Origin of the sequence: Azospirillum canadense, from assembly GCF_025961225.1 — a bacterium.
Taxonomy (GTDB): domain Bacteria; phylum Pseudomonadota; class Alphaproteobacteria; order Azospirillales; family Azospirillaceae; genus Azospirillum; species Azospirillum canadense.
Window position 1 is genome coordinate 20,001 of sequence record NZ_JAOQNG010000007.1, and the last position, 115,343, is coordinate 135,343.

88 protein-coding genes, 2 rRNA genes and 1 pseudogene (1 of these 91 only partly in view) are annotated in these 115,343 nt (G+C 69.3%); 31 read left to right on the forward strand and 60 right to left on the reverse strand.

Annotated features, from left to right (window positions below; all coding sequences use genetic code 11):
• The first annotated feature begins 109 nt into the window (after positions 1 to 109).
• Both M2351_RS27970 and rrf read left to right on the forward strand, forming a co-directional pair.
• Positions 110 to 2,855: ribosomal RNA gene (locus M2351_RS27970) — 23S ribosomal RNA — on the forward strand.
• Between the two features lie 125 nt (positions 2,856 to 2,980).
• A 5S ribosomal RNA gene (gene rrf, locus M2351_RS27975) occupies positions 2,981 to 3,096 on the forward strand.
• Positions 3,097 to 3,227: 131 nt separating this feature from the next.
• Here the strand turns inward: rrf and M2351_RS27980 are convergent.
• Positions 3,228 to 8,522, reverse strand: coding sequence for a RecQ family ATP-dependent DNA helicase (locus tag M2351_RS27980; protein ID WP_264659309.1), 5,295 nt, complete (start codon positions 8,520 to 8,522; stop codon positions 3,228 to 3,230).
• Between the two features lie 310 nt (positions 8,523 to 8,832).
• On the opposite strand from M2351_RS27980, the gene M2351_RS27985 reads away from it, so the two are divergent.
• A complete protein-coding gene (locus M2351_RS27985; RefSeq protein ID WP_264659310.1) occupies positions 8,833 to 10,509 on the forward strand; it encodes a tetratricopeptide repeat protein in 1,677 nt (558 codons plus the stop codon).
• 15 nt (positions 10,510 to 10,524) lie between these two features.
• Here M2351_RS27985 and M2351_RS27990 read toward each other — a convergent pair whose 3' ends face one another.
• Both M2351_RS27990 and M2351_RS27995 read right to left on the reverse strand, forming a co-directional pair.
• Complete coding sequence (locus M2351_RS27990) at positions 10,525 to 10,884, reverse strand: cupin domain-containing protein (RefSeq protein WP_264659311.1); 360 nt, start codon at positions 10,882 to 10,884, stop codon at positions 10,525 to 10,527.
• Between the two features lie 50 nt (positions 10,885 to 10,934).
• Positions 10,935 to 11,399: pseudogene (locus M2351_RS27995) on the reverse strand (aldehyde dehydrogenase family protein); the annotation flags it as partial.
• A gap of 61 nt (positions 11,400 to 11,460) precedes the next feature.
• On the opposite strand from M2351_RS27995, the gene M2351_RS28000 reads away from it, so the two are divergent.
• Entirely contained in the window at positions 11,461 to 12,009 is a 549-nt protein-coding gene (locus M2351_RS28000) for a FadR/GntR family transcriptional regulator (protein WP_264659312.1), read from the forward strand.
• A gap of 6 nt (positions 12,010 to 12,015) precedes the next feature.
• Here M2351_RS28000 and M2351_RS28005 read toward each other — a convergent pair whose 3' ends face one another.
• Positions 12,016 to 13,458 (reverse strand): sigma-54 interaction domain-containing protein, encoded by a 1,443-nt coding sequence (locus M2351_RS28005; RefSeq protein ID WP_264659313.1) that lies wholly within the window; start codon positions 13,456 to 13,458, stop codon positions 12,016 to 12,018.
• 278 nt (positions 13,459 to 13,736) lie between these two features.
• Here M2351_RS28005 and M2351_RS28010 point away from each other — a divergent pair, with 278 nt between their 5' ends.
• The 10 genes from M2351_RS28010 to M2351_RS28055 all read left to right on the forward strand — a co-directional run bounded on the left by M2351_RS28010 (position 13,737) and on the right by M2351_RS28055 (position 24,638).
• A complete protein-coding gene (locus M2351_RS28010; protein ID WP_264659314.1) occupies positions 13,737 to 14,648 on the forward strand; it encodes a 3-hydroxyacyl-CoA dehydrogenase family protein in 912 nt (303 codons plus the stop codon).
• Between the two features lie 56 nt (positions 14,649 to 14,704).
• Positions 14,705 to 15,643, forward strand: coding sequence for a BKACE family enzyme (locus M2351_RS28015; RefSeq protein WP_264659315.1), 939 nt, complete (start codon positions 14,705 to 14,707; stop codon positions 15,641 to 15,643).
• 37 nt (positions 15,644 to 15,680) lie between these two features.
• Positions 15,681 to 16,460, forward strand: coding sequence for a 3-hydroxybutyrate dehydrogenase (locus M2351_RS28020; RefSeq protein WP_264659316.1), 780 nt, complete (start codon positions 15,681 to 15,683; stop codon positions 16,458 to 16,460).
• Between the two features lie 54 nt (positions 16,461 to 16,514).
• On the forward strand, positions 16,515 to 17,729 hold the full coding sequence (locus M2351_RS28025) for an ABC transporter substrate-binding protein (RefSeq protein ID WP_264659317.1): 1,215 nt from the start codon (positions 16,515 to 16,517) through the stop codon (positions 17,727 to 17,729).
• Positions 17,730 to 17,912: 183 nt separating this feature from the next.
• On the forward strand, positions 17,913 to 18,488 hold the full coding sequence (locus M2351_RS28030) for a TRAP transporter small permease (protein ID WP_264659318.1): 576 nt from the start codon (positions 17,913 to 17,915) through the stop codon (positions 18,486 to 18,488).
• On the forward strand, positions 18,485 to 19,771 hold the full coding sequence (locus M2351_RS28035; RefSeq protein ID WP_264659319.1) for a TRAP transporter large permease: 1,287 nt from the start codon (positions 18,485 to 18,487) through the stop codon (positions 19,769 to 19,771). The genes M2351_RS28030 and M2351_RS28035 overlap by 4 nt, the downstream gene beginning before the upstream one ends.
• Positions 19,772 to 20,017: 246 nt before the next feature.
• Complete coding sequence (locus M2351_RS28040) at positions 20,018 to 20,470, forward strand: c-type cytochrome (RefSeq protein WP_264659320.1); 453 nt, start codon at positions 20,018 to 20,020, stop codon at positions 20,468 to 20,470.
• A gap of 17 nt (positions 20,471 to 20,487) precedes the next feature.
• Complete coding sequence (locus M2351_RS28045; RefSeq protein WP_264659321.1) at positions 20,488 to 21,837, forward strand: cbb3-type cytochrome c oxidase subunit I; 1,350 nt, start codon at positions 20,488 to 20,490, stop codon at positions 21,835 to 21,837.
• 58 nt (positions 21,838 to 21,895) lie between these two features.
• Positions 21,896 to 22,708, forward strand: a complete 813-nt coding sequence (locus tag M2351_RS28050; protein WP_264659322.1) for a CbbQ/NirQ/NorQ/GpvN family protein — start codon at positions 21,896 to 21,898, stop codon at positions 22,706 to 22,708.
• A gap of 19 nt (positions 22,709 to 22,727) precedes the next feature.
• Positions 22,728 to 24,638 (forward strand): nitric oxide reductase activation protein NorD, encoded by a 1,911-nt coding sequence (locus M2351_RS28055; RefSeq protein ID WP_264659323.1) that lies wholly within the window; start codon positions 22,728 to 22,730, stop codon positions 24,636 to 24,638.
• Between the two features lie 80 nt (positions 24,639 to 24,718).
• Here the strand turns inward: M2351_RS28055 and M2351_RS28060 are convergent, their stop codons facing one another.
• From M2351_RS28060 to M2351_RS28175, 24 genes are all read right to left on the reverse strand, one after another.
• Positions 24,719 to 25,030 (reverse strand): DUF2249 domain-containing protein, encoded by a 312-nt coding sequence (locus M2351_RS28060; RefSeq protein ID WP_264659324.1) that lies wholly within the window; start codon positions 25,028 to 25,030, stop codon positions 24,719 to 24,721.
• Positions 25,031 to 25,086: 56 nt separating this feature from the next.
• On the reverse strand, positions 25,087 to 25,377 hold the full coding sequence (locus tag M2351_RS28065; RefSeq protein ID WP_264659325.1) for a cytochrome C oxidase subunit IV family protein: 291 nt from the start codon (positions 25,375 to 25,377) through the stop codon (positions 25,087 to 25,089).
• Positions 25,378 to 25,388: 11 nt separating this feature from the next.
• Complete coding sequence (locus M2351_RS28070) at positions 25,389 to 25,988, reverse strand: cytochrome c oxidase subunit 3 (RefSeq protein WP_264659326.1); 600 nt, start codon at positions 25,986 to 25,988, stop codon at positions 25,389 to 25,391.
• Positions 25,989 to 26,103: 115 nt separating this feature from the next.
• Positions 26,104 to 26,259: a hypothetical protein gene (locus M2351_RS28075; protein ID WP_264659327.1), complete on the reverse strand. Its 156-nt coding sequence runs from the start codon at positions 26,257 to 26,259 to the stop codon at positions 26,104 to 26,106.
• 100 nt (positions 26,260 to 26,359) lie between these two features.
• Positions 26,360 to 27,559 (reverse strand): MFS transporter, encoded by a 1,200-nt coding sequence (locus M2351_RS28080; protein ID WP_264659328.1) that lies wholly within the window; start codon positions 27,557 to 27,559, stop codon positions 26,360 to 26,362.
• Between the two features lie 241 nt (positions 27,560 to 27,800).
• On the reverse strand, positions 27,801 to 28,961 hold the full coding sequence (locus tag M2351_RS28085; RefSeq protein ID WP_264659329.1) for a porin: 1,161 nt from the start codon (positions 28,959 to 28,961) through the stop codon (positions 27,801 to 27,803).
• Between the two features lie 37 nt (positions 28,962 to 28,998).
• Positions 28,999 to 29,733 (reverse strand): GNAT family N-acetyltransferase, encoded by a 735-nt coding sequence (locus M2351_RS28090; protein ID WP_264659330.1) that lies wholly within the window; start codon positions 29,731 to 29,733, stop codon positions 28,999 to 29,001.
• On the reverse strand, positions 29,730 to 30,146 hold the full coding sequence (locus tag M2351_RS28095; protein ID WP_264659331.1) for an SET domain-containing protein: 417 nt from the start codon (positions 30,144 to 30,146) through the stop codon (positions 29,730 to 29,732). Before M2351_RS28095 ends, M2351_RS28090 begins: the two co-directional genes overlap by 4 nt.
• A 20-nt stretch (positions 30,147 to 30,166) precedes the next feature.
• The gene (locus M2351_RS28100; protein ID WP_264659332.1) at positions 30,167 to 31,321 is read right to left on the reverse strand and encodes an SDR family oxidoreductase; all 1,155 of its coding nucleotides are present in this window, start codon (positions 31,319 to 31,321) and stop codon (positions 30,167 to 30,169) included.
• Between the two features lie 66 nt (positions 31,322 to 31,387).
• Positions 31,388 to 33,049, reverse strand: a complete 1,662-nt coding sequence (locus tag M2351_RS28105) for an ATP-binding cassette domain-containing protein (RefSeq protein ID WP_264659333.1) — start codon at positions 33,047 to 33,049, stop codon at positions 31,388 to 31,390.
• Between the two features lie 7 nt (positions 33,050 to 33,056).
• On the reverse strand, positions 33,057 to 34,406 hold the full coding sequence (locus M2351_RS28110) for a prohibitin family protein (protein ID WP_264659334.1): 1,350 nt from the start codon (positions 34,404 to 34,406) through the stop codon (positions 33,057 to 33,059).
• A gap of 1 nt (position 34,407) precedes the next feature.
• The gene (locus M2351_RS28115) at positions 34,408 to 36,129 is read right to left on the reverse strand and encodes an ATP-binding cassette domain-containing protein (protein ID WP_264659335.1); all 1,722 of its coding nucleotides are present in this window, start codon (positions 36,127 to 36,129) and stop codon (positions 34,408 to 34,410) included.
• A gap of 23 nt (positions 36,130 to 36,152) precedes the next feature.
• A complete protein-coding gene (locus M2351_RS28120; RefSeq protein ID WP_264659336.1) occupies positions 36,153 to 36,911 on the reverse strand; it encodes a substrate-binding periplasmic protein in 759 nt (252 codons plus the stop codon).
• Positions 36,912 to 36,919: 8 nt separating this feature from the next.
• Positions 36,920 to 37,096: a hypothetical protein gene (locus M2351_RS28125; RefSeq protein ID WP_264659337.1), complete on the reverse strand. Its 177-nt coding sequence runs from the start codon at positions 37,094 to 37,096 to the stop codon at positions 36,920 to 36,922.
• 53 nt (positions 37,097 to 37,149) lie between these two features.
• A complete protein-coding gene (locus M2351_RS28130) occupies positions 37,150 to 37,650 on the reverse strand; it encodes a YcjF family protein (protein ID WP_264659338.1) in 501 nt (166 codons plus the stop codon).
• Between the two features lie 389 nt (positions 37,651 to 38,039).
• Positions 38,040 to 41,303: a type VI secretion system protein gene (locus M2351_RS28135; protein WP_264659339.1), complete on the reverse strand. Its 3,264-nt coding sequence runs from the start codon at positions 41,301 to 41,303 to the stop codon at positions 38,040 to 38,042.
• Entirely contained in the window at positions 41,291 to 42,016 is a 726-nt protein-coding gene (locus tag M2351_RS28140; protein WP_319801939.1) for a hypothetical protein, read from the reverse strand. The genes M2351_RS28135 and M2351_RS28140 overlap by 13 nt, the downstream gene beginning before the upstream one ends.
• Positions 42,013 to 42,519: a hypothetical protein gene (locus M2351_RS28145; protein ID WP_264659340.1), complete on the reverse strand. Its 507-nt coding sequence runs from the start codon at positions 42,517 to 42,519 to the stop codon at positions 42,013 to 42,015. Before M2351_RS28145 ends, M2351_RS28140 begins: the two co-directional genes overlap by 4 nt.
• A 2-nt stretch (positions 42,520 to 42,521) precedes the next feature.
• Positions 42,522 to 42,920 carry a hypothetical protein gene (locus tag M2351_RS28150; protein ID WP_264659341.1) on the reverse strand — a complete coding sequence of 133 codons (399 nt, stop codon included), beginning with the start codon at positions 42,918 to 42,920 and terminating at the stop codon, positions 42,522 to 42,524.
• Positions 42,917 to 46,009, reverse strand: a complete 3,093-nt coding sequence (locus M2351_RS28155) for an ABC transporter substrate-binding protein (protein ID WP_264659342.1) — start codon at positions 46,007 to 46,009, stop codon at positions 42,917 to 42,919. Before M2351_RS28155 ends, M2351_RS28150 begins: the two co-directional genes overlap by 4 nt.
• Before the next feature lie 55 nt (positions 46,010 to 46,064).
• Positions 46,065 to 47,396 (reverse strand): HlyD family type I secretion periplasmic adaptor subunit, encoded by a 1,332-nt coding sequence (locus M2351_RS28160; RefSeq protein ID WP_264659343.1) that lies wholly within the window; start codon positions 47,394 to 47,396, stop codon positions 46,065 to 46,067.
• A 44-nt stretch (positions 47,397 to 47,440) separates the two neighbouring features.
• Positions 47,441 to 49,129, reverse strand: coding sequence for an ATP-binding cassette domain-containing protein (locus M2351_RS28165; protein ID WP_264659344.1), 1,689 nt, complete (start codon positions 49,127 to 49,129; stop codon positions 47,441 to 47,443).
• Positions 49,126 to 50,550, reverse strand: coding sequence for a TolC family protein (locus tag M2351_RS28170; RefSeq protein WP_264659345.1), 1,425 nt, complete (start codon positions 50,548 to 50,550; stop codon positions 49,126 to 49,128). The genes M2351_RS28165 and M2351_RS28170 overlap by 4 nt, the downstream gene beginning before the upstream one ends.
• Positions 50,551 to 50,684: 134 nt before the next feature.
• Positions 50,685 to 58,985 carry a hypothetical protein gene (locus tag M2351_RS28175; protein ID WP_264659346.1) on the reverse strand — a complete coding sequence of 2,767 codons (8,301 nt, stop codon included), beginning with the start codon at positions 58,983 to 58,985 and terminating at the stop codon, positions 50,685 to 50,687.
• 342 nt (positions 58,986 to 59,327) lie between these two features.
• Between M2351_RS28175 and M2351_RS28180 the strand changes: the two genes are divergently transcribed.
• Complete coding sequence (locus M2351_RS28180; RefSeq protein WP_454464595.1) at positions 59,328 to 60,920, forward strand: gamma-glutamyltransferase family protein; 1,593 nt, start codon at positions 59,328 to 59,330, stop codon at positions 60,918 to 60,920.
• A 20-nt stretch (positions 60,921 to 60,940) separates the two neighbouring features.
• Here the strand turns inward: M2351_RS28180 and M2351_RS28185 are convergent, their stop codons facing one another.
• Entirely contained in the window at positions 60,941 to 61,867 is a 927-nt protein-coding gene (locus M2351_RS28185; RefSeq protein ID WP_264659347.1) for a LysR family transcriptional regulator, read from the reverse strand.
• Between the two features lie 123 nt (positions 61,868 to 61,990).
• Between M2351_RS28185 and M2351_RS28190 the strand changes: the two genes are divergently transcribed.
• Complete coding sequence (locus tag M2351_RS28190; protein WP_264659348.1) at positions 61,991 to 63,352, forward strand: aspartate aminotransferase family protein; 1,362 nt, start codon at positions 61,991 to 61,993, stop codon at positions 63,350 to 63,352.
• Positions 63,353 to 63,378: 26 nt separating this feature from the next.
• The gene (locus tag M2351_RS28195) at positions 63,379 to 64,878 is read left to right on the forward strand and encodes a CoA-acylating methylmalonate-semialdehyde dehydrogenase (RefSeq protein WP_264659349.1); all 1,500 of its coding nucleotides are present in this window, start codon (positions 63,379 to 63,381) and stop codon (positions 64,876 to 64,878) included.
• A 16-nt stretch (positions 64,879 to 64,894) separates the two neighbouring features.
• Here the strand turns inward: M2351_RS28195 and M2351_RS28200 are convergent, their stop codons facing one another.
• The 13 genes from M2351_RS28200 to M2351_RS28260 all read right to left on the reverse strand — a co-directional run bounded on the left by M2351_RS28200 (position 64,895) and on the right by M2351_RS28260 (position 78,371).
• The gene (locus M2351_RS28200; RefSeq protein WP_264659350.1) at positions 64,895 to 66,694 is read right to left on the reverse strand and encodes a helix-turn-helix domain-containing protein; all 1,800 of its coding nucleotides are present in this window, start codon (positions 66,692 to 66,694) and stop codon (positions 64,895 to 64,897) included.
• 199 nt (positions 66,695 to 66,893) lie between these two features.
• The gene (locus M2351_RS28205; protein WP_264659351.1) at positions 66,894 to 68,123 is read right to left on the reverse strand and encodes an MFS transporter; all 1,230 of its coding nucleotides are present in this window, start codon (positions 68,121 to 68,123) and stop codon (positions 66,894 to 66,896) included.
• Positions 68,123 to 69,061: a 2-hydroxyacid dehydrogenase gene (locus M2351_RS28210; protein WP_264659352.1), complete on the reverse strand. Its 939-nt coding sequence runs from the start codon at positions 69,059 to 69,061 to the stop codon at positions 68,123 to 68,125. The genes M2351_RS28205 and M2351_RS28210 overlap by 1 nt, the downstream gene beginning before the upstream one ends.
• A gap of 8 nt (positions 69,062 to 69,069) precedes the next feature.
• Positions 69,070 to 69,669, reverse strand: coding sequence for an amino acid synthesis family protein (locus M2351_RS28215; protein ID WP_264659353.1), 600 nt, complete (start codon positions 69,667 to 69,669; stop codon positions 69,070 to 69,072).
• A 68-nt stretch (positions 69,670 to 69,737) separates the two neighbouring features.
• The gene (gene proX / locus M2351_RS28220) at positions 69,738 to 70,778 is read right to left on the reverse strand and encodes a glycine betaine/L-proline ABC transporter substrate-binding protein ProX (protein ID WP_264659354.1); all 1,041 of its coding nucleotides are present in this window, start codon (positions 70,776 to 70,778) and stop codon (positions 69,738 to 69,740) included.
• 46 nt (positions 70,779 to 70,824) lie between these two features.
• Entirely contained in the window at positions 70,825 to 71,787 is a 963-nt protein-coding gene (locus tag M2351_RS28225; protein ID WP_264659355.1) for an ABC transporter permease, read from the reverse strand.
• Positions 71,780 to 72,967 (reverse strand): quaternary amine ABC transporter ATP-binding protein, encoded by a 1,188-nt coding sequence (locus M2351_RS28230; protein WP_264659356.1) that lies wholly within the window; start codon positions 72,965 to 72,967, stop codon positions 71,780 to 71,782. Before M2351_RS28230 ends, M2351_RS28225 begins: the two co-directional genes overlap by 8 nt.
• A 150-nt stretch (positions 72,968 to 73,117) precedes the next feature.
• Positions 73,118 to 73,432 carry an NIPSNAP family protein gene (locus M2351_RS28235; RefSeq protein ID WP_264659357.1) on the reverse strand — a complete coding sequence of 105 codons (315 nt, stop codon included), beginning with the start codon at positions 73,430 to 73,432 and terminating at the stop codon, positions 73,118 to 73,120.
• Positions 73,429 to 73,827 carry a carboxymuconolactone decarboxylase family protein gene (locus M2351_RS28240; protein WP_264659358.1) on the reverse strand — a complete coding sequence of 133 codons (399 nt, stop codon included), beginning with the start codon at positions 73,825 to 73,827 and terminating at the stop codon, positions 73,429 to 73,431. The genes M2351_RS28235 and M2351_RS28240 overlap by 4 nt, the downstream gene beginning before the upstream one ends.
• The gene (locus M2351_RS28245; protein ID WP_264659359.1) at positions 73,820 to 74,647 is read right to left on the reverse strand and encodes an alpha/beta fold hydrolase; all 828 of its coding nucleotides are present in this window, start codon (positions 74,645 to 74,647) and stop codon (positions 73,820 to 73,822) included. The genes M2351_RS28240 and M2351_RS28245 overlap by 8 nt, the downstream gene beginning before the upstream one ends.
• A 2-nt stretch (positions 74,648 to 74,649) precedes the next feature.
• A complete protein-coding gene (locus M2351_RS28250) occupies positions 74,650 to 75,765 on the reverse strand; it encodes an LLM class flavin-dependent oxidoreductase (protein WP_264659360.1) in 1,116 nt (371 codons plus the stop codon).
• A 43-nt stretch (positions 75,766 to 75,808) separates the two neighbouring features.
• Positions 75,809 to 77,320: an aldehyde dehydrogenase gene (locus M2351_RS28255; protein ID WP_264659361.1), complete on the reverse strand. Its 1,512-nt coding sequence runs from the start codon at positions 77,318 to 77,320 to the stop codon at positions 75,809 to 75,811.
• Between the two features lie 64 nt (positions 77,321 to 77,384).
• Positions 77,385 to 78,371, reverse strand: coding sequence for a flavin reductase family protein (locus tag M2351_RS28260; protein WP_264659362.1), 987 nt, complete (start codon positions 78,369 to 78,371; stop codon positions 77,385 to 77,387).
• A gap of 450 nt (positions 78,372 to 78,821) precedes the next feature.
• On the opposite strand from M2351_RS28260, the gene M2351_RS28265 reads away from it, so the two are divergent.
• The 11 genes from M2351_RS28265 to M2351_RS28315 all read left to right on the forward strand — a co-directional run bounded on the left by M2351_RS28265 (position 78,822) and on the right by M2351_RS28315 (position 92,145).
• Positions 78,822 to 80,033, forward strand: coding sequence for a putative DNA modification/repair radical SAM protein (locus tag M2351_RS28265; RefSeq protein ID WP_264659363.1), 1,212 nt, complete (start codon positions 78,822 to 78,824; stop codon positions 80,031 to 80,033).
• Positions 80,033 to 81,478 (forward strand): UdgX family uracil-DNA binding protein, encoded by a 1,446-nt coding sequence (locus M2351_RS28270; protein ID WP_264659364.1) that lies wholly within the window; start codon positions 80,033 to 80,035, stop codon positions 81,476 to 81,478. Before M2351_RS28265 ends, M2351_RS28270 begins: the two co-directional genes overlap by 1 nt.
• Positions 81,479 to 81,619: 141 nt before the next feature.
• A complete protein-coding gene (locus M2351_RS28275; protein WP_264659365.1) occupies positions 81,620 to 83,914 on the forward strand; it encodes a NosR/NirI family protein in 2,295 nt (764 codons plus the stop codon).
• Positions 83,915 to 83,962: 48 nt separating this feature from the next.
• Positions 83,963 to 85,894 (forward strand): TAT-dependent nitrous-oxide reductase, encoded by a 1,932-nt coding sequence (nosZ, locus tag M2351_RS28280; RefSeq protein ID WP_264659366.1) that lies wholly within the window; start codon positions 83,963 to 83,965, stop codon positions 85,892 to 85,894.
• A 189-nt stretch (positions 85,895 to 86,083) separates the two neighbouring features.
• A complete protein-coding gene (locus M2351_RS28285; protein WP_264659367.1) occupies positions 86,084 to 87,463 on the forward strand; it encodes a nitrous oxide reductase family maturation protein NosD in 1,380 nt (459 codons plus the stop codon).
• A complete protein-coding gene (locus M2351_RS28290) occupies positions 87,460 to 88,344 on the forward strand; it encodes an ABC transporter ATP-binding protein (protein WP_264659368.1) in 885 nt (294 codons plus the stop codon). Before M2351_RS28285 ends, M2351_RS28290 begins: the two co-directional genes overlap by 4 nt.
• Positions 88,341 to 89,171, forward strand: a complete 831-nt coding sequence (locus M2351_RS28295; protein ID WP_264659369.1) for an ABC transporter permease — start codon at positions 88,341 to 88,343, stop codon at positions 89,169 to 89,171. The genes M2351_RS28290 and M2351_RS28295 overlap by 4 nt, the downstream gene beginning before the upstream one ends.
• Positions 89,171 to 89,779 (forward strand): nitrous oxide reductase accessory protein NosL, encoded by a 609-nt coding sequence (locus M2351_RS28300; protein WP_264659370.1) that lies wholly within the window; start codon positions 89,171 to 89,173, stop codon positions 89,777 to 89,779. The genes M2351_RS28295 and M2351_RS28300 overlap by 1 nt, the downstream gene beginning before the upstream one ends.
• Positions 89,776 to 90,774, forward strand: a complete 999-nt coding sequence (locus M2351_RS28305) for an FAD:protein FMN transferase (RefSeq protein WP_264659371.1) — start codon at positions 89,776 to 89,778, stop codon at positions 90,772 to 90,774. The genes M2351_RS28300 and M2351_RS28305 overlap by 4 nt, the downstream gene beginning before the upstream one ends.
• Before the next feature lie 23 nt (positions 90,775 to 90,797).
• Positions 90,798 to 90,980 (forward strand): twin-arginine translocase TatA/TatE family subunit, encoded by a 183-nt coding sequence (locus tag M2351_RS28310; RefSeq protein WP_264659372.1) that lies wholly within the window; start codon positions 90,798 to 90,800, stop codon positions 90,978 to 90,980.
• 106 nt (positions 90,981 to 91,086) lie between these two features.
• Positions 91,087 to 92,145, forward strand: a complete 1,059-nt coding sequence (locus M2351_RS28315) for a serine hydrolase domain-containing protein (RefSeq protein WP_264659373.1) — start codon at positions 91,087 to 91,089, stop codon at positions 92,143 to 92,145.
• Here M2351_RS28315 and M2351_RS28320 read toward each other — a convergent pair.
• The 17 genes from M2351_RS28320 to M2351_RS28400 form a co-directional block, all read right to left on the reverse strand.
• Positions 92,117 to 92,878, reverse strand: a complete 762-nt coding sequence (locus M2351_RS28320; RefSeq protein WP_264659374.1) for a haloacid dehalogenase type II — start codon at positions 92,876 to 92,878, stop codon at positions 92,117 to 92,119. The genes M2351_RS28315 and M2351_RS28320 overlap by 29 nt on opposite strands.
• Complete coding sequence (gene egtB / locus M2351_RS28325; protein ID WP_264659375.1) at positions 92,878 to 94,098, reverse strand: ergothioneine biosynthesis protein EgtB; 1,221 nt, start codon at positions 94,096 to 94,098, stop codon at positions 92,878 to 92,880. Before egtB ends, M2351_RS28320 begins: the two co-directional genes overlap by 1 nt.
• 46 nt (positions 94,099 to 94,144) lie before the next feature.
• Complete coding sequence (gene egtD, locus M2351_RS28330; RefSeq protein WP_264659376.1) at positions 94,145 to 95,116, reverse strand: L-histidine N(alpha)-methyltransferase; 972 nt, start codon at positions 95,114 to 95,116, stop codon at positions 94,145 to 94,147.
• Positions 95,117 to 95,149: 33 nt separating this feature from the next.
• Positions 95,150 to 96,862, reverse strand: a complete 1,713-nt coding sequence (locus M2351_RS28335) for a lysylphosphatidylglycerol synthase domain-containing protein (RefSeq protein WP_264659377.1) — start codon at positions 96,860 to 96,862, stop codon at positions 95,150 to 95,152.
• A gap of 25 nt (positions 96,863 to 96,887) precedes the next feature.
• The gene (locus tag M2351_RS28340) at positions 96,888 to 97,682 is read right to left on the reverse strand and encodes a cytochrome c oxidase assembly protein (protein WP_264659378.1); all 795 of its coding nucleotides are present in this window, start codon (positions 97,680 to 97,682) and stop codon (positions 96,888 to 96,890) included.
• Between the two features lie 297 nt (positions 97,683 to 97,979).
• On the reverse strand, positions 97,980 to 99,020 hold the full coding sequence (locus M2351_RS28345; RefSeq protein WP_319801940.1) for an SDR family oxidoreductase: 1,041 nt from the start codon (positions 99,018 to 99,020) through the stop codon (positions 97,980 to 97,982).
• Between the two features lie 72 nt (positions 99,021 to 99,092).
• A complete protein-coding gene (locus M2351_RS28350; RefSeq protein WP_264659379.1) occupies positions 99,093 to 100,505 on the reverse strand; it encodes an FAD-binding oxidoreductase in 1,413 nt (470 codons plus the stop codon).
• A gap of 3 nt (positions 100,506 to 100,508) precedes the next feature.
• Positions 100,509 to 101,216, reverse strand: coding sequence for an ABC transporter ATP-binding protein (locus M2351_RS28355; RefSeq protein WP_264659380.1), 708 nt, complete (start codon positions 101,214 to 101,216; stop codon positions 100,509 to 100,511).
• Positions 101,209 to 102,018, reverse strand: a complete 810-nt coding sequence (locus M2351_RS28360; protein WP_264659381.1) for an ABC transporter ATP-binding protein — start codon at positions 102,016 to 102,018, stop codon at positions 101,209 to 101,211. Before M2351_RS28360 ends, M2351_RS28355 begins: the two co-directional genes overlap by 8 nt.
• Positions 102,015 to 103,016: a branched-chain amino acid ABC transporter permease gene (locus tag M2351_RS28365; RefSeq protein ID WP_264659382.1), complete on the reverse strand. Its 1,002-nt coding sequence runs from the start codon at positions 103,014 to 103,016 to the stop codon at positions 102,015 to 102,017. Before M2351_RS28365 ends, M2351_RS28360 begins: the two co-directional genes overlap by 4 nt.
• On the reverse strand, positions 103,013 to 103,891 hold the full coding sequence (locus M2351_RS28370; RefSeq protein ID WP_264659383.1) for a branched-chain amino acid ABC transporter permease: 879 nt from the start codon (positions 103,889 to 103,891) through the stop codon (positions 103,013 to 103,015). The genes M2351_RS28365 and M2351_RS28370 overlap by 4 nt, the downstream gene beginning before the upstream one ends.
• A 166-nt stretch (positions 103,892 to 104,057) precedes the next feature.
• Positions 104,058 to 105,200 carry an ABC transporter substrate-binding protein gene (locus M2351_RS28375; RefSeq protein ID WP_264659384.1) on the reverse strand — a complete coding sequence of 381 codons (1,143 nt, stop codon included), beginning with the start codon at positions 105,198 to 105,200 and terminating at the stop codon, positions 104,058 to 104,060.
• Positions 105,201 to 105,237: 37 nt separating this feature from the next.
• A complete protein-coding gene (locus M2351_RS28380) occupies positions 105,238 to 106,101 on the reverse strand; it encodes an isocitrate lyase/PEP mutase family protein (RefSeq protein ID WP_264659385.1) in 864 nt (287 codons plus the stop codon).
• A complete protein-coding gene (locus M2351_RS28385) occupies positions 106,082 to 106,633 on the reverse strand; it encodes a 3-isopropylmalate dehydratase small subunit (protein WP_264659386.1) in 552 nt (183 codons plus the stop codon). The genes M2351_RS28380 and M2351_RS28385 overlap by 20 nt, the downstream gene beginning before the upstream one ends.
• Positions 106,634 to 106,641: 8 nt before the next feature.
• Positions 106,642 to 107,898 carry a 3-isopropylmalate dehydratase large subunit gene (locus M2351_RS28390; protein ID WP_264659387.1) on the reverse strand — a complete coding sequence of 419 codons (1,257 nt, stop codon included), beginning with the start codon at positions 107,896 to 107,898 and terminating at the stop codon, positions 106,642 to 106,644.
• 33 nt (positions 107,899 to 107,931) lie between these two features.
• The gene (locus tag M2351_RS28395) at positions 107,932 to 109,521 is read right to left on the reverse strand and encodes an FAD-binding oxidoreductase (RefSeq protein ID WP_264659388.1); all 1,590 of its coding nucleotides are present in this window, start codon (positions 109,519 to 109,521) and stop codon (positions 107,932 to 107,934) included.
• Positions 109,522 to 109,586: 65 nt separating this feature from the next.
• Positions 109,587 to 110,483 (reverse strand): MBL fold metallo-hydrolase, encoded by an 897-nt coding sequence (locus tag M2351_RS28400; RefSeq protein WP_264659389.1) that lies wholly within the window; start codon positions 110,481 to 110,483, stop codon positions 109,587 to 109,589.
• Between the two features lie 293 nt (positions 110,484 to 110,776).
• On the opposite strand from M2351_RS28400, the gene M2351_RS28405 reads away from it, so the two are divergent.
• A complete protein-coding gene (locus M2351_RS28405) occupies positions 110,777 to 111,649 on the forward strand; it encodes an IclR family transcriptional regulator (protein ID WP_264659390.1) in 873 nt (290 codons plus the stop codon).
• Between the two features lie 58 nt (positions 111,650 to 111,707).
• Here M2351_RS28405 and M2351_RS28410 read toward each other — a convergent pair whose 3' ends face one another.
• Positions 111,708 to 113,303 carry an alpha/beta fold hydrolase gene (locus M2351_RS28410; RefSeq protein ID WP_264659391.1) on the reverse strand — a complete coding sequence of 532 codons (1,596 nt, stop codon included), beginning with the start codon at positions 113,301 to 113,303 and terminating at the stop codon, positions 111,708 to 111,710.
• 192 nt (positions 113,304 to 113,495) lie between these two features.
• Here M2351_RS28410 and M2351_RS28415 point away from each other — a divergent pair, with 192 nt between their 5' ends.
• Both M2351_RS28415 and M2351_RS28420 read left to right on the forward strand, forming a co-directional pair.
• On the forward strand, positions 113,496 to 115,103 hold the full coding sequence (locus M2351_RS28415; protein WP_264659392.1) for a class I adenylate-forming enzyme family protein: 1,608 nt from the start codon (positions 113,496 to 113,498) through the stop codon (positions 115,101 to 115,103).
• 72 nt (positions 115,104 to 115,175) lie between these two features.
• On the forward strand, positions 115,176 to 115,343 hold the start of the coding sequence (locus M2351_RS28420) for an SDR family NAD(P)-dependent oxidoreductase (RefSeq protein ID WP_264659393.1). Its footprint extends 612 nt past the window's final position; 168 of the gene's 780 nt are visible here — the first part of the coding sequence; its start codon is at positions 115,176 to 115,178; its stop codon lies off the right edge, out of view.

Sequence of the window (115,343 nt, forward strand, 5' to 3'; positions counted from 1 at the left end):
GACCTCGGGCCGGCCCCTGGTGGGGTTGGTTCGATGGTCCAAGCATCTTGCGGCGATGTTGTGTGCGTGGTGTGGGCTTGCCCCTGCGCGTGGCGCAACCGCTGATGAGGATCAAGCGTCTGAAGGGCATCTGGTGGATGCCTTGGCACTGAGAGGCGATGAAGGACGTAGCACGCTGCGATAAGTCACGGGGAACCGCGAGCAGGTTTTGATCCGTGAATCTCCGAATGGGGCAACCCACCGCTTTTGCGGTATCCTCACCTGAATCCATAGGGTGGGGAGGCGAACCCGGCGAACTGAAACATCTAAGTAGCCGGAGGAAAGGACATCAACCGAGACTCCGCTAGTAGTGGCGAGCGAACGCGGACCAGGCCAATGGCCTCTTCTACATAACCGGAACCGTCTGGAAAGGCGGGCCAGAGCGGGTGATAGCCCCGTACGGGTAAACCGGAAGAGGTCTTCGAGTAGGGCGGGGCACGTGAAACCCTGTCCGAACATGGGGGGACCACCCTCCAAGCCTAAGTACTCCTCAGTGACCGATAGTGCACCAGTACCGTGAGGGAAAGGTGAAAAGCACCCCGACGAGGGGAGTGAAACAGTTCCTGAAACCGGATGCCTACAAGCAGTCGGAGCGGCCTTGCGCCGTGACGGCGTACCTTTTGTATAATGGGTCAGCGACTTGGAGTCTGCAGCGAGCTTAAGCCGGTAGGCGAAGGCGCAGCGAAAGCGAGTCTGAACAGGGCGTCAGAGTTGCAGGCTTCAGACCCGAAACCCGGTGATCTAGCCATGGGCAGGTTGAAGGTGCGGTAACACGCACTGGAGGACCGAACTCACGCCTGTTGAAAAAGTCGGAGATGACCTGTGGCTAGGGGTGAAAGGCCAATCAAACCGGGAAATAGCTGGTTCTCCGCGAAAGCTATTTAGGTAGCGCGTCGGACGATTGCCCACGGGGGTAGAGCACTGGATGGGCTAGGGGGGCGCGAGCCTTACCAAACCTAACCAAACTCCGAATACCGTGGAGCACAGTCCGGCAGACAGACGGTGGGTGCTAAGGTCCATCGTCGAGAGGGAAACAGCCCAGACCGCCAGCTAAGGTCCCCAAATCACGGCTAAGTGGGAAAGGATGTGGGAAGGCCATGACAACCAGGAGGTTGGCTTAGAAGCAGCCATCCTTTAAAGAAAGCGTAATAGCTCACTGGTCTAGTGAAGCCGGCCTGCGCCGAAAATGTATCGGGGCTCAAGCCGTGTACCGAAGCTGCGGATGTATCGCAAGATACGTGGTAGCGGAGCGTTCCGTAAGCCTGCGAAGGGCCCCCGCGAGGGTGCCTGGAGGTATCGGAAGTGAGAATGCTGACATGAGTAGCGACAAACAGTGTGAGAAACACTGTCGCCGAAAGTCCAAGGGTTCCTGCGCAAGGTTAATCCACGCAGGGTGAGCCGGCCCCTAAGGCGAGGCCGAGAGGCGTAGTCGATGGGAACCAGGTTAATAGTCCTGGGCCTGGTGGTGTGTGACGAATTCCAACGCGTGTATGTCCTGATCGGATTGGACATGCTGTAGAGGGGTTCCAGGAAACAGCCCCACCGTATAGACCGTACCCGAAACCGACACAGGTGGACTGGTAGAGCATACCCAGGCGCTTGAGAGAATGGTGTTGAAGGAACTCGGCAAATTGCCCTCGTAACTTCGGAAGAAGAGGGCCCCGTTCGTGCGCAAGCGCGGGCGGGGGGCACAGACCAGGGGGTAGCGACTGTTTACTAAAAACACAGGGCTCTGCGAAGCCACACAAGGCGACGTATAGGGTCTGACGCCTGCCCGGTGCCGGAAGGTTAAGGGGAGAGGTGCAAGCTTCGAACCGAAGCCCCGGTAAACGGCGGCCGTAACTATAACGGTCCTAAGGTAGCGAAATTCCTTGTCGGGTAAGTTCCGACCTGCACGAATGGCGTAACGACTTCCCCGCTGTCTCCAATACCAACTCAGCGAAATTGAACTCTCCGTGAAGATGCGGAGTACCCGCGGTCAGACGGAAAGACCCCGTGCACCTTTACTACAGCTTTGCAGTGGTGCTAGGGATCTCATGTGTAGGATAGGTGGGAGGCTAGGAAGCCCGGGCGCCAGCTCGGGTGGAGCCACCCTTGAAATACCACCCTTGAGGTCTCTGGCATCTAACCGCAACCCGTGATCCGGGTTCGGGACCCTGCATGGCGGGTAGTTTGACTGGGGCGGTCGCCTCCCAAAGTGTAACGGAGGCGCGCGATGGTTGGCTCAGAGCGGTCGGAAATCGCTCGACGAGTGCAATGGCATAAGCCAGCCTGACTGCAAGACCGACAAGTCGAGCAGAGACGAAAGTCGGCCATAGTGATCCGGTGGTCCCACGTGGACGGGCCATCGCTCAACGGATAAAAGGTACGCCGGGGATAACAGGCTGATGACTCCCAAGAGTCCATATCGACGGAGTCGTTTGGCACCTCGATGTCGGCTCATCACATCCTGGGGCTGGAGCAGGTCCCAAGGGTTCGGCTGTTCGCCGATTAAAGTGGTACGTGAGCTGGGTTTAGAACGTCGTGAGACAGTTCGGTCCCTATCTGCCGTGGGTGTCGGAGTTTTGCGAGGATCTGTCCCTAGTACGAGAGGACCGGGATGGACATACCTCTGGTGGACCGGTTGTGACGCCAGTCGCATCGCCGGGTGGCTAAGTATGGACGGGATAACCGCTGAAAGCATCTAAGCGGGAAACCCACCTCTAAACCAGAACTCCCTTGAGAGCCGTGACAGACCATCACGTCGATAGGAGGCATGTGGACGGGCGGCAACGCCCGAAGCTGAGCCTTACTAATCGCTCGATCGGCTTGATCCCATCGCCGCCGCGCCACGCGCAGCGGCCAGCCCACACACAAAACACCGCAACTCCGCCGCAAGAAGCAAACGTCCTCACTTACAAGACAGCCCGTCCGGTTGGATGGCTCGCGTGTGCCTTGGTGACCTGGTGGTCATGGCGAGGCTCCCAACACCCGATCCCATTCCGAACTCGGCCGTGAAACGCCTCAGCGCCGATGGTACTGCGTCTCAAGACGTGGGAGAGTAGGTCGCCGCCAGGTCACCACGGCACACGCCAACACCCAGCCGGTTGGACAACGCTCGCACGTCACTTGCACGTCTTCACGAACACACCAAAAGCCGGCGCTCCCCACGAGGAGCGCCGGCTTTTTGTTGTGCGCCTGCACTTGCCTCAACGCGCGGCTCTCGTCCACACCTCGATGATGGGAACCTCCCAGCTGTCCACGCGAAGCTTGTCGCGCCATTCCGCCGACGCGTCGGACCGGTATCGGCGCACCACGGCCAGGACGCGGGCCTCTTCCACCGATGGCACCAGGCGGAACCACGTCATCGCCGCGGCGTCCGTCGCCAATCGGGCGATCTCGGTGCCGCCCGTCGCGCGCACCCGCACCACGGCTTGGCCATCCTGCACCGCCTCCAGGCGCACCGGGTCGCCGGGGCGGAGGGTGGCCAGCGCACAGTGCAGCGGATCGTCGGGACCACGTCGGCCGGAGAAGTCGATGAACAGATGGCCAAGTCCGAGCACGCTGCGGCTGCGGTTCAGCAAAGCCTGCTCCGCCCGTCCATCGCCGCCCGCCGTTGCGCGGTCGAGGTCCAGCCCGTCCAACAGGGGCAGGTGCGGGTTCCGCACGTCGGCGCGCCGCACCAGGCACAGCGTCTCGCGCGCGCGGGTCATGCCGACGTAGAACAGCCGCCGCTCCTCTTCCTGGTTCGCGTCCCCCTTGGACCGGTTCCAGCCGCCGTCCAGGATCACGACGTGGCGGAACTCCATCCCCTTGGCGCCGTGCAGCGTGCCGATGAACAGGCCGCCGACCGGTGGGCGCTCGCGGCGCATCTGGACCAGCGCCTCGTAGAAAGTCTCGCGGGAAGCTTCGGGCTCCGCCGCGGCATTTGCGTATTTGCGATCCCAAGCTTCGAGCAGATGATCCACCACCGCCCACCAGGGCGAGGGCCCCAGCGCCGCCCGCGCCGCGTTGGCCTGCGCCCGCAGCCATGCCCCGTCCACCCGCGAACTCCGGTCGCGCAGCCGGTCGAACATCGCCACCACCTCACGCAGGCGATGGAGGGGAAAGGCCTTCCCGTTCTCTTCGAACGCCGGATCGGCCGGGACGCCATCGCGCTCGCACAGAGCTTGGAAAGGGGCCAACTCAGCGCGGTTGTGGGCAAGCACGGCAAAGTCCGCCCAATCCGTTTCGGGAGCCAGCGCGCGCAGCCGCCGCACCTCCGCCAAGGCGGCTCCGATCTGGTGGGCGGCGCCTTCCACCGCCAGCACCCGGACGCGCCCCCGGCCAGCCGGGTCGAGCGCGTGCCACCGCCCGCCGGGATACAGGCGGGCGCGGGCCTTGTTCACGCCCAGGGATTGCCCCTCCTTCATGCGCCCGCGGTTGGCGGCAATCACCGTCGCGGCCGCCTGGACGATGGCCTCGCTGGACCGATAATTTTCCAGCAGGTGGTGGACGTCGGCGTTGTAGTCGTCCCGGAAGCGGCGGATGAAAGCCACGTCGGCACCGCGGAAGCCGTACACCGCCTGATCGTCGTCGCCGACTGCCATCAGGGCGATGCGCGCCTCCGGGTCCTTTTCCTGCCGGCCGGCGATGGCGCTGACCAGATTGTACTGGTCCTCGTCGATGTCCTGATACTCGTCGATCAGGATGTAGCGGTAGCGGGCAAGCAGCCGTTCGCGCACGTCCTCGGCGTCCAGGCCGGGGAAGTCGCGCTCGCCGCGCAGAAGGGCGGTGGCGTCGCGGATCACGTCATCGAAGGCGGCGCGCGTTGCGGCCCCATCGGCGGCGCGCTCCACCCGCCCGGCGAAAGTCGCCCCGACCAGCCGCATGGCAAGCGCGTGGTAGGTGTGGGCATCCACCCACGCCGCCTCGTCCCCGATCAGCGCGCGCAGCCGCCGGCGCACCGACAGGGCGGCGGAAAGGTTGAAGCACAGCACCAGGATCGCCTGCGCCGGCACGCGCTGCACCCGCATCAGCCAAGCGCAGCGGTGCACGATGACCCGCGTCTTGCCGGAGCCCGGCCCGGCCAGGACCAGCAGGTTGCGCCCGACGCCCGCGGTGACGATGGCCTGCTGCGCCGGGTTTCCAAGGCTGGTGACGATGCGGTCGTACAAGTCCCCGGTCACCGGCCGGCCCAGTTCGGCCCGGCGGTTGCGGAAATGGCGCTCGACCAGACGGTCCTCCGGCAGGGAAAAGTAGTCGGCGGCAAAGGCCAGCGCCTGGCCCGGCTCCTTTAGGCCCAGCGTGGCGAATTCGCCCATCGCGTGGATTTGGAAGGTGCGCCCCTGGTAATGGCGCGCCAGTGGCGCGTGGTCGTCCTTGGTGTAGCGCCGGCCCCTGGCATCGGCCGGCAGGCGCAGGGTCAGCCCCTGGCGGAACACCGAAAGGCCGCTCTGCAGGACGATCGCCTTCCAATCGTGCAGCAGGAGCAGCGCCGCCTCCGCCGCGGCGAAGGCATCCTGCGGATCGGCAGCCAACAGCGCGTCGCCGCGGACGGCCTCCGCCAGTTCCTCCATGGTGAAGCTGACGACGCTCTTGCCGCCTGTGTCCGCTTGCTTGACCTTGGGGAGCAAGCGGTCGAGCACGACCCCGGCCACCGCGGTGCGGTGCCGGAACGCCTCGGCGAGCGCGTCCCAGGGACCGGACGGCCAGACCCGGTAGCGCCCGCGGGCGAGCGGGATCAGCCGCAGGCGCGCCGCGCGGTCCAGCTCGCCCAGGCTCTTCAACAGGCGCAGGGCGACGTCCGGCTGTGCCTCCGCGCGGCCGAGGTCGCGCAGGCGCTGGGTGCAGGCGTTGAGCGTCAGGATGGAGGGAGTGCCGTCCGGCGCCTCCTCCCGCATCAGGTCGATCAGGTCGCGGCCGATCGCGGCCAGCTGCCCCGACACCCGGCATGAGGCGTTGCTTCCCGTCGGCCGCACCAGCGCCGTCAGCACCGGGCCGCTTTCGATCAGCCCATGCGTGGCCATCGCGCCCAGGATGGACAGCACGCGCCCGGTCGTCTCCTGCGGCGGGGAAGGAGCAGCGGGCTCCAGCGCCGGCAGACGCGCCAGGGAATCCACCGTCAGCAGGGTTTCGTCTTCGGGATCAATGGCGTGCGCCACCAGCGCGCGGTAGATCGACGTCCAGCGGGCGATGCCGACATCCGGCAGGCCGAGTGCCGCGATGCGCCGGCGCGCCTCTTCGGTCGAGGACAGGCGGGGTCGGGCGGTTACGACCCAGGTGCGGTTCTCGTTGCGCTCCACCAAGCCGGCGCGCTCCAGCCAGGACAGGGCCGTCTTCACCTTGGTGTCGGCGTCCATGTCCTCCGCGTCGAAGCCGAACCGCAGCTCGGGGTCGGCCATCAGCTCGCCGGTGGTCGTCACCACCTCGTCCCGGCCGAGTGTGCGGGAGAGCTTGCGCACCCCGCGCAGCACCTGGGTGACGTCGCGCCGGGTAAGCTCCGACGCGGCGGACAGTCGGAACTGCGTTTCCAGGTCGGCGGGGTCGTAGAGGAGGACGCAGGCGGCCGGCTGGCGATCCCGGCCGGCGCGGCCGGCCTCCTGAAGATAAGCTTCCAGGGACCCCGGCACGTCGGCGTGGACGACCAGCCGCACCGTGTCCTTGTCGATGCCCATGCCGAAGGCGTTGGTCGCGCAGACCACCTTGATCAAGCCGTCGACGAAGCCCGCCTGCACCTCCTGCTTGGCGGGCACCTTCATGCCGGCGTGAAAGGCCGCCGCCGCCCAGCCACGTCCGGCCAGGGCGTCGCGCAGCTCCTCCGTGCGGCGGCGGGTGGCGGCGTAGACCACGGCGCAGGCGGTCGGGTCGCGGCTCGGCAGATGCTCGGCGAGCAGCTCGTCGATCCGCTCCTCTTTGTCGTCGGCGCAGACCGATTCGATGGCAAAGGTCAGGTTGGCGCGGTCCACGCCAGCGGCGAAGGGGGTCAGGTCCTGCCCCAGCCGGTCGCGGAACAGGGCGCGGATCTCCTCCACCACCTCGTGCTTCGCCGTGGCGGTGAAACAACAGATGGGCGGCGGCGCGGTGCTCTGCCGCCGGGCGAGCTCGGCAATGAAGCGTGCGGTGTAGAGATAGTCCGGGCGGAAATCGTGCCCCCATTTGGACAGGCAATGGGCCTCGTCGAAGACCCAGGCGCCGATCTGCCGCGCCTCCAGCGTGCGGGTGACAGAAGGGTTGCGCAGCTGCTCCGGCGAGACGTAGAGGATCGCCACCTCGCCGCGGCGCACCCGCTCCATCACCGCCAGGCGCTCTGGCTGGGTCAGGGCGCCGTACAGCGCGGCGGCGACCGGGCGCTTGGTCTTGGCTTCCAGGTTGTCCACCTGGTCCTTCATCAGGGCCTGCAGGGGCGAGATCACCACGGTCAGCGCCCCGGTGCGGTGATGGCGGGCCAGCGCCGGCACCTGGAAGCACAGCGACTTGCCGCCGCCGGTGGCGAGCACGGCCAAGTGCGGGCGGCCGGTCAGCCCGGCCTCGACGATCCGCTGCTGGAGGCTTCCGCCGTCCGGGGCGGCGGGCTCGGCCCGGTAAGAGTCGAAGCCGAAGGTCTGCGCCAGCCAGCCTACCGCGTCGAAGGCCCCTCCGCACCAGGGGCAGGCGGCGTCGCCGCAGGGTGTATCGCGCAGGTCCGCCAGGATCCGCGCGGTGTCCGGGTGACGGTGCCAGACCCAGGCCGGCAGGACGGAACTGCCACCGGCGACCGTCAGCCATGCCAGCGCGTAGGCGAAAGGCAGCCGCGCCTCCGGCGCCGCGATCCGGGCTGGAGTCAGGCGGGCGGCGGCTGTGGCGCAGACCGCATCGCCGGCGGCGCGCCTCCAGGTGGCCAGCGCGGCGGCGGGCGAGGGGGGAAGCGCCGCACCCAGCCGGCCGAGCAGGTCGGCCATTCCCGCATGCTCCGGATGGGACAGGGCGAAGCGATGGAAGCCGGCGACGTCCGGCTGTTCCCGGGCCAGACGGGTGAGGGCATCCGCGATGTCGTGCAGAAGCGTGCGGCACAGGCGGGCATCGGCCACCGGATCGTTCAGCGTCTCCTTCGCCAGCTTGTAGTCCTTGACCAGCCGGTGATAGGGGTTGGCCGGATAGGCCAGCGGCGACAACAGCAGCGTGTCGATCACCGGCAGGGCCAGGGCGCCCAGGCCGGGCACCGCGTCGCGCAGAATCGGCAGGTCATGCGCCAGCATGTTGTGGCCGGCGATGTGGCCGGCGCGAAGGGCCAGAGCCGCCAACTCATCCAGCCCGGCGAGGTCCGATTTGCCCCGGCCCTCCCAGCGGAAGGGTGAGCGATCCCCGAGCACCGCACCCACCAAGCGCGGTTGTCCGGCGCGGTCCGCTTCGACATCGATGTACAGCGTTCGGGCCAGTGTTTCGGCCAACGTTCCAGCCAGCGCTTCGGCAAGGGCATCCTCGGCATTCGCGATGTCCGAGGCGGGCCGTTTGCGGAAAGCGGCGACGATGGCGCGGAAAGGCACGGGTTAATCCTGCTGCTGCGGCACGGGGAACAGTAGCGCCTCGCCCAAAGCACGGCTAGTGGTTGCAGAGCTTTCCACCCTGCGGCATGTCGATCCGCCGTGGGTATGGTCGTCCGACTGCTTCCGTCGGTTTGTCCCTTCTCCCGCGGCACGTCTTCAAACAGGCCGTTGTCCATGAAAAACATGCATTGGTATTTTAGAATTTATAGGTAACATCTAAAAGATGGCGTATTTAATATGGGGTTGACGTGCGATGGTGGCATGATGATGCGATCAGGCGCGCCTTGTCGTGCGGCGGAGCCTTTCGTTGATGACCACCATTCCCGAAGCTCTGCGGATCGCCGTCGGTTTGCACCAGAGCAACCGCCTTCAGGAAGCCGCGGAGATTTACGGCAGGATACTCGACGCGGACCCGTCGGTGGCCGACGCCTGGCATCTTCTCGGCGTGCTTCACCATCAGGCCGGCGACCACGCGCGCGCGGTCGACCTGATCGGAACCGCCATCGGCCACGATCCGTTCTGCGCAACCTACCACGATAACCTTGGCGCCGCGTTTCGGGCGAAAGGGCAGGGCGAGCGCGCGGTGGCCTGCCATCGGCGCGCCGCCGCGCTCGATCCGGCCTGGGCGAAGGCGTTCGGCAATCTGGCCGGTGTGCTGCTGGATGCCGGTGGGGTGGAGGCCGCCACCGCCGCGCTTCGGCGGGCCTGTCGGCTTGCTCCGGACCAGGAGGCTCTTCTCCTACGGCTTGGCGATTGCCTGCTGTCGCAAGGGAAGGCGGCGGATGCGGAAGTGGTTTACGAACGGCTCGGGAACGGTGAGCCGAGCCACCCCGCCCACCTGTATCGGCTGGGGGTTTGCAAGCTTTCCACCAGCGGGCTTCTGGCGGCCAACCCGGGGAACAGCCGCCACGTGGTTGACCCGGCCAGGATGCGCGATGCGATCGCGCTTTTCCTGCGGGCGGCGCAGGGTGGCCACGCCGACGCGTTGAAAAACAGCTTCGGCACCGCCATGCTCGCGCTGCAAAACGGTATCCTCGATGATCCGACCTTGGCGCTGACCGCGCGCTTCGCGCGGGCGGTCCTGAAGAACGGCCCGCGCCACACCGCGGCGCTGGCGGTCGTCTGCTACAATCTCTACCGCCAGAAGCGGATGGACGTGGCGTGTCGTTTCTTCCGCAAGCATGCCCGACTCTTTTCCCCGGAGGAGGTGGCCGGCGATTTCGAACTGCTGGTCTGGTCCCAGGTCCAAGGCGATCCGCGGTTTTACGAGCGTTTGAGCGGGTTTGCGCCGCGCCTGTTCAGGTCGGCGGCCCGCCGGACGCTCGCGCCGCCCGTGTCCGATGGCCGGCCCATCGTGCTGGTGGGATGCGATGAGGTGTATTGGCGGCGCTTCGGTTCGGACTTCATGGCGTCGTTCCTTGAGCGTGCGGGATCCTGCGCCCTGCACGTCCACGTCGTCAACCCATCCGCGGAAACAATGGATGCCTTGGAGCGGCTGGGTGGAACCTCCAGCGGCAGGCTGTCCTGTTCTTGCGAGGCCATCGATCTGAGCCATCTTTCCGATCCCGCACGCCTGACCTATTTCGCTTCCGCGCGCTTTGCCGTGGCAAGGGACCTGATCCGGGACGGAAAGGGACCGGTCGTTCAGGTGGACGTCGATACGTTGTTCCTGGACGATCCCGGCGCCGCGATGGGCGTATGCCCATCCTGGGACATCGCCATGATGAAGGACCGGAGCGGACGCGGGCCGACGCGCGACGTCCTGGCCGGCTTCATGGCGTTCAACCGCACACCCAAAGCCGCCGCGTTCCTCGATTTGGCCGTTTCCTACATCGGCTGGCACTTCGACGAAGGGCGGGCCTACTGGGGTCTGGATCAGGCCGCGCCCTACTGCATTCACGACTGGCTGGCGCGATCCGGGACGACGCCGGCCGTCGTCTGGTTCGATTTCGAGAATTTTCCTTTCCTGGAGTTCCTGGCCAAATAGATCACGCCCAACACATCACGCCGGGGACGGGAAGGTCGCGTAGACCTTGCGCACGGTCTCGACGACCTCGCCGATGCCTTTCCATCCCTTGGGAAGCAAGGCCGTGTCGCCGGCCCGCAAGGTCGTCACCGTGCCGTCGGCGGTGAGGACCCAGACGCCAGAGAGCAGGACGAACACCTCGTCGACGGTGCGCTCCAGCCGGCACTTGCCGACGGTCAGTTCCCACACGCCGGCGGTGCGGCCCGTGTCCTCGCTGCGGTGGACGACGTGGACGCGCACCTCCGGCGCCGTTGGCGCGATGGCCGTCGGGTAGATCTTGGAGGAGGTGACGATATCCGCGCCGGCCGTGTTTTCGATGACGGTGAGCGTGCTCATCCCCGATCTTCCTGCTTGTGGTGCATTGCTCTGGTTGATCACCCGGTCCATTACAGGCCGACGCACATGTATTTGATCTCCAGGAAGTCATCCATGCCGTACTTGGAGCCTTCCCGGCCGATGCCGCTTTCCTTGATGCCGCCGAAGGGCGCTACCTCGGTGGCGAGCAGGCTTTCGTTGATGCCGACCATGCCGTATTCCAGGCGTTCGGCGACGCGCCACACCCGGCCGAGTTCGCGGCGGTAGAAATAGGCGGCGAGGCCGTATTCCGTGTTGTTCGCGATGCGCACGGCCTCGTCCTCCGTATCAAAGCGGAAGAGGGGGGTGACCGGCCCGAAAATCTCCTCGCGCGCCACCCGCATGTCGGTGGTGACGCCGGTCAGCACGGTCGGCTCGAAGTGATTCGGCCCGAAGGCGTGGCGCTTGCCGCCGGCGGTCAGCGTGGCACCTTTGGCGATGGCGTCGTCCACCAGTTCCTGCACCTTGGACACGGCCTGGGCGTTGATCAGCGGCCCCAGCTTCGGCGTCAGCCGCACTGTGGTGCGGGAGGCGGTGGCGCGCCTGAAGACCTCGGGCTTGCTGGGCACCCGCCAGGGGCTCGGCGTGTTCGTCGTGTCGAACCGGCGCCAGTCGTCGTTCCAGATCGACCACGGCGAACTGGAACCGGCGGAGCAGATCGTCAAGCTGGCCGAACTGCGCATGGGGATCGAGACGGAGGCCGCCGGCCTGGCCGCGGAACGGCGCACCGAACGCGACCTCCTCGACATGCGCAAAGCGCTGGACAAGGTGGCCGAGGCGATCGAAAGCGGGAAGGTCGAGGCCGGCGTCGATGCGGACGTGCGCTTCCACCGCGCCATCTGCGCCGCGACCCGCAACCCGCACTATCTGACCTTCACCACCTTCCTCGGCCAGTTCCTGCATGAGAACATCATGATCTCGCGCAAGCGTTCGGCGAAGAAGGCCGACCGCGGGGCGCTCGCCCAGGCGGAGCATCTGGCGATCTACGAGGCCATTCTCGCCCGCGATCCCGAGGCCGCCCGTGCCGCCGCAAGACGGCATGTGGAGAACACCGCCCACCGCCTGACCGACAACGACAGCTTCGTGGACCAGGAGGAGGGCGCCTGAGGGCGCCTACGCGTCGGCATCCGCGGTGATGCCGTGCTTGCGCAATTTCGCATACAGGTTGGTGCGCGACAGGCCGAGGCTCCGTGCCGCTTCCAGCTTGTTGCCCTTCGCCTCGTCGAGTGCTGCGAGGATGAGTGACCGCTCCAGCTCATCCATCGCTTCGGCGAGCGGACGTTTTCTGGTTGGCGGGGCGGAGCGTTGGACGGCGGTTCTCGGAAGCACGTCGGCGAAATCCTCGGCCAGAATGCGCTCCCCGTCGGTGCGCACATAGACCTGCTCGATGACGTTGGCCAGTTCACGGACGTTGCCGGGCCAGTCGTGCCCGCGCAGCGCGTCCAGCGCCGAGGTCGTGAGGTCGCGCATCGGCTGATCGAGGCTCGCGGCTGTCCGTTCCGAAAAGAGGGAGGCGAGGATCTCCAGATCCTCCCGGCGGTCGCGGAGCGCCGGGAGTTCGATCGGAAAGACGTTGAGGCGGTAGTAGAGGTCCGACCGGAACGCGCCGTTGCGCGCCATGTCCGCCAGTGGCCGGCTGGTCGCGGCGATGATGCGAACGTCGACCTTGATGACTTGGTTGGACCCCAGCGGCTCGACCTCCCACTCCTGCAGCACGCGCAGCAGCTTGGCCTGGAGCGGCAGCGGCATGTCGCCGATCTCGTCGAGGAACAGCGTGCCGCCGTGCGCGAGCTGGAACTTTCCCGGGCGCGGTTGCCGCCCGGCGCCGGTGTAGGCCCCCGGCGCGACGCCGAAGAACTCCGCCTCCAGCAGGTTTTCGGGAATGGCCGCGACGTTGAGGCCCACGAAGGGACGATCGGCCCGGTCCGAGGCCGCATGGATCGCGTGCGCCACCAGTTCCTTGCCGGTTCCGGTCTCGCCCAGCAGAAGCACCGCCGACTGGATCTGGCCAGCCTTGCGCACCAGCCGTTTCACCTGGAGCATCGCCGGGCTGAAGCCGATCAGGTTCTCGACCGTGTATTTCGGCACCCGGCTGGCGGCGAGTTCCTTTTCCATGCGCGCGAGACGCGATTGCAGCTTGTTGAAGCGCTCCGCGATGGGCCGCAGGTAGGTGAGGCTGTTCTTGAGCGCGAAGGCGATGGCGCCGATGATTTCCCCACGCTCGTCACGCAGGGGCAGGCGGCTGACCAACAGCGTGTGCTCCCCGTAGCGCATGATGTCGAGCGGCATGGAGCGACCGGTTTCGACCACGTCGCGCATCCGGCTGTGCGGGATGAGGCGTTCGACGGGCTGCCCGACCACGTCCGCCACGGACCGGATGCCCAGCGCCTCCATCCGCTTGTCGTCGAACCAGACGTGCTTGTCGTTGGACCAGACGATGCGCGCGTCCTTGTCGACCAGGATGGCACCGTCGATCATTTCGTCGATCATCACCATCAGGGCGCGCGCCGCTGCAAAGTGCCCATCGCGTTCCGCCGTCACCCGTTCCGCCGTCATGGCCCGCCTCCCGCCGCCCTGTCAAAAATCTGAACACTGTCTGTCAAAAATTGGCACACGGCGAAAGCGCTGATTTGCTGGGCCGTGCGCCGCACACCGTGGCGCGATGTCCGGAATCGCAAACAATCCTCGCGCCGATCACCGGCCCGGATGGATCAAGCCCCTGCATTGCAACGAATTTTTCCGCTGGCACGCCTGTTGCTACTTAGCGCTCAAGAAAAACGTGGGCGTTGCGAACAATCGGCCGAACGACCTGCACAGGGGGGAAAGCGCAAGGCATGACGCAGCAGCGTATCGGAATCATCGGCGCCGGACTGATGGGGCACGGAATCGCGCAGGCCTTTGCCGTCGCCGGTCACCGCGTCGACATCCAGGAGCCCGATCCCGGCCGCCGGGCCGGGATCCTCGGCCATGTCCGCCGCAACCTCCAGGGGCTGGGCATGGACGCCGCTGCCGCGGACTGGATCCGGCCCTGCGAAACACTGGAGGACGCCGTCGGGCACGCCGACATTGTCATTGAGGCGGTCCCTGAGGACCTGGAGCTGAAGCAACGGATTTTCGCGGCGGTCGAGGCCGCGGCGCCGGCCCACGCGCTTTTGGCGAGCAACACGTCGGTGATCCCGATCACCCGGATCATGGAGCGGCTGCGCGACAAGACCCGCGCCATGGGCACACACTGGTGGAACCCGCCCTACCAGATCCCGCTCGTCGAGGTCATCCAGACGGCCGACACCGCCGATGCGGCGGTCGCCGCGATGATCGACCTGCTGACCGCCATCGGCAAGATGCCGGTGCATGTGCGCAAGGACGTTCCCGGCTTCATCGGCAACCGCTTGCAGCACGCGCTCTGGCGCGAGGCGATCGCGCTGGTCCAGAACGGGGTGTGCGACGCCGAGACGGTGGACACCGTGGTCAAGGCCAGCTTCGGCCGGCGCCTTGCCGTTCTGGGGCCGCTGGAGAACGCCGACCTCGTCGGCACCGACCTGGCGCTCGCGGTGCACGAGCATGTCCTGCCGGACCTCGACCGCACGCCCGGACCGCTGCCCCTGCTGCGTGACCTCGTCGCGTCCGGGCGGCTCGGCATGAAGTCCGGGGCCGGTTTCCGGACCTGGACGGAGGCGCAGCGGACCGAGACCCACGCCCGCTTGGCGGCCCATCTCCGACGGCTGGACGACATCGAGCGCGAGTGATCGCGCGAACTCAATCTTCAGCGGCCCGTTGGGCCGGACACATAGGAAAACGTCATATGGCCGCACCATCGAAGAAGGTCATCATCAGCTGCGCGTTGACGGGGTCGATCCACACCCCGACCATGTCGGACGCGCTGCCGGTGACGCCGGATGAGATCGTCGAACAAGGGGTTGGCGCCGCCGAGGCCGGTGCTGCGATCCTGCACCTGCACGCCCGCGATCCGCGCACCGGGCAACCGACGCCGGATCCGGCGGTGTTCATGCAATTCCTGCCGCGCCTCAAGCAGGCGACCGACGCGGTGCTCAACATCACCACCGGCGGCTCGCTCAACATGACGGTGCAGGAGCGCCTCGCCGCCCCCCTCCGGGCCCAGCCGGAGATGTGTTCCCTCAACATGGGCTCGATGAACTTCGGCATCTTCCCGCTGGCCGACCGCTACAAGGATTGGAAGCACGAGTGGGAGGAGCCGTACCTGCGCAGCACGGACGACTTCATCTTCCGCAACACCTTCCGCGACATCGCCTACATCCTGGAGCATCTGGGCGAGGGCTGCGGCACGCGCTTCGAGTTCGAGTGCTACGATGTCGGGCACCTCTACAACCTTGCGCACTTCGCCGACCGCGGGCTGGTAAAGCCACCCTTCTTCGTCCAGACGATCTTCGGCATTCTCGGCGGCATCGGCGCGGAGCAGCGCAACCTCGTCTTCATGCGCGAAACCGCCGACCGTCTGTTCGGCAAGGACTACGAATGGTCGGTGCTGGCCGCCGGCCGTCACCAGATCCCGTTCACGACCATGGCCGCCGTCATGGGCGGCAACGTCCGCGTCGGGCTTGAGGACAGCCTGTACCTCAGCAAGGGCCGGCTCGCCCGGAACAGCGCGGAGCAGGTGGCGAAGATCCGCCGGATCCTGGAGGAACTGTCGCTGGAGGTTGCTACCCCCGCCGAGGCGCGCGCCATGCTCGCCCTGAAGGGCGCCGACCAAGTGGCGTTCTGAGCGGCGCGCCAAGAGATCCAAAGGGAAGGAAACAGAGATGCGAAACAGGAACGCTGTCGTCACCGGCTCCACCACCGGCATCGGTCTGGCGACCGCCCGCGAACTCGCCAGCCGCGGCTGCCATGTGATGCTCAACGGTTTCGGCGACCGTGCGGAGATCGACCGGCTGTGCGCCGGGATTGCCGAACAGAGCGGCACGACGGTCCTCTATTCGGGGGCCGACCTCAGCCGGCCGGAGGAGGCCCGCGCCATGATGGCCCAAGCGGCCGAGAAACTTGGTCCGATCGACATCCTGGTGAACAACGCCGGGGTGCAGCATGTCGCGGCGGTGCACGAGTTCCCCGACGACAAGTGGGACCTGCTGCTCGCCGTCAACCTGAGCGCCGCCTTCCACACCATCAAGGCGGCCCTCCCCGCAATGCGGGAGCGGGGCTGGGGGCGCATCGTCAACACGGCGTCGGTCCTCGGCATGGTAGGCGCCCCGCACAAGCCCGCTTACGTCGCCACGAAGCACGGGATCATCGGCCTGACCAAGTCCGTGGCGATCGAGGTCGCGGAGCACGGCATCACCTGCAACGCGGTGTGCCCCGGCACGGTGCTGACCCCCATCATCGAAAAGCAGATCGCCCAGCAGGCACAGGTCACAGGCCTGCCGGAGGAGGGCGTGCTGAAGGCGGTGTTCCTCGACAAGATGCCGACCGGCCGGCTGATCCCGCCGGAGGAGATCGCCGCCGCCATCGTCTTCCTGTGCTCCGACGCCGCTGCGTCGATCACCGGCGCCGTCATTCCCGTGGACGGCGGCTACACGACTCACTGATCCTTCAAACGGCGACAATCCCAACCACCAAGAATCAGCATTAGGGAGCGAAACATGCGCACGAAGCTTCTCGCCGGCCTCCTCGCCGGTGCCGCCTTTTCCGCTCTGGCCTCCGGCGCGGCCCAGGCCCAGATGTCGGACAGCGTCATCAAAATCGGCATGCTGTCCGACCGATCGGGCATCTACGCCGACATCAACGGTGAGGGCTCCGCCGTGGCCGCACGGCTGGCCGCCGAGGAGTTCGGCAACGCCATCAACGGCACCAAGGTCGAGATCATCGTCGGCGACCACCAGAACAAGGCGGACATCGCGGCCAACCTGGCGCGCCAGTGGATCGACACCGAGAAGGTGGACGTGATCGCCGACGTGCCGAACTCCGCCGCGGCGCTGGCCGTCCAGGCCATCACGCGGGACAAGAAGCGCCTGTTCCTGATGTCCGGGCCCGGCTCCACCGACCTGACGGGCAAGGAGTGCAGCCCCTACGGCTTCCTGTGGACCTGGGACAACCACGCCGTCGCCTCCTCCACCGCCCGCGCGCTGATGGAGCAGGGCCGGAAGAGCTGGTTCTTCATCACCGCCGACTACGCCTTCGGCCATTCACTGGAAGCCGAGGCCGCCAACACGGTCAAGCAGCTGGGCGGCACCATCAAGGGCAGCGTACGCCATCCGCTGGGCGCGTCGGACTTCTCCTCCTTCCTGCTGCAGGCGCAGGCCTCCGGCGCGCAGGTGGTCGCCTTCGCCAACGCCGGCGGCGACACCATCAACGCGGTGAAGCAGGCCGCGGAGTTCGGCATTCCCCAGGGCGGGCAGACGCTGGCCGGCCTTCTGCTGAACATCAACGACGTCCACGCCTTGGGCCTTGAGACCTCGCAAGGCCTGATGCTGGCGAATTCCTTTTACTGGGACATGAACGACGAGACCCGCGCCTGGTCGAAGAAGTTCGAGGAGAAGACCGGCCGCAAGCCGTCGATGAACCAGGCCGGCGTGTACTCGGCGGTGAAGCACTACCTGAAGGCCGTGCAGGAGATCGGCACCGACGATCCCGACAAGGTGGCCGCCAAGATGCGCAGCACGCCGGTCACCGACATGATGATGAAGAACGCGAAGATCGCCGACAACGGCCGCGTCTTCGACGACATGTACCTGGCGCAGGTGAAGACGCCCGCCGAGTCGAAGGCGGCCTGGGATTACTTCAAGATCCTGAAGACCATCCCGGGCGAGCAGGCCTACATCAACCCGAAGGACAGCGGCTGCCCCCTCGTGAAGTGACGGATGGGGCACGGGGGCTGGAATCCAGGAACCTCTCCGCCTGACGGCGGGTGTGTCCTGGGTTCCCGCCGTCGGGCCGACCGGCAGGAAGTTGAAGCGAACCCGCGTCCGGCGCGAGCAAAGTTGCTTGCGGGCGGCGTGCATCGTCGGGATTATTGCCCACCCTTGACCTGGATGTGGGCAATGAGTGCAGAACGAGACCCAACCGCCCCGGCGCCGATCCCGAAGACGCGGGTTCCCATCGCTATTGAAGAGTTCCTGGCCGCGGCGGTGATGACGGTGATCGCCCTGATCACCTTCGCCAACGTGCTGGCGCGCTATTTCACGGACATCTCGCTGGCCTTCACCGAGGAATATTCGATCGCCCTGATGGTGATCCTGACCATGCTCGGCGCTTCCGTCGCCGTGGTGAAGGACCGCCACATGCGCATCACCTTCCTGGCCGACAAGCTGTCGCCGCGCCGGCGGCGCCTGGCCGAACAGTTCGCCACGGTCTGCATCATGGCGATGTTCGGGATCCTCGCCGTGTACGGCACGCAGGCGACCTGGGACGACTACCGGTTCGAGGTGACCTCGCCGGCGCTCGGCGTGCCGCAGTGGATCTACACGGTCTGGCTGCCGCTGCTGGCCGTGGTCGTGGTGCTGCGAGCCCTGGGACGATTGCTGCGGACCGCCAGGGAACCGTTGAGGGAGGGGCCGGCGGCCGTGCCGGCGCCGGTTCCCGTGTCCAGCGACCCGGTGCCGGGAGAACGGGCATGATCACCGCGCTGCTGTTCGGCACCTTCGGCTTCATGCTGCTGATGGGGGTTCCCATCGCCGTGGCGCTGGGGCTGGCCGGCACGGGCACCATCGCGCTCGCGCATCTGGGCGTGCTGGCGGTGCCGACCAACGTCTATTCGGGCATCGCCAAGTACCCGCTGCTGACCATCCCGATGTTCGTGCTGGCCGGCACCATCTTCGACCGGTCCGGCGTGGCGCAGAAGCTGGTGCGCTTCGCCACCGCGATCATCGGCCACGGGCGCGGCTCGCTCGCCGTCATCGCGGTCATCGTGGCGATGATGATGGGCGGCATCTCCGGCTCCGGTCCGGCCATCGCGGCGGCGGTGTGCGGCGTCATGGCGCCCAGCATGATCCGCGCCGGCTACCCGCGCCCCTACATCGCCGGAGTGATCGCCGCCGCTGCGGCCACAGACATCCTGATCCCGCCATCGGTCGCGCTGATCATCTACAGCGTGCTGGTGCCGAGCGCGCCGGTGACGGCGATGTTCGCCGCCGGCATCATTCCCGGCACGCTGGCCGGGCTGGCGCTGATCATCCCCACGCTCTGGCTCGCCATCCGCCACGACCTGGGGCGCGAGCATGCCAAGGAAAAGCGCCCGCCCTTCTGGGCCAGCTTCAAGGACGCCTTCCTCGGCCTGTTCGCCAAGGTGCTGATCCTCGGCGGCCTGCGCTTCGGCGCCTTCACGCCGACCGAGGCCGCGGTGGTCGCGGTGGTCTACGGCCTGCTGCTGGGCATGGTCGTCTATCGCACGGTCAAGCTGCGCGACCTCTACGACATGATGGTCGAGGCGGCGGAGATCTCCGCGGTGATTCTGAGCGTCGTGGCACTCGCCAGCGTGTTCGGCTGGGCGATGAGCACGCTGTCCATCATCGACCCGATCGCCAAGGGGATCGTGAACCTGGGCATCGGCGAGTACGGGGTGATGGCGCTGCTGATGGTCATGCTGATCATCATCGGCACCTTCCTGGACGGCGTGTCGACCTTCATCATCCTGCTGCCGCTGCTGATCCCCATCGCGGAAACCTATCATTGGGATCTGGTGTGGTTCGGCGTGCTGCTGACGTTGAAGATCGCCATCGGCCAGTTCACGCCGCCCATGGCCGTCAACCTGATGGTCACCTGCCGCCTGACCGGCTGCTCCATCGAGAGCACGGTGCCCTGGGTCCTGTGGCTGATCCTGACCCTGTTCCTGACGCTGGCGGCCGTCGTGGTCTGGCCGGACCTCGCCCTGTGGCTGCCGCGCCGTCTGGGCTTCACCTGACCGCGGAGAGCGGTGCATAGGTCTCAAGGCAGGGGCCCGGCGGATGACGCCGGGCCCCTTCTGTTTTGACGGTCGGCGCGCTCACCGCTTGACCGCCGTCAAGGATAGCCAGACCAAATCAGTCAACTTCCCTCATGGATGGCGGCACGGCGACCGGAGGGCCGGCTCTCCCGCCCGACCGCTCGCCCCGATCGATAGCCAGGACCGGCCCGCTGGGCCCTGATCCAGTTCCAGGGGAACCAACGCATGACGGAACGCTTCACCAAGGCGGCCGCCCGAAACATCTTCTACGGCGGTTCGCTGTTCTTCTTCGCCGCCTTCGTCTCGCTGACGGCGGCCAGCCACAAGTATGTCGTCACCACCGGCACCGACGCCGCCGGCCTGACCGAGAGCGTCGCCCGCGGCAAGGCGGTGTGGGAGAAGAACTCCTGCATCAACTGCCACACCCTGCTCGGCGAGGGCGCCTACTTCGCGCCGGAACTCGGCAACGTGTGGATCCGCTACGGCGGCGACAAGGACCCGCAGGGCGCGCGCGACGCGCTGAAGGCCTGGTTCGCCGCCCAGCCCAGCGGCATCGAGGGCCGCCGCCAGATGCCGCAGTTCCACCTCACCGACCAGCAGGTCGAGGACCTGGCCGACTTCTTCGCCTGGACCAGCCGCATCAACACCCAGAACTGGCCGCCCAAGGTCTCGGGCTGACGGGAAGGACCTCTGCCATGAAATACGAATCCCAGAAGGTGGCGCTGCCCTTCTTCTACGGCGCGCTGCTCCTGTTCGCGGTGCAGCTGCTCGTCGGCCTGCTCGCCGGCACCGTCTACGTGCTGCCCAACACGCTGTCGGAGCTGCTGCCCTTCAACATCCTGCGCATGATCCACACCAACGCGCTGATCGTCTGGCTGCTGATGGGCTTCTTCGGCGCCGCCTACTACCTGATCCCCGAGGAGGCCGAGCGCGAGCTGCACAGCCCGAAGCTCGCCTACCTCCAGTTCGGCCTGTTCATGTTCGGGGCGCTCGCCGCGGTCGTCGGCTACGTCTTCCGCATCCATGAGGGGCGCGAGTTCCTGGAGCAGCCGCTGTGGATCAAGGCCGCCATCGTCGTCGTGGCGCTGATGTTCCTCTACAACATCTCCATGACGGTGCTGAAGGGCCGGCGCACGGTCATCACCAACATCCTGGTGATGGGGCTGTGGGGCATCGCCATCTTCTTCCTGTTCTCCTTCTACAACCCGACCAACCTGGCGCTGGACAAGATGTACTGGTGGTACGTCGTCCACCTGTGGGTCGAGGGGGTGTGGGAGCTGGTGATGGCCTCCATCCTGGCCTTCCTGATGATCAAGATGACCGGCGTCGACCGCGAGATCGTCGAGAAGTGGCTGTACGCCATCGTCGGCATGGCCCTGTTCTCCGGGCTGCTGGGCACCGGGCACCACTACTACTGGATCGGCACGCCGGGCTACTGGCAGTGGATCGGCTCGCTGTTCTCCACGCTGGAGGTGGCGCCGTTCTTCGCCATGGTGGTGTTCGCCATCCAGATGGTGCTGAAGGGCGGGCGCAACCACCCGAACAAGGCGGCCCTGCTGTGGTCGGTGGGCTGCGCGGTGTTCGCCTTCCTGGGCGCCGGCGTGTGGGGCTTCCTGCACACGCTGTCGGCGGTGAACTACTACACGCACGGCACGCAGGTCACCGCGGCGCACGGCCACCTGGCCTTCTTCGGCGCCTACGCGATGATCAACCTGGCGATCTTCAGCTACGCCATGCCGCACCTGCGCGGGGTGGCGCCGTACCATCAGGCGCTGAACAAGCTGAGCTTCTGGCTGATGTGCGGCGGCATGACGGTGATGACCTTCGCGCTGACCTTCGCCGGCGTCGTGCAGGTCCACCTGCAGCGCGTGCTGGGCATGGACTACATGAGCGTGCAGGAGCAGATCGCCCCGTTCTTCTGGGTGCGTCTGGCCGCCGGCGTGGCGGTGTTCATCGGCGCCTGCCTCTACCTCTACGCCCTGCTCGGCCCGGTCCGCGCCACCGGCAAGGCCCCGCTCGGCGGCGCCGTCCAGCCGGCCGAGTGACGTGACCTGAAGACCCCTCTCCCGTTCCGGGAGAGGGGATCACACCCAGGAGAATTCCATGCCTCTCAGCGCCCTGAAGGCCGTCGCGGACGACCTCGACATTCCCTACTACCAGGCGGTCGGCGACGAGTGCGAGCTGTTCGAGCACGCCTTCCGCCACCGCCTTCCGCTTTTGCTGAAGGGCCCGACCGGCTGCGGCAAGACCCGCTTCGTGTCGCACATGGCGGCCCGGCTTGGGCGGCCGCTCTACACCGTGTCGTGCCACGACGACCTGACCGCCGCCGACCTGACCGGCCGCTACCTGCTGAAGGGCGGCGACACAGTGTGGGTGGACGGCCCGCTGACCCGCGCAGTGCGCGAGGGCGCCATCTGCTACCTGGACGAGGTGGTGGAGGCGCGCAAGGACGTCACCGTCGTGCTGCACCCGCTGACCGACGACCGCCGCCTGCTGCCGCTCGACCGCACGGGCGAGCTGCTGGAAGCGCCGGAGGGCTTCATGCTGGTGGTGTCCTACAACCCCGGCTACCAGAACGTCCTGAAGGCGCTGAAGCCCAGCACCCGCCAGCGCTTCCTGGCCATCGAATTCGACTTCCCGGCGCCGGAGGCGGAGATTGCGATCGTCGCCCGCGAGAGCGGCCTGCCGGAAGGCCGCATCGCCCCGCTGGTCCGTCTGGCCGGCGCGCTGCGTGACCTGAAGGGCCAGGACCTGGAAGAGGGCGTCTCGACCCGCCTGCTCGTCTACTGCGCGACGCTGATCCGGTCCGGCATTCGGCCGGAGCGCGCGATCCGCACCGCGCTGATCGAGCCGCTGACCGACGACGCCGACGTGCGCCAGGCGCTGCTGCGCGTCGCCGACATCGCGCTGGGCTGAGAAGCCGGAAGGATCCGTCATGCTGCTGTCGCTGTTCGAACCCGAAGAGACCATCGGCCGCCACTGGCACCGCCTGATGGGCGGCCGGGCGAGCTACCCGCGCCATCCCGACGCCGCCGTGGCGCTGGAGACGATCCGGCCGCGGCTGGGCGTGTTCTTCCGCGGGCTGGGCGGTGACCGCGGAGTGCGGCTGGCAGCCGCGGCGCGCAGCAGCTCCGGCCACCGGCTGGCCCTGCTGGAGCGCATCGGCCTCGGCGCCGAGTCCATGGAGCGGCCGGCGCTGGACGGTGATGTCCTGGCGCTGCCCGCGGTGCTGGACGTCTTCCCCGACGCCGCGCTGAACGAGCGCCTTTACGAATGGCTGGCCGCCTACTTCGCCCACGCGGAACCCGCGGGCGAGCCGCCCGCCGATCCTTTGCAGGCCGACGTCCGGGCGCTGCGGCAGGCCAACGCGACGACGGCGCACGTGCTGGCGCGCTGGCCGGGGCTGGTGCGCCTCCATGGGGAGCTGTGCGCGGCTTTGCGCGCCGTGCGACCGAAGCGCGCTCTGCCGAAGGACGAGGCTCGGGTGGAAGCGGCCGTTTTGGCTCTGCTGGGCGCCGGGGAGGGCGGGGCGGTCTTGAACGGCACCGTGCCGCTCGACCGGTTCTCCGCGCCCGTCGGCTACAAGCCGTTCCTGCCCGTGCCTCTGTGGGGCGAAGTCGCCGGTGCGGCCGTGACCGGCGCGGCCGCAGCAGTTGGAGACGGCCCCGAAAGCGACTCTGCGGAGGCGGCCGAGGGCGACGGCCAGCGCCGCAAGGCCAAGCGCCGCGACAGCGACCGGACCCAGCGGGAGGATCCGCTGATCCTGAACCGGTTCGAGAAGCTGCTCGGCCTTGCGGAGATGATGAACATCCCGCGCTCGGTCGAGGACGACGACGAGGACGGCGCCAAGCAGGCCGCCGACGACATGGAGGAGATCGCGCTGGCCCAGCACCAGCGCAAACCCTCCACGCGCCTGAAGATGGACCTGGACCTCGCCGCCGCGACGGTGGACGCGACGCCGTTGGTCGCCGAGCACAGCTACCCGGAATGGGACCACCGCCGCCGCGCCTACCACCCCGCCCACTGCCGGGTGATCACCGAACCGGCCTCCGCGGACGGCGAGGACTGGGTGCCCGACGACGCAGCCCTGCGCCGCATCCGGCAGGTGCGCCGGCAGTTCGAGGCGCTGCGGCCGAAGCGGATGGTCTTCACCGCCCAGCCGGACGGGGATGAGTTGGACCTCTCCGCCCTGGTGCGCAGCCGTGCCGACCATCGCGCGGGCGGGGTGGGCAGCGACCGCGTTTACCAGTCGGTGCGCACGGCGGCCCGCGACCTCGCCGTGGCGGTGCTGGTCGATGCCTCGCTGTCGACCGATGGCTGGATCGACGGCCGGCGCGTGCTGGACGTGGAGAAGGAGGCGCTGCTCGCCCTATCCTACGGGTTGGAAGCCTGCGGCGACGACCATGCGATCTTCACCTTCACTTCCAACAAGCGCAGCTGGGTGCGGGTGCAGACCGTGAAGGGCTTCGACGAGCCGCTGTCGTCCACGGTGCAGCGCCGGGTCCAGGCGCTGAAGCCCGGCCACTACACGCGGATGGGGGCGGCGATCCGCCACGCCACCGCGCGGCTGGCCGAGCGGCCGAACCGCCACCGGCTGCTGATCCTGCTGTCCGACGGCAAGCCGAACGACGTCGACCATTACGAGGGCCGCTACGGCATCGAGGACACGCGCGTCGCCATCCAGGAGGCCCGTCGGCAGGGGCTGGCGCTGTTCGGCATCACGGTGGACGCCGAGGCGCGCGACTATTTCCCCTATCTGTTCGGCCGCGGCGGCTACGCCATCTTCCCCCACGTGGCGCACCTGACCAAGGCGCTGCCCGCGCTGTACCGGCAGGTGGTGGGGTAAGCCGAAACACGAAAACCCAAACACGAAAATGGGGACCGGCGAAGGCCGGTCCCCTTGCTTTTGCGTGTCTGCCCTGTGACTCAGCCGCCGCACATGCCGCCGCAGCAGGAGCCGCTGCGGTCCTCCACGGGAGTGGCCTGCGCCGACTTCACGATCCGGACCCGCCACACCTCCGGCCCCTGCTCCTGATACTCCCAGGTGAAGGCGTTCCCGAACAGCGTCCGCAGCTGCAGGTGCAGGGGGCGCGGGTCGTGGTCGTTGACCAGCGTGAAGGAATCCCCCGGCGCAAGGCCGTGGACCGCCTCGATGATGACCTGATGGCGCTGGTAGGGCGCGATGGCCTGGACGTCGATGACGGGCTCGGTCCGGTCGGTGGCAGAAGTGGCTTGCATGGTGTCCTCTGTTGGGGATGGTGGAAGGATTGAAGGAGGAAGAAGGAATTGCCGCCTCAGCGAAGGAGGCCGGCGGCGTAGGCGCCCAAGATCGCGAGGCCCAGCACCAGCAGATAGCCGATCAGGACCGGCCTCCAGCGGTTGCCGGGACCGTGCAGGCCCACGTAGTGCACGAGGATCTGCCGCCCCTTGACCATGGTGATGGCCATCACGGCGGCGGCGCCCGCGATGCCGGGAATGGCGCCGGGAATGGCGCCGTGCCCGGCCTTGCCCAGGAGCATCGTGGCGAGCGTCAGGGCGGTCAGGACGCCCCAAGTGCGCAGGAGCAAGCCCGTGCGTGCGTTCATCGCCGTTCTCCTCAGCGCAGCAGGTACAGGAGGGGGTAGAGGACGATCCAGACCAGATCGACCATGTGCCAGAAGGCGGCCCCGGTCTCGAAGGTTTCCGCGCTGTCCTGAAAGGCCACGATGACCAGCAGGATCATGCCCATGACGACGTGCAGCGCGTGAAAGCCGGTCAACAGGTAATAGAGGGAATAGAACCCGCCGCTGTCGAGCGTGAAGCCGGCGTCCATCATCGCCGAATACTCCGTGCCCTTGACGATCAGGAAGAGCAGGCCAACGGCAGCGGCCGTCACGAACAGGCACCGCGCGCGTCGCCATGCCTTCTCATGCGCCGCGGCCACGCCGACCGCGGCCAGCGCTCCGCTGGACACCAGGACGATGGTGTTCAGGCCGCCCAGCGTCGGGTCCAAATGTCCTTGGCCCGCGGCGAAGCCGGCGGGGTTGAGCAGACGGGCCACGGCGAAGCCGATGAAGGCGATGGCGAACACCGCCAGTTCGCTGAGGATCAGGATCCACATCATCGGGTGGCCCGGAAGGCCCTCCAGAGGGTCGCTCCCGCTCTGCGCGTCGCCGGTGAAGGCGCTGTCTGCCGCTGACATGGTGCCCGCTGACATGGTTTTCGTCCCGATGGTCCGTCCTTGCCCGCCAAAAGTTGACTGATTTGGTCAGACTATCCTTGACGGCGGTCAAGCCGGCGCAGTTGGCCGGCCTGACGGACAAGCGGGGCGACTATTGGGTGAGGAACATCCAGGCGGCGGCGCCGAGCGACGCCAACGTGGCGAGCACCACGCCGCCGCGCGACATCACGCCCTGACGGTGCATCAGCAGCGCCGTCCCAATCAGCATCGGGGTGACGATCAGCAATCCGAGTTGAGCCTGGTTCATGGCGCCCGTCTCCCGTGTGGCCAGCGCGGGAAAGCTCGGCGCAGGCCGGCCGCGCGTCCTTGACCGCGGTCAAAAGGCTCCATAGCCGGCCAACGCGACGTCATGCCACCGCGGCGCGCGCCATCCGGTGCACCGACACCGCCATGCCCAGCCCGAGTGTCGCCGCGAGGCCGCCGATCAGGAACACAGCCGCATAGCCGGAGGAATCGGCCAGCAAGCCGACCAGCGGTCCCGTCGCTCCATAGGCGAGGTCCTGGAAGGCGGCGAACCCGCCGACCGCCGTGCCGCGCAGGTGCGGCGGCACCCGCTTGACGATGTCGGAGCCCATGGCCGGAAACACCATCGAGCAGCCGAGCCCCGTCAGCAGGGCGCCGGCCAACGCCCACCCGGGACCGGGGGCCAGCCACAACAGGTACTGGCCGCAGGCCTCCACGGCCAGCGAGGCGATGGCCACGGGCGCTCCGCCGATCCGGTCGGGCAGATGGCCGCAAAGCAGCCGGACCAGGACGAACCCGACGCCAAAAAAGGTCAGCCCCAGCCCCGCGTAGGGCCAGCCGCGGCTGAGGAAGTAGAGGGAAAAGAAGGCGCCCAGGGCGGCGAAGCCGACCCCCTGAAGCCCGACGGCGGCGCCCGCCCGCCAAATCCGGCCGATGATCCGCCAGAAGGACTCGCGCTGGCCGGCGTGGGGCGCCACGGCCGGGATCGGATGAATGGCCGCCAGTCCCAGCAACGGCAACAGCGTGCACACGGCCATGAGGCCGCCGAAGCCCACCCGGTCCAGCAGCGCGAGGCCAAGCGGGCCGCCGGCCGCGAAGGCCCCGTACATTCCCGCACCGACCAGCGACATCACCTTGCCGGACCGCGCGTGGCCCATCAGGCCGATGGCCCAGCTGATCATCCCCACCATGGCCAGGCTTTCGCCCAGGCCGAGGAGGAGTCGCCCGACAATCAACACGGCGTAGGCGCCCGCCACGGGCAGTTGGGGCCAGCTCGCCAGAAGGCAGATCAGCCCGGCCACGGCATAGACGACCAGACCCTGCCGCATGCAGGTCTTGCCGCCGATCCGGTCGGCGCGCGCGCCGGCGAGGTTGCGCGTCAGGATCGTCGACAGGAAAGCGATGCCGACCGTCAAGCCGCCGAAAGCGTTGCTGAGGCCCAGCCCCTGCACGACATGCACCGGCACCGCCGGCAACGCCATGGCAACCGCAAGATAGGAGAGGAACAGCGTCCCCGTCAGGGCAACGACACGGCGCTGGGCCACATCGGGCCGATCAGCGGCCGACGCATTGATGGAAGGCACGTTCACGCACTCCGCATGAGGACCGTCGCTCGGTGGAATGCGCGGTGCGCGGACACACGCACCCGCTCCCCCCGAACGAGGGTCAATGGGTGCGTTGATTGACGTGAACGCTTACGGCCGGAACGCCCCGACGGGCATCATCCGGCGATGACGGACCTTAGCCGACGCGCCGGGGGAGCGTCAACACGCAGTCCCCTCTCCCGGGACGGGAGAGGGGACTCGGCGCCATGCGCGGCCCGCCTCAGAACGCGATGCGCGTGTCGAGCATCAGGATGTGGGCGCGGTCGGTCAGGTCGCCGCCGCTCGGCGCTCCGCCGGACAGGGTGGAGCGGACGTAGTCGTACTCCAGGCCGGTGGTCAGGCCGGGGGCGACGGTCCAGGTGATGCCGCCCTGCCAAATGTCGGCCTTGGCCGGGGTCGTCATGGTCGCGCTGTCGTTGCCGAGCGCCCGCAGGTAGTTTGCGGCGAACAGCAGCGGCCCATAGGAGTATTGCGCACCGATGATCAGGTTCTGCTGCGCGCGGGACTGGGCGAGGCCCTTGGCGTAGCCGCTGTCGCCGCTGTAGGCGTAGCTGGCGCCGACCTTCACGGGGCCGTAGCCGACGTTGGCCCCGACATGAACGGACCGCAGATCCTCGAACTCCTGGCTCAGCACGCCGTCCGTCTGCCCATTGGCCTGGCCGGTCTGGTAGAAGGCGCTGGCCTCGATCGTCAGCTCGTCGACGTTGCGCAGGTAGGCGGCGCCGAACTCCACGATGTCGTGGAAGGACGGGGCGTTGCCCAGCGGATCCCGCTTCAGGCGGTTGACGTTGTTGTTGGCGTCGCCCAGGCGCGGCGTGTAGGACACCGCCGCCGACAGGCCGGCGATGGACGGGGTGATGTAGATGATCTTGGTGCCGGTGTCGTAGGACACGAGCGTGCGCAGGCTGGTCGCCGGAAGCGGCAGGGCGCCCAGCGTGGAGGAGCCGTTGAGGAACAGGATCCCGTTGCTGTCGGGGCTGCCCGCGATTCCTTCCACGTTCGGGCCGATCATGCCGTATTCGTCCGACAGGCCGTTGATCATGCCCGCCTGCACCGTGCCGAACCCGCCGCTGACGTAGACGAAGGCGCGGTCGTTTTCCAGCCGCGTGCTCGACACCGCCGGATTGCCGTTGCCAGCCACGATGCGCACGCGCGCGCCGTAGGTCAGGCCGTTGTCGGCGGTGGCCGACGGCGTGATGACGAGGCGGAAGCGGTTGGCGAACTCGGTCGACCGCAGGCCGCTGTCCTGCTTCTGGTTGACGTAGGCGCCCTGCGCATAGGCATCGCCGCCGATGGTGACGTCGAAGGCGGATTGCGCGGCGGCCGGGGCGGACAGCGCGAGACAGGCGAGGGCGGCGGTGACGGGAGCGGTCGGGCGCATGGGAGCGGTCATTCCAAGATATAGAGTGGTGTGAATGTCAGGCGGCTTGGCGCGCGGGGAACCAGCGGCGGGCGAAGGGGGTCAGGTTGTCGTCGTGCAACTGGGCTTGGCAGAGAATCTCCACGCTGTCGGCCCAGCGCGGGTTGAGGCGGCGGAACAGGGCGAGTGCCGGGCTGTCCAGCTTGGCCTCGCTGATCGCGCGGGCCTCCTCGGTCAGGCCGTAGCCCTGCCAGTTCCAGTCCACGGTCCCGGTTTCGGTGTCGTAATACTGGGCGAAGCATTCGCGTCCGACCCAGTCGCGCACCACCCGGTCGAAGTCGCCCAGCGGCGCCTCGGCGTGCGGCGTGTGGCGGACGAACAGCATCGGCATGTAGCGGTAGGAGCGGTAGCCGACCGCGCTGTAGCTCCAGTACCAGACGCGCCCCGAGCGGTCGGCGCGCGCACGGTCCAGAAGCTCGGCGACCATCGACCGGACGAGCCCGTTCGACCCCCAGTAGCGGCGCTGGAGGATGCAGTGGGCGGTGTGATAGACGCCGACCGCCCGGCCGTCGAAGTCCGACTCCTGCCGGTAGATGGTGGCGAAGCCGACCAGTTCCCCGGTTTCCGCGTCCCGCTGCAGGACGCAGTGGTCGAGGTCGGCCAGCTCCTCGTTGAAATAGTCCTCGCCGTAGCCCTCGAACCACACGCTGAGCAGGACGAACAGCGCCGAACGCAGTTCGGGCGTCAGGGCGGCGGGGCCGACGACGCTGGTGACCAGGGGGCGTGAATTCATCCGGCGGCTCCGCAGGACAAGTAGGCGGCTGCCCCCGCGTCGCGGACGTCGGCGCAGATGTCCTCGTAGTTGCAGGTGATCTCCTCGCCCGCGGCGATGGCGCGGCGGGTGACGAACAGACGCCAGTCGGCCGGGTCAGCCCGGCCGACCGACGCGTCGTCGGCGTGGTTGAGGAAGCGGGCGTCGTCGCCGGGCAGCAGGATGCCGACCCCCTCGATCACGCAGCCGTGGAAGTCGATCAGCCGGTCGACCTGCGGATAGTCGGCCAGCACGGAGTCGTCGGGGGCCAGCAGCCGGTCGATGCGGGCGTCGAACGCCCACATCGGCGTGCCGGCCGGCACCGCCTCCTCGGCGAACAGCCCCAGCCCGTGGATTGGGCTGGAGCCGACGCGGGTCGCGATCAGCAGGGGCATGGCGTCCGTCCTTCCAACCGTCAGGCGGCCGCCGGAGCGGAGGTGAGCGCCTCGTCGAACTCGAAGCTGGCGGCGTCGTCGACGAACTGCTCGGCGATGGTCGTGTTCGGCTTCGTCAGGCAGACGCCAATGTAGTCGGCGAAGCGCGGCGGCGGGGCGAAGCCCTCGGAGAGCAGGCGGCTGTTGTCGAAGGCGATGTCCTGCGCGGTGAAGCGGTGGTACTTGCGCCCGCCCGCGGCCATGGTCCGGTGCAGGATGTCGCGCTGCGGGAAGGCGGCGCGGAAGGCGCGGTCGAAGGGCCGCCAGCCCTCCGGACCCTTGGGGTCGAAGAAGCTGTAGGGGCGGGTGCCCTCGTGCCCGTGCGCGGCGAAGGCCTCTTCGAAGTCGGCCCAGGTGGTCCGGCTGCCGATGCCGGCGGAGATGTGGTAGAGGTTGTGCTTTAGGTCGGGCTTACGCAGCAGGTCGTGCAGGCGCGCGGACGCCCAGTCCACCGGCACGATGTCGATGAAGCCGTCGGGCGAGCAGGGCAGCACGCCGGTGCGGTCGACCAGCCGGAAGAACCAGAAGATGCTGGCGCTCGGCCGCACGCCCAGCGTGGTGTGGCCGACCACGATGGACGGGCGGCAGACGACGATCGGCAGCTCCGGGAAGCCGGCGGCCAGCGCCCGCTCCGCCGCGGCCTTGCTGCGGGTGTATTCGACGATGTGCGGCGTGTCGTGGCCGGGGGCCGGGGCTTCCTCGACCATCTCCAGCCAGGGCGTCTCGCCGCAGCAGAAGGCGGTGCCGATGTGCAGGAAGCGCTGCAGGTGCTTCATCCGGCGGGCGCGGCCGGCCAGCGCCAGCGTGCCGTCCACGTTGATCTGCCACACCGAATGGCGGCTGTCGAAAGAGGTGTCGGCGGCGACGTGGACGATGTGGGTCACCGCGTCCAGCCGCGGGTCGGTGCTGGTCGCCAGCGACTGCAGGTCGCCCGGCAGGATCTGGCACAGGCTGGCGTAGGCCTCTGCCGTCGCGCGGTCGACGCAGCGGGCGAGGTTGCCGGCGAGGCGGGCGCGGCAGGCCGCTTCGTCCGCGCCGCGGATCAGCAGCAGGCAGTCGGCCGCGGTCCCGTTCTTGACGGCGTCGAGATAGAAGGAACCGCCGAGGAAGCCGGTGCCGCCGGTGAGAAGGATCATGGTGAGCCTCTGTCTCGCGTCTGGGGGATGAGAATGGGGTGGGGGTGCCGCCTCAGTGGGCTGGCCCTAGTGAGCGGGGATCAGGTCGGGGGCCGGAACGTCCGGCGAATCGGTCGGGCGCAGACCGCCGCGCTCCACCTGGAGCTGGACGTCGGCCGCGTCGAAGTAGGCGTCGTCGTGGGTCACCGCGATCACGGTGATGCCGCGCGCCTTCATCCAGGGAAGAATTTCCCGGTAGAACTTGCGGCGGAAGTAGGGGGACTGGTCGGCCGCCCACTCGTCCAGCACCAGCACCGGCTTGCGTTCCAGCAGCGCCGCCACCAGGGCGAGGCGCTTGCGCTGGCCCTGCGACAGCTCCACCGTGGTGAAGGCGCGGCCGTCGACGGCGACCTTGTCGGACATCTCCAGCAGGTCCAGCAGCTCTTCCGCGAAGCCGTCCTCCGTCGACACCGCGCCGTAGAGTTGGCGGGTGATGTCGCTGTCGGAGAAGACGACGGCGAACAGGTCGCGGTAGGAGGCCAGCGCGTCGGCCGATACGGCCGCGCCGTCCACCAGCAGGGACCCGCGCTGCGCCGGGTAAAGGCCGAGCAGCATGTGGATCAGCGTGCTCTTGCCCGCTCCGTTGTGGCCGGTGATGAAGACGGTGCTGCCGCGCTCCACCGTCAGGTCGACCGGGCCGACCGTGAAGGACCCGGTGCCGTCGCGCCCGGCGTGCCGGAAGGTCGCGCCGTCCAGCCCGAGGGTGGCGAAGCCGGTGTAGTCCACGGTCGGCGTGCCCTTGCGCCGGGGAAGCTGCGGGGGCGCCTTCAGGTCGGCCTCCACCGCCAGGAAGGAGCGGGCCGCCGTTTCGGCGGCGATGTAGGAGGGGTAGGAGGCGACGATGGTGATGACCGGATAGGCGATGAAGGCCGCGGCGTGGCCGGACAGCACGACGGTCGCCACGTCGGTGGAGGTGATCGCCGGCAGCAGGAAGACGATCCCGGCCAGCGACATGTAGTAGGTCAGCTCGCAGATCGTGAAATAGTGGCTGTACTCCGCGCCGAACTTGTGGCGTTCGCGGCGGAGATCCTCGGCGCAGGCGGTGGCGTCGGCGAGCGCGTTGGTGCTGCGCCGGCGGTTCAGCTTGCACTCCCGCAGGGTCCGCAGGATGTGGTCCGACCGTTCCGACAGCGCGCCCTCGGCCTCGTAGATCGTCTCGGACAGCGTCTCCAGCCGGATTACCGAGCGGCCGATCAGGATGCCGCCGACCGCCAGGAAGGCCAGCACGATCGCCACCGCGGCCTGCGACAGCGTGGCGAGGTAGAGCAGGCACAGCAGGATCGCCGCGACCGACTGGAAGCTGATCACCAGCGTCGGCACCGCCTGGGCCAGCAGTTGAAGCTCCGGCCCGGCCACCTGGGCGAGACGGCTGGTGCCGACCGCCGCGGAGTCCGGCAGGTCGGCGGCCAGCGCGCGGCGCAGCAGGTCGACGCGCAGCACGGCCAGCGCCGCTTGGAGGCGCTTGGACGCCGCGTTCATCATCCAGCCCTGGGCCAGCCGCCACAGGAAGGACGACAGCAGGAAGATGATCAGCAGCCGTTGCAGCCCGTTCGGGTCGTCCAGCAGCAGCAGCGCGTCGTTCAGCGAGGTCAGCAGGGCGAGGTTGAGCGCGGCGGCCAGCACCGCCAGCAGCATCAGCGGCTGGAGGTTGCGCAGGGCGTCGCGTCTCAGGAGGCGCCAGAGGTCCATCGCCGGCTCACTTCGGCTGGATGAGGTCGAGCAGGCGGGACGGCGACATCTTCGACAGGATCGGCGCCGCCGCGGCCTTCCCGTCCTTGGCGCCGTCCTTTGGGGGCTCCGGCTTGGCGGCCGGCGTGGGCGCGGTGGCCGGATGGCTGCCGGCCGGGGCCGCGGCGCCGGTGTTCAGGCTGGGCATCTGGCTGGGCGGGGTCTGGTTGGGGTTGCCGTCCCCGCTCAGCGAGGGCAGCTGGGCGGCCGGCGGCACCGGGACGCTGGTCGGCACGGCGGCCATCGCGGTGCCGGGGATCGCCGGATGGACGCCGGGCGTCGCCTTCGGGGCGCCGGGGGTCAGCGCGGACAGCTCCGCCGGGCCCGTGCCCGGAGCGGCCGCCATGGCGCCGTTCTGGCCGGCGGCGTCGAGGATCAGCGGCAGGCCGCCGCTCGCGGCGTTGCCGATCACGACGATCTTGGCGTTGGGCGAGTGGGCCAGCTCCAGCGTCGCCTCGATGCCGCGCCAGCGCAGGTAATTCTCCGTCAGGTTGGCCTGCACCGTTTCCTGGAAGGCGCGGATGCCCTGGCCTTCCAGCTGCTTGCGCTGGCTTTCGAACAGCTCGCGCTGCAGGCGGAACTGGTACTCCTGCGCGGCCTGGTCCTGCTGAATCTTGCGTTCGATCGACGCCATGATCGCGTCGGGCAGCGAGACGTTGCGGATCAGGATGTCCTGGATCAGCAGGTAGCCGGTCTTGGTCCGCCCGTCGGGCTTCGGCGTGTCCTCCGCGCCGACGATCTGGGCGTACATGACGCGGTCGGCGACCTGCTCGAACGCCTCCGTCTGCACGCGCAGGCGTCGGTGGGCGTACAGCTCGTCCGCCTTGAAGCGCGACACGATCTCACGCGAGACCGAGCCGACCTCCGGCACCAGCAGCACCTCCAGGTAGTTCGGCCCGACGTTCTTGTGCAGGGCGGCCAGCATCTCCGCGTAGGGGCGGTAGCGCACTGTGATCTCGATGCTGACGTTCAGTCCGTCGTTGGCGATGGCCGAGTAGGAGCGGGTGTCCTCCTGGAGGCGCAGGTCGTAGACCTCGATCTTGTCCCAGGGGAAGATGACGTGCACGCCCTCGGCCAGGGCCGGCCCCATCTGGGTGCCCTGGTGGAAGCGCTTCCACAGCACGCCGCCATGGCCGGCCGGGATGAAGACCACGATCGACGGGGCGAAGTAGAGGAAGATCAGGATGCCGACCAGCAGCGTGCAGAGCAGGGACCGGCGGTGCTCGTCGTACCAATGGGCCATCAGCGACCGCAGGCGCGATTTCGGCTTCGGCAAGGCATCGGTCTCGTCGTCGGTAACGAAGGCCTGGGCAGCCATGTCAGGCGGTCTCCTGCGAACATGCCAACTCCAGGGCCGCGGACGGATCCATGGAGCGCGTCGTGTCGGGGCGGAGCGCGGCGGTTTCGGCCGGCAGGCTCATCCGCCCGTTGATCATGCGGATGGTGACGTCGCAGACGGACGAGACGTCGCCGTCGTGCGACACGAAGATCACGGTGCGGCCCAGCGACTGGAGCTTGCCGATGATCTCGTTGGTGAAGCGGGTGCGGAACTCGGCGTCCTGGTCGGACGTCCATTCGTCCAGGATGATGACCGGCCGCCCTTCCGCCACCGCGATGGCGAGCGCCAGGCGCCGGCGCTGCCCCTTGGACAGGTCGCGGTTCAGCAGGCCGTCGCCGGTGTCCGGCACCAGCCGGTCGATCTTCAGGTAGACCAGCATCTCGCGGAACAGCTCCTCGTCGAAGCCGTTGCCCTGCGGCAGCCGGGTGAAGATGTGGTGGTCCTGGAACACGGCGCAGAACAGGTCGCGGTAGGCCTCCAGCCGGTCGGTCTCCACCGTTTGCCCGTCGAGCAGCACCTGCCCCTCCTCCGGGCGGAACAGCAGCGGGATGACCCGCAGCAGGGTGGACTTGCCCGACCCGTTGGACCCCATGATGCCGACGACGCTGCCGGCCGGGATCGTCAGGTCGACCGGGCCGATGGTGAAGGGCTCCGGCCGCAGGCCGGCGGGGTAGGTGAAGCGGACGCCGCGCAGCTCGATGCTGGCGAAGCGGCGCGGCGCGCGGGCATGGCGCGACGGCTCATACTCCGCCGCCGGCATGGTGGCGAGCAGGGTGGTCAGCTGGCCGGCCGCATCCTCCGCCGCCACATAGTCGGGCACGGCGTTCAGGAACTTCGACAGCGGGCGCGCCAGGAACAGGATGACCGAGGTCACCAGCGGCAGCTCCGCCACCGACATCGCGCCCATGCGCGGGAAGATGAAGACAAAGACGGCGGAGAAGCCGATGATGATCGTCGCGATCCAGGAGAACAGCTCGCCCAGGTTGCGGCCGTGGCGGCGCTTCAGCTCCTCCCAACCCGCGATGTCGGTCTCCACCGCGTGGGTCAGCTCGTCGCGCCGGGCCTTGCCCAGCTTGATCTCGGCGTTGCCGCCCACCAGCTCCGAAAAGCCCTGGAGCATGCGCAGCTCGCGGTCCTTGGCATCGCCCAGCAGCGCGCGGGTCCGCTGCGCCTCGCGCACGTACCAGCTGCCGACAAAGACGGCGGCGACCAGCAGCAGCGTGGCGCCGACGGTCGACAGCGTCCACAGGTAGAGGTAGGCGACGCCGGCCACCAGCATCATGTTGGCGGCGATGGACAGGTTCGGCAGAAGCGCGGCGATCCGCTCCAGATGGTAGTTGCCAAGGTCGAAGGAGCGCTTGGCCTGGAGATCCAGGATCTCGGCGTGGCTGCCCAGCGCCACGTGGCGCAGGAAGCGCCGCCGCACCTCGGCCAGCGCGCTGAAGGCGGTGGTCAGCAGCAGCCCGACGAAGCGCTTGCTGAACGCGTAACCGACCAGCAGCGACAGGCAGAAGATCAGAAAGGGGGTGTCCAGCACCTCCCCGCGCATCCAGCCGCTCAGCTCCGCGCTGAGGCTCATCAGGCTGATCAGGTTGGCCGCCGCGGCGGTGCAGCCGGTCACGAACAGCCGGGTCAGGACGGGCCGGTCGGCCAGCCCGATCAGCGGCAGAAGCGCCGACGCGGGTTTGCTGGCGTTGGGCATTTTGGGGGGAGACTTCGGCTTGCTCATTGCGCCAGCCAGGAGTCGACGATGCGGGTGATCGTGCCGTTGTCGCGCAGCTTGACGAAGGCGGCCTGCAAGCGCTCGGCCTTCTCCTTGCGCGCCTTCGGCAGGGCGATGTAGCGGGGGATCAGGCCGACCGGCTTCGGCAGGACACGCACGTTCTTCAGCCGGCCGTCCTGCTTGGCCATGTAGTTCAGCACGTGCAGGTCGCCGACGATCACGTCCACGAGGCCGAGCATGAGGCGGCGGAAATTGACCACGTTGCTGCTGGCCGGGACCTTCTCCAGATAGGTGGCGGCGTCGAAGTCCGGCGCGTAGGAGAAGCCGTCGACCACGCCGATGCGGTAGGGCGCCAGGTCCTCCAGCCGCTCGAAGGTGATGGGCGAGTCCTTGCGCACCATGAAGACGGTCGTGCCGGTGCGGAAGGGGCCGGTCATGTTGTATTGCGCGAAGCGGGCCGGCGACGCCACGAACTGGAAGCCGACGTCGGCGGTGTTCTCGTCCATCGACTGCACGACCTCGGTCCAGGCCAGCGGCCGGTGGACCGGGGTGACACCCAGCTCCTTCAGCAAGGCATTGACGATCTCGGTGTCAATGCCCGTGCGGTTGCCGTTGAAGGAGTAGTTGTAGGGCGGGAAATGGTCCTCGGACGCGATGGTCCAATATTCGGCGCGCGCCTGGAAGGCCGTGCCGAGCAGGACCAGCAGCAGTGCCGGAAGCAGCAGCCGGACCGCCCTGGAAAGAATGGATGCCTTGGCCATGCCCGCCGTTACGCCTTCGCCAGCTTGGCCGGCTTCTTGCGGCGGTAGGTCAGGATCATGACAAGGAGGGCGCCGGGCGGGGTCAGCACCACCGCCAGGAAGGCGTAGAGCAGGAACCCGCCCCAACGGCCGATTCCCAGAAACCCGACCAGCAGGCAGAGTCCGATGTAGATCAGCTCGAACACGGTGATGGTTCCTTATTCGCCCGGCGTCCTGCCTTGGCCTACCTTATGAAGGATCAGCCGGCCTTCTGGGCGGGCTGCTCGTCCATCTGCGGCGCATCGACCGCGGCGTCGACGTTCTCAGCCTTGGCGGCCTCGTATTCCTTGCGGAAATGCTCGCGCATGGTGTCGACGTCGAAGTCCAGCAGCGTGCCGCCGGTCTCGAAATGCTGGGCGAACACGCGGCCGAGCGCCTGGGTCGCCGCCAGCGACAGGGCCGGCATCACCGCCATGCCGAGGACGGAGCCGACGAACGGCACGGCCTTCACGGCGGAGCCGAGCACGCTGGAGCTGAGCGCGCCGGGCATCACGCCGCCCAGCAGGGCGCTGACGATGGCGCGGGTGCGCTCCTGAGCGAACTCGACCTCGTACAGCTTGGCCAGCTTGTGGATCATGTTGAGCTGCGCCGCGCTGACCGCGGCGACGTCGGCGCCGGGCACGGGGATGAGGCCGAACGCGCCGGAGGCGTAGCTGTGGTACTTGATCAGGTCCTGGGCGCGTTTCTTGCGATCTACCATGATCCGAAGCCTTTCAAGGAACGGTTGGTGGTTGCGATATGAGACAAAAGCGAGACAAATTACACGTATTGCGCTGTGCCCGCCGGCGCCGTGGGACGCCGGCGGGAAACGCCTTGCCAACCGTCAATCAAACATCGATCGATCAGCAAAAGAGTTGCCTTTTCCAGAACCGATGTGCGAGCGAAGAACTTCGTCCTCATTGTGTTGCAAATCGGATCGAATGACTCTGCCAGGCCCAGTCCGGAAATCTAACTCATTGATATAGGCCAACTGTTTAACAACGAATTAAACGATTCTTCAAAAGCACGGCGCCATGCGCAACGAAACAGTATTTTGTAGCGGTTTGTAACATTCTATTTCAGTAGTTTTTCTTCATGAAAGAGTTTCTGCTACCATGACGGGAATCGGGCCGGCGGATCGGGCAGCACCAGGGGCGTGGAGGAGCGCGCGCCGACCCGGACCGAGGCTGCCATGAACAGCACCGTGTCGCGTGCGGGCGCGCCGCCGATGGTCTGCGTGGGCAGCGCGATGCGCAGGACCGAGCCGTCCCGGCCCGCAACCGACGCCGCGGTCCGGCCCTTCAGCAGGCGCAGGAGCGCCCACGGACCGCGCTCCACCACGGTCAGCGTGTCGCCGGCGGCGGCCTCGGCCGCGTTGGCGGCGGCGCTCTTCGGGCGGTAGGGCGAGCCCGCGGCCCAGCGGAAGCTGAGCAGCACGGGCTGTCCGGCCTTCCAGACCAGCGGCTCGGCGTCGGTCGTCGCGCCCACCGCGCTGTTCCCGGAGCGGACGGACCAGTCGATGATGTGCTCCGCCCCGACCTCCTGCCCGCGGTTGACGCCGTAGGCGAGGGAGACGCTGACCGGCGCCGCCTTGGCGACCGCCTCCAGCAGTGGACGCGCCGCCTCCATCCGCTCCAGGAAGCCGGTCAGCTCGGCCCCGGCATGCCGGGCGAGGGCCGCCCGGTTCTCGTCGAGCGTCTGGTAGAAGCGGCGAACGTCCTGCGGGTCGGCGTCGGGCGCGCCGCGCGCGAGGTCCGCGCGCACGAAGGGGAAGCGCCCGGCAAGCGTCTGCGAAAAGCTCGCCGCGAGCTTCGCCACCGCCGCCTCGCTGTCCGGGATGGCCGGAACGGTCGGGGCCGGCAGCATCGCCACCGCGGGGGGCGGTGCGATCCTGGCGGAAGGCGGGGGAGGGAGGACCGGTGCGGGTGCCGGAGCTTCCGCCACGGGTTTTGCGGGAGCGGGCGCTGGCTTGGCCGGTTCCGGCGCCGGGGCTTCGGTCTTGACCGGCTCTGCCTTGGGAGGCTTGGGCGTCTCCGCCTTGGCCGGCGCTTCTGCGACCGGAGCGGCGACCGGTTCCGGCGGGACCAGTGCGGCGAGGACGGTGGGCAGTTCGGCGAGGGCCAGAACCGGCACCGGGGTCCCGCCATCGTCCCGCAGCGTGAACAGGCGACCGACCGGCGGCGCCTCCAGCGCGGCCAGGGCGGCACGGGAGTCGGTCGCGGCGGTGGTCAAGGCCTCGGTGATCCGGTCGGCGGCGTCGCGTCCCGGCAGCTCGGCGATGGCGGCCTTCTGCAAGGCGAGTTTGACCGCATCCGGCAGCCCGTGCGACGGCGCCCGCAGCGCCGCGGCGATGGGCCAGCCGGCAGCGTCCATCACCGCCTCGACCAGCCGGCGGATTTCGGCGACGTCGTCGGCGGAGGGTGGTTGCGGCAGGTCGCGCAATCGGTCGGCCAGGGCCTGCGCCCGGACGCGCAGCGGGTTGCGGGCGTAGAGATCCTCGGCCACCGGCGTGGCGAGCCGCACGGACTCCGCGCGCACCGCCGCCGCGATGGTCCGGGCGTCCAGGTTCGGCAAATCGGCGCCCGCCGCGATGCGGGTGATGAATCCGTCGGTCGCCGCCGTCGCCGGCTTGGGCACAGCGCCGAACACGCTCTCCGACAAGGCCAGCAGTTCGTCGAAGCCGCTCGACCGGCGGAACCGGTCGTAGCGTTCCAGCGCGTCGCGCCGGCCGCCGATGCGGTCGAACTGGGCGGCCAGCCGGCGGAAGCTCGGCAGATCCTCCACTTGGTGCGCGTCGGCCGAGGGGGGCAGGTCGGCCAGCACGGGGCTGGGCAGCAGCGCGTCGCGGATCGGCCGCAACACCGCGCGGCGCACGGTCACCGAGGCGAGGCGCCGCTTATCCTCGTCGAAGCCGCTGAGCAGCGAGGTCGGCAGCAACGGCGTGGCGAGCCGGTCGCGCTCCATGCGCACGGTGGCGGCAACCACCCGGCCAACCGTCTCCGCGTCGGGGGCGGCGTCGCGCGACAGCAGCGCCCGGCGCAGGTCGCTGGTCGCACCGGCAACGGCGGGCACGCCGGCCGATACGCCGGACACACCCTGCCACGCCGCGAGCGACAGCCCGACGACGGAGGCGGCCAGCGCGCCCTGCGCCTGCCGGCGGCGCGCGCGGGCGCGCAGGAAGGCGACTTCCGACGGGCGCCCAAAGCCGGATTCCGCGAAGGCGCGGCCGGGCAGCAGGTCCCGCGCGAAGGCGGGGCGGCGCCCGCCGGTGATCGTCGTGTGGGCGCCGGTCAGGGCGATGCCGCGCAGCGGGAAGGGCTCCGCCCCCTCCTCACCGCCCAGCGCCCCGTCGAGGAACAGCGCCAGCGGGTGGCGCAGCGTGTCCAGGCTGGCCGGCAGCATCGGCAGCCGCATTCCGGCGGTGCCGGCGGTGAGCGCGTCGGCCTCCAGCAGCGCCAGGTCGGAACGCAGGGACTCGAAGGCCTCGTCCACCCGGCGCGGATCGAAGGGCAGCGTCCAATCCTGCTGGTTCGTCCAGCCCAGCACGCTGTCCAGCATGGCCGAGGGCATCGTCGCGCACAGCTCCGCGAAGCCGTCCAGCGCCTCGGCCCGCACGACCACCACATGCACCGGGCAGATGACGCCGAGGTCGTCGCGCAAGGTGCGCAACCGCTCGCGCAGGGCCGCCGCGCGCTTGGCGAGCGCTGCGCGCGGCGCCTCACGCTCCGCGGCGGCGCGCAGCTCGTCGGCGCCGACCATCAGCAGGATGCCGTCCAGCGGCCGGCGCATCGGCCGGGCGCGCATCGCCGACACCAGGGACGGCCAGGATTCGGACAGTTTCGCCCCGTCGGAGGAATCGGTGCCGGCGTGCAGGATCGCCGCCCCCTCGCAGAACCACCAGGCGCCGAACTCGCCGTTCCCGTCCTCCGGCCAGCGGACGTGGGTGGGGTCGGTGGCGAGCAGCGCCGACCCGCCGACTCCGAAAGCCAGGAACCACGGGATCTCGCCGCGCAGCAGGGGGCCGCGCATCTGCCGCTTCAGGATGGCCAGCCCCTCGCCATAGGTGCGGGCGAGCGGCGGCTTGCCGTTGTCCGCGCGCGCCGAGGGCGGAGCCTCCGCCCGCACCTGCAACGCGGTCGCCGGGCGGGGCCGGTGAGAGGCCGCGGCCTGACGGATGGACGGCTTGGCCTTGGGCTTGCGCCGCAGCCGCCGGGTCAGCTTGGGCCAGCGCGCGCGGATGACGCGGTAGAGGATGTAGAGCGGCAGCGCCGCCAGGGCGTAGGGCAGGATGAAAACGGCGAAGGACGCGACGGCGGCGATCGCCGCCCCGATGGAGGAGATCAGCAGCTCCAGCGCCAGCATCAGTAGGACCATGACAGCCCCATATCCTCGACCGCGGCGCGGGCGCCGCGCAGGTCACGCTGGATGCCGTCGACGGCACCGGTCCACAGCAGGTGCGAGGCGACCAGGAACACCGCCACCGTCCCGCCCAGCGCCCACCACCAGCGCCGCGCCGTCGGCCACGACAGGCCGGACACCGCGCCGGCCGGCGGTGCGTAGGCGCCTGGACTTGCGTGGGGACTCGCCTGCTGCGCTTCGCCGCGGTTTCCAGTGGCGATGCGGTGGAGCGCCGGGCGCCGCGCCGCGGCCTCCGCGTCCTCGGGAAAGCCCAGCGACAGAACGGCGAGGTAGACGGTGACCAGCTCGCGGTCGGCCTTGCTGCCCAGGCGGATCAGGTCGTCGGTCTGCACGAACAGGGTCTGCAGGGTGGCGTTGGCGCCGAACAGCCGGGACGCGACCACCGCCTCGGGCGGCTTGACCGGGGCCAACGCGCGGTCGGCCAGCATCGCCATGGCGAAGGCCGCCTTCACCACCGCGCCGTGGGCGGCGGGTCCGTGGGAAGTCGCCGCGTTGGTCATCCCGTGCAGCGCCGCGACCAGCCGGTCGGCCGCCGGTGCCGCGGTCGGGTTCTGGGCCGGTGCGCAGCAGGCGTTCAGGTCGGCGAGGAAGGCGCGGAACTGCGCCAGGATGCCCGGCTGCGCCGCGTTCATGGACACGGCGGGCCGGGAGGTGAGCATGGCGGTCACGGCGTTTCCCCCGTGGCGTTTGGTTGTGCCGTGAAGCCGTCGCGCTCCAGCCGGATCTCCAGGGCCGGAGCGCCGGGGACCGCCCGCCGGTGCAGCCCCGGTGTGGCGTAGTGCGCGAAGATCACTGTGGCGACTGGGGTGGCGGCCGGCGTGGCGGCGAAGGGCGGCAGGCTGTGCAGCTGGACGGTCTGGCCCGGCACCATCTCCCAGGAGGTGACGGCGAGGCGCCCCGCGCTCTCCTTGACCAGCGCGGTCCGCGTGCGGAACCAAGCCGCTGCGTCCAGCCCGTCGAGGCGCCGGGCCATCTCCGGATCAGCGACCCGCACCACGTCGAGTGCGACCGGCCGGCGCCCGTTGGCGTCGGCGTCGGCCAGGATGCGCAACGCCGGCTTGTCCGCCGCCCCGGCGGGGGCACGGTCCGGAGCGCCCCCCGGAGTGCCCCCCGGAACGCTGAAGGCGCAGCCGCCGAGCAGCAATGCCATGACCATCGCGGCACGCTTCACCGTCAGCCCCCCGCGCCGGGTGTCGCGGCGCAGACGTAGCCGGCCGGCGTGTGGCGGTACCAGTTGCCGGTCCCCTCGCCGCAGGGCGCCAGGACGCGGTCGTTTCGCTGCGGAGCCGCCGGCGGCGCCGTTTCGGGAGAAACATCCTCCTGGCCTCGTCCGGCCGGGCGGTTGGTCAGGGCCAGCGTTTCGTCGTCGCTGTCCACGATCATCACGTAGCGGGTGCGCTTGGACGGGTAGCGGATGCCGACGTCGTAGTCGCCGTCGGCCATACGCTCCAGCACCCCCGACGGGTCGGTGGAGCCCAGCGGCGCGCAGCCCGATGCGCCGAGCAGGACCGGCAGCAGGGCCAGGGCGAAGGACGCACGGATGGGGCGGTTCATCGGACGGGTCTCGCTCATGCCGGGATCGGGGTGGGCTGGCCGGTGGCGGCGATGGCGGCGGCGGGGGCGCCGCCGGCCTCCATCAGGTCGGGCGGGGTCGGGTCGATGCCGGCCTCGGCCAGCGTGCGGTAGACGGACCGCCAGACCAGCTCCGGCACGGCGAAGCTGGCGTCGTGGTCCTGGACCCAGAAGAACAGGTTGTACTTGCACAGCCACTGGCCGTTGACGCCGCGGAACCCGTCGTAGCGGACGAAGGGCAGGGCACCGGTGGCGCTGGGCATCGCCTTGTCCGTGTTGCGCAGCGCGCTGGTCAGCAGGCCGCCCATGCGGCCGGGGTCGTGGCGGGCGTCGGCGAAATACTCCAGCCGCATCGACACGCGCTCGACCGCGCTGAAGTTGACGACCGTCGCCTCCGACACCTTGGCGTTGGGCATGGCGACGATGAAGCCGGCGACGTTGCGCACCCGCACCGTGCGCCACGTCATGTCCACCACCACGCCGCGCACGACGTCGGTGATCTGGATGCTGTCGCCGATCTTGAAGGGCCGCTCGATGTTCAGGATGATGCCGGAGAAGACGTTGGCGATGTTGGCCTGGATGGCGAGGCCCACGACCATGCCGACGAGGCCGGAGGCGGCGAGCAGGCTGGTGATCGGCTGCTTCAGCACAAAGGCCATGATGCCGCAGCCGGCGAAGCCGAAGACGATCAGGCTGGAGAAGCGGCGGACGATGCCGGGGATCTTGCGCTGGGTGCGGATCTCCAGCGGCGTCCAGACAAAGCGCTCCATCGTGCGGTCGACCAGGATGGCCGGCACGATCCACCACAGCACGTCGACGCCGTTCACCACCATGGCGATGCCGCTGGCCGGCAGCGCCGCCACCGCCTGGTCCAGCGCGATGTTGCCGACCGACATCAGCAGCAGCGGCCAGGACAGGATGCGCATGAACAGTGTCTGAATCTTCCAGAACTGGCCGCGGTCGCGCCGGTCCATGAACGCTGCGAAGACCGCCAGCACGACGCTGAAGATGGCGATGTAGACGAAGAAGTCGCGGTGGATGAAGTCGCGCGCCGCCGGGGCGTCGGGGGTCGCCACCACGCCGAAGTCGACGCGGGAGAAGTCCGGCTGCGGCCGGCCGAAGCCGACATAGTTCGGATCGCCCTCGCTGCTGACCGTGGTGACGTCCTGGGAAATCCAGGCGCGCGACAGCCGCCAGCCGGGCGACGGCGCCAGCACCCGCCGCGCCCGCAGCTGGTCGAGCAGGGTGGAGCTTTCGCTCTCCCCCTCAAGCGCGTGGCCGATGCGGTCCATCAGCCCGGGCTCAGCGATCGAGGCGGCCTCGGCGGCGGCCATCGCCTTCAGCTTCTCCGCGAAGTCGTTGGTGTCCACCAGCGACATGCCCAGCACGTCGGTGACGAACATCACGTTGTTCCGGTTCTGCGTCCGGTGCCGGAAGCTGACCCCGACCGCGTGGCTTCCATAGGGCGGCCGCTGGTCGGAGAAGTTCAGGGCGAAGCGCCCCTCGACCTTGTAGGCGACGTAGGTCGTGACCTCCCCGCGCTCCTCGCGGTAGGGCTTGCCCAGCTCGATCGGCTTGACCGCGTTGGTAAAGACGACGTCGGCCGGGTTGAAGGCGCCGCGGAAGCGGAACCACACCGTGGCGTTCAGCGTCGCCTCGTTCTTGTCCGGATTGAGGTCGCGGATCTCGTGCAGCTGGACGCCGGTGTAGATGACGTCCGTCTTGTACATGAAGCGGTCGTTGACGTAGAGCGCCCGGCCGCGCGTGACCTCCTCCAGGAAGTTGGAGACGCCGGCCTCGCGGATCGGCTGGAGCTGGGTCAGCGCCGCCACCGGGTTCAGGCCGTTGTAGGTCGCCATCATCACCGGCAAGGTCGCCTGACTCTTGGCGTCGAAGGTCCAGGTGCCGACCGTGCCCTGGAAGGCGGTCTCGGCCCGGCCATGGTCGCCCATGGCGCGGCGCAGGGCGTCGCCGTCAGGCTTGCCGCTGGCGGGAAGCGTCTTGCCGATGGCGCCGGCGATCAGGTCCACGCCGTCCGCACCCAGCGCCGCCGCCCAATCGGGCACGGCGTTGAAGTGCTTGACGTATTGGCCGTAGAAGCGCTGCGCCCGCTCGTTCGCCGTGTCGAACAGCACAGGCGAGGACACCAGCAGTCCGTGCCCGTAGGCCTCCGGCGTCAGCGCCTTTGGATTGGCCTGCGCCTGCGCGACGATCTCCGCGCGGAAGGCGGCCGTCGCCATCTCCGACGTGCCGGCAATCAGGTTGCGCACGCCGGCGTCGCGCAGCGCCACCACCACGCGCGCGCTGTCCACCGCCGAGCCGATGACCACCACCGCGCCGGTCGGCATCTTCTCCTTCACCGTCTGGGCGAGCGCCGGCAGGGATCCTGCCCCGCCGCGGCCCGGCGCGAAGGTCCATTGGCTGACCAGCTTGGTGCCGAAGCGCTGGAGGATGGTGTCGAACTGGCCGGCGAGTGCTGCCGCCTGCTCGCTGTCCTCGCGCACCACCGCAACGGTCGGCTCCCCCACCACGTTGCGAACGTAGTTGGCGAGGAAGCGCGTCTCGTTGGCGCGGTCGAGGTTGATGCTGAACAGCCAGGGGCTGGGTGCTGCGTCGGCCGGGCGGACCAGCGGGCGCGGGGCGACCAGCGGGATGCGCTTTTGCGTGTAGATCGCCGTCGCGCTGTCGGTCGCGTCGGGGGAATGGCCGAGCACCGCGATGACGGCGGGATCGTTGGCGATGCGCTGGGCGATCTCCAGCGACTTGCCCTTGTCGCCCTCGTCGTCGAACGGCTTCAGCACCACCGGCCGGCCGCCGATGCCGCCGGCCGCGTTGATGGCGTCGGCCCGCAGCGCCGCCCCCTTGCGCAGGGCCAGTCCCAGCGACGCGTCCGGCCCGCTGAGCGGCCCGACGACGGCCAGCGTCAGCGGTTCCCGGTTGCGGTCGCCAAGGAAGCCGGCGCGCACCACCAGCGACACCAGCACCGCGACGAGCACCGCCGACGCCAGGATCAGCGCGAAGCGCGCCTTCTTGGTCAGGTGCGACCAGCGCAGCGGCGGCCGGGAGCGGGGCTGGAGCGAACTCAGCATGGAATGGGCCTCGGGCGGGAGAGGGCGGTGGTGGCGGAGTTAAAGACGGCCATCCTCAGCGCTCCTGCATGGCGTGCTGGAGGCCGTTGAGGACCGGCGAGAAGACGTAGTCGAGGATGGTGCGCCGTCCGGTCAGGATGCTGCAGGTCACGCGCACTCCGGGGAACAGCTCGTAGGTCTTGCCGCCGTAGTCGAAGCGGGTCACCGGCAGCTCCACGCGGACCTTGTAGTAGGACTGCTTGTTGGCATCGAGCAGCGTGTCGGGGCTGATCGTCCGCACCCGGCCCTCGATGTGGCCGAAGCGGGAGGCGTCGCTGCCGGCGAGCGTCACCACCACCGGCTGGTCGGCACGGACGTAGCCGATGTCCTGCACCGGCAGCCGGGCGTCGACCACCAGCTTGCCGTCGCGCGGCACCAGCTCCACCACCGTCTCGCCCGCCTTGACCACGGCGCCCTTGGTGGACACGGCCAGCGTCTTGACGATGCCGTCCATCGGCGCGCGCAGGCTGCTGCGGTCCAGGCTGTCCTGGTAGCGGGTCAGGCGCTGCGACAGTTCGCTGTGGTTGCGCCGCGCCTCGTCCAGCGCGTTGCGGCTCTCTTCCTCGTACTTGCGGCCGATCCAGACGAGCTTGCTGCGCGCCTCGGCCAGCGCCGCCTCGGCTTGGGCGAGCGTCGCGCGGTCCTCCGCAATGGCGCCGGTGACGCGGGCGTCGTCGCGCAGCAGTTCCAGGTGCTTCATGCGGTTGGTGATCTCGCGCTTCAGCAGCGTCTCGCTGATGGACAGCTGCTCGCGGATCAGCCCCTGCGCCACCTGCGACCCGGCGACGCGCGCCCGCACGGCGGCGACCTGCTGCTCGCGCTGGAGGATGTCCTGCCGCTGGATGTCGAGGTCGGAGGCGAGGCGGTCGCGCCGGGCGCGGAACAGGTCGCGGGTCTGGGCGACCAGGTCCGGCCGGTCGCGCAGCAGCGCCTCGGGGAAGGCGCCGGGGAAATCAATAGCGTCGCGGCGCGCCACCTCGGCCTCCAGCCGCGCGATGTCGGCGGCGAGCGAGCCCAGCCGCAGCTTCAGCTCCTCCAGGTCGGCGCGGGTCTTGGTCTGGTCCAATTCGACCAGCACCTGCCCGGCCTTCACGGAATCGCCTTCCTGCACCAGGATGTCGCGGACGATGCCGCCCTCGAAATGCTGGACGCTCTGGTTGTAGGCGAGCGGCACCACGTCGCCGGGCGCGCTGCTGGTCACGTTCAGCTCGGCGAAGGCCCCCCAGCCGACCGCCGCGGCGAGCGCCGCGAGACCGACCGCGAACAGCCCGTCGCCGAAGCGGCCTTCGGGTTCGTCCGTGAGTGTGCCGGGAACCGGCAGCGCCGGGGCGGCGACCGGCGACGGCATTGGAACCTTAACCGGGGTTTTCGTGGAGATCCGGGGAAACGGCTTCATGACATCACCATTCCCAGCCCCGGCCCCGGTTCAGCCCGGGCTGCGGCCTGCGGCTGGTCGAGGTCCAGCACCAGCGAGGCGCCCTGGAGAATGCGCGGATCGTGGGAGGCGATGACCACCGTGTGGCCGGTGCGCGCCAGCTCGATCAGCGTGCGGTAGACGACCGCCGTGCCTTCGGAATCCAGCCCGTCGGTCGGTTCGTCCAGCAGGATCAGCCGGCCGCCCACGGCCAGCGCGCGGGCCAGCGCCAGCCGGCGGCGGTGCCCCACCGGCAGCTCGTGCCCGAAGTTGCGCAGCGGCGTGTCGAGCCCCTGGGCGCAGTCGGCCACCGCGCGGTCGGCGCCGGCGCGGTGCAGCAGGGCGTGCAGCTCCGTCTCCGACAGGCGCGGGTTGGCGAGCAGCAGGTTGTCGCGGATGGTCCGGTTGAGGAAGGTCGGTTCCTGCGGCAGCAGGCCGATCTGCTGGCGCCACCAGCTTGGCGCGAACTTGCGGATCTCGACACCGTCGGCGAGCACCGCGCCCTCCTGCGGGTCGGCGAGGCCGGCGATCAGGCGGATCAGCGTCGTCTTGCCCGACCCGTTGCGCCCCTTCAGCACCAGGATGTTGCCGGCGGGAACCGACAGGTTCAGGCGCCGCAGCAGCGGCGTCACGCCGCCCGGCGGGGTGTAGGTCAGGTCGCGCAGCTCCAGCGTGCCGGCGTAGCGCGGCAGGGTGGTGCCGGTCGGCGCCTCCACGGCGGTGCGGGCGAACTGCTCCAGCCGGGCCTGGGCCTGCCGGGCCATCGCCCAGGACTCGCCGACCTGCGCCAGCCGCGTGAAGGGGGCCAGCGCGCGGCCGACCAGCAGGTTGACGCCGATCAACGAGCCGACATCCAGCTCGCCGCGCACGACCAGGACCGCACCGGTGGCGATGACCGCGACGCCTTGCAGGGTTTGCAGGCTCTGCGCCGCCGACTGGGCGCGGCCCTGGCGCATGGACATCCGCTCCCGCAGGGCGCGCAACGCCTTCGCCGCTGCCTGCCAGTCGCCGAGCAGAGGCTTGGCGCCGCCAAACAGCGCCACCGCGTCGCGCCCGACGATGGCCGAGGTGACAAGGCTCTGGGCGTTGGCGCCGGCCTGCGCCAGGTCGCGCCCGACCGCGCGCATGTCAGCCTGGGCCAGCAGTCCGGCGCCGATGGACAGAACCGTGAAGAGGACGCAGATCGCCGCCAGCGGCCAGGAGATCAGCGCCACCACCAGGATGAACCCCAGGGCGAAGGGCAGGTCGAACAGAGTGGCGAGGTTGGCGGAGCCGAACGCGGCGTCGATCTGCTCCGCCGCGCGCACCGCCTCACGCCGCGCCGTGTCGCCCTCGGCCGAGTCCGCACCGGATCGGGCGGTCAGCAGAATGCCGAAGGCGCCGGTGGACAGGCGCTCATGCTCGGCGCGGCCGATGCGGCCGGCGATGCGCAGCCGGACGTGGCGGAACAGATGCTCGAAGGCGATGGACAGCACGACGCCGACGGTCAGCGCCGCCAGCGTGGAATCGACGCCGTGCGTCACGTACCGGTTCAGCACCAGCATCGTGTAGAAGGACGAGGCAAGCCCCAGCAGGTTCGCCGCCAGCGACGCCGCGAAGACGCGCCCGGTCAGCCGCAGGTTGGCCCGCAGCCGCAGGGTCAGCAGCCCGATGGCGCCGCCGCTCATGGCTGCCTCCCGGAACCGGAACGAGAGCCGGAACCGCGCCTTGCGGGCGGGGTGGGCTCCGGCTTGCCCAGAGAATCGAAGGATCCGCGGCCCATGGTCGTCAGCTTCGGCGCCGGCCTCGTCTGGATATCCGCGCTGCTCAGCCGCCCCATCGCCGCCAGCAGGCGATAGCCGGCCAGCACCAGCTCCGTCTCCGCCGCGGTAGCGTCGCTGCGGGCGTTGATCAGCGTGGTCTCGCCGGTCAGGATGTCAATCAGGGAGCGGGTGCCAAGCTCGCGCTCTGACCGGGCCACGTCGAGGAAGCCGGCGGCGAGGCTCGCCTGGTCGTTCAGCAGCGCCACCTGGGCGCGGGCGCTTTCCAGCCGGCTCCAACTGTTGCGGACCGTCTCCAGCACCGTGCGCTCCTGGTCGGCCCAGGTGGCGTCGGCGGCGCGCAGGTCGGCCTCGGCCAGCCGGATGCTGTTGATGGCGGTCAGGCCGGTGTTCAGCGAGAAGGTGACCTGGAGCTTGAACAGAAGCTCGTTCTGGACGCCGGGCTGGCCAGCCACGTCGCGCTTGTGGTTGCGCTCCACATAGCCCTCGATGCGCGGGTACAGCGTGCGGCCGCGCACCGCCGTGATGGATTCCTGGGCGGCGGCGGTGTTCAGCGCCAGCTCCTGAAGGCGCGGATTGTGGCGCCGCGCCTCGTCCACCGCGGCCTCCAGCGTCGGCGGCAGCGTGGTGCGCGCCGTCGCCAGAATCTGCGACCCGTCGATCTGGAAGGGCACATGGCCGAAATAGGCCTGGAAGCGGTTCAGCGCGTTCTGCATCGCCTCCGCCGCCGCGACCCGGCGGGCCTGCGCGCCGGCCAGCTGGCTCTTGGCCTGCAAAACGTCGGTGGTGAAGCCGAAACCTTCCTGCAGCCGGACCTCCTCCAGCCCGGTCTGGCGCCGGATGTTGTCCTCGGACTGGCGGGCAAAGGCGAGCAGCCGGTGTGCGCGGACGAGGTTTGCGTAGGCGGTCAGCCCCTCGACCAGCAGCTCCTGCCGGGTGCGCTCGACCGCGATGTCGGAGCGGACCACCGTGATCTGGGAGCGGCGGATATCGGCGTTGGTGGCGTCGAAATCCCAGATCAGCTGGGTGGCGCGCACCGAGACCTGGGCGGCGTTCATGTCGGTGTTGGGCAGGCCGGCGGGCTTGGTCGTGTTCTCCCGACCGCCGTTGGTCGACAGACTGACGGTCGGGTACCAGCCGCCGTAGCTGATGCGCAGCGCGTTGCGGGCCGCGTCGGCGGCGGCCTCCGCCCCCCTCAGCCGGTCATGGGATTCCGTCGCCTTGGTGATCAGCGACACAACGTCGTCGCGCGGCGACGCCAGCACGGGTTGTGCCGCCCCGACCAGGAACGGAAGCGTGATCGCAGCGATAAGGGGAAGTTTATACATGAAGGCCCTAATCTTGCCGTCAGCTCAGGCGCTGCTTTTCGCCAATTCGGCGAATATAGCTGACGGTATAGGCCTGCATTTAAGACAAATCCGCGTCTTGATTGCCAGGGAAAAGTTCCAGTGAAATAAAGAGCTTAAGAATGTATTGATGGGTGCGTCCCATTCGTTTCGCTCAGTTGCGGATGATGCAGATTGGGGTCGTGGCTCGTCCACTCCGACGCCGTTCCGTGGATATCTACCTCGGATTGCACAACCTGAGCGTGGGGCTGCGCCGGAAGGCCCAGCCCGGAGGCCAGCATGGCGGCGAAGTCGGTGCCCCCGGAGGTGGTTCCGGGGGTCGGCTGGCTCTGCACCTGCCCCGACACCGCGGCCTTGACGTCGAAGGCGACTCCGGCCGCCGTGTGGGTGCTGCCGTCGGCCATCGTGACGCTGGTGGTGCCGAGGATGCGGTTGCCGGCGACCGTCGCGTTGCTCGGCGTGGCGGTGGTGGCGATCGACTGGACGCCGGCCTCCGCCAGCGTCCGCAGCTCCCCGCCCTGGCTCACCCCGTCGGCGTTGGCGTCCTGCCAGACCTTCAGCGTCGCGAAGGACAGGTCGGCCGCGTCGATCCGGCCATCGTGGTTGTCGTCGAGCGAGGCCAGCGCCTCCAGGCTGCTGCCGAAGCCCTTGCCGAACTGCTCCGACACCAGCTCCCGCGCGTCGTCGATCCGGCCGTTCTGGTTCTCGTCGCGCACCAGCAGGGCGTTGCCCGCCCCGATCCAGCCCGTCTGGTCGGCCACGCCGTCGCCGGTCACGTCGAAATGGACGTCGTCGGACAGCGGGCGCAGCGACAACCCGTTGCCGGTCAGGTCCAGCACGATCGGGTCGCTGGCGACGGTGGTCAGCTTGATGTTGTCGACCCTCAGGATCGGGTTCACCGAGTTGTCGCTGGTGTCCGACGCGCCGAAGCCCAGCGACAGGGTGGTGTTGGCCGGGATCACCATGGTGAAGGTGCCGCTGGCGCTCGCGTCCTTCGCCAGCAGCTTCACGACTCCGTTCACGCTGACGAAGGAGAAGTCGTGATAGCCGGGGTCGCTGAAGGTGAAGTTCCAGTCGAAGGTCAGCACCGTGTCCTTCGTCACGGTGACGGTGCTGGTCAGCTTCATGGCGTTGCCGTAGGACGGTATCGTCCCGGTCGCCGCGGCGATGGAGCCATGGGCGACGCCGAGGAAATCCTCCAGCTGCGTCGGCGTCTGGCCGGTGGCCGAGGTGAGCGTTCCCTCATGCCCGTCGCCGGTCGTGCCGACGGACGCGCCGCCGGTCGAGGTCCAGCCGGTCAACCCGGAATCGAAGGACCCGTTCGGCAGCAGCACGCCGGGGTGCAGCGTCAGGCTGTCGGTGGCGGCGGAAAAGGCGCTGCCGTCCGTGTGGTCGACCGCCACCTTGGTGCCGTAAGTCCCGCTCGTCTGGTCCCAGGCCCGGATGGTCAGGGCGCCGCTGACGGTGCCGGGCACCGAGGCGTTGGGCTGGAAATAAAGCCGGTCCGTCGGGCGCAGCAGCAGGGCGGAATCGCTGTCGTTCACCGCGCCGACCAGTTTCCAGGTGGCGCCGTTGTCGGTCGAATACCACCAGTGGCCGTAACTCTCGTTGGTGCCGATCAGCGCGATGCCGGTCACGGCCTCCTTGTCGTTGTCGGTGACGTTCGCCACCCCGCCGCCGTTCAGCCCGACCAGCTTCGACACCGCGAACCCGGCCGTTCCGGCCACCGGCGCGGCCAGCGCCTCCGCCGCGACGGTCAGTTGCAGGTCGGTGTCCTTCAGCACCGGGGAGGCGTTGGGCGGAACCACGGTGACGCCGATCGTGCCGCTGGCCGTCAGCGCCCCGCCGGCCCCGCCGCCGGCCTGGTCGTTCACCACAATCGAGATCGTGTCGGGACCCGAGTAGGGACCGGCGAAGTAGAGCAGGCCATCGGCCGCGGCCAGCAGGCTGTTGAGGGTAGCCAGCGTCGCCAGGATGGTTACGCTGCCGGTGCCGTTGCCGGTAATGACGGCATCGGACGCGGTGTTGGTCAGCGTCAGCGCGCCGTGCGCGGCCGTCAGCGTGACCAGCAACGGCGTCGATCCCGCATCGATGTCCGACACCGACAGGCCGGTAACAGCCACCGCGTTGCCCTTCAGGGTCGTCAGCGAGGCCGTGGAGACGGTCAGTTGGGGTGCGTCGTTGACGGCGGTGACGGATCCGGTCAGGGCGATGGTCCCGGCGCTGTAGGGCGTGGAGCCGCCGACACCGCCGGTCAGGTCCAGGTGGGCGCCGGAGGCCACCGATGCCGCGGACTGCTCGACCAGCCGCACGGTGAGCGCCGGGGTGGTGCCGTTCCAGTTGGCCGCCGGGACGAAGCGCAGCTTGTCCGCCGCCGCGACAACCAGGGCGAAGCCTTCCGACACAGTCCCGACGGCCGCCCAGGCCGTGCCGGTCCAATACTGCCAGACGCCCTGCGCCGTGCTCGCCGCGTTGCCTACGATGGCGACGCCGGCGAAGCCGTTGGCGGACGAGCCGCCGGCGACCGCATCCGCGGTGTCCGAGAACAAGGCGCCGAACAGCGTGGTGATCGTCGCCCCGGCCGGGTTCGCCGTGTCCTCGGCGATGGCCGTCATCGTCGCGGTCGTGCCGGTGGCTACGGGAGCGTCGTTCACGGCCGTGACGGCCCCGGTGAGGGCAATGGTCCCCGCGCTGTAGGCGCTCGTCCCGCCGATCCCGGCGCCGAGGTCCACGCGATCCCCACTCGACGGCGTTCCCTGGGAATCATCCACCAGCCGCACGGTGAGCGCCGGGGTCGTGCCGTTCCAATTCGCGGCCGGGACGAAGCGCAGCTTGGCATCGGTGCTCAGCAGCAGGGCGGAACCGTTCGACACGCTTCCGACGGCCGTCCAGGCGGAGCCGGTCCAGTACTGCCACGTGCCTTGCGCCGTGCTCGCGGCGTTGCCGACGATGGCGATCCCCGCGAAGCCGTTGGTGACCGAACCGCCGGCGACCGCATCGGCCGTGTCGGAGAAAAGAGAGCCGAACAGGGCGGAGACGGTTGCCCCGGCCGGATTGGCCGTATCCTCAGCGACGGCCGCCATCGTCGCGAAGGCGCCGGTGGCCACCGGGGCGTCGTTGACGGCGGTGACGGATCCGGTCAGGGCGATGGTCCCGGCGCTGTAGGCGGTCGCCCCGCCGACACCCAGACTCACCAGATTGACCCGGCCACCGTTGATGACGTCCCCAGCCGAATCGTCCACCAGCCGCACGGTGAGCGCCGGGGTGGTGCCGTTCCAATTGGAAGCAGGAACGAAACGCAGCTTGGCGTCCGCGGCCAGCAGCAGGGCGGAACCGTTCGACACAGCGCCCACCGCGGTCCAGGCGGAGCCGATCCAGTATTGCCAGACACCTTGCGCGGCGCTCGCCGCGTTGCCGACGATGGCGACCCCAGCGAAGCCATTGGCAGCGGAGCCGCCGCTCACCGCGTCCGCCGCGTCGGAGAAGAGGGATCCGAACAGGCTGGAAACCATGGCGCCCGCCGGGTTGGCCGCGTCTTCCGCGATGGCCGCCATGGTCGCGGAGGTACCGAGCGCCACAGGGGCGTCGTTCACGGCGGTGATGGTTCCGGTCAGGGCGATCGTGCCGGCGCTGTAAGGGGTCGTCCCGCCGACGCCGGTGCTGAGATCCGTCCGGTCGCCGCTGGACAGCGCTCCGTGAGAGGCGTCGACCAGCCGCGCGGTGAGTGCGGGGGTGGTGCCGTTCCAGTTCGCGGCCGGCACGAAGCGCAGCTTGGTGTCGGCCGCAAGCAGCAGGGCGGAGCCGTCCGACACGGCGCCAACGGCGACCCAATTGGATCCGGTCCAGTACTGCCAGACACCCTGCGCCGCGGTCGCCGCGTTGCCGACGATGGCGACGCCGGCAAAGCCATTGGCCGCGGAACCGCCACTGACCGCATCCGCGGCGTCGGAGAACAGGGCGCCGAACAGAACGCCGATCGTCGCTCCGGCCGGGTCCGCCGCATCCTCGGAGATCGCGGCCTTGGAAACGGCGGTGCCGGTCGCTACCGGGGCGTCGTTGACAGCGGCGACGGCTCCGGTGAGGTCCACCGTCCCGGCGCTGGAGGCGGTCGTTCCGCCGACACCGGTGGTCAGGTCGACTTGGTCTCCGCTGGTGATCCCTCCGGCCGAATCGTCCACCAGCCGCGCGGTGAGCGCCGGGGTCGTGCCGTTCCAATCAGCCGCCGGGACGAAGCGCAGCTTGGCATCGGCCGCGAGCAGCAGGGCGTTGCCGCCCGACACGCTTCCAACGGCAGCCCACGCCGATCCGGTCCAGTATTGCCAGACGCCCTGCGCCGCGCTCGCCGCATTCGCGATCACCGCGATTCCGGCAAAGCCGTTGGCGACGGATCCACCACTCACCGCGTCCGCGGCGTCGGAGAACAGGGCACCGAACAGGGCGGTGACCGTTGCCCCGGCGGGGTTCGCGGTGTCCTCGGCAATGGTCGGCAAGGTGGCGGCCGTGCCGGTCGCCACGGGAGCGTCGTTGACCGCGATGACGGCTCCGGTGAGGGCGATGGTTTCGGCGCTGTAGGCGGTCGTCCCGCCGGCACTGGCGCTGAGGTTCACGCGGTCCCCGCTGGACAGCGTTCCCTGCGAGTCGTCGATCAAGCGCACGGTGAGGGCCGGGGTGGTGCCGTTCCAATTCGCCGCCGGCACGAAGCGCAGCTTGTCCGCCGCCGCGACGACCAGGGCGGAGCCCTCCGACACGGTCCCGACGGACACCCAGGCGGAGCCCGTCCAGTATTGCCACTCGCCTTGGGCCGCAGTCGCCATGTTGCCGACGATGGCGACTCCGGCGAAGCCGTTGACGGACGAACCGCCGGTAACCGCGTCGGCTGTGTCGGAGAACAGAGAACTGAACAGGGTGCTGACCGCCGCCCCGGCTGGGTCCGCCGCATCCTCGGCGATGGCGGCCATGGCAACGGCGGTGCCGGTCGCCACCGGGGCGTCGTTGACGGCGGACACCGTTCCCGTGAGGGCAACCGTCTCGGCACTGTAGGCGGTCGTTCCGCCGACACCGGCTGTCAGGTCGACCCGATTGCCGCTGGCGATCACGCCGGCCGAATCGTCCACCAGCCGCACGGTGAGCGCTGGGGTCGTGCCGTTCCAATCAGCCGCCGGGACGAAGCGCAGCTTTGCGTCGGCCGCGAGCAGCAGGGCGTTGCCGTTCGACACAGCCCCGATGGTGGCCCAAGTCGACCCGGTCCAGTACTGCCAGACGCCCTGCGCTGCGCTCGCCGCATTTGCGACGACCGCGATTCCGGCAAAGCGGTTGGCGACGGATCCGCCGCTCACAGCGTCCACGGCGTCGGAGAACAGGGTGCCGAACAGCGTGGTGACGGTTGCCCCGGCCGGGTTCGCTGTGTCTTCGGCGATGGCCGCCATCGTGGCGGTCGTTCCGGTCGCCACGGGGGCGTCGTTGACGGCGGCGATGGTCCCCGTGAGGGCGATGGTCCCCGCGCTGTAGGCGGTCGCCCCGCCGACCCCCGTGCCGAGGTTCACCCGTCCGCCGCTGGACAGTGTGCCTTGCGAGTCGTCGACCAGCCGCACGGTGAGCGCCGGGGTGGTGCCGTTCCAGTCACCGGCCGGGACGAAGCGCAGCTTGGCGTCGGCGCTCAGCAGCAGGGCGGAGCCCTCCGACACGCTCCCAACGGCCGTCCAGGCCGATCCGGTCCAGTACTGCCACGCGCCCTGCGCGGCGCTCGCCGCGTTGCCGACGACGGCGACACCCGCAAAGCCGTTGGCGGACGAACCGCCGCTTCCCGCGTCGGCCGCGTCGGAAAACAGGGCGCCGACCAGCGCGGTGACCGTGGCACCGGCCGGGTCGGTCGCGTCCTCGGCGCTGGCGGCCATGGAAACGGCCGTGCCGGTCGCCACCGGCGCGTCGTTGACCGGCGTCACGTCCAGCGACACCTGGGCGATCTCCGCCGACAGGGGAGAGGTGCCCCCGGTCGCGCCCAAGGCGAACAGCCGGTGCGCGGAGTCGCTGAATCCCTCGGTCCAACCCTCGTTCACCGCGCGCAGGCCGAGCGCCGGGGCGGTGCCGAAGGCGTCGGCGGCCGGGAGGAAGCGGAGCAGGGCGGTGCCGGGAAGCAGCAGCGCCGCCGCATCGCTGACCGCTCCGACCGCGACCCAAGTGGCGCCATCGACGCTGTACTGCCAGACGCCGAGGGACGAGCCAGCGTTCGCCACCACCGCGACGCCGACCACGTTGCTGCCGGTCTCGCCCGGCCGGAACATCGCCTCGATCAGGTGGAACACCGTGAAGCCGGCGGGCGCGGCCGTGTCCTCCGCCACCGCCAAGGCCTTGGCGAGGGTCGCCGCGTCGAAGCCGGCCGCCACGGTCGGGGCCGGCACATGGTGTTCGGCAACGGGGGGCGTCGTGGTCTCGGCCAGCCGCGCGAGGGACTGCGCGACCCGCTGCTGGGTCTGAGCGGTCGTGGTGAAGGGGTCGGTTGTTCCGACCTTGCTGATCGGGCTGGTGCTTGCCGGCTGGGCGGCGGACGTGGCCGTGCTCCGGCCACCGCTGTCGGCCGGAGAACCGCTTTTGCTGCCACTGTCGGGCGGGGCGATGGTGACGGGCGTCAGCGCGGCGCTGGCCATGCCGGCGGACTTGCTTGCCGACGCGGAGTTGGGGGATGGCGCGTCCGGCGCCGGGGAATCGGAGGGTGCGGAGCCATCGGCAGCCTTGCCACCCGCGGCGTCCTTGCCGTCCTTGGCGTCGTCTTTCGCGCCGTCCTTGTCGGCGCTTTTGTCGGCGCCCTTTTCCCCGTTGTCGGCCACCTGTTCGGCGCCCTTGGTGTCGGCACCGCCTTCGGCCTTGGCGTCCTTGCCGTCTCCCCCATCCTTGGCCCCGTCCTTGGCGCTTTCCTTGGACGCCGAGTCGGCGTCCGCGGTCTTGTCCGTTTTCGCGCCATCCGCCGCCGCGGCCTTTTCGGCGGCGCCGGGCGTCGCCAGATCGGCAAGGGCTTTGTTTTCGGGGGAGATGGGGACTTCGCTGCTCTGGCTGTTCCGCTGGACGGTGTCGGCCGACTGGCGCGCGGCGGCGAGTGCCTGCCCCGGCGAGCGGCCCTCCGCGAGCGCTTGGCCCAGGGCCGCGCTGAACGCGCCGCCGGAGCCGCCGAGGGCCTGCACGGCCTGCTGCACGTTCTGTCCGCTGGCGAGCGCCGCCACGAGGCTGTTGCCCTTGACGCCCTGCGCCGCAGCCGACGCGATGGCGGTCGCCGCAAACGCATCCTGGTGTGCAGCGCTGAGCGCGCCGGTCGCCTCCTGGCCGGACGACAGGGCGTTGCCCAGCGCTTGGCTGAAGCCGCCGGCCGCCTTGGGGTCAATGCCCGTCGCCACGGCGAAGGACTTGACCGTCTCGGCGACGTCGCGGCCGGAGGCGAGCGATGCCAGCAGCGTGTCCGCCGGCTTTGGCGCCACGCCGGCTGCGCTCACCCGCGCGGTCATGTCGGCCTGCGCCCGAGCGGAGGCGCCCAGCGCCGCGTCCGGAGAACTGCCATGCGCCAGCGTGTCGCCCAGGACCGTCGAGAAGGCGGCGCCGTCGCCGACTCCGCGCGCGGCTGCCGATCCACCGACAGCCAGCGACGACAGCAGGCGGTCGCCGTCCGACTGCTCGACCGTGGCGGCCTGGCTCTGCACGCCGCCCTGGGCCGTTCGCTCCGTCGCGGCGGCAACGGCGCTGGCGGCGTCCTCGCCGCTGGACAGCGCCCGCTCCAGGGTGGCGGCGAACAGCCCGGCGCCGTCCGGCGCAACGGCCTTGACGGCCTCGGGCACCGCCACGCCGGAAGCCAGGGCCGCGGTCAACTTCTCGATGGGGGACGGTTCGACCGACTGCGGAGGGACGAGGCCATGGTCGACGGGCTGCGTCAGCGCGCGCGACAGCGTTTCCGTGGGGTGAGCCGATCCGGCCGGCCCGGCGGGGGGAGCCATCACACCGTCGAACAGAGCCCGGCTCAGATCAGACTTCAGGTCAGTCGATCCACGGGCGCCGGCCGCGGCCTGCTCAACCCCTTGCCCCTGCGCCAGGGCGGTGGCCAGACGCTGCTCGCCGGTCATGGCGCTGGAATCCTGAAGCGCCTGCGCCATCCGCGCCGCCGCGCCGGCGGTGATCCGGTTGGCCTCCGCGATGGCTGCGTCGGGCGAGGCGGCGTTTTCCATACCGGCAGCGAAGCTGCGCACCCAGCCCTCGGCCGCCCGGCCGGCGTCGCTTCCCGGCAACCCCTGGTCGGCGAGCGCCGCCGCGAGCTTCGCTTGGACGGCCTTCAGCCCGCCGACGTTGCCACCCAGCAGCATCGCCGCCGCCTCGGAGGTCAACGCTTCGGGAATGTTCAGAAGCGGGGTCTGGGAGGCAGTGTCGTGAAGGTCAGGCACGTCGTCCCTTTCGCCTTTGCGGCGGCCGTAAGCGGAGTCGACCTATTTTGCCTGTGATCTGTTGAAGAAATTCTGAACATGTTTGCAAATGTTGTTGCCAAGATTAGAGGTTAGTTGCCGAAGAAAAATGTTTTTCTCTGAATAGGGGTGTCGCCGCAGGGGCTCAGGACCAGGTGGATTCCGGCCGGCATGCTAAGTCATCCACCGGAGGTTGCCAATCGTTCCAATTGGGGAGTTTCGTCGCGCGGCGAATGGCGATCAGGCGGTTCCGCATCGAAAAGGATGACCGTTGCGGCCGATCGGTTACCATGCCGGCATAGGGATTGGACGCTTGAGGGCTCAATGATGCTGAATACGCCGCGCAGCCGCCGGGGCATGGTCACCTCCCCGCACCATCTCGCCAGCCAGGCGGGGCTGCACGTCCTGCGGGACGGCGGCACCGCGGTCGAGGCGGCCGTCGCCACGGCGGCGGCCCTGGCCGTGGTCTACCCGCACATGACCGGCATTGGCGGCGACGGATTCTGGCTGATCGCCGAACCGGGGCAGGAACCGATCGCCATCGACGCCTGCGGCGGCGCCGGCCATGGCGTGTCGCTGGACCTCTATCGCCGCCATGGGCACGCGACGGTGCCGTGGCGCGGGCCGCTGGCCGCCAACACCGTGGCCGGCACCATCGACGGCTGGCGCGAGGCGCTGGCCATCAGCGCGCGCTGGCAAGAGCCGCTGCCGCTTGCCCGCATCCTGGAGGAGGCGGTCGCCCACGCCGAGGGCGGCATCCCGGTGACCGCGAGCCAGGAGGCGCTGACCCGCGAGAAGCTGCCGGAGTTGAAGGACGTTCCGGGCTACGCCGACACCTTCCTGTCGGGCGGCGAGCCGCCGCGGGAGGGCAGCCTCCTGAAACAGGCGGCGCTCGGTCGGACGCTGCGGCGGCTGGCGGCGGAGGGGCTGGACAGCTTCTACCAGGGGGCGCTCGCCGCCAGCATCGCCGCCGATCTGGAGCGCGCCGGCAGCCCGATCACGGCGGCCGACCTCGCCAAACACGCGGCGCGTCAGCGCACGCCGCTGTCGGTCGGCATCCGCGGCGCCCGGCTGTTCAACCACCCGCCGCCCTCGCAGGGGCTGGCCTCCTTGATGATCCTGGCCCTGTTCGACCGGTTGGGCGTGTCGGAGGCGGAAGGCTTCGCCCACATCCACGGGCTGGTCGAGGCGACCAAACAGGCCTTCCTGGTGCGCGACCGCGACGTCGGCGATCCCGCCTTCATGGCGGCCGAGGCGCAGACCTACTTGGACTCCGGGCTGCTTGACGATCTGGCGGCGCGCATCGACCCGGCCCGCGCGTTGCCCTGGCCATACGTGGCGCAGCCCGGGGACACGGTCTGGCTCGGCGTCGTGGACGGGCAGGGCCGCTCGGTTTCCATGATCCAGAGCGTCTACTTCGAGTTCGGGTCCGGCGTCGTGCTGCCGGACACGGGGATTACCTGGCAGAACCGCGGCGCCTCCTTCCGGCTGGCGGAGGACGGCTGGAACGCGCTGTCGCCCGGCCGCAAGCCCTTCCACACGCTGAACCCGGCCTTCGCCCGCTTTGACGACGGCCGCAGCATGGTCTACGGCACCATGGGCGGGGAGGGGCAGCCGCAGACGCAGGCCGCCGTCTTCTCCCGCTACGCCATGTTCGGGCAGGGCCTCCAGGCGGCGGTAACGGCGCCGCGCTGGCTGCTCGGCAAGACCTGGGGCGACGCCAGCGTCTCGCTGAAGCTGGAAAGCCGCTTCGACCCCGCCCTGGTCGCCGCGTTGCGCGACGCCGGGCACGAGGTCGAGGTCCTGGAGTCCTTCACCAGCACCATGGGTCACGCGGGCGCTATCGTGCGCCACCCCGACGGGATGCTGGAAGGGGCGACCGACCCCCGGAGCGACGGCGCGGTCGCCGCCTGGTAAGAACCGGCGGCGGACACCGGTCAAGCCGGCGCGTCCGCCGCCATTTCTTCCTCACCGCTCAGGATCTCCATGAAGCGTTCCAGGACGAGGTTGGGCTGGGCGCCCTTCTTCGTCACGGCGTGGAACTCCAGGGAGTGGCGGTAGTCGTCCGGCCGCATGGATCGCATCATGCCGCGCTCGACCCACTGCCGGGCGTAATGGGTGGGCAGGAACCCGACGTAGCAGCCGGTCAGGATCAGGAACGCCACGCCTTCGCGGTCGGTCGCGGTCGCGGTGTTGTTCAACTCGTGCCGCGGCTGCGCCTGGGTTGGCGCCACGGCGTCCGCCGCCTCCACCTCCGCACGCGTCACCGTCTCGGACGGCCGTTCGAACAGCGGATGCCCCCGGCCGCAGTAGAGCAGCGATTCCTCTTCATAGAGCGGAAAGCCGTCGAGGCCGGGCAGGGCGCGCCGCGCCGGCACGACGCCGATGTGCAGGCGCCCGTCCAGGACGCCGCGCTCGATCTCGTTGGGCGGGATCATGCGGATGTTGACGCGCACCTCCGGCGCCATCCGTTTCAGGCCGCGGAGCGCGTGGGTCACGCGCATGCGCGGCATGGTGACAAGGTTGTCGGTGATGCCGATGTTCAACTCGCCGCGCAGGCGGCCGTGCACCGTGGCGATCTCCCCGCGGAAGCTCTCCAGCCCGGCCAGGAGGCGCATCGCCGCCTCGTAGGCCAATCGCCCCTCGTCGGTCAGCCGGAACCCCGCCCGGCCCCGACGGCACAGCGTCAGGCCGAGCCGCCGTTCCAGGTCGGCCATGTGCAGGCTGATGGCGGCCCGGCTGATGTTCAGCTCCACCTCCGCCGCGGAGAAGCCGCCGCACTCCACCACGGTCCGGAACACGCGCAGCAGCCGGATGTCGACGTCGGTGATGGGGGACAGCGGGCGCGCCGGCTTGGTCGTCATGGGTCCGCGATAGGTAAGCAAAGGCTTGCGTGAAGTTTGGATGGTTTGGATTTAACCATGGCCGTCAGCCCGGCACACTGTTTTTCAGAAAAGGTCCCTTCACCTTGTGCGGGAGAACAGCGGATGGCCCCCCTCGACAACGACCAAGCCCGGCTTCGCGACAAGGCCGCCGGCCTGACGCGCGAGGAACTCGACGCGCACTGGATGCCCTTCACCGGCAACCGCCAGTTCAAGAACAACCCGCGCATGATGGTGAAGGCCGAGGGCTGCTGGTATTGGGACGCCGAGGGGCGCAAGATCTACGACAGCCTGTCGGGCCTGTGGTGCTGCGGCGCCGGCCATGGCCGCCGCGAGATCTCCGAGGCGGTCGCCCGGCAGGTGGCCGAGCTGGACTACAGCCCGGGCTTCCAGCACGGCCATCCGGCCGCCTTCAAGCTGGCGCACAAGCTGGCCTCCATGACGCCGGCGGGGCTCGACCACGTCTTCTTCGTCGGCTCGGGCTCCGAGGCCACCGACACCGCGTTGAAGATGGCGCGCGCCTACTGGCGATTGAGGGGCCAGCCGGCCAAGACCAAACTGATCGGCCGGGCGAAGGGCTATCATGGCGTCAACTTCGGCGGCACCAGCCTGGGCGGCATCGGCGGCAACCGCAAGCTGTTCGGAACTGGCATCGACACCGACCACCTGCCGCACACGCTGCTGCCGCAGAACCTGTTCGTGAAGGGCATGCCGGAGGAGGGCGCCTTCCTCGCCGACGCGCTGGAGGAGCTGGTGGCGCTGCACGACGCCTCCAACATCGCCGCGGTGATCGTGGAGCCGCTGGCCGGCTCGGCCGGCGTGCTGCCGCCGCCCAAGGGCTATCTCCAGCGGCTGCGCGACATCTGCACGAAGCACGACATCCTGCTGATCTTCGACGAGGTGATCACCGGCTTCGGCCGCATGGGGGCGGCCTTCGGCGCCGACGCTTTCGGCGTGGTGCCGGACATCATGAACGTCGCCAAGGGCCTGACCAACGGCGCCATCCCGATGGGCGCGGTGGTCGCTAAGCACGACATCTACCAGGCTTTCATGGACAACGGCGGGCCGGAGTACATGGTGGAGTTCCCGCACGGCTACACCTACTCCGCCCACCCCGTCGCCTGCGCGGCCGGCCTCGCGGCGCTCGACATCTTCGTGCGGGAGGACCTGCCCGGCAAGGCCGCCGCCCTGGCCCCGCATTTCGAAAACCTGATCCACGGGCTGAAGGGGCTGAAGAACGTTGCCGACATCCGCAACTACGGCCTGACCGGCGCCGTGACCATCGCGCCGCTGCCCGGCGAGCCGGCCCGCCGCCCCTACGAGATCGGGGCGAAGTGCTGGGACGCCGGCTACTACGTGCGCTTCGGCGGCGATACGCTGCAGTTCGGGCCGCATTTCCACAGCGATCCCGCTGACCTCGACCGCCTGTTCAACGTGGTCGCCGACGCCATCCAGGCCACCGCCTGACCGAAGGACACCGGGAAGCCCCTGATATGACTCTCATCCCCCACCTGATCGGCGGCAAGACCGACGCCCCCGCCGGCAGCCGCACCGCCGACGTCGTCAACCCCGCGACCGGGGAGGTCGCCGGCCAGGTGGCGCTCGCCGGCCGCGCGACGGTCGAGGAGGCGATCGCCGCCGCCGAGGCCGCCTTCCCCGCCTGGCGCGCCACCCCGCCGGCCAAGCGGGCGCGCGTCATGTTCCGCTTCAAGCAGTTGCTGGAGGAGAACGCCGAGCGCGTCTGCGCGCTGATCACGCGGGAGCACGGCAAGGTCCTGGACGACGCGCTGGGCGAGCTTGGGCGCGGCATCGAGAACGTCGAGTACGCCTGCGGCGTGCCGGAGCTGTTGAAGGGAGAGTTCTCCAAGAACGTCGGGCCGGGCATCGACAGCTGGTCGGAGTTCCAGCCGGTGGGCGTCGTCGCCGGCATCACGCCCTTCAACTTCCCGGCGATGGTCCCCTTGTGGATGTACCCCATCGCCATCGCCTGCGGGAACACCTTCGTCCTCAAGCCATCGGAGCGCGACCCCAGCGCCGCACTGCTGATCGCGCAGCTGGCCGAAGAAGCCGGCCTGCCGCCGGGCGTGCTGAACGTCGTCAATGGCGACAAGGAGGCGGTGGACACGCTGCTGACCGACCCGCGCGTGCAGGCCGTCAGCTTCGTCGGATCCACCCCGATCGCCGAATACGTCTACGCGACCGCCACCGCGCATGGGAAGCGGGTGCAGGCGCTGGGCGGGGCCAAGAACCACGCCATCGTTATGCCCGACGCCGACCTGGACAACGCGGTCGGCGCGCTGATGGGTGCCGCCTACGGCTCCTGCGGGGAGCGCTGCATGGCGATCTCCGTGGTGGTTGCGGTCGGTGACGAGGTGGCCGACCGGCTGGCGGAGCGGCTGTCCACGGCGCTGCGCGCGCTGAAGGTCGGGGCCGGCACGGCGGCCGGCTGCGAGATGGGGCCGCTGGTCACCCGCACCCATTACGAGAAGGTGAAGGCCTACGTCGACCAGGGCGTGGCCGAAGGGGCGGAGCTGGTGGTGGACGGCCGCAGCCTCGTGGTACCGGGGCATGAGAACGGCAACTTCGTGGGCGGTTGCCTGTTCGACCGCGTCACCCCGGAGATGACCATCTACCGGGAGGAGATCTTCGGCCCGGTCCTCTGCCTCGTCCGGGTCAAGACCATGCAGGAGGGCATGGACCTGATCGACGCGCACGAATACGGCAACGGCACCTGCCTATTCACCCGCGACGGCGAGGCCGCCCGCTATTTCAGCGACATGATCAAGGTCGGCATGGTCGGCATCAACGTGCCGCTGCCGGTCCCGGTCGCCTATCACAGCTTCGGCGGTTGGAAGCGGTCGCTGTTCGGCGACCTTGCGGCCTATGGGCCAGACGGCGTGCGCTTCTACACCCGGCGCAAGACCATCACCCAGCGCTGGCCGACTGGCGGGGTGCGCGAGGGCGCGCAGTTCGCCTTTCCGTCCATGAAGTGAGGCGGTCGGCCGGGCGTCACGAGGAGGTCCGGTCGATGACCCCGCTGAGGTGCACGGCGAGTTCGACGGAGAAGCGGCGCTCCGGGTTCTCCACGTCGATGCCGAACAGCTCGGCGATGCGGGCCAGGCGGTAACGCAGGGTCGTCACGTGCAGGCCGAGCTGGTCGGAACAGGCCTTGGTCCGGCAGCCGGTCTTCAGGTAGGCGGCCAGCGTCTCCATGTAGGGCGTGCCGTGGCGCCGGTCGTAGTCGATCAGCGCGCCGATGCTGTCGGCCACATAGCCGCGCACTTCCTCGGTGTTGGCGGCGGCCAGCAGCATCGGCAGGGGGCCGAACTGCTGGGCGTCGAGGATGCCGGACCGGCCGAACTCCTGCGCGATGCGGATCATTCGCCAGGAGCGTTCCCACGCGTCGGCATAGTCCGGGGGCGCGTTGCAGCGGTTGGTCAGCACGACGAAGGGCTCGGCGTGGAGTATGTCGCCGACCGCCCGCGCGATCTGCGCCATCAGCCGCTTCACCGGTCCCGGGCTGCGCTCGCCCGCTTCGAAGGGCAGGATGCAGACCAGACCGGTTGGGACGGTGACCAGCGTGCCGGCGACGCCGTTCAGCGGCAGCAGCCGCTGCACCGTCGGGTGCAGGTCGGCCGCCGCACTGACCGTCTTGCGTCCGCGGTCAGGCAAGCCCACCACGATCATCTGGGTCGGCCGGTCGAGGTTGAGCCCGAGCCGGAGCGCCCGCTGACCGATGTCGCGGTGATCGCGCCAGCGCCGCTCCACCAGTTCCAGGAACAGGTCGGTGAGCGTCCGGTTCTCGTAGCGGAAGCGGATGACGTTGCGCAGCATCTGGATGCTGAGCGCGTGCTTGATGCCGTCGAGCAGCAGCTGGTCGGCCTGCCCGTAGGGCTGCGGGCCGGGGAAGATCATCAGCGCCCCGACCGCCTCGCCGTCGGCGGTCAGCGGGTCGATGCGCGGCGCGGTGCGGATGCGCGTGCCGCCGACCTCCCAGAACAGAGTCGGGGCTGTCGCCGTGGGATGGTCGATGGCGTCGCGCGCCGCCTTCATGATGGCGGGGCCGAGGCCGGACGCTGCCGCCGCCTGCCACGCGGCGTCGGTGATGCCGCTGCCGCTGGGCGCGCGGTCGGCGGTGACGAGGTTGGCGGTGAAGTCCACGATGACGAGGGAGTAGGGCAGCAGGTCGCGGATGCGCGGCAGGAGCGTGTCCATCGCCCCGTCCTCCAGCGCCTGGAGCAGCAGCGAGGTGTTGACCTCCAGCGCCCGTTGCAGGCGTTCCGCGGCCAGGGTCTCGGCGCGCAGCCGATGCTGGCGCTCCACGGCGATCTCGCCCAGCTGGACGATCATGCCGATGAAGGTCAAATCCTCCTCGGTCACGTCGACGATGCTGCGCGACACGACGCTGAGCACCAGGGGCCGGCCCTCGTCGTCGGTGCCGTTCATCGGCACGACCAGCACGCTGTGATAGTCGCGCTCGAACGCCTCGCGGCGGTAGCCGGGGAACTCCTCCGACACGCGGGCGTCGCGGATGAAAACCGGCTCGTTCCGCCGCAGGGCCACCAGCGACGGGCTGGTCGCCAGCTCCCACCGGTCGGACAGCGGGCGCTGGATCAGCGTCGGGTCGTGGCGCACGACCACGAGGCCGTAGCCGTGCTCCACGTCCACCGCCATGATCGACCCCATCGACCAATTGGCGTGCCGGCAGGCGGCGAGGACCAGCCGCTGGAGCACCGTCGCCAGATCCCCGCCCGAGTTGATCAGGCTTGCCACCACCCGCAGAGACTGGATTCGCGACGTCTCGACCACGTTTCCTCCGCCAGAGGCCCGTTTCGTCCGCACCCCGTTTCGCCCACGCGCGTTGCCGAATGAAACATCGTGCAACGCTTTTTTCGCGGATGTCGCACGGGCGGATGCACCCGGTTCCTATGACTGCAATCCTATCACGCCCGATGGTGGGGCCGTCAAGCGGCCAAAAAATCCCCTCTCTCCAGAGGGGAGAAGGTTATCAGTGTCCCTCGTCCGGCGTTGGTGCCGTGCGCGGGTCGGGGATCGCCGCGCCTGTCAGGCCGTCGGGGCGCAGCGGGCGGAAAGGCAGGCGGTCGGGTTCGGGGGACCGGGTCCGGACCGCGCGGCGGATCAGGACGAAGCCGGCCAGCGCGGCGAAGCCGATGGCGGCGAAGGCGAACAGGCCCGGCGGGCCGAACCGGTCCATCAGCAGGGCGCCTGGGACGGGGCCGGCCATCGCGCCGGCGGCCCAGACGATCAGCAGGCCGCTGACGGTGGGCACGATCCGGCCCGGCGGAACCACGTCGCAGGCGTGCGCGACGCACAGGGCGTAAAGGCACAGGGCTTGGCTGCCCCACAGCGCGAAGCCCGTCAACACGGCCCAGGCCGGGTATCCGGCCGGCAACAGCGCCAAGCCGACGGACAGGACGGCCCCATTCCCGGCAACGGCGGCGATCACGACGCGCCGGTCCCGCCGGTCCGACAGCCAGCCGAGCGGCCATTGCGCGAGCAGGCTGCCGCCCTGGAGGGCAACGAGCAAGGCGGCGGCCGCGGATTCGGACATTCCCACGCGCAGCCCGTACAGCGGGGCCAGCGCCAGCACCGTGCCGGTCACCACCCCGACCGCGAAGCAGCCGACCAGGGCGGACGGCGCCAGCCTGAACAGCCCGCGCAAATCCAGCGTGACGGCGGTCGGAAGCGCCGGGGTGACCGGCCGGGCGACGGCGACGGGCAGGATGGACAGCAGGACCAGCAGGATCAGGGCGCGGAACGGCTGGTCGCCGCCGGGTTCGATCAGAAGGGGGCCGGACATCAGCGCCAGCTTGGTGGTGACCATGTAGACCGCCAGGACGCGCCCGCGGTTGCCGTCCTGCGAGCCGGAGCCGATCCAGCCCTCCACCACCGTGAACAGCCCGGCGAAGCCGACGCCGGTCAGCCCGCGCAGCAGAATCCAGCCGGCTTCGCCGCCGGCCATCGGCAAGGCGAGCGCCAGGATCGCCATCAGCGCGGCCAGCCCGGCGTAGGCCCGGACGAAGCCGAGCCGGCGCACCACCCGGGGCGCCGCCAGACAGCCGGCGGCGAAGCCGACGCCGTAGGCCGACGCGACCATGCCGATGTCGGCGGCCGACAGCCCCTGCGCCTGCATGCGCAGAGGCAGCAGGGCCTGGAGCAGCCCGTTGCCCGCCTGCAGCAGGACGGCGGCCGACATCACCGGCAGCAGCGGTGGCATCAATAGCCGCGCCTCCGGTCGATTACGTTGGCCAGCGGCCGTCCCTCGCGGAAGGCCGTCACGGTCGCCACCACCTGCTCCACCGCCTGGGACGGGTGGGTGGCCGCCGCGCTGTGCGGGGACACGCGGACGCGCGGGTGCCGCCAGAAGGGATGGGCGGGCGGCAAGGGTTCCTCGCTGAACACGTCCAGGCTGGCCCCGGCCAGGTGGCCGCGGTCGAGCGCGTCGAGCAGGTCGGCCTCGACCAGATGGCCGCCGCGCCCGGCGTTGATGACCACCGCCCCGGCCGGCAGGCGGGCGAACAGGTCCCGGTCCAGGATGCCCTGGGTGTCGGCGGTCAGCGGCAGCAGGCAGACCAGCAGGTCGCACCGCGGCAGCATCGCCGCCAGCCCGTCCGCGCCCGCGAACCCCTCCACGCCGGGCAACTGCTTGGGCGACCGGCTCCAGCCCAGCACGCGGTAGCCCAGCGCGGTGAGGACGCGGGCGGCGGCGCTGCCCAGCTCCCCCAGTCCGAGAAGCCCGACGCTGACCTCGCGGGCCGGCCGGTAGGGCAGCCATTGCCAGACGCCGGCCTTCTGCGCGGCGTCGAACGCGTCGGAATGGCGGTGCCAGCGCAGCACCTGGAGCGCCACGAAGCCGGCCATGTCGTCGCTCAGGCTGTCCGACACCATGCGGACGAGCGGCACGTCGGGCAGGGTCGGGTCGCGCAGCAGCGTCTCGACCCCGGCGCCCAGCGACATCACCAGCCGCAGATTCGACAGGCCGGCGAAGACACCCTGCGGCGGCTGCCAGACCAACGCCATGTCGATGTCGTCCGGGTCGCCGTCCGGACCTCCGATGTCCGGCCAGACCCGCATTGACAGGCCCGGAAGACGGCGGCCCAGGGCGTCGCGCCACAGGCCGGCGTTGTCGATGTTCGAACAGAAGAGCAGCGTCATGGCTGGGTTCACGCCTGGGTGAGGACCTTTTCGGCCTCCATTTCGGCCATGTCGAGGAAGCGGTCTCCGATGCGCGGGTGGGCGCGGCTGCCGTCCGACGCGCCGATGGCGACCAGCAGCTCGTCCGGGCCGGGGGCGTCGGGGACCTGGAAGTTGGCCGTCAGGAAATGCGCGCGCTTGCCGGTTTCCGTCTTGTGGATCATCGGCAGGGCGAGCAGCGCGCCCGCGGCGTTGCGCGTGTTGGTGAAGCTGAGGAAGGTGGTTCCCTGCGCCGCTTCGCGGAACATGTTGCCGAAGCGCAGCGTGTGGATGATGGCCGAGGCGTGCTCGATCTCCCCGTTCACGCCGACGGAAGCGGCCTTGCCGTAGGCCTCGATGCGCTCGGCCGGCATCAGGGCGGTGAGGCGCCGCGTCATTTCCGCCCCCAGCACCGGGGCGATGCGCAGGATCTCCGGCCGCAGATTCTCGACGAAGCCCTGGCCGGCCCAGGGGTTGCGCAGCACGGCGGCGACCACGACCGACGTGATCGGCCGTTCCGCGGCCTTGCCGCCCTCGACGATGGTTTCCTCGATGAAGGTGGAGATCTTGCGCAGTCCGATGTCCATCATGTCCCGTCCGATTGTGTTGGTTCCTTCAAACCCCTCTCCCTGCGGAGCAGGGAGAGGGGAGAAATGCTTCAGCTCGCGGCCTTGGCGCTGGCGACCCATTGCTCGAAGGTGGGCTTGTTGGCGGAGAGCCATTCCTGGGCGAGCGCGCGGATGTGGCTGTCACTGGCGCCCTTTTCACTGATGCTGCGTTCCCAGCCGGCCCAGGTCTGGAGCGGGAAGCCGATGTTTTCGACCAGCGCCTTCACCGCGGGGTTGGCGGCGATGAAGTCGCGGTTGGCGACAGTGTTCCAGTTCCAGGAGGCCATGGCCATGCGGCAGGGGTCGGCGCCGCCGGCGCAGCCCGACACGCCGTTGACCAGCGCGGTGCCCTTGTTGGGGACCGACGGGGGCAGGGCGTCGAAGGGGGTGGGCAGCCAGACCACGTCCTTGCCGGGGACCAGCGTGTTGGTCACCCAGGACGGGCTCCAGGCGTAGAAGAAGGCGGGCTCGCCCCGGCGGACGCGGGCGACAGCCTCCACCATCAGCGGCTCGTACTTGCCACGGACGGAGTTCACCGTGTCCTTCAGCCCGAACTTGTCGAGCTGGAAGTCGACCACGTCGCCGCAGCTCCAGCCCGGATCGCAGTTGACCAGGTCGGCCTTGCCGCCCTTGCCGAACAGCGCGGCGATCTTCGGGTCCTTCATCTGCTCCAGCGACGTGATCTTGTAGGCGTCGGCCGTCTTCTTGTCGATCAGGTAGCCGTTGACGCCGCCCTCCTTGATCAGGCCGCCGCCGACGATCATCGCCTGCTGCTCCACCTTGCGGAAGGCGGGCTCGCGCTGCGGGAAGTTGATGTCGGTGGCGATGTCCAGGTCGCCCTGCGCCGCCGCCTGGAAGAACAGCGTGGTGCTGAGCGTGCTGAGCTTGACCGAGTAGCCCAGCTCCTTGAAGGCGGCGGAGACGATCTGGGCGGTGACGTAGTTGGCGCCCAGACTGTCGGACTGGGCGTAGCGGATGGTCTTGCCCTTGCCGGGCTGGTCGGCGGCCAGCGCCGGCTGGACGCAGGCCGCGGCGAGGATCGCGGCGGCGGAGAGGGTCTTCACGAGCGACTTGGGCATCAGGAAGGACATGGCGGACTCCTCGAACGGGATCGGAGCGGAAGCGGGGAGGAAGGCGTTACTGATCCGGGTTGGCGATGGCCGGGCCGCCGACGGTTTTGCCGGCGACCGCTTGGTTCTCTACCGGCCGGTCGGCGCGAAAGAGGCCTCGCAGGCTGCGCAGCAGCGGGCGTCCGCCGGGGCCGCCGGGCTGGGCGAGCTTTTGCGTGATGCGGTCGAGCACCATGGCCAGCAGCACGATGGCGATGCCGCCCACAGCGGCGCGGCCGACGTCGAGCCGGCCCAGGCCCTGGAGCACCACGAGGCCGAGACCCTCCGCGCCGATCATGGCGACGACGACGGACATGACCATGGCGGTCAGCACGGTCTGGTTCAGGCCGCCGAGGATGGTCGGCACGGCCAGCGGAAGCTGAACCTCCCACAGCAGCTGCCGCTTGGTGGCGCCGAAGGCGAGGCCGGCCTCCACCATCTCGGTCTCCACCATGCGGATGCCGAGGTTGGTGAAGCGGATCAGCGGCGGGGCCGCCGCCGTCACCACGGCAACCTCGCCCGGCACCGTGCCGACGCCGAACAGCATCACCACCGGCACCAGATACACGAAGGTCGGGGTGGTCTGCATGATGTCCAGGACCGGGCGGACAACGCCCCACATGCGGTCGCTGCGCGCGCAGCCGATACCGATGGGGATGCCGACGGCGGCGCAGATGACGATGGCGGTGGTGATCAGCGACAGGGTCGTCATCGCCTCCGACCAGACGCCCAGCGCGGCGATGGCGACCAGCGCGATGGCGGTGAAGGCCGCGACCCCCAGGCTGGCGAGGCGCCAGGCCAGCAGCACGGCCACCGCCACGAAGGCGAGGAAGGGGATCTCGTGCAGCAGGTAGATGTTCAGGTTCAGGACATACTCGACCGGCCATTTGATGGCGAGGAAGAGCGGGCGCAGGTTCAGCGCGACCCACGCCACCCCGTCCTGGATCCAGCTGTCGACCGGGAAGACGGCCAAGTCGTCGGCGTCAAGCATGCGGGCCTCCCGCGGCTTGTGGAGGGGTGGAGGCGATGCCCGCCAGGATGCGGTCGGCGGCGAGCGTGCCGGTCAGCCGCCCCGCCCCGTCGACCACCGCCATCGGCCGGCCGGCGCGGTGGGCGCGGGCGACGTCGAGCAGGCTGTCGCATTCGTGGACCGTGACGAAGTCCTTGCGCAGCAGGTTGCCGAGGCTGGTGCCGCCGGTGCGCAAGGCCCGCAGCGTGTCGGCGTCCAGCGCCCCGACGACGAGGCCGGCGTCGTCCAGCACCAGCCCGCCGCCATCGCCGGTTTCCGCCAGGGACAGGCCGGCGGCGAGCGGGACGGGTTGGACGGGGTTCATCGCCGAGCGGGCGTCGAACAGGCGGGAGCGGTCGACCTCGCGGGTGAAGGCGGCGACGTAGTCGCTGCCGGGTTCGAGCACGATCGACTGCGGCGTGCCTTCGCGGACCAGTTCCCCGTCGGCCATGATGGCGATGCGGGTGCCGAGCTTCAGCGCCTCCTGGAAATCGTGGGTGATGAACAGGATGGTCTTTTTCAGCGAGCGCTGGAGGCGCAGAAGCTCGTCCTGCATCTCCGTCCGGATCAGTGGGTCGAGCGCGCTGAAGGCCTCGTCCATGATCAGCACGTCGGCGTCGGTGGCGAGCGCGCGGGCCAGCCCGACGCGCTGGCGCATGCCGCCGCTCAACTCATGCGGGTAGTGGTTGCCCCAGCGGGCGAGCCCGACGATGGACAGCACCTCCTCCGCCCGCTGCCGCCGGACGCGCGGGGATACCCCCTGGAGCTTCAGGCCGAACTCCGTGTTCTCGGCGACGGTGCGGTTGGGCAGCAGGGCGAAATGCTGGAACACCATGGAGATGCGCGTGCGGCGGATGTCGCGCAGTTCCGCCTCCCCGGCGGTGACGATGTCCTGGCCGTCCAGCAGGATGCGGCCGGCGCTCGGTTCGTTCAGGCGGTTGATGCAGCGCGCCAGGGTCGACTTGCCCGACCCCGACAGACCCATCACCATGTAGATGGCGCCGGTCGGCACCGACAGTGAAACGTCGTTCAACCCTACGACGATTCCGGTCTTTACGAGCACTTCGGCCTTTTTGGCGCCCTGGGCCAGCATCCGCAGGGCCGGTTCGGGAGATTTGGAGAAGACTTTATAGAGATTCTCTACCCTCAGTCGTTCGGTCACAACCGTCTCCCATCGTTGTGTTCGGTGGGCTGTCCCTGTGCTTTTATATTTTTACTTCCTGCCATTAGGACGCCTTGTGCGTCTTCCTGTCTTCGGTCGGAACGTAGGAATCGTAAGATCATCGTTCCTACGAATCGTAGCAAGGGCCTGTCACTTCAGGGGCGAGAAGGCGGTGGGCAGCAGGATGCGGTTTTCCGCCGTCTCGATCAGCGCGGTCAGCTTCGGGATGAACTCCTGCCAGCGCGGATCCTCGGACAGCCGCTGGCGGCGGGTGGTGCGGTCCTCGAAGTCGGCGTAGCCCCACATGTGGACGACGTGGTTGAGCGGGCCGATCTCGCTGACGAAATAGCCGATCAGGTTGCCGAGGATCGGCTGCTGGATCGCCAGCCCTTCGTTCTGCACCAGCGCCAGGTACTCGCGCAGCTTGCCGGAGCGGATGCGGTAGATGCGTTCCTCGACGATCATGGCGTGCCCTTTGCCTTGTCTTCGGCGATTTCCTGCCTGACCTTGCGGGCGATGCGGAAGCACTCCACGCCTGCGGGGATGCCGCAATAGACGGCGATCTGGATCAGCGCCGCCTGAAGCTCCGCGTCGGTCAGGCCGTTGCGGATGGCGCCGCGCAGGTGCAGTTCGAACTCGTGCATGCGGCCGAGTGCGGCGATCATGCCCAGGTTGAGCAGGCTGCGCTGGCGGCGGTCGAGCGCGTCGTCGGCCCAGCACTGGCCCCAGCAGTACTCGTTGACCATCTGCTGGAAAGGGCGGGAGAAGTCGTCCGCCGCGGCCATCGCGCGGTCGACGTAGGCGTCGCCGAGCACGTCGCGCCGCACGCGCTCCCCGGCCCGTTGTAGGTCTTCATCCATGGCGTGCGATCTCCGTCGGCTGGGAGGATTCGGTCAGGAAGCGCCCCATCAGGCCGGCCACGGCGTCCGGCGCCTCGATCAGGATCGAATGGCGCAGGCCGGGCAGGATGTGCAGCTCCGACCCCGGAATGCTGTCGTGCATGGTGCGCGCCATGCGCGGGTTGGAGCCGATGTCCTCCTCCCCCGTGGCGATCAGGGTCGGGCAGCGGATCTGGTCGAGGAAGCCGCCGAAATCCGTTTCCGCCAGCACACGATAAGCGGCGGCGTAGCAGTCCGGGTCGTTCTCCGCGTTGCGCCGGCGCAGAACCTGGATCAGGTCGGGATTGCGCTCCTGAAAGCCTTCCGTCAGCCAGCGCGACAGGGAGGCGTCGTAGTGCGAACCCGGCTGCCCGGCCTGGAGTGCTGCCAGCCGGTCGAGCACCCGCCGCCGCTCCTCCGGATTGCGGCCGGCGACGGTGGACAGCAGGACGAGGCGCTTCACCCGCTCCGGGTGGGTCAGGGTCAGGCGCTGGGCGATCAGCCCGCCGAGAGAGAAGCCCGCGAGGTTGAAGCCGTCGAAGCCGACGTGGTCGGCGAGCGACAGCGTCTCGCGCACGAAATCGTCGATCTCGTAGCGGCCCTTCACGCGCGTGGAGCCGCCGTGGCCGCGCAGGTCGAAGGTCAGGATGGTGAAGCGGTCGGCGAGCCGTTCCACCACGCCGCTCCAAGCTTCCAGGTAGGAGCCGACGCCGTGGACGCAGACCAGCGGTTCCGGCCCCCGGCCGTCGAGGCGGTAGTTCAGGGTGACCGGGCCGATGGTGAAGCGATGGGAGTCGGCCATGGTCACCGTCCCGTCGCGGCCATGCGCAGTGGGGCTGCGGCAAGGCGGCGCTCCTCCTCGCGCTCGCGGTCACGTTCGCGGGCGGCGAAGACGGGCAGCACCTCGCGAGTGAAGAGGTCGAGCGTCTTGCGCTGAAGCGCGACGGGCAGGTTGAAGGACAGGCCGAGCGAGAACTGGTCGACGCCGGCGGCCTCGTAATCCAGCAGCTTCTCGATGATCTCGTCCGGGGTGCCGAACATCAGGTTCTTGCGGACATTCTCTGGCTTGTAGTTGTCGCGGCCGGCGACGCTTTCGTAGGACACGGCGGTGGGGAAGCCGTTGGTCACAGTGCCGATGTTCTGGAACAGGTTCTCGAAGCTGCGGCCGTAGTCGATGCTGTGCTGGACGGCCAAGTCCGCTTCCTCCGGCCGGTCGTAGCAGCAGGTGCGGCGCTGCATCATGAAGCGCGGGCGCGGCACCTCCGGATGGTCGGCCACCGCCTTGCGGAACTTCTCGCCCAGCACGGCGATCTCGGACGCCGGGGCGGCCAGCGGCGTGGACAGGATGCTGGCGCCGATGCCGACCGCCCAGTCGAAGGTGCCGGGGTCGCGCGCCGCCACCCAGATGCGCGGGTGCGGCTGTTGAAGCGGCTTCGGCACGGAGGTGGCGAGCGGAAACTTCCAGTAATGGCCGTCGTGGGCGTAGTCGCCGGCCCACAGCTTCTGCACCGCGGGGACCAGCTCCTTCATGTAGGCGACGCCCTCCTGCTGGGGCATGCCGCCGGCCATGCGGTCGAACTCGTACTGGTAGGCGCCGCGGGCGATGCCGAACTCCAGCCGGCCGCCGGTCAGGTGGTCGCACAGCGCCGCCTCTCCAGCCAGCCGGATCGGGCTCCAGTAGGGGGCGACCACCGTGGCGGTGCCGAGCCGGATGCGTTCGGTGTGCTGGCCGAGCCAGGTCAGGATGGTGAAGGGGTTGGGGGAGATCGTGCACTCGATCGTGTGGTGCTCGGCGGTCCACAGGGTTTCGAAACCGCCCTGGTCGGCCATCTTCGCGAGGTCCAGCATGTTGCCGGTTACCTCGCTCATCGGCGTGTCCGGCGAGAAGCGCTCCATGGCGAGCGCGACGGCGAACTTCATGTCCTGGTCCTTTCTCGGGGGGAGGCGAAGCCCGTCAGGGCGGTCAGCGCAGCCGGATGACGAAGGGGTCCTGCATGGCGCCGGAATAGTCGATGACCACGTTCTTCGACCGCGAGAACTCGCGCATCACGTCGAAGCCGCCGCGCCGGCCGTAGCCGCTCTGCTTGAAGCCGCCGTTCGACGACATGTAGGCGGCGGCGCGGTAGGTGTTGATCCAGACGGTGCCCGCGTCGATCTTCGTTGCGAAGCGCATGGCGCGGTCGATGTCGCTGGTCCAGACGCCGGAGGCCAGGCCGTAGCGGGTGTCGTTCGCCATGGCGATCATCTCGTCTTCCGACGCGAAGGGCACGACGCCGACCACGGGCCCGAAGATCTCGTCGCGCATGAAGCCCATGTCGTTGCGGGCGTCGGCCAGCACGGTCGGCTCGAAGTACCAGCCCTTGTCCAGCCCGGCCGCCTGGGGCCGCTTGCCGCCGGCCGCCAGCCGGGCGCCGTCGCGCAGGCCGGACGCCACGTAGCCCTCCACCTTCGCCAGCTGCGCCGACAGGGCGAGCGGGCCGATGTCGGTCGCCTCCTCCATCGGGTGACCGACGGCGATGCGGCCGGTGCGGGCGACCAGCGCCTCCACGAAGCGATCGTAGACGCTGGCCTCGACGAAGCAGCGCGAGCCGGCGACGCAGGTCTGACCGGCGGCGGCGAAGACCCCGGCGACCACGCCGTTCACCGTGCGCTCGATGTCGACGTCGCCGAACACCACGTGGGGCGACTTGCCGCCCAGCTCCATCTGGCAGGGGATGAGGTTCTTCGCGGCGTTGGCGGCGATGCGGCTGCCGGTTTCGGTGCTGCCGGTGAAGACGAACTTGGCGATGCCCGGGTGGCGGGTCAGCGCCTCCCCGGCGGTGCTGCCGGCGCCGGTCACCACATTGACCACGCCGGCCGGGAAGCCGGCCTCCGCGACCAGTTCGGCCAGCGCCAGGGTGGAGGCGGTGGCGTGCTCCGACGGCTTGATGACCACCGTGTTGCCGATGGCGAGGCAGGGCGCCAGCGTGCCGGTCAGCAGCATCAGGGGCGAGTTCCACGGCGTGATCATGCCGACGACGCCCAGCGGTTCCCGCAGGTTGAAGTTCAGCATGTCCAGCTTGTTCACTGGGATGGTGTCGCCCTGGAGCTTGTCGGCCATACCCGCGAAGTAGGTGTAGCTGTCCGGCATGGCGCGCATCTGGGCGCGCATCTCCTTGATCAGCTTGCCGTTGTCGCGGGTTTCCATCAGCGCTAGTTCCTCGGCGTTGGCGAGGATCAGCTCCGCCAGCCGGCGCACCAGCTTGCCGCGGTCGCTCTGGGTCATCCGTCGCCAGGCCGGGTCGGTGAAGGCGGCCCGCGCCGCGGCGACGGCGTCGTCGACGTCCTCCGGTCCGGCGTCCGCCAACTCGTACCAGGGCTCGGCGGTGGTGGGGTCGTAACTGGGGATGTAGCGGCCGCTTTTCGGCTCGACGAACCGTCCGCCGATGTAGAGGGCGCGGCGGGTGCCTTCAAGCGACCTGCAGGTGGTTTGCATCGCGGTCTCGTGTCCTTTGAAAAGGGGCGGGACGGGCGGTCCGGGGAGGTCAGGCGATTTCGGCTCAAGCGTTTTCGGTGACGACGTGTGACCAGCGGGATGCGCGGCCGTCGACCATCGCCAGCCGTCCCCCGTCGCCGGAGTCGATGTAGATGCCGAAGCGGTCGGCCTGCCGTTCCCGGACGTAGCGGCGCAGCATCGCGCGGGCCTCCCGTGTCGGGATCGCCTCGAAGGGCAGGGCGTCGAGCGCGAAGACACGGACGTCCGGCGGCAGGCCGGCGGCCGACGCCTCCGGTGCCAAGCGGGCGCGGTAGACCAGACAGCCGGCGTCCTGGCCGGGGATGTCGAACACCGAATAGAGGAAGGTGTCGTCCGGCCGGAGTGGGAGCAGGCCGCCGTCGCCCAGGGACAGCGCGCTTTCGGCCTTGCGGCTGCGGCCGCCCGGCAGGCGCCAGCCGCCCGTTCCGTCGGATTGCAGGAGGATGCCGTCGTCGGCCTCGACGAGATAGCCGACCTGAACGCCGTGCTCGGTCTGCCTGCCGGCGGCCAGCGGCTCGCGCGCCGCCGTGTAGCGGCCACGGCAGAAGCCGAGCGGCGCTGACGGGGTGGTGCCGAAGGCCTGCACGCGGCCGATCAGGATCAGATGGTCGCCGGCCATGACCCGGTCATGGACCGTGCAGTCGAACCAGGTCAGGCAGTCGGCCAGGATCGGCGCGCCGGTGATGCCCGGACCGAAGGGGACGGACTGGAACTTGTCCGACGATTTCGACGCGAAGAGGCTGGAGACGTCAGCCTGCCCTTCGTGCAGCAGGTTCACAGCGAAGGATTGGGTGTCGCAAAAGGCGGGAAAGCTGAAAGACCGGTTTCCCACGCACACCAGAAGCAAAGGCGGGTCGAGGGACACGGATGTGAAGGAATTCGCGGTGATCCCACGGGGATTGCCGTCCCCGTCGATCATGGTGACGACCGTGATACCGGTCAGGAACGTACCGAAAGCGCTGCGGAGTTCCCGTTCATTGATGGGCGATGGTTCATTCGCGGAGAATGTCACGTCGACCTCCCTTCCGTAACAAGGGAAAGGCTACGCGGGTCGAACCCGGCCATCTTCCTCCGGGAGGACGGAGGGTGCGACAAATTGTCTCCGCCGAAACGGAGGAAGGGGGCGCCTGACGTTCCCTCTCCCCTCCGGGGCGCGGAGCCGACGGCCGCAGGCCAGCTGGGCGCCGAAGGCGACCAGAGGCGGAGCGAGGGCGCGAGACTTGCGAGCGCCTGGGTTAGGGTGAGGGGGCAGCACAGGCATCGCCTGTGCCAGGGGATTGCCAAGGGGCAGAATGCCCCTTGGCGGCGCGCGAAGCGCGGCGGCCCCCTCACCCTTCCCACGCTTCGCGCGGGCCCCTTCCCTTTCCCCGGAGGGGAGAGGGTTTTTTGCGCACGGATCGCGCTTGCTTTTTTGGCAAAAAAGAACATATAGAGAACATTTCCGCAATCAGGGGCAATTCCGGTGGATGACGCGCTGCTCGACAAGCTGGCCATCCTGGCCGACGCGGCGAAGTACGACGCGTCCTGCGCCTCGTCGGGGGCCAAGGGGCGCAAGGGCGGGGCGGCGGGGCTGGGCTCCACGACCGGGGCTGGGATCTGCCACGCCTACACGCCGGACGGGCGTTGCGTGTCGCTGCTCAAGATCCTGCTGACCAACTACTGCCTTTTCGACTGCGCCTATTGCATCAACCGCCGTTCGTCCAACGTGCGGCGGGCGCGGTTCAGCGTGGCGGAGGTGGTGGCGCTGACCATCGGCTTCTACAAGCGCAACTGCATCGAGGGGCTGTTCCTGTCGTCGGGCATCATCCGCTCGCCCGACCACACGATGGAGCAGATGATGCTGGTGGCGAAGACCCTGCGGCAGGAGCACGGGTTCGCCGGCTACATCCACCTGAAGACGATCCCGGAGGCCAGCCCCTGGCTGATCGAGCAGGCGGGGCTGTGGGCCGACCGCCTGTCGATCAACCTGGAACTGCCATCGGAAAGCAGCCTGGAGCAGCTGGCCCCGGAGAAGGACGGCGCCAACATCAAGGCGGTGATGGGGCAGGTGAACGAGCGCATCACCGAAGCGAAGGAGGAGCGGCGGCGATTTTCCCCCGCCGGGCAGAGCACGCAGATGATCGTCGGGGCGGACGCGGCGACGGACCAGTCCGTGCTCCATACCAGCCACACGCTGTACCGGCGCTATGGGCTGCGGCGGGTTTATTACTCCGCCTTCAGCCCGATCCCGGAGGCGAGCGCCGTGCTGCCGGTGAAGCCGCCGCCGCTCCAGCGCGAGAACCGGCTGTACCAGGCCGACTGGCTGCTGCGCTACTACGGCTTCACGGTGGAGGAGATCGCCGAGGGCGGGGAGGGCGGGATGCTCGACCTCGGCATCGACCCGAAGCTGGCCTGGGCGCTGAAGAACCGCCACCGCTTCCCGGTGGACGTCAACCGTGCCGACCGGGAACTGCTGCTGCGCGTGCCCGGCCTAGGCGCCCGCGCCGTGGACAAGATCCTGGAGGCGCGGCGGCACACCCGGCTGCGCATGGAGGATCTGGGACGGCTGTCCGCCGGGCTGAAGCGGGCGCGGCCCTTCCTGATCACCGCCGACCACCATCCGGGCGGCCTGACCGACCGGCTGGACCTCCGCCGGCGGCTGGTTCCGCCGGCGCAGCAACTGAGCCTGTTCTGATGGCGCTCCACCGCGTCGAACTGGTCGAAGGGGCGGACCATGCCGGATTCCGCCGGGCGGTGCGCGGTCTCGTTGCCGCCGGGGCCGCGCCGGACGATGTGCTGTGGACAGCGGGCGACGCACCGTCGCTGTTCGGCGGGTCCACGTTGCCCACCATGCTGCCTGACGGCGACGCGGCCCCACCGTTGTCGCTCCCGCGCGCGGTGGGCGAACTGGTCGAAGCCGTGGTCTGCCACCGGGAGCCGGAACGCTACGCATTGCTCTACCAACTGATCTGGCGGGTGCTGCATGGTGAACGGTATCTGCTGGGCCACCACGGCGACCCGCTCGTGCACCGTCTGGCCCTGCTGAACAAGGCGGTGCGCCGCGACCTGCACAAGATGCACGCCTTCGTGCGTTTCCGGGACGTGCCCGACCCGGACGGCGGCGAGCGCTTCGTTGCCTTCTTCGAGCCCGACCACTTCATCGTTGAGGCTGCAGCCCCCTTCTTCGTCGAGCGGTTCCAGAGCATGATCTGGTCGATCCTGACCCCGGTCGGATCCCTGCACTGGAACCGCCGCGAACTGACCGTCGGGCCGCCCGCGGTGATGTCCGAGGGTATGGAAGGCGACGCCGTGCTGGCCGGCTGGCGGCGCTATTACGAGAGCACCTTCAACCCGGCGCGCGTCAACCCGACGGCGATGCGGGCCGAAATGCCCAAGAAATATTGGGCCAACATGCCGGAAACGGCCTCCATCCCCCGCATGATCCAGGAAGCGCCGGCGCGCGTCCGCGCGATGGTGGAGCAGGAGGCCGCCGCTCCCATCCGCCGCAGCCCGGACAAGGCGGTGGCCGCCATGGCGACGAGCCGCCCGGCGACCCTGGCGGACCTCAACGCGCTGATCCGGCGGTCGCCGCCGCTGGTGCCGGGGGCGACGCAGGCCGTGCTGGGGGAGGGGCCGGAAGAGGCGGCCATCGCCTTCGTCGGAGAGCAGCCGGGCGACCAGGAGGATGTGCAGGGCCGCCCCTTCGTCGGGCCGGCCGGGCAACTGCTGACCCGGGCGATGGCGGAGGCGGGCATCGACCGCGACGCCGCCTACATGACCAACGCGGTCAAGCACTTCAAGTTCAAGCCGCAGGGCAAGCGCCGCATCCACCAGTCACCAACCGCGGGCGAGGTGAAGCATTACCGCTGGTGGCTGATGGAGGAACTGCGCTTCGTCCGCCCGCGCCTCGTCGTGGCGCTGGGCGCGACGGCGGCGCTGGCGCTGACCGGGCGCAGCGTTTCAGTGCTGCGCGAGCGCGGGCCGGCCGGCTTCGGCGACTGGGACGGCTTCGTGACCGTCCACCCCTCCTACCTGCTGCGCCTGCCGGACGGCGAAGGGGCGCGCGGTGCCTACGGCGACTTCGTCGCCGACCTGAGGCGGGTGCGGGACCTTGCGGAGGGTCTGCGGGCCGGGAGCTGAGCCTGCTCTCCTGTCTCCGGAAGTCTTTTGTGCGCGACTTGACGGTGGTCAAGAACTGGGCAGGGCGCCTGCGCTTTCATCACCCGGCCGGCGGTTGTCGGCCGCCCCACGGGCGATGGGCAAGAGCGCAAGGCGACGGTGATGATCGCACACATCAGGCGAGGAGTGCTGGCGGCGGTTGCCGGGTTGCTGGTGCTGCTGGCGGGCTTCGGCGTTATGGGCGGCGTCATGGGCGGTGTCGCCAACGCCGCCGTTGAGGCGAAGCTGGGCCAGTATATCGGCACGGTCAAGCCGGGCGACCTCGTCGCCGGGGCCGACCGGTTTGGCGCCATCCAGGCGAACGCGCCGCTGGTGCCCGTCTACAAGGGCGACGCGCTGGTCGGGCACGCCTACCTAACCTCCGACTTCGTCAACACCACGGGCTACTCGGGCCGTCCCATCCATGTGCTGGTCGGGCTGGCGCCGGACGGAACGGTGACGGGCGCCAAGCTGGTGGACCACCACGAGCCGATCGTCCTGGTCGGCATCCCGCCGGCCAAGATCAACGCCTTCATCAACGGCTACGTCGGCAAGAACGTGCTGGCGCTGGCGTCTCAGAGCGCCGCCACCCCGCCGGTGGACATCGTGTCCGGGGCCACGGTGACCGTGATGGTCATCGGCGATTCCATCATCCGCTCCGGCAAGAAGGTCATGCAGGCGCTGGGCGCCGGCTCGGGAGCTGGAGGCGCCGCCGCAGCGGCGCCCACGGTGACCAAGAGCATCGACCTGTCGAAGACTGTCGTTGAGGACTGGGCGACTCTGGTCGGCGACGGGTCGGTCCGCCGCCTGACGCTGACGGTGGGCGAGGTGAACGCCGCCTTTGAGCGCACGGGCAAGGCCGAGGCCATCGCCCGCGCGGAGCCCGGCGAGCCGAACGACGCTTTCATCGACCTGTACGCCGCGCTTGCCACCATTCCCGCGGTCGGCCGCTCCCTGCTGGGCGACGCGGAGTACGAGTCGCTGGTGCAGCGCCTGAAGCCCGGCCAGCAGGCCATCGTCGTGGCGGGGCAGGGGCGCTATTCCTTCAAGGGCTCGGGCTATGTGCGCGGCGGCATCTTCGACCGCATCGAGCTGGTGCAGCACGAGGGCTCCGTCCGGTTCCGCGACAAGACGCACAAGCGCCTGGGCTCGCTCGCCGCGGCGGGGGCGCCGGACTTCCCGGAGATCGGGCTGTTCGTCATCCCCGAAGGGACGGAGTTCGACCCGGCCGAGCCCTGGCGCCTGCAGCTGCTGGTGCAGCGGGCGACGGCCGCGCTGGACAAGGCCTTCGTCACCTTCGACCTCGGCTACCAGCCGCCGGAGAAGTTCCTGAAGGTCGAGCGCGCCGCCGCTCCCGCCCCCGCCATCACGCCCCTGGCGGAGCACAAGGCCGACCCGGTGGAGCCGGAGGCGACCGGCGAGACGCCGCTTTGGCAGCGCATCTGGCAGAACCGGCTGGTCGACATCGCCGTGCTGACGACCGCCATCGCCCTGCTGACCGGCATCTTCTTCTTCCAGGACCAGCTGACCAAGCGGCCGGCCCTGTACGAGCGGGTGCGGACCGGGTTCCTGGTCTTCACGCTGGTCTGGCTCGGCTGGTACGCGTCGGCCCAGCTGTCGGTGGTCAACGTGCTGACCTTCGCCAACTCGCTGCGCACCGGCTTCCGCTGGGACTATTTCCTGATGGACCCGCTGGTGTTCATCCTGTGGTTTTCGGTCGCCGCGTCGCTGCTGTTCTGGGGCCGGGGCGCCTTCTGCGGCTGGCTGTGCCCGTTCGGCGCGCTGCAGGAACTGGCGTCCAAGGCGGCGAAGCGGCTGGGCGTCCGGCAGATCGACGTGCCCTTCGGGCTGCACCAGCGGCTGTGGCCGATCAAGTACATGATCTTCCTGGTCCTGTTCGGCCTGTCCTTCTATTCGCTGTCCTTCGCGGAGAAGACGGCGGAGGTGGAGCCCTTCAAGACCGCGATCATCCTGCACTTCGTCCGCGACTGGTGGTTCGTCCTGTTCGCCGCAGCACTGCTCGCCGCCGGGCTGTTCATCGAACGCTTCTTCTGCCGCTACCTGTGCCCGCTGGGCGCTGCGCTGGCCATTCCGGGCAAGCTGCGGATGTTCGACTGGCTGCGCCGCTACCGGGACTGCGGCAACCCCTGCCGGCGCTGCGCCAACGAATGCCCGGTGCAGGCGATCCACCCCGACGGGTCGATCAACGTCAACGAATGCATCCAGTGCCTGCACTGCCAGATGCTCTACCACCACGACCACAAGTGCCCGGTGCTGATCAGGAAGCGCGAGAAGCGCGAGCGCCGCGGCGGCACCACCCCATTCGCCGATGCGGTTGCCGAGGCCAAGCCCCGCGCCGCCGTGCTGACCACCGATCCTGCGACCGGACACCTGTCCATCCGGCCGGAAGGAACCTGACCTCAACCGGGTCACAGAAGAGCCCCAAAAGGGACAAAGGAGCAGAGCATGTCGAACGAGAAGGCTGAGCGGGCGGGCGTGAATCGCCGCGATCTTTTGGGCGGAACGGCGAAGGCGGCGGCGCTGGCGGGCATCGCCGGCGCGGTCGGTGGCGGTGCGGCGAGCAACGCGCTGTTCAACGCGACGCCGGCCCAGGCCGCGGGGGCGGCGGGCAGTCAGAAATACGAGGTCAAGCCGGGCGACCTCGATGAATACTACGTCTTCCACTCCGGCGGCCAATCGGGCGAGCTGCGCATCCTCGGCCTGCCCAGCATGCGCGAACTGCACCGCATCCCGGTGTTCAACCGCTGCTCCGCCTCCGGCTGGGGCCTAACCAACGAGAGCCGCAAGATCCTGAACGAGGGTCTGTCGGCCGAGACGAAGACGTTCCTGGAGAGCCGCGGCGGCGCCTGGCTGAACGGCGACCTGCACCACCCGCACATGTCGTTCTCCGACGGCACCTACGACGGGCGCTACATCTTCGTGAACGACAAGGCGAACACCCGCGTCGCCCGCATCCGCTGCGACATCATGAAGGTGGACAAGGTCATCGAGATCCCGAACGTCTCGGCGATCCACGGCCTGCGCCTGCAGAAGTACCCGCGCACCGGCTACGTCTTCGCGAACGCCGAGCAGCTTGTGCCGATGCCGAACGACGGCAAGAACACGGACCCGAAGAACTACCGCACGCACTTCTCCGCCATCGACGGCGACAGCATGAAGGTCGCGTGGCAGGTGTGGGTGGACGGCAACCTCGACAACACCGAGGCCGACTACCAGGGCAAGTACGCCTTCTCGACCTGCTACAACTCGGAGATGGGCGTCACCACCGCCGAGATGACGGCGAACGAGCAGGACTGGATCGTCATCTTCAACCTGAAGCGCATCGAAGAGGCGGTGAAGGCTGGCAAGGTTCAGGTGATGAACGGCGTTCCGGTGGTCGATGGCCGCCATGGTTCGGCCTACACCCGCTACGTCCCGATCCCCAACAGCCCGCACGGCATCAACGCCGCGCCCGACGGCATCCACGTCACGGTCAACGGCAAGCTGTCGCCGACCGTGTCGGTGATGGACGTGCGCAAGCTGGACGACCTGTTCGACGACAAGATCAAGCCGCGGGACGTCATCGTGGCTGAGCCGCAGCTGGGCCTCGGGCCATTGCACACGGCCTATGACGGCCGCGGCAACGCCTACACCACGCTGTTCCTCGACAGCCAGATCGTGAAGTGGAACATCGACAAGGCCAAGCGCGCCTTTGCCGGCGAGAAGGTCGATCCGATCATCCAGAAGCTGGACGTGCACTACCAGCCGGGCCACACGCACTCCTCCATGGGCCAGACCAAGGAGGCCGATGGCAAGTGGCTGATGGTGCTGAACAAGTTCTCCAAGGACCGCTTCCTGAACGTCGGCCCAAGCAAGCCGGAGAACGACCAGCTGATCGACATCTCGGGCGACGAGATGAAGCTGGTGCACGACGGCCCGACCTACGCCGAGCCGCACGACACGCTGATCGTCCACCGCTCCAAGGTGAACCCGAAGAGCGTCTTCACCCGCGACGACCCGATGTGGGAAGAGGCGCGCCAGCAGGCCAAGAAGGACGGCGTGAACCTGGAGGAAGACGCCAAGGTCATCCGCGACGGCAACAAGGTCCGCGTCTACATGTGGCAGCGCGCTCCGGCCTATGGGCTGGAGGAGTTCAAGGTCAAGCAGGGTGACGAGGTCACCGTCTATGTCACCAACATGGATGACGTGGACGACCTGACCCACGGTTTTACCCTGTCCAACCACGGCATCGCCATGGAGATCGGCCCGCAGCAGACCAGCTCGGTCACCTTCACCGCCGATCGTCCGGGCGTGCACTGGTACTATTGCCAGTGGTTCTGCCACGCGCTGCACATGGAAATGGGCGGCCGCATGATCGTCGAGCCGCGCGCGGCGTAAGGCGGTTGACCCCCACCCTAACCCTCCCCCGCTGAGCGGGGGAGGGGACAAGGGCACCCTATCTCCCTCCCCCGCCCAGCTCACGCGCAAGCGAAGCTTGCGCTGACGCGGCAGGCGGACCTTTGGTCCGCCGAGAGCGGGGGAGGGTCGGGGTGGGGGAAACACTCCGCACAGAAACAAGGTAGACCTATGCCCCACCGCTTCCCGCTTCTCCTCACCACCGCGTTCCTCGCCTTCGCCGCTCCGGCATGGTCGGCCACGGTGACGGTGATGCCGGGCGAGTTGGAAAGCGCGCTCGCGACGGCCGCTCCGGGTGACACGCTGGTGCTGGCCTCCGGCACGCATCCGGGGGGGCTGGCCGTCAAGACGCCGGTCACGCTGGTCGGCCAGCCGGGTGCGGTGATCGAAGGGCGCGGCCAAGGCAACGCGCTGACCATCTTCGCCCCGGACGTGACGGTCCGGAACGTGGAAATCCGCAGCTCCGGCCTGTCGCTCTTCGACCAGAACGCCGGCATCTTCCTGGGCAAGGAGGCGCACCGGGCCGTGATCGAGGACAACCGGCTGCGCGACAACTTGATCGGCATCTATGTCTGGGGCGCCAACGACGTGATGGTCCGGCGCAACGACGTGGTCGGGCGCACCGATCTGCGCGTCTCCGAACGGGGCAACGGCATCCAGCTGTGGAACGCGCCGGGCACGCAGGTGGTGGACAACACGGTCCGCGACGGGCGCGACGGCATCTTCACCACGACGTCGAAGAAGAACCTGTTCGCCCGCAACCGGTTCGAGCGGGTCCGCTTCGCCGTCCACTACATGTACACCAACGACTCCGAAATCTCGGACAACGTGTCGGTCGGCAACGGCGTCGGCTACGCGATCATGTATTCGAACAACCTCGTGATCCGGAACAACCGCTCCCAGGGCGACCGGGAGCATGGGCTGCTGCTGAACTACGCCAACAGCGCGATCATCGACGGCAACGTGATCGACGGTCGTCTGTCGGACGAGCAGGCCGCCCCCGTAGAAATGGCCGCCGATAAGGATATGCCGGTGGCGAGCGACGGCCCGACGGAGGGCAAGCGGACCGGCACCTGGAAGTGCGTCTTCATCTACAACGCCAACAAGAACCGCTTCACCAACAACCGGTTCGAGGGCTGCGAGATCGGCGTGCACTTCACCGCCGGGTCGGAGCGCAACACCCTGACCAACAACGCCTTCATCAACAACCGCACCCAGGTGAAGTATGTCGGCACCCGCTTTCTCGACTGGTCGGAGAACGGGCGCGGCAACTACTGGTCCGACAACGCGGCCTTCGACCTGAACGGCGACGGCGTCGCCGACGAAGCCTACCGCCCCAACGACGTGATCGACCGCGTGATGTGGGCCTACCCGTCGGCCAAGTTGCTGATGAACAGCCCCGGCGTGCAGGTGATCCGCTGGGCGCAGAAGCAGTTCCCGGCGCTGCACCCCGGCGGGGTGATCGACAGCGCCCCCCTGATGAACCCGCCGCCGCGAACGGCAAGCCCTCGGATAGAAGCCGGGCAAACGGCGGAAAGGAAAGCGCCATGACCGACACGCTCACCAGCGATGGGGCGACCATTGTCGTGGAGGGAGTCTCCAAGCAGTACGGCGACGCTTTCGCCGTGCGCGCGGTGGATCTGACCATGGCCCCCGGCGAATGCGTGGCGATGGTCGGCCACAACGGCGCCGGAAAAAGCTCGCTGATCAAGCTGATGCTGGGCCTGACCACGCCGACCGAGGGGCGCATCCGCGTCCTGGGCGGCGATCCGGCCAGCGCCGCCGCCTCCCACATCCGCCGTCAGGTGGGATTCCTGCCGGAGAGCGTGGCCTTCCACCCCAGCATGACCGGGCGGGAGACGCTGGACTTCTACGCCAAGCTGAAGGGCGTCGCGCGCACCGGCAACGACGCGCTGTTCGACCGCGTGGGGCTGGAGCCCGCCGCCGTGAAGCGCCGCGTCGGAACCTATTCCAAGGGCATGCGGCAGCGGCTGGCGCTGGCGCAGGCCCTGCTCGGCGGGCCGAAGGTGCTGTTCCTGGACGAGCCGACCACCGGCCTCGACCCCGCGCTGCGCCAGAGCTTCTACGAGATCGTGCGGGACCTGCGCGACGCTGGCACCACCGTCCTGCTGTGCAGCCACGCCCTGACGGAGCTGGAGGGGCAGGCCGACCGCGTGGTGGTGATGAGCCGCGGGCGCAAGGTCGCCGACGGCTCGCTGTCCACGCTGCGCAGCCTCGCCCAGCTGCCGGTGCGCATCCGCCTAACGATGCCGGACGGCAGCGTCAACGAGCTGACTTGCGCCAACGACGACAAGGTGGGGATGGTCCGCCGCATCGCGTGCGACGGCCCCGAGGTCACCGACATCGAGATCGTCCAGCCCAGCCTGGACGACATGTACGCCCACTTCCTGCGCCGGGAGGCTGCGGAATGAACACGCTTCTGATCATCGCGGGCAAGGAGGTCCGGGACGGCCTGCGCAACCGCTGGGTCGTCGCCACCACCCTGCTGATGGCGGCGCTGGCCCTGACCATGAGCTTCCTGGGGGCGGCCCCGACCGGCACGGTCGGCGTCGGCCCGGTGGAGGTGACCATCGTCAGCCTGTCCAGCCTGACCATCTTCCTGCTGCCGCTGATCGCGCTGCTGCTGTCCTTCGACGCGGTGGTGGGGGAGATCGACCGGGGCACCATGACGCTGCTGCTGTCCTACCCCGTGGCGCGCTGGCAGGTGCTGCTGGGCAAGTTCCTCGGCCACGCGTCGATCATCGCCTTCGCCACGGTGCTGGGCTACGGCGCCGCCGGCGTGGCGCTGTCGATGGGCGGCACGCCGATCGATGCGGAGAGCTGGCGCGCCTTCGCCGCCATGATCGGGTCGAGCGTCCTGCTGGGTGCGGCCTTCACCGCCATGGGCTATCTGGCGTCGTCGCTGGTCCGCGACCGCGGCACGGCGGCGGGCATCGCGGTGGCGGTCTGGCTGGCCTTCGTCCTGCTGTACGACATGGGGCTGCTGGGTCTGCTGGTCGCCGACGGCGGCAAGACCCTGAACGCCGACGTGCTGAACTGGGCGCTGCTCGCCAACCCGGCGGACGCCTACCGGCTGTTCAACCTGACCGGCTTCAAGAACGTCAGCCTGTTCGCCGGCACCGCCGGGCTCGCCGCCCATGTGCAGGTGTCCGCCCCCGTGCTGCTGGGCGTGCTGGCCGGCTGGGTCGTGGCGCCGCTGGCGCTGGCCGCCACCCTCTTTTCAAGGAAGCAGATCTGATGCGCACTTCCCTGAAGGCCGCCCTGCTGGCGGCGACCCTGCTCCTGCCGCTATCCGCCTGCAAGGATGAGCGCGCGGAGACCGCCCCGCCGGCGCCCGTCGCCATCACCGCCGACGCCATCGGCCATTACTGCGGCATGAACCTCGCCGACCATCCCGGCCCCAAGGGGCAGGTGCTGGTGAAGGGGCAGGAGCGGCCGGTCTGGCTGTCCTCCGTCCGCGACACCTTCGCCTTCACCATGCTGCCGGAGGAAACGAAGGACGTCCGCGCCATCTACGTCACCGACGTCGGCAAGGCCGCCGACCCGCAGAAGCCGGACCTGTCCGTCTGGGTCGAGGCGCGCAAGGCCTGGTACGTTCTGAACAGCCGCCAGCGCGGCGGCATGGGCGAGGCGGAGCCCTTCCCCTTCGCCGACGAGGCCGCCGCCCGCGCCTTCGCCGCCGCCAACGGCGGCACGGTCAAGCGCTTCGCCGAGGTGAAGGAGGACGAGATCCTCACCCCGCCGACTCCGTCCGAGGATCACATCGCCCACACCGAAGCGATGGACCATAGTGGGGAAAATGGGGGCGGGCAGGGTGGGCACAGCGGGCATGGGGGTGGCCAATGACGACGCATCCACTGACCCGCCGACGCTTTCTGGGCATCGCCGCGGCCGCCGCCGGGCTGGCGCTGCTGCCGGGGGCGCTGCGAGCGCAAGGCGTGCCGATTCGCACATGGCGGGGCGTGGCGCTGGGCGCCGACGCCTGCCTGCAATTCGCCCATCCGGACCCCGCCGAGGCAGACCGGCTGATCGGGATTTGCCTGGAGGAGGTCGCGCGGCTGGAGCGGGTGTTCAGCCTGTATCGGCCGGACTCCGCCCTGTCGCGGCTGAACCGGGACGGTGCGCTGGAGGCACCGCCGGCCGACCTCGTCCGGCTGTTGGCGGAGACGGTGGACGTCGGCCACCGCACGGACGGCGCCTTCGATCCGACGGTGCAGCCGCTGTGGCAGCTCTACGCCGGGCATTTCGGGCGGCCGGGCGCCGATCCCGACGGGCCGCCGGCCGCCGTGGTCCGCGCGGCGCTGGGGCTGGTGGATTACCGGAGCCTGCGGGTCGAGCCCGGCCGGGTGGGCTTCGCCCGCCGGGGCATGGCGGCGACGCTGAACGGCATCGCCCAGGGCTACGTCACAGACCGCGTGGCGGAGCGACTGCGGGGCGAAGGCATGGGCGACGTGCTGGTGGACATGGGGGAGATCCGCGCGATGGGCCACCACCCCGCCGGCCGGCCCTGGACCGTGGGGCTGAAAGACCCGGTCGATGAGGGGCGCACGGTGGAGACGCTGGAGGTCGCCGACCGGGCGGTCGCCACGTCCGGCGGCTATGGCACGCTGTTCGACCCGGCCGGGCGCTTCACCCACCTGTTCGACCCCGCGAGCGGCGGTTGCGCGCGGGAGTGGCTGGCCGTCACCGTCATGGCGCCGGACGCCACCACGGCGGACGCGCTGTCCACCGCCCTGTCCGTGGTCCCGGAGGATCGGGCGCGCACCATCCTGAACCGCTTTCCGGGCGTCGCCGCCCGCTTCACCCGACGCGACGGCACGGTTGTCGCGCTGCGGGCCTGATCAAGTTTCCTTCGGAGGACCACATGGGTAGTTTCAGCGTCATGCACTGGGCGATCGTTCTGCTGCTCGTCCTGCTCCTGTTCGGGGCCGGGAAGCTGCCGAAGGTCATGGGCGACCTTGCGAAGGGCGTGAAGTCCTTCAAGGCCGGATTGAAGGATGAGGACGCGCCGCTGTTGAGCGAGGACCGTTCGGGTAGCGCCCGGTAAGCGGGGCCGGCGTTTTCCTTGCGATTTGCGGATTATTTGTATGACATTGGAGAGATATTCGAAATAACCGTGTGGCGGCCGTGGCATGATGACCCGGGTGGCGTCCTTGATCGTTCCATCCCTGCTGTTGCTGCTCGCCGCCGTGCCGGTCCGGGCCGAGACGGTTGCGGACCAGATCCTTCAGGGGATTTTGCAGCGGTACGGCGCGCCCGGCGGCGTTTTGCTGCTCTCCGGTCCCGACCGCAGGGAACTGGCGGTGGCCGGGGTCGCGGATCGCCGCAGCGGCCGGCCCGTCACCCCGGACACGCGGTTCCACATCGCCTCCACAGGCAAGATGCTGACCGCGGTCGCCGCGCTCAGCCTCGTGCAGGACGGGCGCATCGCGCTCTCCGACCCGGCCCTGCCGCTGGTCGGCCACTCTGACGCGGGAAGGTTGGCCAACCTGGGCCGCGCCACCGTCGCCGACCTGCTGGACCACCAATCCGGAGTGCCGGACTGCCTGCGCAACAGCGCGACGGTCACGCAGCGGCACCCAGGCCCGCGCTGGACTGCCGAGGAGGTGATCCGCCTTGCCCCATGCCGGGGGCCGACGCCGCCGGGGCGCTACGCCTATTCCAACACGAACTACATCCTGCTGGGCCACATCCTGGAACGTGTGGACGGGCGTCCCTTCGCCGACGCGCTCGCCCGGCGCGTGCTGGAGCCGGCGGGCATGGACAGCACCAGCGTCGGGGCCGACCCGAACGACCCGCGGGTGGCCCGCGGCTATCGGTCGCCGGACGCGGCCGGCAATCGGGCCGACGCCAGCCTGTACGCCTATTCCAGCCCGCTCGGCGACGCGCCGGTGACCACCACGGCCGCCGACCTGGAACGCTTCGCCTTCGCCCTGTTCCGCCAGCCCGGCCGCCTGCTCGCCCCGGAGATGGTGGGCGCCATGGTCGAGGACCGGTCCGCGGAGGACGAGGAGGGCTATGGCTACGGCGTGGTGGTGGAGCATTCCGACTGGGGGCCGCGCTGGGGCCATTCCGGCCGCTACGCCGGCTTCCGGTCGGAGCTTTGGTACTATCCCCAGCGCGACACGCTGACGGTGCTGATGATGAACGGCGACGAGAACACCGACGACGACGTCGGCGACCTCATCGCCCGGCCTTTTCTGGCGCCCTGACCGCCCTAGGGTTTGTCTTTGCACAGGCCGGCATGAGCAGTGCCGCCGCTCCGTCCAGGTCCGGCACCTCCGCGTAGGGCAGCCAGTCCGGGTTGCCGGTCTCACCCCGCCGGTTCACCCAGATTCCACGCAGGCCCAGTTCGTGACGGGCCTTCATGTCCCAGTACATGCCCATCGCCACGTGCACCGTCTCGTTCGGCGTCACGCCCATGGTGCGGTAGGCGTATTCGAAGAGGTGCCGTGACGGCTTGTAGGCCTGCGCCTGTTCGGCGGTGATGACGTAATCGAACGGTATGCCGATGCGCGCGACGGTGGGCGCGATAAGATCGTCGTCGGAGTTGGTGAAGATCGCGAGCTTGTAGCGCTCTCGCAGCCGCCGCAGGGCATCCGGGACCTCGGGATGCGGACCCATCGTCATGGGCGACGACGCAATACGCTCGATCTCGTCCGCGCCCGGGGTCAGGCCGTGTTCGGCGAACGCAGCGGCAAAGCCGATCCGCAGGATGTCCTTGTAGAGGCGGTGCGGCCTCTCCGCCGTCAGGCGCCGCCCCTGCGCGGAGAAGCTGTCGAGGATCGCGGATGCGCTGACGCCGCTCGCGCCGTGCTTCACCAGAGTCGCGCCGATCTCGCGCAGAAGCACCTCGTACCACTGCACGAGCGTGCCGTAGCAGTCGAAGGTGATGACCTTCGGTGCGGGATCGAGCGTGAACATCGCGCTGTCGGGGTCGGGCATCACGCGTCCTTGGCCAGACGGAGGCCGGAGAACTGCCACCGCGCAGACGGCGGGAAGAAGTTGCGGTAGCTGGGCCGCGCATGCCCCGCCGGGGTGACGCAGGAGCCGCCGCGCAGCACGAATTGCCCGCACATGAACTTGCCGTTGTATTCGCCGACCGCGCCGGGGCCAGGGGCGAAGCGCGGGTAGGGGGCGAAGGCGCTGCGCGTCCATTGCCAGGCATCGCCGGACAACTGGCGCAGTCCGCGGTTGGGGGCGGTGGCGGCGTGCTCCCACTCCGCCTCGCCGGGCAGGCGGGCGCCGGCCCAGTGGGCGAAGGCGTCGGCCTCGAAATAGCTGACATGGACCACCGGCGCGGCGCGGTCGACCGGCTGCATGCCGCGCAGCGTCATCGTCCAGTATTCCCCGTCGCGCTCTTCCCAATAGAGCGGAGCCCACCAGCCCTCCGCCTGGACCGTCGCCCAGCCCTCGGATAGCCAGAGCAGCGGGTTGCGGTAGCCGCCGTCCTGGATGAAGGCGATCCATTCCCCGTTGGTGACCAGCCGGTCGGCCAGGGCGTAGGGGTCCACCAGGGTGCGGTGGCGTGGGCCCTCGCAATCGAAGGCGAAGCCGTTTCCGCCGTGCCCGATCTCGACAATGCCGCCGTCGAACATGTGGAAGCGCGCCGCTTCCACGGGGGTGTTGCGGGCGGCGCCCGCCGGTTCTGAAGGATCGTAGGCCGGTCGCAGGGGGTTCTGCGCGAAGAGGTGGAGGATGTCGGTCAGCAGCAGTTCCTGATGCTGCTGCTCGTGGTGGCAGCCCAGTTCGATCAAGTCCAGGACCTCGGCGGACGGGCCGGATTCCAGCAACGTCTCGACCGCGGAGTCGACGTGGCGGCGGTAGGCGGCCACCTCCTCCAGCGTCGGACGGGTGAGCATCCCACGCAGCGGCCGGGGCTGGCGCGCCCCGACCGTCTCGTAATAGGAGTTGAACAGGAAGCCGTAGCGGTCGTCGAACAGGCGGTAGCGGGGCCTGTTGGGGACCGCCACCATGGTTTCGAAGAACCAGGTCGTGTGCGCCAGATGCCATTTCGCCGGGCTGGCGTCGGGCATCGACTGCACGGTGGCGTCCGCGTCGCTGAGCGGGGCCGCGAGGCCCGCCGTGTCCGCGCGGACACGCCGGTACAGGTGGAGCAGGTCCAGGGGATCCGCAGGCCGGCGGGCGGTTGGTGCGGTGGGCATGCTGGGGCTTTCGCTCTCGTTGTGGAGCCGGTGCGGCGGCCGCGGGTCACGCATCGGGGGCGGCGAGGAGGAAGACGCCGAAGGGGAAATCGCTGTCCGCCCAGGACGCCTGGACGCGCCATCCCGCCTGCTCGGCGAGCGCCGTGAAACCGTCCACGGTGAACTTGTAGGAATTCTCGGTGTGGATCGATTCGCCGGCGGCGAACGTGATGCTGCGCCCGGCGATCTCCACGGTCTGGTCCTGAAGGCTGACCAGATGCATCTCGATCCGGCTGTCGGTGGCGTTCCACACCGCGCGGTGCCGGAAGCGGTCCGGGTCGATGGCGGCGCCGAGTTCCCGGTTGATGCGGACCAGCAGGTTCTTGTTGAAGGCCGCGGTGACGCCCTGCGCGTCGTCGTAGGCCGGCACCAGGACGGACGGCGGCTTGACCAGATCGGCCCCAACGAGGAACTGCGCGCCTTGCCCAAGCAGCGTCCGCGCACTGCGCAGCAGGTCGACCGCCGCCGCCGGGGCGAAGTTGCCGATGGTCGAGCCCGGGAAGAAGCCGACCACTGGGCGCTCCCGCACCAGCTTCGGCAGCGTGATCGGGGCGGTGAAATCACCGAGGAGCGGAAGCACCGTCAGCGCGGGGTAGGTGGCGTTGAGCGACCGCGCCGCGTCGGCGAGCGCCGTCTCGCTGATGTCGATGGGCACGTAGACATCGAGCTGCGGTGCGGCGTCGAGCAGAAGCCGCGTCTTGACGCTGGCGCCGCTGCCGAATTCGACCAGCGCGGCCCGCTGGGGGATGAGCGCCGAAATCTCCGGGACGATGCGCGTCAGCAGCGCCGTCTCCGTTCGGGTGACGTAGTATTCGGGAAGCTCGCAGATCGCCTCGAACAGGCGCGAGCCCGCGGCGTCGTAGAAATACTTGGCGGGCAGCGACTTCCGCCGGGCCGTCAGGCCGCGAAGGACGTCGGTGCGGAAGCTGGAGTTCTCAATCTCCGGTTCGCCGCGCGTGCGACGCTGTGCGTTGAACAAGCGATCCTCCCTCGGGTGCCCCCACCATGGGCTTCACAATGTCGTTCGCTGTTTCCCCGCGGCAAGTCGTCGCAGTCCATAGTGAGGATGGCCGCGCCCCTCCGGCGGTGTCCGGGTCTGTTCGGGATGTCGCGCCCGGGTGGCGGCCCGAACGAGGTGGACGACCGCCGCGCACAAGGCGATGACGCCGACCGCCACCGACGCGCGCAGGAACCGCGAGGCATCGCCATGCAGAGCGAAGTGCCACCACAGTTCGTCGTTGAACGCGACGTGCTTGTAGGAAAAGAGGCCGAGCCAGAAGGCGCTGCCCAGCGCGACGCCGATGGCGACAAACCAGCTCGACGGCAGGGGGTGGCCCAGGAGGTTGCCCCGCCGGTGGAACTCCCCGCGGGCCGGAAGCAGGGCGAGGAAGATCAGCCCCGGCACGATCGCCTCCTGCCAGTCGCCCCCCTTCAGCAGCGACGACACGCAGCCGACCGCCAGCAGAACCAGCGACAGCACCCAGGCGGCGTGCAGCCGGCGCTGGATCGCGTGCGCCAGCAGGATCAGCAGGACGCCGACCACGCTGCCCGTGAAGTGCGACATCTCCACCAACGGCAGGGCCGCCGCGTCGAAGGGGGCGGGCAGGCTTTCCTCGGGCGTGGCGCGCGAGAACAGCAGGAAGGCCCCGGTGATGAAGGTGCAGGCGGCCAGCACCAGCGGCACCACGGGGCTGACCGGCGCGGACAGGCTGCGCGACACCCGCGAGATGCGGTGCCGCGCTTGGAACGCCTCCAGCGCCCCGAACATCAGGCCGGCGAGGATCAGCGGGGCCAGGTAGTAGATCAGCCGGAACACCAGCAGCCCCGCCATCACGTCGTTGCCCGGCATCTCCGGCGTAAGGCTGACCAGCACGATGGCGTCGAACACGCCGAGCCCACCCGGCACGTGGCTGATGATGCCCGCGACCAGCGCAAGCCCGAAGGCGACGACCACGTCCATGTAGGTCACCGCGTCCGACGCCGGCAGGCAGAAATAGAGCACCGAAGAGGCGAGCGCGAGGTCGCATAGCCCGAGCAGGAGCTGCCCGACCGCGATGGATGGGCGCGGAAAGGCGATGGCGTGGCCGAAGATCCGCAAGGGCCGCCGCAGCCAGAATCCCGCCGCCGCGTATGCCGCCAGAATCGCCAGGGCGGCGACGCCGAGGATGGTGCCGCCCTGCGGGGGAACATGCAGCGCCTTCAGGGCCGTCGGGTCGACCAGCATCACGACCGGCAGCACCGCCGCCAGACCCAGCGTGAAGGTGGTGACCACGAACAGCGTGACCTGCGCGACCTCCACCGCGCCAAGGCCGCGCGGCGCGTAGAGACGGTAGCGCACGGTGGCGCCGATGATGCTGGCGAAGCCCAGGCTGTGGCTGAAGGCGTAGCTGGTGAAGGCGGTGAAGGCGACCCAGCGGTAGGGCACGGCGCGCCGCAGGTGGCGCAGGGCCAGCAGGTCGTACAACGTCAGCAGCCAATAGCTGACCGCGGCGGCGGCGACGGCCATCAGCAGTTGGCGGGTGTCGATCCGCCGGATGGCTTGGCGGATGTCCTCCACGCTGGTGTGTTCGAGCCAGCGGTTGAGGATCAGCAGGGCACCGGCGAGCAGCGCCAGGATCAGCAGCCCCGTCCCATAGCGCACGAGCACCGCGGTCCGGGAGGTGGCTCCGAGGTCCGGCGCGGCCGGTTCGGCGCCGGAGTCGCGGGCGTGATCGTTCTGGATCATGGATTTTTGAATCTCGGGGCTGCGGTCAGGTGTGCTCCGCCATCCGGCTCCGGCCGGAGGCCGACAACCAGCGGGCCATCGCCCACAGGGCGGCGGCGAGATAGGCCAGACCTCCCGGAAGCCACATGATCAGGCCGCCGAGCTGCTGGTCCTCCAAGGGAGAGAGCCCCCAGGGCTGGGTCGTCGTCAGGTGGTAGGGGAACAGCGTCCCCCGAGCGAAGACGAGCAGGAAGGACAGCAGGACCAGGTGCATGGAGGTCCCGAAGGCGGCGAAGGCGGGGCGGCCCGACGCCGCGCCCTCGCTGCACAGCAGGGTGCGCCACGCCACGACCGCGGTGGCGAGCATGGACAGGTGCATCGCCCAGAGCACGGTGCTGTCGGCGAGTGCCGCCATGTAGGGGCCGGGGAGATGCCAGGTCCAGATGGCCACCCCGTGGAGAATCCACGCGACCTCCGGATGCTTCACCGCCCGCCCCGGCGCGCCCGGCCACGCCAGCACCAGGAGCGGAGCGGCCAGCTGAATCATCAGGAGATGCTGGGCGACGCGCGCCGAGAAGAGCGCGGAGGTCAAATTGCAGAAGGGCGAGACGAGTGCGGCGAACAGCACCAGCCACGCTCCGGAGAAGCAGGACACCCGCTGCCAACGTCCATCCGTCCGCCCGTGCCGAACTTCGATCCCGGCGTAAGCGACCGCGGCGGCGGCGAACGCGGCGAGGAGGACCGGGTCCCAGTTCCACGCCTGCCACAGCCCCTCGGGAAGCGGGGGCGCTCCGCAATAGGGCACGAACGGCAAACCGGCAGCTTGAGCGCTCGGCGTCATGGCTCGCTCCGTTCCAGCATCCGCCCATACAAACGGTGAAAGCCGGTTCGGTTCCCCGGGATTGCGGAGATTGGGCGCGAAGTCGTTTGGAGGTACAGGGGAGATTGCGGAAAGCCCCTCTCCCCTTGTGGGAGAGGGGGTGGGGTGAGGGGTCGGATTACAGGCTGTCGCCTGGAAAACAAATCGATATGCACGTGCGGCTTCGCTGCATACCCCTCATCCCAACCCTTCTCCCCCAAGGGGAGAAGGGCTTGCAGAGCTTTGCCGTCGCTCGACGTTGGTAGAGCAGTATTATGGTCAGGGCTGGCCCTGGCCGCCGGCGGAGCCGTAGACGTTGCCGGTGGCGAAGCCGGCGTTGGCGTCGGCGAGCTGGACGTAGAGGCCGGCGAGTTCGGCCGGCTGGCCGGGGCGGCCGAAGACCGTCGCGCTGCCGAACTGCTTGTACTTCTCCTCCGACGCGCCACCGCTGATCTGCAAGGGGGTCCAGATCGGCCCCGGCGCCACGCCGTTGACCCGGATGCCCTTGGGCCCGAGCTGCTTCGCCAGCGACTTGACGTAGTTCATCGTCGCCGCCTTGGTCTGTGCGTAGTCGTAGAGGTCGGGCGAGGGGTCGTAGGCCTGTTCCGACGTGGTGCCGATGATGCAGGAACCCGGCTGGAGGTGGGGCAGGGCGGCCTTGATGATCCAGAACGGGGCGTAGATGTTGGTCTTCATCGTTGCGTCGAACTCCTCGGACGTGATGTCGAGGATTGATTGCTTGGCCTGCTGCCGGGCGGCGTTGCAGACGACGATGTCGAGCCCGCCCAGACCCTGCACCGCGTCCGCCACCAGCTTCTGGCAGAAGGCCTCGTCGCGCAGGTCGCCGGGGATGGCGATGCCTTTCCGCCCGGCCTCCTTGATCAGCTGGATGACCTCCTGGGCGTCCGGCTCCTCCGTGGGGAAGTAGTTGATCACCACGTCGGCACCTTCGCGGGCGTAGGCGATGGCCGCGGCCCTGCCCATGCCGGAATCGCCACCCGTGATCAGCGCCTTGCGGCCGGCGAGGCGTCCGGAGCCGCGATAGCTGGTCTCGCCATGGTCCGGCTTGGGGTCCATGTCGCGCGCCAGACCCGGCCATGGCTGCGGCTGCGCGCGGAACGGGGGCTTCGGGTACTGGGTGCGCGGGTCCTGCATGGTCGGCTCGTTGTGTTGGGTGATTTGGGCGCGTTGGGTGATTTGGGCTTGCTGCTGCTGGCTCTGCTGCGCGAAGGCCGGTCCGGCCGCCGCCGCGGTCACGCCGGCGCCGGTCCCGCCGACCACCTGTCGGCGGGACCACGCGCTGCGCTCGTCCTTGTCCATGAATGTCTCCGAGACGTATGCCCGGAGAACAGCAGCCGGCGCGTTTCGTTGCCCGGATACGGCCCGTCCGCCCTACAGCACCTTGCCCGGGTTCAGGATGCCCAGCGGGTCGAAGAGGCGCTTGATGCCCCGCATCAGCTCCATCTCCGCCGGTCCCTTGAACGCGGCGAGTGGGGCGCGGAGGCTCTGGCCGATGCCGTGCTCCGCGCTGATGGTGCCGCCGAGCGCGACGGCCTGCCGGTGCACGGCGTCGTTGATCGCGCGCGCGATGGGTTCCAGCGGTTCCCCCGCCGTCCGCAGGGCCTCGGGCAGGATGACCACGAGATGGATGTTGCCATCGCCGATGTGGCCCACGGCGACGATCCGCGCGTCTGGCCGCAACGCCTCGACCTCCGCCGTTGCCCGCGTCACGAAGTCGGGGATTTTGGAAATGGGCACCGCTGTGTCGTGGCCGATGACGACCCCGCTCTTGCGGTTCGCCTCCGACACGCTGTGGCGCAGCTTCCACAGCGCGGCGGCCTGGGCGCCGCTGCGGGCGACGGTCGCGTCGGTGATGAGACCGGTGGTCATGGCCTCTTCCAGCGCGCCTTCCAGGGCCTCGCTCAAGTTCGAATCAGCGAGCGTGTCGGTGACCTCGACCAGCAGGTACCAGGGGGCGGCTGTGTGCAGTGGACGGACGGTGCCCGGCACATGGGCGAGCACGCCGGCCAACTGGCTTTCCGACAGGATCTCCGCCGTGGTGACGCGCTCCCCGAAGGTTTCGCGCAGGCGTGCGAAGACCTCCAGCGCCGCGTCGAGTTCCGGCAGGGCCAGCAGCGCCGTCGCCGACGCCTTCGGCCGGGCGAACAGCTTCAGTGCGGCGCCGGTGATGATGCCGAGCGTCCCCTCGGCACCGATGAACAAATGCTTCAGCGCGTAGCCGGTGTTGTCCTTGCGCAGGGTGCGCAGGCCATCCCACACCGTTCCGTCGGGCAGAACCACCTCCAGACCCAGGACAAGTTCGCGCATGGTGCCATAGCGCAGGACGGCGGTGCCGCCGGCGTTGGTCGCGATGTTGCCGCCGATCTGGCAGCTGCCCTCGCTGCCCAGGCTCATGGGGAACAGCCGGTCGGCGTCCTCCGCGGCGCGCTGCACCTGGGCGAGCGTGCAGCCGGCGTCGACGGTGATGGCGCCGTCATGCCGGTCCAGCGCGCGGATTTGGTTCATTCGGGACAGGGACAGAACGACGGAACGCCCGGACGCGTCCGGGATGGCGCCGCCGACAACCCCGGTGTTGCCGCCCTGGGGCACCAGCGGCACGCGGTGTTCGGCGCAGAGGCGGACGACGGCGGCCACCTCCGCCGTGCTGGCCGGGCGCACGACGCAGAGCGCCGTGCCGCGGTAGCGGCCGCGCCAGTCCGCCAGGAACGGTTCGGTGTCGCCGGCGTCGCGCAGGACTTGCGCGGCGCCGACGACGGATTCGAGATCCGCGACGATGTCCGCCACGGATCAAAGCCCGAGATAGGCGGACTTGACGCGCGGGTCGGCGGCCAGCGTGTGGGCCGCGTCCTCCATCACCACCCGTCCGGTTTCCAGCACATAGGCCCGGTCGGCCAGCCGCAGGGCGAGGTCGACCCGCTGTTCCACCAGCAGGATGGTGATGCCGGAGCCGTGCAGCTGCTTGATGGTGTCGGCCAGCTGGTCGACGATGATCGGCGCCAGCCCCAGCGTCGGTTCGTCCAGCATCAGGCATTTCGGGTTGGCCATCAGCCCGCGCGCGATCGCCACCAGCTGCTGCTGCCCGCCGCTCATGGTGCCGGCCTTCTGGGTGCGGCGTTCGGCGAGGATCGGGAACAGCTCGTACACCCAGCGCAGGCGCTCGTTGAAGCCGGTGCTGCCGGACCGGCCGCGCAGGGCGCCCAGTTCCAGATGCTCCAGCACCGTCATGTCCGCGAACAGCTTGCGGCCTTCCGGCACATGGACGAGGCCGCGCTCGATGATCTGGTGCGGCGCCAGATGGTCGATGCGCTCCCCATTGAAGGTGATCGTGCCGCCCGACGCGCGCAGCAGGCCGGAAATCGCCTTCAGCGTCGTCGTCTTGCCGGCGCCGTTGGAGCCGACCAGCGTGACGATCTCGCCGTCCGCGACGGTCAGCGACACGGAATGGACCGCCTCCCGGTGGCCGTAGCGGACCTTCAGATTCTCGACCTTAAGCATCGACCGGCTCCCGTCCCAGATACACGCGGATCACCTCGGGGTCGTTCAGCACCTGGGCCGGCGGCCCTTCGGCGATCTTCACCCCGTGGTCGAGCACGACCAGACGGTCGCAGACGCTGGCGACGATGCGCATGTGGTGCTCCACCAGAAGCACGGTGACGCCGCGCTCCCGGATGCGGCGGATCATCTCGACCAGCCGCTGGCCTTCCTCCGGGTTCATGCCGGCGGCGGGCTCGTCCAGCAGGAGGAGCCGCGGCTCAGCCGCCAGCGCGATGGCGATCTCCAGCCGGCGCTGTTCGCCGTAAGACAGCGCGTCGGCCAGCGTGTCGGCCCGGTCTTCCAGGTCGCAGAAGGCCAGCAGGTCAAGCGCCTTGCGCTTCAGCTCCGCCTCCTGCCGGCGGAAGGCGGCGGTGCGCAGGATGGCGGCTCCCCAGCCGGCGGTCGTGGTGCGGTAGGCGGCGCTGCGCACGTTGTCCAGCACCGTCAGGCTGGGGAACAGGCTGGTGATCTGGAAGGTGCGCGACACGCCGCGCTGGCCCATGACGTGCGGCGGGGCGCCGGTGCAGTCGGTCCCGTCGAAGCGGATGGTCCCGGAGGACGGTGGCATTGACCCGCCGAGCATGTTGAACAGGGTGGTCTTGCCGGCCCCGTTCGGCCCGATCAGCCCGACCACCTCCCCGGTCCGCACGGTCATGTCGACGTCGCGCACCGCGGTCAGGCCGCCGAAGATGCGGGTCAGGCCCTGCACCGCGAGGATTTCGGCGCCGTTCATGGAGGTTGCGTTCATCGAGGTTCCGTTCATTCCGCTCCTCCCTCGGCGCTCGGGACGCCGTTGCCAGCGGGCAGGTTGTTGTCCGCCTTGTGGGTGGTGCGCCAGCGCTGCCACAGGCTGACCAGCCCGCCGGGCAGGAAGACCACGGTGCCCGTCAGCAAGGCGGCGAAGATCACCATGCGCAGCGGCCCGGCGACGCGCAGCGCCTCCAGCAGGCCGATGTAGACGAGCGCGCCGAGGATCGGGCCGACGATGGTGCCGCGCCCGCCGATGATCACGACGATGATCAGCGCCGCGACGTTCTGCACGCCCATGATGTCCGGCGTGATGACCTTGATGTAGTGGGCGTAGATGGCGCCGCCGAGGCCGGCGATGGCGGTGGCGACGACGAAGCCCAGAAGCTTGGTGTGGAAGACGTTGATGCCGAGCGAGGCGGCCAGCGGCGCGTTCTCCCGCACCGCCAGGAAGGCGCGGCCGGTGCGGCTGTTGACCAGCGCGTGGCAGAGGAAGCCCACGGCCAGAACCAGCGCCAGGATCAGGAAATAGGTCTCCCGCGCGCTGGTGAAGGTCATCGGACCGATTGCCATGGGCGGGATGTCGGAGATGCCCATGGGCCCGCGCGTCAGGTCCACCCAGTTGTTGGTGATGGTGTAGAGGATGGAGCCGAAGCCCAGCGTCAGGATGGTGAACTGCGGCCCGACCACGCGCAGCGCGGCGTAGCCGATCACCAGCCCGAACAGGGCCGCCGCGACCGCCGCCAGCGGCAGTCCCAACAGCGGCGGCAGACCGAGCTGCGTGCTGAGCAGGGCGGAGGTGTAGGCGCCGACGCCGACGAAGGCGGCGTGGCCGAAGGTCAGCTCGCCCAGGTAGCCGATGACGATGTTGAGGCTGAGCGCCAGCAGCGCGTAGAGCATCCACAGCGCCAGCAGGTGTTCCAGATAGGCGTTGCCCGCCAGGAAGGGCAGGACGCACAGCGCCGCGACGCCGCCCGCCATACCAACAGTGTGTCCCATGGAATTCGTGCTCATCGCAGCCCCCGCGCCGTGCTGAACAGGCCGTTGGGGCGCCACAGCAGGACCACGATGATCATCGCGTAGCCGATCGCCTCCATGAAGCCCAGCGAGATGTAGCCGCCGCCCAGCGATTCGATGACGCCGAGCAGCAAGCCGGCGAACAGCGCGCCGGTGACGCTGCCGAGACCGCCCATGATGACCACAATGAAGCCCTTCAGCACCGCCCAGTTGCCGATGGTCGGGAAGATCATCACGGTCGGGCCGACCAGCGCGCCGGCCAGCGCCGCCAGCCCGCAGGCCAGCGCGAAGGTGTAGCCGTGCACCAGCTTGATGTTGATGCCGGTCAGCGCCGCGCCGTCCGGATTCTGCGCCGTCGCCCGCATCATCTTGCCGAAGCGCGAGTAGCGCAGGAACAGATACACCCCGATCAGCGCCACCACGGCCGCCGCGAAGACCAGCACGCGCTGCTGCGTCAGGGTGATTGCGCCGATGTCCAGCACCTCGTCCGCGAAGGGGCTGTCGACGTATTTCGGGTCCGCGCCGAACAGCAGCTCGCCGCCGTTGGAGATCAGCAGCGCCAGCCCGAGGCTGGACAGCAGAATGGTGAACTCGTGGTCGCGGCGCAGCGGCCAGAAGATCAGCTTGTTCGCCGCGATGCCGAGCGCTGCCACAACGACGGCAGCGATGGCCGCCGCGGCCAGATAGTCGATGCCGAGCAGGGTGCCGACGAAATAGGTGATGTAGGCGCCGAGCATGTAGAACTCGCCATGGGCGAAGTTCACGATGCGCAGCACCCCGAAGACCAGCGTCAGCCCGGTGGCGATGAGCACATAGGCCATCCCGTTGACCAGGCCGTTCGCGATCTGCTGGGCGAAGACGGTGACATCCATGGAGGTTCAACCTTTAACGGGTGGCCGATATCCCCCTCTCCCCCCGGGGAGAGGGTCGGGGTGAGGGGGCACGGGCCGGACCTTTGTCGAAGCATCGCAACGCATCCCCCTCACCCTAACCCTCTCCCCAGGGGGGGAGAGGGGACTGGCGGAGGAACGGAACCCGTCAGTCGCGGACGCTGACGATCTGCTTCTTCTGGACCTGGACCAGATGGATCGTCTGGGTCGCCTGGCCCTGATCGGAGAAGCGCACCTCGCCCAACACCGTCGGGACGGGCTGCGCCTTCATGGCGGCGGCGATCTTGTCGTAGGCGCGCGGATCGCCGGCGGCATTGACGCCGAAGGCCAGCACCTCGACCGCCTGAGCGCCCAGCGAGGCGATGAAGGACGGCTCGTTCTTGAAGGACTTGCGGTATTCCTCCAGCCACGGCTTCATCGTCGGCGCGCCGTTGTCCTCGGTGAAGGGGGTGGCGGAATAGACGTTCTCAAGCGAATTGCCGGACAGTTCCACCAGCTTCGGGTTCATGTTGCCGGCCGACGCGATGACCTTGCCGCGGTAGCCGATCTGCCGGATCTGCCGGTAGATGGTCGCACCCTGCGAGGTGTTGATCGCCGCGACGTAGATCGCGTCGGGGTTCAGCGCCTTCAGCTTGGTCAGCGCCGTGTTGAAGTCCGTGTCGGTCCGGTTGTAGAACTCGTGACCCTTGATCTCGATCCCGCAGTTGGTCAGCAGCTTGGTGTAGTTCTCCAGATCCAGCCGGCCCCAGTCGTCGTTGACGTTCATGAAGGCGACCGACTTCGGCTTAATCCGCTCGCAGATCGCCTTGGAGTAGAAGTCCGACATCATGGCCGAGGTGGCGTTGAGGCGGAACAGGTACTTGTGCCCTTCCTCCGTCACCTTCGGGTGCTGGGAGCTGGTCATCACGGTGACGATCTTGTCCCGCGTCGCTTCCTTCAGCGACAGCGCGACCGCACTGAACCAGCCGCCGATGATCAGGTCGACGTTGTCCTGCTCCATCGCGCGCTTGGCCGCGCTGACGCCTTCTTCCGGCGAGCCCTTGTCGTCGTAGGTCAGCAGCTCGATCTTGCGGCCGCCGGCGACGCCGCCCTTGGCGTTGATCACCGCCGCCATCGCCTGTGCGCCCTCCAGGCCGAGCTGGCCGTCGAAGGCGCCCGTCCCGCTCATCGGGCCGATGACGGCGATGCGAACCGGCGGCTGCTGCGCCTTGGCGCCGCCGAGGCCGCCGAACATGGGAATGGCCAGGGCCAGAGCCGCCGCCGTGGCGAGAAGTGTGCGCCTTCCGAACATGGTTTCCTCCTCCGATCTTTGTTTATGGTTGGTTTTGTCACGCGGTCTTCAGGTAACGCTTTTGCAGCTCCTCGATTTCCGGGAAGCCGATGAAATCGACGAACTGGTTGTGATCGGTGACCGGGCGCGGCAGGTCGCGGGTGGAGCGGCGTTCGGCCAGCGCGGCCAGATTCTCCTTCAGCGCCGCCGTGACGGTCATCAGCGGCACCAGCGCGTAGGTCGCCATGCCGGCCACCTCCTCGACCTCGGCCGCGGACAAGCGCTCCAGCCAGCCCAGAAGCTGCAGCGACAGCGGAACGCCGCAGGCCTCGCGCATCGCGCGCAGCCCGTCGATGTCCTTGAAGCATTTGCTGATCGGTTGGATCATGTCGGCGCCGGCCGCAACGTAGGCGCGCCCGCGCTCCATCGCCGCGGCCGGGTCGACCACGTCGGTGCGGGCGATGATCAGCATGTTGGGATCGCGCCGGGCGGCGACCGCCGCCTCGATCTTGGCGATGCCCTCGTCCATCGGGATCACCTCGACCCCGCCGACGCAGATCGGGCAGCGCTTGGGCGCCACCTGGTCTTCCATGATGACCGCGGACACGCCGGCCGCCTCGAACTCGCGGATCGTGCGCATGACGTTGATGGCGTTGCCGTAGCCGGTGTCGATATCGGCGATGACCGGCACCTTGACGGCGGAGACGACGTTGCGCACCACCGTCAGGTTTTCCGACATGGTGTACAGCTCGGCGTCCGGCTGCCCGAGGAAGGAGGCGGAGACGCCGAAGCCCGACGTCATCAGCGCGTCGAAGCCGGCCGCCTCGATGAAGCGGGCGGACAGGGCGTCGTAGGCGCCGGCCGACCAGACGGTCTTCTGCGCCAGAACCCGGTTGCGGAACTCAGGACCCCGAACGGACATGCGCGTGTTCCTTTTGCTCGTGTTGTTGGGCCGCCTGGCGCTTCAAGAAAGGAACGAGGCCGCCGGCCTCGATCATCTCGGCGTCCGCCTGCGGCAGCGATTCGAAGGGGATTTCGGTGCCCTGGCTGTGGTTGCGGACCACGCCAGCGGCCCAGTCCACCTCCACCTCGTCCCAGCGCCGGACGAAACCGAGGATCCCCGGGCAGCTCACCTGCGGGAAGCCCATGCTCACTTCGCCGCGCCAATAGCCGGGGGAGAAGGATTCGGCGATGACCCCGGTGATGCCGAGATGGCGCATGGCCTTCATCGGCGGGTAGTGCGGGTGCCCGTAGCCGAAGTTGCCGGCCCCCACCAGCAGGTCGCCCGGCCGCACCTGGGCGGCGAAATCCAGGTCGTATTCCTGCATGGCGACCTTGGCCAGTTCCTCCACGTCGGTGATCTTGATGTTCTTGACGCCGACGATCTGGTCGACGTCGAAGTCGACCTGCTCGAAGATGAAGGCGACGCGGCCGCGCAGATTTTTCAGCGCCATGGCGGACCTCAGAGGTAGGGGCGCGGATCGGCGATCCGGCCCTCGATGGCGGAGGCGGCGACGACCGCAGCGTTGCAGAGGTAAATCTCCGAATCCGGGCTGCCCATGCGGCCGCGCACGTTCAGCGTGCCGGTGGACACCGCGCGCTGGTTGGCGGTCATCGTCGCGATGCGGCCGAAGCAGTAGTCGCAGCTGGGGGAGGACACGAAGGCGCCGGCTTCCACCAGCGTGGCGATCAGCCCCTCGCGCGCCGCCGCGGCCATCAGTTCCTGGCTGGTCGGGACAATGTGCAGGGACACGCCGCTCTTGACCTGACGGCCGCTCAGCACCCGCGCCGCAGCGCGCATGTCCTCCAGCCGGCCCGACGCGCAGGATCCCAGATAGCCGGCGTTGATTTCCAGCCCCAGGAACTCCGTCAAATCGCGGGTGTCGGCCGGGGTCGGCGGGACGACGACGATGGGTTCAAGCTGCGACAGGTCGATGTCGTGGACCGCGGAGTATTGCGCGTCCGGGTCGCTCGTCACCGGGTCGAGCTTCTTGCGGGCGCGGGGCAGGGCGTAGTCGAGCCGCACCGGGTCGGGGTTGACGATGGCGGTCAGCGCGCCGGTGAACATGGCGAGCCCGGTGATGGTCTGCAGCCCCTCCGTCGACATCGCCGCCACCGCCGGCCCGCCGATCTCCAGAACCTGGAACCGGCAGGAGCTGGGGCCGAGCGTGCGGACCAGATGGTGGAAGACGTCGCGCGCCATCACGCCGGGCCGCAGGGTGCCGTGCAGGTTGACCCGCACGGTGTGCGGCACGCGGATGGACACGGTGTCGCTGACGAAGGCTTCCATCACGTTGCGGCGCAGGCCGATGGCGAGCGTGCCGAAGGTGCCGAGCTGGCTGACGTGGCCGTCGAAATGCACGACGAAGGCGCCCGGCGTGGCGTAGCCGACCTCCGCCGAGACCTGGTGGCCGATGCCGCGGCGTTCGAACAGGGGCACATTGTTTTCCGCGCACCAGGTGCGGGTGTTGATGTGCAGCTCCTCTTCCTTGGCGGTGGCGGTCGGCACCATGTGGTCGATGAAGATGCCGAAGCGTTCCGGCTCGGCGACGCGCTCGATGCCGAAATCCTCCTTCATCGTCTTGAAATAGACGTCGGTGTAGCCGGGAAAGTCGTAGGCGAGCACGAAGTCCGGCTTCGCCTTGATGTCCTGGCCGGCGCGGACCGACGGCAGGCCGGCGGCGCGCGCCAGGATCTTCTCGGTGATGGTATAGCCCATGGGGGTCAGTCTCCGTTCCGGGGCGGCCGGCGATCAGGCGCCGAGGCCGAGCGAACCGGGGTTCATCAGGCCCTGCGGATCGACGGCGCGCTTCACGTCTTCCAGCAGCGACCAGGTCTCAGGGGTCAGGATTTCGCGGAAGGGATAGTCGCGGGCGACCTGCCAGCTGACGCCGCCGAGGCTCGCGTAGAGTTCCTGCGTGCCGCGGCGCAGCTCCGCCACCGCGTTGCGCGCGGCGGGGTTGGCCGGTCGTCCCATCCAGGGGCGCACCACCTCCTCGCCCAAGCTGGCGGCGTGCAGCGGGGTGATCTCGTCCTCCCAATAGAAGGCCGGCTCCAGGAAGAAGTCGTTGCCGACCGTCATGGTCATGACGGAGTAGACGATGCCGTGCTGCTCCATGAAGGCGCGCTTCTCCGCGAAGAAGGCGTCGTTGGCGGCAACGACCTTATCGGCCTCGCCCAGCGGGAACAGGGCGTGGATGGGGACCCAGCGCTGGCCCTCCCGCCCCAGCATGCCGCGCACCGGCCCGAAGGGCTTGGAGCGCATCACCTTCGGCACGCTGTTCTCGATCTCCGTGCCGTGGCGGGCACCGATGGCGCGCAGCGTCTCCATGGATTCCCGCAGCTGGGTGGGGCTGCGGCCCTCCACGACGAGGTGCAGGGTGAAATTGTGCGCCTTCAGGAAGGCGGTGCCGCTGGTCGCGACGCTCAGCGCGTCCTTGGCGCCCTGGAACAGCGACTTGCCCGCCTTGGCGACGTTGCCCAGCGTCTTCAGCCCGTCGGACAGCTTGTTGACGCTGGCCGAATGCTCGACCTTCGTGCGGTCGATGCCGAAGCCTTCCGACACGCAACGGGTGCGGGCCATCTCAGTTTGCGCCGCGGCCATCGCCTGCATGGTGGCGAAGCCGAAGGACAGGAAGTCGACATGCTCCGGGCGCGGGTTGAGGCGCAGCGTCGCCGCGACCTTCATGCCCATCGCCCCGTTGTCGCCCAGGAACAGCCCGGTCAGGTCGGGGCCGCCGGAGCGCGTGAAGGGCTTGGTGCCGACGCGGCCGCCCGACCCGGTGGTGACCACGCGCCCGTCGGCCAGCACCACCGTGACGCCCAGCACCGTTTCCGCCACCGTGCCGTTCAGCGCGGAGCCGAAGAAGGCGCTGCCCTGCGACAGGGCGCCGCCGATGGTGGCGTTGATGCCGGACAGCGGCCCCCAATAGCCGGTGCGCAGGCCGGTGCCCTCCAGCGCCTCGTTCAGCGCGGCCCAGGTGCAGCCGGTCTCCACCGTCACGTACATGCTGTCGGTGTTGAGGTCGAGGATGCGGTTCAGGCGGCGCCCGTCGATGACGACCGAGTCCGGCCGCTTCGGCAGGTACCCCTTGGTGTAGGACATGCCACCGCCGCGCGGCACGACCGCCACCCCGGCCTGGTGCGCGGCGCGGACGGTGGCGGCGACCTCCTCCCGGCTGCGGGGCAGGGCGATGGCGAGCGGCGGGATGCCCGGCTGCCAGAAGACGTCGTTGGCGTAGTAGTTGCGGCTCTTCTCGTCATCCAGCAGACCGTCGGGGCCGAGCGCTGCGCGCAGGGCGTCCAGCAGGGTGGCCGTGCCTTCGAGGGCGGCGATGCTCATGGCGTGTCTCTCTGCGTCTGGGGCGGTGGACCGCCCGTCAATCGGTGGCCGTCAATCGCTGGCCGTCAGACCGTTTCGGTCAGCGGCTCGAACACGAACTCCTCGCCGCGGCGGCGCACATGGCCCGTGTGGGGCGCGCCGAAATGGGCGGGGAAGACCAGCGCGCCGCGGTCGGCGGCGTGGTCCAGCAGGCGGCGGCGCGTCGCCACGGCCTGCGCCTGGTCCTCGCAGAAGCGGCTGTTCCAGTCCGGCCGGCGCACCTGCATCGGCTGGTGCAGGCAGTCGCCGGTGAAGTAGGCGGCGTGGCGGTCGGACTCCAGCCGGACGAACATCTGCCCGGCGGTGTGGCCCGGCGCCAGCTCCACGGACAGCCCGTCCAGGATGCGGTCGCCGTCGTCGATCAGTTCGACCTGCCCGGCCTCCCAGACCGGAAGCACGCTGTCCTCCATCACCGGCCCGTTGCCCGGCATGCCGACGAGCCCGCCGGTGGGCGAGCGCCAGTGCTCCCACTCCTGCGCGCCGTAGATGTAGCGCGCGTTGGGGAAGGTCGGGACCCAGCGGCCGTCCACCAGCTGCGTGTTCCAGCCGACATGGTCGATGTGCAGGTGGGTGTTGATGACCAGCGTCACCTCCTCCGGCCGGACGCCGGCTTCGGCGAGGCGCTGGAGGTAGGGCTTGTCCAGCATGTGGAAGCGCTCGAAGCCCGGCGTGTGCCGTTCCTTGCCGTTGCCGCAGCCGGTGTCGATCAGGATCACGTGGCGGTCGGTGCGGATCAGCCAGGAATGCATGCTCGACATCAGGCGCCGCGACGCCGGGTCGAGGAAATTCGGTTCGGCCAGATCGGGATTCTCGGCGAAGATCGCCTCGTCGTAGGCGGGAAAGAGGAACGCGGGGTCGAAGCCCGGCGTCAGCATTTCCTCGATCCGCGTGACCGTGAACGCACCCATGGCGATGGTGTGCATGTCTCTTCCCCTCGTTCCTGCTCAGTGCGACTGGTCAGGGAGCGCCGCGGCAGTGCGGCCGCTTTATTTTGTTTGTTGGCAAAGGAAACCATTTGCCCGGCATCGTGTCAACAGGCAAAATAGGTGTCATGGTTTGACACGACGCGCTCGACGGACACGCGTGCTGCGGGTAGATTGGGTTCAGCTTGCGGGACGGCGTGTCGAACCCTCATCCTACCGGGGCGGGAAGAGCCCGGTCGGTTGCTCCCCTGCCGGGGCACGAAAACGGGGACATTCACAAGGGGCTTTGACGTATGGACAGCGAACAGGACGACTTCCAGGGATCGGGGCAGGGAACGGACCAGGGAACGGAGAAGAACGGCCTCAGCGTCCGCGCCGTGTCGCGCGCTCTGGCGGTGCTGCGCAGCTTTTACCAGGAGGGTCCCTCGCTCTCGCTGACCGAGGTCGCGGGGGCTGCGAAGCTCGACAAGGGGACGGCGCGGCGCATCCTCCTCACCCTGGTGCAGGACGGGTTCGCGGTGTTCGACGCGCAGAGCCAGAAATACAGCCTGGGGCTGGAGATCCTGAAGCTGGCCGGCGCCGTGCCGGAGCGGCGCGATCTGCGCCAACTCGCCTCCGGCATCCTGTCGCGGCTGGCCAAGGCCACGGGCAGCACGGTGTTCCTGTCGGTCTACCACGACGGTTCGGCGGTCTGCCTGGACCAGTTCCACAGCGACCGCTCGGTGGAGGTGCGCTGGTGGATCGTCGGCGGGCAACTGCCGATGAATTGCGGGGCGGCGCCGCGCGTGCTGCTGGCCTACCTGCCGGAGGACGAGGTGGGGCGGGTGCTGGACCGCGGCACCACGCGCCTGACCCCCTTCACCACCACCGACCCCGGCGCCCTGATGAAGGAGTTGGCGGAGGTGCGGGAGCGCGGCTGGTCGATCGCGGTCGACGACGTCATCGAAGGGCTGGCGGCCATCGCCATGCCGCTGTTCGACCCGGACGGCCGGATGATCGCTGCGGTCAGCCTGACCGGCCTGACTCCGCACATCGTGCGCAATGGCCAGCCCGCCTTCCTGGAGGAACTGCGCGGCGCGGTGCGGGAGATTTCCGCCAGCCTCTACTCCCATTCCGTCCCGCCGCTGCACCGGGCCGCCCGCGCGCAGTCGGCGCTGGGGGACTGAAGCAACGGTGAAACGGAACCCGCGTGTCACGCTGTGGCACGCGGTTCGTTTTGGGGGCTCAGGCCGGCGCAACCGGGTTGCCGCGCAGGAAGGCGTCATAGAGGGCGATCGTCTGGCGCACAGCCTTGTCGCCTTGCGCGGGGTACCAGACGGTCGCCGGAGTGCCGGTCACCTGGGTGCCGGCGGGAGCCAGTTGCTTCGCTTCGGCCAGACCTTCGACCAGCATGTCGGCCGGGCCGGCGCAGATCAGGGCTGGGCGGGTCAGCCGCGGCAGGCGCGCGCGCGTGTCGTAGCGGAAGGCGGCACGGTAGGAGCGGTCGTAATGCGACCCGCTGGACAGTAGCCCCATCGTCCAGGCGTGCAGCACCGCCGCGTCGGGCACGCCGATGGAGCGGACGGCGTCGCGCTGCTGCCGGTACCACGGCCAGAACAGGAACATGTCGCGCCGCATGTTCCAGGCGTGCAGCAGGTGCAGGCCCCAGCGGTCCGGGCGGAGGGCGGGGAAGTAATGGTCGAGGATGTCCGCGCTGAAGCTCGGCGGGATCAGCACGGGGGCTTCCAGCACCACGCGGCCGATCCGTTCGGGATGGCGCACGGTCAGTTCCAGCGCCACCAGCGCCCCGGTATGGGTGCCCCACAGATCAAACGATTCGAGGCCCAGCGCGTCGGCGACGGCGAGTGCGTCGTCGGCAAGCACGCCGATGTCGACCTCCCGCTCCGGCTTGTCGGAATCGCCGTTGCCGAGATAGTCGGGGGCGATGACCTCTCGTCCATCCGCCAGCCCGTGCAGCAGCGGAAGCAGCGGCGCCGACGAGCCCGGCGCGGATTGCAGGGCGAGCAGCGGCCGACCGCGCCCGGCGCGGCGCAGATGGACGCGCCCCTGCGGCGTATCGACGTAGTCGTGCCAGACCGCCGCGGGGTCCGCGAAGGGACGGGTTGGCGGCAGCGGCCGGCTCGCCGGACGGCCGGATGCGGCGGGAGCCAGCGCGTCGCCGAGCGCTTCCACACCGGTGAACCGTTGCGCGTTGCCGACGGCCGTGACCGTGGGCATGGCGTCGATGCACAGGCTCCACAGCGCCTCGTAGCGCTCTGGCGCCGTGGCGGCGGTGCGGAGCATGGCGTCGAGCGCCGCCGGATCGGGCAGGGGCGCGCCTTGCGCGGCCGGACGGTGGGGATCGCGCGGGTCGAGCACATGGGCGTCGCGCAGATGGGCCCACAGCACGGCCAGATGGGTGCCGTCGTCGCGCACCGTGAGCGGCGCCGGGCGCAGGCCGCGCACGGCCCAGCCCTCCGCGACCTCCACGCCGACCAGCAGGACGCCATCGGGCGTCCATGGTTCCGTCACGGCCAAGGCCAACGGGGCGGCGAGGTCGAAGGCCAGCAGCGGGCAGGGGGGCAGACCGAGCGCGTTCGCCGCGTCGGCGATCCGCCGGGCGAGCGCGGGCACATCCTCCGCCCACACCGCCGCGGACCCGCCGGTGCCCGGCAGTTCCACCGCGGTGACCGTCCAGCCAGGCAGGGCGCGGGACAGCGTGTCCGCGCAGACGGAGGCGGCGGTGATCAGGCCCGGCAGGACCAGGAGATCGGGGCCGGAACCGCTGCGCCAGACGCGCAACTGGCCCTCTGCGGTGGTGACGTAATGGGGGGTGGGCATGCGTCTGCTCCCTGGATCGGGCCGGTCGGGCGGCCGCCGCCGGCTATTGTTGCCAACCATTGTTGTGGTGGCAAACTGTGACGTCTGTTGACACTCAGTTCACAGGATGACATTATTTTTGGAAGAGCGACAAGTGCAATGCGGCAGCGGTCGCCAACCAAATCAGCAACAAAGCAGTGGGGGAGGATCGGCATGGCTTGGCCGGACGGATCGGGCGCCGCCAAACGGCGTGAGCTGCTTTTTGGAACGCGTTTCGTGCCGTGCTACAGCGAGCGTCCGCCCACCATCGACGCGATGTTCCGCGCGGCGGTCGCCCGCCGCCCCGATGGGGAGGCGGTGGTGGACGGCGAGCGGCGGTTCACCTATCGCGACCTCGACGCCCAGGTGACGCGCGTGGCCGGCGCGCTGCTGGCGCGCGGCCTGCGGCCGGGCGATCGCATGGCGATCATCCTGCACAACCGGGCGGAGTTCCTGCTGGCGCTGCTGGCCGCGGCGCGCGCCGGCATCGTCGCGGTGCCGGTCGGCGCGCGGGAACAGCGGCCGGGCATCGCGGCCATACTCCAGGACTGCGGTGCCTCCGGGCTGGTGTTCGAGGCGTCGCTGGCCGAGCGCATGCCCTCGGCGGAGGAGGTGCCGTCGCTGGCACTGCGTCTGTCGGTCGGCGGCGGTGCGGAGGGCAACCAATCCCTCGAAGCCCTGCTGGACGGCGAGAGCGACGCGCCGGTCGCCACGGCGCCGCAGCGGGAGGAAGACACCGCCGTCATGCTCTACACCTCCGGCACCACCGGCAAGCCGAAGGGTGCCCTGCTGGCCCATGTGAACATCGTCCATTCCGCCATGCATTTCGAGGAATGCTGGGATTACGGCGAGGGTGAGCGGACGGTGCTTGCGGTTCCGGCCTCCCACGTCACGGGGCTGGTCGCCGTCGTCATGTCGATGATCCGCGTCGCCGGCTGCATCGTCCTGATGCCGGCCTTCGATGTCGACGGGTTCCTCACCCTAGCGAGCCGGGAGCGCATGACCACCACCATCCTGGTGCCGGCCATGTACAACCTCTGCCTGCTGCGCGGCGACTTCACCCGCTACGACCTGTCGGCCTGGCGGATCGGCGGCTTCGGCGGCGCGCCGATGCCCGAGGCGACGGTGGAGGCGATGGCGCAGCGGCTGCCGGACCTGCACCTGCTGAACGCCTACGGTGCCACCGAATGCGCCACGATCATCTCCGTGGTTCCGATCGGCCACACCCGCGCCTGCCTGGATTCGGTCGGCATGTGCGTGCCTTGCGGCGACCTGCGGATCGTCGACGAGCAGGGCCGCGAATGCCCGCCCGGCGTGAGCGGGGAGGTGTGGATCCGCGGCCCCATGACGATCCGCGGTTATTGGAACCGCGAGGAAGCGACGCGCGACAGCTTCGTCGACGGCTATTGGCGGTCCGGCGACATCGGCGCGCTGGACGCCCAGGGCTATCTGCGGCTGTTCGACCGCAAGAACGACGTCATCAACCGCGGCGGCCACAAGATCTACAGCGTCGAGGTCGAGAACCTGCTGGTCCGCCACCCCGACGTGGTGGAGGCCGCGGTGGTCGCCCACCCCGACCCGGTGCTGGGTGAGAAGATCCACGTCTTCGTGATCTCGAAGTCGGGCGCCCTGACGGAGGGGGAGGTGCGGGACTTCTGCCGGGCCAGCCTCGCCGAATACAAGGTGCCCGACTATGTGACGATGCTCGGCGAGTCGCTGCCGCGCAACGCCAACGGCAAGGTCACCAAGCGGGTGCTGCGCGATCAGGTGGCCGGGGCGTGACGTCAGGACGCGATCCTGGCGTATGATGGTCGACGCACAACGCGGCAAAGCAAGAATTCCAAGGGAGGGGGCATGAGCGTCACCATCGACCTCAACGGGAAGACCGCGCTCGTCACCGGGGCGTCCAGCGGGCTGGGCCGGCATTTCGCGGGCGTGCTGGCGCGGGCCGGCGCGCGGGTGGCGCTGGCCGCCCGGCGAACCGACGCGCTGGCGGACACGCGCGCGGCCATCGAAGCATCC

Excerpts from the sequence above, each read along its gene's own strand:
- M2351_RS27985 (WP_264659310.1), top strand. The coding sequence starts at position 8,833 with ATGACCACCATTCCCGAAGCTCTGCGGATCGCCGTCGGTTTGCACCAG.
- M2351_RS27990 (WP_264659311.1), bottom strand. The coding sequence starts at position 10,884 with ATGAGCACGCTCACCGTCATCGAAAACACGGCCGGCGCGGATATCGTC.
- M2351_RS28005 (WP_264659313.1), bottom strand. The coding sequence starts at position 13,458 with ATGACGGCGGAACGGGTGACGGCGGAACGCGATGGGCACTTTGCAGCG.
- M2351_RS28010 (WP_264659314.1), top strand. The coding sequence starts at position 13,737 with ATGACGCAGCAGCGTATCGGAATCATCGGCGCCGGACTGATGGGGCAC.
- M2351_RS28015 (WP_264659315.1), top strand. The coding sequence starts at position 14,705 with ATGGCCGCACCATCGAAGAAGGTCATCATCAGCTGCGCGTTGACGGGG.
- M2351_RS28020 (WP_264659316.1), top strand. The coding sequence starts at position 15,681 with ATGCGAAACAGGAACGCTGTCGTCACCGGCTCCACCACCGGCATCGGT.
- M2351_RS28025 (WP_264659317.1), top strand. The coding sequence starts at position 16,515 with ATGCGCACGAAGCTTCTCGCCGGCCTCCTCGCCGGTGCCGCCTTTTCC.
- M2351_RS28030 (WP_264659318.1), top strand. The coding sequence starts at position 17,913 with ATGAGTGCAGAACGAGACCCAACCGCCCCGGCGCCGATCCCGAAGACG.
- M2351_RS28035 (WP_264659319.1), top strand. The coding sequence starts at position 18,485 with ATGATCACCGCGCTGCTGTTCGGCACCTTCGGCTTCATGCTGCTGATG.
- M2351_RS28040 (WP_264659320.1), top strand. The coding sequence starts at position 20,018 with ATGACGGAACGCTTCACCAAGGCGGCCGCCCGAAACATCTTCTACGGC.
- M2351_RS28045 (WP_264659321.1), top strand. The coding sequence starts at position 20,488 with ATGAAATACGAATCCCAGAAGGTGGCGCTGCCCTTCTTCTACGGCGCG.
- M2351_RS28050 (WP_264659322.1), top strand. The coding sequence starts at position 21,896 with ATGCCTCTCAGCGCCCTGAAGGCCGTCGCGGACGACCTCGACATTCCC.
- M2351_RS28055 (WP_264659323.1), top strand. The coding sequence starts at position 22,728 with ATGCTGCTGTCGCTGTTCGAACCCGAAGAGACCATCGGCCGCCACTGG.
- M2351_RS28060 (WP_264659324.1), bottom strand. The coding sequence starts at position 25,030 with ATGCAAGCCACTTCTGCCACCGACCGGACCGAGCCCGTCATCGACGTC.
- M2351_RS28065 (WP_264659325.1), bottom strand. The coding sequence starts at position 25,377 with ATGAACGCACGCACGGGCTTGCTCCTGCGCACTTGGGGCGTCCTGACC.
- M2351_RS28070 (WP_264659326.1), bottom strand. The coding sequence starts at position 25,988 with ATGTCAGCGGGCACCATGTCAGCGGCAGACAGCGCCTTCACCGGCGAC.
- M2351_RS28075 (WP_264659327.1), bottom strand. The coding sequence starts at position 26,259 with ATGAACCAGGCTCAACTCGGATTGCTGATCGTCACCCCGATGCTGATT.
- M2351_RS28085 (WP_264659329.1), bottom strand. The coding sequence starts at position 28,961 with ATGCGCCCGACCGCTCCCGTCACCGCCGCCCTCGCCTGTCTCGCGCTG.
- M2351_RS28090 (WP_264659330.1), bottom strand. The coding sequence starts at position 29,733 with ATGAATTCACGCCCCCTGGTCACCAGCGTCGTCGGCCCCGCCGCCCTG.
- M2351_RS28095 (WP_264659331.1), bottom strand. The coding sequence starts at position 30,146 with ATGCCCCTGCTGATCGCGACCCGCGTCGGCTCCAGCCCAATCCACGGG.
- M2351_RS28100 (WP_264659332.1), bottom strand. The coding sequence starts at position 31,321 with ATGATCCTTCTCACCGGCGGCACCGGCTTCCTCGGCGGTTCCTTCTAT.
- M2351_RS28105 (WP_264659333.1), bottom strand. The coding sequence starts at position 33,049 with ATGGACCTCTGGCGCCTCCTGAGACGCGACGCCCTGCGCAACCTCCAG.
- M2351_RS28110 (WP_264659334.1), bottom strand. The coding sequence starts at position 34,406 with ATGGCTGCCCAGGCCTTCGTTACCGACGACGAGACCGATGCCTTGCCG.
- M2351_RS28115 (WP_264659335.1), bottom strand. The coding sequence starts at position 36,129 with ATGCCCAACGCCAGCAAACCCGCGTCGGCGCTTCTGCCGCTGATCGGG.
- M2351_RS28120 (WP_264659336.1), bottom strand. The coding sequence starts at position 36,911 with ATGGCCAAGGCATCCATTCTTTCCAGGGCGGTCCGGCTGCTGCTTCCG.
- M2351_RS28130 (WP_264659338.1), bottom strand. The coding sequence starts at position 37,650 with ATGGTAGATCGCAAGAAACGCGCCCAGGACCTGATCAAGTACCACAGC.
- M2351_RS28135 (WP_264659339.1), bottom strand. The coding sequence starts at position 41,303 with ATGGTCCTACTGATGCTGGCGCTGGAGCTGCTGATCTCCTCCATCGGG.
- M2351_RS28150 (WP_264659341.1), bottom strand. The coding sequence starts at position 42,920 with ATGAGCGAGACCCGTCCGATGAACCGCCCCATCCGTGCGTCCTTCGCC.
- M2351_RS28155 (WP_264659342.1), bottom strand. The coding sequence starts at position 46,009 with ATGCTGAGTTCGCTCCAGCCCCGCTCCCGGCCGCCGCTGCGCTGGTCG.
- M2351_RS28160 (WP_264659343.1), bottom strand. The coding sequence starts at position 47,396 with ATGCCGTCGCCGGTCGCCGCCCCGGCGCTGCCGGTTCCCGGCACACTC.
- M2351_RS28165 (WP_264659344.1), bottom strand. The coding sequence starts at position 49,129 with ATGAGCGGCGGCGCCATCGGGCTGCTGACCCTGCGGCTGCGGGCCAAC.
- M2351_RS28170 (WP_264659345.1), bottom strand. The coding sequence starts at position 50,550 with ATGTATAAACTTCCCCTTATCGCTGCGATCACGCTTCCGTTCCTGGTC.
- M2351_RS28180 (WP_454464595.1), top strand. The coding sequence starts at position 59,328 with ATGATGCTGAATACGCCGCGCAGCCGCCGGGGCATGGTCACCTCCCCG.
- M2351_RS28185 (WP_264659347.1), bottom strand. The coding sequence starts at position 61,867 with ATGACGACCAAGCCGGCGCGCCCGCTGTCCCCCATCACCGACGTCGAC.
- M2351_RS28190 (WP_264659348.1), top strand. The coding sequence starts at position 61,991 with ATGGCCCCCCTCGACAACGACCAAGCCCGGCTTCGCGACAAGGCCGCC.
- M2351_RS28195 (WP_264659349.1), top strand. The coding sequence starts at position 63,379 with ATGACTCTCATCCCCCACCTGATCGGCGGCAAGACCGACGCCCCCGCC.
- M2351_RS28205 (WP_264659351.1), bottom strand. The coding sequence starts at position 68,123 with ATGCCACCGCTGCTGCCGGTGATGTCGGCCGCCGTCCTGCTGCAGGCG.
- M2351_RS28210 (WP_264659352.1), bottom strand. The coding sequence starts at position 69,061 with ATGACGCTGCTCTTCTGTTCGAACATCGACAACGCCGGCCTGTGGCGC.
- M2351_RS28215 (WP_264659353.1), bottom strand. The coding sequence starts at position 69,669 with ATGATGGACATCGGACTGCGCAAGATCTCCACCTTCATCGAGGAAACC.
- proX (WP_264659354.1), bottom strand. The coding sequence starts at position 70,778 with ATGTCCTTCCTGATGCCCAAGTCGCTCGTGAAGACCCTCTCCGCCGCC.
- M2351_RS28225 (WP_264659355.1), bottom strand. The coding sequence starts at position 71,787 with ATGCTTGACGCCGACGACTTGGCCGTCTTCCCGGTCGACAGCTGGATC.
- M2351_RS28235 (WP_264659357.1), bottom strand. The coding sequence starts at position 73,432 with ATGATCGTCGAGGAACGCATCTACCGCATCCGCTCCGGCAAGCTGCGC.
- M2351_RS28240 (WP_264659358.1), bottom strand. The coding sequence starts at position 73,827 with ATGGATGAAGACCTACAACGGGCCGGGGAGCGCGTGCGGCGCGACGTG.
- M2351_RS28245 (WP_264659359.1), bottom strand. The coding sequence starts at position 74,647 with ATGGCCGACTCCCATCGCTTCACCATCGGCCCGGTCACCCTGAACTAC.
- M2351_RS28250 (WP_264659360.1), bottom strand. The coding sequence starts at position 75,765 with ATGAAGTTCGCCGTCGCGCTCGCCATGGAGCGCTTCTCGCCGGACACG.
- M2351_RS28255 (WP_264659361.1), bottom strand. The coding sequence starts at position 77,320 with ATGCAAACCACCTGCAGGTCGCTTGAAGGCACCCGCCGCGCCCTCTAC.
- M2351_RS28270 (WP_264659364.1), top strand. The coding sequence starts at position 80,033 with ATGGCGCTCCACCGCGTCGAACTGGTCGAAGGGGCGGACCATGCCGGA.
- M2351_RS28275 (WP_264659365.1), top strand. The coding sequence starts at position 81,620 with ATGATCGCACACATCAGGCGAGGAGTGCTGGCGGCGGTTGCCGGGTTG.
- nosZ (WP_264659366.1), top strand. The coding sequence starts at position 83,963 with ATGTCGAACGAGAAGGCTGAGCGGGCGGGCGTGAATCGCCGCGATCTT.
- M2351_RS28285 (WP_264659367.1), top strand. The coding sequence starts at position 86,084 with ATGCCCCACCGCTTCCCGCTTCTCCTCACCACCGCGTTCCTCGCCTTC.
- M2351_RS28290 (WP_264659368.1), top strand. The coding sequence starts at position 87,460 with ATGACCGACACGCTCACCAGCGATGGGGCGACCATTGTCGTGGAGGGA.
- M2351_RS28295 (WP_264659369.1), top strand. The coding sequence starts at position 88,341 with ATGAACACGCTTCTGATCATCGCGGGCAAGGAGGTCCGGGACGGCCTG.
- M2351_RS28300 (WP_264659370.1), top strand. The coding sequence starts at position 89,171 with ATGCGCACTTCCCTGAAGGCCGCCCTGCTGGCGGCGACCCTGCTCCTG.
- M2351_RS28305 (WP_264659371.1), top strand. The coding sequence starts at position 89,776 with ATGACGACGCATCCACTGACCCGCCGACGCTTTCTGGGCATCGCCGCG.
- M2351_RS28310 (WP_264659372.1), top strand. The coding sequence starts at position 90,798 with ATGGGTAGTTTCAGCGTCATGCACTGGGCGATCGTTCTGCTGCTCGTC.
- M2351_RS28320 (WP_264659374.1), bottom strand. The coding sequence starts at position 92,878 with ATGCCCGACCCCGACAGCGCGATGTTCACGCTCGATCCCGCACCGAAG.
- egtB (WP_264659375.1), bottom strand. The coding sequence starts at position 94,098 with ATGCCCACCGCACCAACCGCCCGCCGGCCTGCGGATCCCCTGGACCTG.
- M2351_RS28335 (WP_264659377.1), bottom strand. The coding sequence starts at position 96,862 with ATGATCCAGAACGATCACGCCCGCGACTCCGGCGCCGAACCGGCCGCG.
- M2351_RS28340 (WP_264659378.1), bottom strand. The coding sequence starts at position 97,682 with ATGACGCCGAGCGCTCAAGCTGCCGGTTTGCCGTTCGTGCCCTATTGC.
- M2351_RS28345 (WP_319801940.1), bottom strand. The coding sequence starts at position 99,020 with ATGGACAAGGACGAGCGCAGCGCGTGGTCCCGCCGACAGGTGGTCGGC.
- M2351_RS28355 (WP_264659380.1), bottom strand. The coding sequence starts at position 101,216 with ATGCTTAAGGTCGAGAATCTGAAGGTCCGCTACGGCCACCGGGAGGCG.
- M2351_RS28360 (WP_264659381.1), bottom strand. The coding sequence starts at position 102,018 with ATGAACGGAACCTCGATGAACGCAACCTCCATGAACGGCGCCGAAATC.
- M2351_RS28365 (WP_264659382.1), bottom strand. The coding sequence starts at position 103,016 with ATGAGCACGAATTCCATGGGACACACTGTTGGTATGGCGGGCGGCGTC.
- M2351_RS28370 (WP_264659383.1), bottom strand. The coding sequence starts at position 103,891 with ATGGATGTCACCGTCTTCGCCCAGCAGATCGCGAACGGCCTGGTCAAC.
- M2351_RS28375 (WP_264659384.1), bottom strand. The coding sequence starts at position 105,200 with ATGTTCGGAAGGCGCACACTTCTCGCCACGGCGGCGGCTCTGGCCCTG.
- M2351_RS28380 (WP_264659385.1), bottom strand. The coding sequence starts at position 106,101 with ATGTCCGTTCGGGGTCCTGAGTTCCGCAACCGGGTTCTGGCGCAGAAG.
- M2351_RS28385 (WP_264659386.1), bottom strand. The coding sequence starts at position 106,633 with ATGGCGCTGAAAAATCTGCGCGGCCGCGTCGCCTTCATCTTCGAGCAG.
- M2351_RS28390 (WP_264659387.1), bottom strand. The coding sequence starts at position 107,898 with ATGGGCTATACCATCACCGAGAAGATCCTGGCGCGCGCCGCCGGCCTG.
- M2351_RS28395 (WP_264659388.1), bottom strand. The coding sequence starts at position 109,521 with ATGAGCATCGCCGCCCTCGAAGGCACGGCCACCCTGCTGGACGCCCTG.
- M2351_RS28400 (WP_264659389.1), bottom strand. The coding sequence starts at position 110,483 with ATGCACACCATCGCCATGGGTGCGTTCACGGTCACGCGGATCGAGGAA.
- M2351_RS28405 (WP_264659390.1), top strand. The coding sequence starts at position 110,777 with ATGGACAGCGAACAGGACGACTTCCAGGGATCGGGGCAGGGAACGGAC.
- M2351_RS28410 (WP_264659391.1), bottom strand. The coding sequence starts at position 113,303 with ATGCCCACCCCCCATTACGTCACCACCGCAGAGGGCCAGTTGCGCGTC.
- M2351_RS28415 (WP_264659392.1), top strand. The coding sequence starts at position 113,496 with ATGGCTTGGCCGGACGGATCGGGCGCCGCCAAACGGCGTGAGCTGCTT.